107 protein-coding genes (1 of these 107 only partly in view) are annotated in these 112,611 nt (G+C 63.7%); 68 read left to right on the top strand and 39 right to left on the bottom strand.

Annotation, left to right across the window (positions count from 1 at the left end; all coding sequences use genetic code 11):
• Positions 1-2,379, top strand: partial view of a phosphoribosylformylglycinamidine synthase gene (gene purL, locus APH42_RS03195; protein ID WP_012270728.1) — the 3' portion only. It extends 1,521 nt beyond the left edge of the window; only the last 2,379 of its 3,900 coding nucleotides appear in the window; its start codon lies beyond the left edge, outside the window; its stop codon occupies positions 2,377-2,379.
• A gap of 3 nt (positions 2,380-2,382) precedes the next feature.
• Positions 2,383-2,694: an NIF3 1 gene (locus tag APH42_RS03190; RefSeq protein ID WP_012270729.1), complete on the top strand. Its 312-nt coding sequence runs from the start codon at positions 2,383-2,385 to the stop codon at positions 2,692-2,694.
• Positions 2,695-2,734: 40 nt separating this feature from the next.
• Here APH42_RS03190 and tatC read toward each other — a convergent pair whose 3' ends face one another.
• Genes tatC through tatA form a run of 3 tightly spaced genes read right to left on the bottom strand, consistent with a single transcriptional unit; the run spans position 2,735 to position 4,016 of the window.
• Entirely contained in the window at positions 2,735-3,496 is a 762-nt protein-coding gene (gene tatC / locus APH42_RS03185; protein ID WP_060492713.1) for a twin-arginine translocase subunit TatC, read from the bottom strand.
• On the bottom strand, positions 3,493-3,783 hold the full coding sequence (tatB, locus tag APH42_RS03180; protein ID WP_012270731.1) for a Sec-independent protein translocase protein TatB: 291 nt from the start codon (positions 3,781-3,783) through the stop codon (positions 3,493-3,495). The genes tatC and tatB overlap by 4 nt, the downstream gene beginning before the upstream one ends.
• Positions 3,783-4,016, bottom strand: a complete 234-nt coding sequence (tatA, locus tag APH42_RS03175) for a twin-arginine translocase TatA/TatE family subunit (RefSeq protein ID WP_012270732.1) — start codon at positions 4,014-4,016, stop codon at positions 3,783-3,785. The genes tatB and tatA overlap by 1 nt, the downstream gene beginning before the upstream one ends.
• A gap of 145 nt (positions 4,017-4,161) precedes the next feature.
• On the opposite strand from tatA, the gene gspK reads away from it, so the two are divergent.
• On the top strand, positions 4,162-5,127 hold the full coding sequence (gspK, locus tag APH42_RS03170) for a type II secretion system minor pseudopilin GspK (protein ID WP_012270733.1): 966 nt from the start codon (positions 4,162-4,164) through the stop codon (positions 5,125-5,127).
• A gap of 40 nt (positions 5,128-5,167) precedes the next feature.
• On the opposite strand, the gene APH42_RS03165 is transcribed toward gspK, so the two are convergent.
• Entirely contained in the window at positions 5,168-7,243 is a 2,076-nt protein-coding gene (locus tag APH42_RS03165; protein WP_060492712.1) for a PhoX family phosphatase, read from the bottom strand.
• 224 nt (positions 7,244-7,467) lie between these two features.
• Here APH42_RS03165 and APH42_RS03160 point away from each other — a divergent pair, with 224 nt between their 5' ends.
• From APH42_RS03160 to gspN, 12 genes are read left to right on the top strand one after another with little or no spacing between them, the layout of a single operon-like run.
• Entirely contained in the window at positions 7,468-9,108 is a 1,641-nt protein-coding gene (locus APH42_RS03160) for a hypothetical protein (protein WP_012270735.1), read from the top strand.
• A complete protein-coding gene (locus APH42_RS03155) occupies positions 9,105-9,530 on the top strand; it encodes a pilus assembly protein PilZ (protein WP_060492711.1) in 426 nt (141 codons plus the stop codon). The genes APH42_RS03160 and APH42_RS03155 overlap by 4 nt, the downstream gene beginning before the upstream one ends.
• Before the next feature lie 3 nt (positions 9,531-9,533).
• The gene (gene gspD, locus APH42_RS03150; protein WP_176729423.1) at positions 9,534-11,288 is read left to right on the top strand and encodes a type II secretion system secretin GspD; all 1,755 of its coding nucleotides are present in this window, start codon (positions 9,534-9,536) and stop codon (positions 11,286-11,288) included.
• Positions 11,288-12,736, top strand: a complete 1,449-nt coding sequence (locus APH42_RS03145; protein ID WP_060492709.1) for a GspE/PulE family protein — start codon at positions 11,288-11,290, stop codon at positions 12,734-12,736. The genes gspD and APH42_RS03145 overlap by 1 nt, the downstream gene beginning before the upstream one ends.
• Before the next feature lie 3 nt (positions 12,737-12,739).
• Complete coding sequence (gene gspF / locus APH42_RS03140; protein ID WP_060492708.1) at positions 12,740-13,942, top strand: type II secretion system inner membrane protein GspF; 1,203 nt, start codon at positions 12,740-12,742, stop codon at positions 13,940-13,942.
• 17 nt (positions 13,943-13,959) lie between these two features.
• Complete coding sequence (gene gspG / locus APH42_RS03135) at positions 13,960-14,394, top strand: type II secretion system major pseudopilin GspG (protein ID WP_012270740.1); 435 nt, start codon at positions 13,960-13,962, stop codon at positions 14,392-14,394.
• A gap of 3 nt (positions 14,395-14,397) precedes the next feature.
• Positions 14,398-14,829, top strand: a complete 432-nt coding sequence (gspH, locus tag APH42_RS03130) for a type II secretion system minor pseudopilin GspH (RefSeq protein WP_060492707.1) — start codon at positions 14,398-14,400, stop codon at positions 14,827-14,829.
• Entirely contained in the window at positions 14,826-15,194 is a 369-nt protein-coding gene (locus APH42_RS03125) for a type II secretion system protein GspI (protein ID WP_060492706.1), read from the top strand. The genes gspH and APH42_RS03125 overlap by 4 nt, the downstream gene beginning before the upstream one ends.
• Positions 15,191-15,781: a prepilin-type N-terminal cleavage/methylation domain-containing protein gene (locus APH42_RS03120; RefSeq protein WP_012270743.1), complete on the top strand. Its 591-nt coding sequence runs from the start codon at positions 15,191-15,193 to the stop codon at positions 15,779-15,781. The genes APH42_RS03125 and APH42_RS03120 overlap by 4 nt, the downstream gene beginning before the upstream one ends.
• Entirely contained in the window at positions 15,778-16,851 is a 1,074-nt protein-coding gene (gene gspL, locus APH42_RS03115; protein WP_256217763.1) for a type II secretion system protein GspL, read from the top strand. Before APH42_RS03120 ends, gspL begins: the two co-directional genes overlap by 4 nt.
• Entirely contained in the window at positions 16,848-17,234 is a 387-nt protein-coding gene (gene gspM, locus APH42_RS03110) for a type II secretion system protein GspM (protein ID WP_060492704.1), read from the top strand. The genes gspL and gspM overlap by 4 nt, the downstream gene beginning before the upstream one ends.
• The gene (gene gspN, locus APH42_RS03105; protein WP_060492703.1) at positions 17,231-17,890 is read left to right on the top strand and encodes a type II secretion system protein N; all 660 of its coding nucleotides are present in this window, start codon (positions 17,231-17,233) and stop codon (positions 17,888-17,890) included. The genes gspM and gspN overlap by 4 nt, the downstream gene beginning before the upstream one ends.
• A 70-nt stretch (positions 17,891-17,960) precedes the next feature.
• On the opposite strand, the gene APH42_RS03100 is transcribed toward gspN, so the two are convergent.
• The 4 genes from APH42_RS03100 to APH42_RS03085 all read right to left on the bottom strand — a co-directional run bounded on the left by APH42_RS03100 (position 17,961) and on the right by APH42_RS03085 (position 25,495).
• Complete coding sequence (locus APH42_RS03100) at positions 17,961-22,487, bottom strand: hemagglutinin repeat-containing protein (RefSeq protein ID WP_060492702.1); 4,527 nt, start codon at positions 22,485-22,487, stop codon at positions 17,961-17,963.
• Positions 22,488-22,514: 27 nt separating this feature from the next.
• A complete protein-coding gene (locus APH42_RS03095; protein WP_060492701.1) occupies positions 22,515-24,197 on the bottom strand; it encodes a ShlB/FhaC/HecB family hemolysin secretion/activation protein in 1,683 nt (560 codons plus the stop codon).
• Positions 24,198-24,357: 160 nt separating this feature from the next.
• Positions 24,358-24,912 carry a murein L,D-transpeptidase family protein gene (locus APH42_RS03090; RefSeq protein WP_012270748.1) on the bottom strand — a complete coding sequence of 185 codons (555 nt, stop codon included), beginning with the start codon at positions 24,910-24,912 and terminating at the stop codon, positions 24,358-24,360.
• A 25-nt stretch (positions 24,913-24,937) separates the two neighbouring features.
• Positions 24,938-25,495, bottom strand: a complete 558-nt coding sequence (locus APH42_RS03085; protein WP_012270749.1) for an NUDIX hydrolase — start codon at positions 25,493-25,495, stop codon at positions 24,938-24,940.
• 123 nt (positions 25,496-25,618) lie between these two features.
• On the opposite strand from APH42_RS03085, the gene APH42_RS03080 reads away from it, so the two are divergent.
• The 5 genes from APH42_RS03080 (at position 25,619) to purT (ending at position 28,764) form a co-directional block, all read left to right on the top strand.
• Complete coding sequence (locus tag APH42_RS03080) at positions 25,619-26,218, top strand: CoA pyrophosphatase (RefSeq protein ID WP_012270750.1); 600 nt, start codon at positions 25,619-25,621, stop codon at positions 26,216-26,218.
• Positions 26,219-26,262: 44 nt separating this feature from the next.
• Entirely contained in the window at positions 26,263-26,787 is a 525-nt protein-coding gene (locus APH42_RS03075; RefSeq protein ID WP_012270751.1) for a gamma carbonic anhydrase family protein, read from the top strand.
• Positions 26,777-26,974 carry a DUF1289 domain-containing protein gene (locus tag APH42_RS03070; protein ID WP_012270752.1) on the top strand — a complete coding sequence of 66 codons (198 nt, stop codon included), beginning with the start codon at positions 26,777-26,779 and terminating at the stop codon, positions 26,972-26,974. Before APH42_RS03075 ends, APH42_RS03070 begins: the two co-directional genes overlap by 11 nt.
• Positions 26,975-27,038: 64 nt before the next feature.
• A complete protein-coding gene (locus tag APH42_RS03065) occupies positions 27,039-27,506 on the top strand; it encodes a VUT family protein (protein WP_060492700.1) in 468 nt (155 codons plus the stop codon).
• 76 nt (positions 27,507-27,582) lie between these two features.
• A complete protein-coding gene (gene purT / locus APH42_RS03060) occupies positions 27,583-28,764 on the top strand; it encodes a formate-dependent phosphoribosylglycinamide formyltransferase (RefSeq protein ID WP_012270754.1) in 1,182 nt (393 codons plus the stop codon).
• A gap of 32 nt (positions 28,765-28,796) precedes the next feature.
• Here the strand turns inward: purT and APH42_RS03055 are convergent, their stop codons facing one another.
• The 3 genes from APH42_RS03055 to APH42_RS03045 all read right to left on the bottom strand — a co-directional run bounded on the left by APH42_RS03055 (position 28,797) and on the right by APH42_RS03045 (position 32,394).
• On the bottom strand, positions 28,797-30,095 hold the full coding sequence (locus APH42_RS03055; RefSeq protein ID WP_012270755.1) for an MFS transporter: 1,299 nt from the start codon (positions 30,093-30,095) through the stop codon (positions 28,797-28,799).
• 274 nt (positions 30,096-30,369) lie between these two features.
• Entirely contained in the window at positions 30,370-31,575 is a 1,206-nt protein-coding gene (locus tag APH42_RS03050) for a transporter associated domain-containing protein (RefSeq protein WP_060492699.1), read from the bottom strand.
• Positions 31,576-31,584: 9 nt separating this feature from the next.
• Positions 31,585-32,394, bottom strand: a complete 810-nt coding sequence (locus tag APH42_RS03045; protein WP_012270757.1) for an inner membrane protein YpjD — start codon at positions 32,392-32,394, stop codon at positions 31,585-31,587.
• A gap of 230 nt (positions 32,395-32,624) precedes the next feature.
• Here APH42_RS03045 and ffh point away from each other — a divergent pair, with 230 nt between their 5' ends.
• From ffh to APH42_RS03015, 6 genes are all read left to right on the top strand, one after another.
• Positions 32,625-34,001, top strand: coding sequence for a signal recognition particle protein (gene ffh / locus APH42_RS03040; protein WP_060492698.1), 1,377 nt, complete (start codon positions 32,625-32,627; stop codon positions 33,999-34,001).
• 257 nt (positions 34,002-34,258) lie between these two features.
• Entirely contained in the window at positions 34,259-34,510 is a 252-nt protein-coding gene (gene rpsP / locus APH42_RS03035; RefSeq protein WP_003252142.1) for a 30S ribosomal protein S16, read from the top strand.
• 5 nt (positions 34,511-34,515) lie between these two features.
• Positions 34,516-35,052 carry a ribosome maturation factor RimM gene (gene rimM, locus APH42_RS03030; protein ID WP_012270759.1) on the top strand — a complete coding sequence of 179 codons (537 nt, stop codon included), beginning with the start codon at positions 34,516-34,518 and terminating at the stop codon, positions 35,050-35,052.
• 3 nt (positions 35,053-35,055) lie between these two features.
• Positions 35,056-35,808 (top strand): tRNA (guanosine(37)-N1)-methyltransferase TrmD, encoded by a 753-nt coding sequence (trmD, locus tag APH42_RS03025; protein ID WP_003252146.1) that lies wholly within the window; start codon positions 35,056-35,058, stop codon positions 35,806-35,808.
• Positions 35,809-35,850: 42 nt separating this feature from the next.
• Positions 35,851-36,201, top strand: coding sequence for a 50S ribosomal protein L19 (gene rplS / locus APH42_RS03020; RefSeq protein ID WP_003252148.1), 351 nt, complete (start codon positions 35,851-35,853; stop codon positions 36,199-36,201).
• Between the two features lie 94 nt (positions 36,202-36,295).
• The gene (locus tag APH42_RS03015) at positions 36,296-36,703 is read left to right on the top strand and encodes an acyl-CoA thioesterase (protein ID WP_012270761.1); all 408 of its coding nucleotides are present in this window, start codon (positions 36,296-36,298) and stop codon (positions 36,701-36,703) included.
• Positions 36,704-36,706: 3 nt separating this feature from the next.
• Here the strand turns inward: APH42_RS03015 and APH42_RS03010 are convergent, their stop codons facing one another.
• A complete protein-coding gene (locus APH42_RS03010) occupies positions 36,707-38,512 on the bottom strand; it encodes a sodium:proton antiporter (protein WP_060492697.1) in 1,806 nt (601 codons plus the stop codon).
• 68 nt (positions 38,513-38,580) lie between these two features.
• On the opposite strand from APH42_RS03010, the gene xerD reads away from it, so the two are divergent.
• The 6 genes from xerD (at position 38,581) to APH42_RS02980 (ending at position 44,145) form a co-directional block, all read left to right on the top strand.
• Positions 38,581-39,477: a site-specific tyrosine recombinase XerD gene (gene xerD / locus APH42_RS03005; RefSeq protein ID WP_012270763.1), complete on the top strand. Its 897-nt coding sequence runs from the start codon at positions 38,581-38,583 to the stop codon at positions 39,475-39,477.
• Between the two features lie 153 nt (positions 39,478-39,630).
• Positions 39,631-40,374 (top strand): thioredoxin fold domain-containing protein, encoded by a 744-nt coding sequence (locus APH42_RS03000; RefSeq protein WP_060492696.1) that lies wholly within the window; start codon positions 39,631-39,633, stop codon positions 40,372-40,374.
• A gap of 83 nt (positions 40,375-40,457) precedes the next feature.
• A complete protein-coding gene (locus tag APH42_RS02995; RefSeq protein ID WP_060492695.1) occupies positions 40,458-41,762 on the top strand; it encodes a homoserine dehydrogenase in 1,305 nt (434 codons plus the stop codon).
• Between the two features lie 61 nt (positions 41,763-41,823).
• Entirely contained in the window at positions 41,824-43,233 is a 1,410-nt protein-coding gene (gene thrC / locus APH42_RS02990) for a threonine synthase (protein WP_060492694.1), read from the top strand.
• A 131-nt stretch (positions 43,234-43,364) separates the two neighbouring features.
• Positions 43,365-43,784 (top strand): response regulator, encoded by a 420-nt coding sequence (locus tag APH42_RS02985; protein WP_060492693.1) that lies wholly within the window; start codon positions 43,365-43,367, stop codon positions 43,782-43,784.
• Between the two features lie 79 nt (positions 43,785-43,863).
• The gene (locus tag APH42_RS02980) at positions 43,864-44,145 is read left to right on the top strand and encodes a DUF3509 domain-containing protein (RefSeq protein ID WP_012270768.1); all 282 of its coding nucleotides are present in this window, start codon (positions 43,864-43,866) and stop codon (positions 44,143-44,145) included.
• Between the two features lie 184 nt (positions 44,146-44,329).
• Here APH42_RS02980 and APH42_RS02975 read toward each other — a convergent pair whose 3' ends face one another.
• Together APH42_RS02975 and APH42_RS02970 are read right to left on the bottom strand one after the other, a co-directional pair.
• The gene (locus APH42_RS02975) at positions 44,330-45,205 is read right to left on the bottom strand and encodes a TIGR02285 family protein (RefSeq protein WP_060492692.1); all 876 of its coding nucleotides are present in this window, start codon (positions 45,203-45,205) and stop codon (positions 44,330-44,332) included.
• A gap of 20 nt (positions 45,206-45,225) precedes the next feature.
• Positions 45,226-46,425, bottom strand: coding sequence for a CaiB/BaiF CoA-transferase family protein (locus APH42_RS02970; protein ID WP_012270770.1), 1,200 nt, complete (start codon positions 46,423-46,425; stop codon positions 45,226-45,228).
• Positions 46,426-46,556: 131 nt separating this feature from the next.
• Here APH42_RS02970 and APH42_RS02965 point away from each other — a divergent pair, with 131 nt between their 5' ends.
• Together APH42_RS02965 and recJ are read left to right on the top strand one after the other, a co-directional pair.
• On the top strand, positions 46,557-47,099 hold the full coding sequence (locus tag APH42_RS02965) for a YaeQ family protein (RefSeq protein ID WP_003252169.1): 543 nt from the start codon (positions 46,557-46,559) through the stop codon (positions 47,097-47,099).
• A gap of 8 nt (positions 47,100-47,107) precedes the next feature.
• Positions 47,108-48,817, top strand: a complete 1,710-nt coding sequence (gene recJ, locus APH42_RS02960; protein WP_012270771.1) for a single-stranded-DNA-specific exonuclease RecJ — start codon at positions 47,108-47,110, stop codon at positions 48,815-48,817.
• Between the two features lie 149 nt (positions 48,818-48,966).
• Here the strand turns inward: recJ and APH42_RS02955 are convergent, their stop codons facing one another.
• A complete protein-coding gene (locus tag APH42_RS02955) occupies positions 48,967-49,212 on the bottom strand; it encodes a hypothetical protein (RefSeq protein WP_060492691.1) in 246 nt (81 codons plus the stop codon).
• Positions 49,213-49,321: 109 nt separating this feature from the next.
• Here APH42_RS02955 and APH42_RS02950 point away from each other — a divergent pair, with 109 nt between their 5' ends.
• Positions 49,322-50,428, top strand: coding sequence for an NADH:flavin oxidoreductase/NADH oxidase (locus APH42_RS02950; RefSeq protein ID WP_060492690.1), 1,107 nt, complete (start codon positions 49,322-49,324; stop codon positions 50,426-50,428).
• A 69-nt stretch (positions 50,429-50,497) separates the two neighbouring features.
• Here the strand turns inward: APH42_RS02950 and APH42_RS02945 are convergent, their stop codons facing one another.
• From APH42_RS02945 to ydcS, 5 genes are all read right to left on the bottom strand, one after another.
• On the bottom strand, positions 50,498-51,922 hold the full coding sequence (locus APH42_RS02945) for a gamma-aminobutyraldehyde dehydrogenase (protein ID WP_060492689.1): 1,425 nt from the start codon (positions 51,920-51,922) through the stop codon (positions 50,498-50,500).
• 17 nt (positions 51,923-51,939) lie between these two features.
• Positions 51,940-52,746: an ABC transporter permease gene (locus APH42_RS02940; protein ID WP_012270777.1), complete on the bottom strand. Its 807-nt coding sequence runs from the start codon at positions 52,744-52,746 to the stop codon at positions 51,940-51,942.
• A complete protein-coding gene (locus APH42_RS02935; RefSeq protein WP_060492688.1) occupies positions 52,736-53,647 on the bottom strand; it encodes an ABC transporter permease in 912 nt (303 codons plus the stop codon). Before APH42_RS02935 ends, APH42_RS02940 begins: the two co-directional genes overlap by 11 nt.
• Before the next feature lies 1 nt (position 53,648).
• Positions 53,649-54,674: an ABC transporter ATP-binding protein gene (locus APH42_RS02930; RefSeq protein WP_060492687.1), complete on the bottom strand. Its 1,026-nt coding sequence runs from the start codon at positions 54,672-54,674 to the stop codon at positions 53,649-53,651.
• Positions 54,675-54,762: 88 nt separating this feature from the next.
• Positions 54,763-55,914, bottom strand: coding sequence for a putative ABC transporter substrate-binding protein YdcS (gene ydcS / locus APH42_RS02925; protein ID WP_012270780.1), 1,152 nt, complete (start codon positions 55,912-55,914; stop codon positions 54,763-54,765).
• 217 nt (positions 55,915-56,131) lie between these two features.
• Between ydcS and APH42_RS02920 the strand changes: the two genes are divergently transcribed.
• The 15 genes from APH42_RS02920 to APH42_RS02850 all read left to right on the top strand — a co-directional run bounded on the left by APH42_RS02920 (position 56,132) and on the right by APH42_RS02850 (position 72,202).
• Positions 56,132-56,812, top strand: coding sequence for a tellurite resistance TerB family protein (locus APH42_RS02920; RefSeq protein ID WP_012270781.1), 681 nt, complete (start codon positions 56,132-56,134; stop codon positions 56,810-56,812).
• Between the two features lie 159 nt (positions 56,813-56,971).
• Positions 56,972-58,594 carry a methyl-accepting chemotaxis protein gene (locus APH42_RS02915; RefSeq protein WP_012270782.1) on the top strand — a complete coding sequence of 541 codons (1,623 nt, stop codon included), beginning with the start codon at positions 56,972-56,974 and terminating at the stop codon, positions 58,592-58,594.
• A 5-nt stretch (positions 58,595-58,599) separates the two neighbouring features.
• A complete protein-coding gene (locus APH42_RS02910) occupies positions 58,600-59,106 on the top strand; it encodes a chemotaxis protein CheW (RefSeq protein ID WP_012270783.1) in 507 nt (168 codons plus the stop codon).
• Entirely contained in the window at positions 59,103-60,377 is a 1,275-nt protein-coding gene (locus tag APH42_RS02905; protein WP_012270784.1) for a protein-glutamate O-methyltransferase CheR, read from the top strand. Before APH42_RS02910 ends, APH42_RS02905 begins: the two co-directional genes overlap by 4 nt.
• The gene (locus APH42_RS02900; RefSeq protein WP_060492686.1) at positions 60,374-61,039 is read left to right on the top strand and encodes a chemotaxis protein CheW; all 666 of its coding nucleotides are present in this window, start codon (positions 60,374-60,376) and stop codon (positions 61,037-61,039) included. Before APH42_RS02905 ends, APH42_RS02900 begins: the two co-directional genes overlap by 4 nt.
• Positions 61,036-63,339, top strand: a complete 2,304-nt coding sequence (locus APH42_RS02895; RefSeq protein ID WP_060492685.1) for a hybrid sensor histidine kinase/response regulator — start codon at positions 61,036-61,038, stop codon at positions 63,337-63,339. The genes APH42_RS02900 and APH42_RS02895 overlap by 4 nt, the downstream gene beginning before the upstream one ends.
• Positions 63,336-64,349, top strand: a complete 1,014-nt coding sequence (gene wspF, locus APH42_RS02890) for a Wsp signal transduction system protein-glutamate methylesterase WspF (protein ID WP_012270787.1) — start codon at positions 63,336-63,338, stop codon at positions 64,347-64,349. The genes APH42_RS02895 and wspF overlap by 4 nt, the downstream gene beginning before the upstream one ends.
• A gap of 51 nt (positions 64,350-64,400) precedes the next feature.
• Positions 64,401-65,405 (top strand): Wsp signal transduction system regulator diguanylate cyclase WspR, encoded by a 1,005-nt coding sequence (gene wspR, locus APH42_RS02885; protein WP_012270788.1) that lies wholly within the window; start codon positions 64,401-64,403, stop codon positions 65,403-65,405.
• 131 nt (positions 65,406-65,536) lie between these two features.
• Positions 65,537-66,632, top strand: a protein-coding gene (gene prfB, locus APH42_RS29825) for a peptide chain release factor 2 (protein ID WP_123109230.1) whose coding sequence is annotated in 2 segments (ribosomal slippage) — positions 65,537-65,608 and positions 65,610-66,632 — 1,095 coding nt in all. Because the reading frame shifts where the segments join, the coding sequence is not laid out codon by codon here.
• A 93-nt stretch (positions 66,633-66,725) separates the two neighbouring features.
• The gene (gene lysS, locus APH42_RS02875) at positions 66,726-68,228 is read left to right on the top strand and encodes a lysine--tRNA ligase (RefSeq protein WP_012270790.1); all 1,503 of its coding nucleotides are present in this window, start codon (positions 66,726-66,728) and stop codon (positions 68,226-68,228) included.
• A 144-nt stretch (positions 68,229-68,372) separates the two neighbouring features.
• Positions 68,373-69,077: a TetR/AcrR family transcriptional regulator gene (locus APH42_RS02870; protein WP_012270791.1), complete on the top strand. Its 705-nt coding sequence runs from the start codon at positions 68,373-68,375 to the stop codon at positions 69,075-69,077.
• A gap of 29 nt (positions 69,078-69,106) precedes the next feature.
• Complete coding sequence (locus APH42_RS02865) at positions 69,107-69,655, top strand: hypothetical protein (protein WP_056796298.1); 549 nt, start codon at positions 69,107-69,109, stop codon at positions 69,653-69,655.
• A 51-nt stretch (positions 69,656-69,706) separates the two neighbouring features.
• Positions 69,707-70,984, top strand: a complete 1,278-nt coding sequence (locus APH42_RS02860; protein WP_012270793.1) for a flavohemoglobin expression-modulating QEGLA motif protein — start codon at positions 69,707-69,709, stop codon at positions 70,982-70,984.
• Complete coding sequence (locus APH42_RS02855; RefSeq protein ID WP_060492684.1) at positions 70,956-71,879, top strand: alpha/beta hydrolase; 924 nt, start codon at positions 70,956-70,958, stop codon at positions 71,877-71,879. Before APH42_RS02860 ends, APH42_RS02855 begins: the two co-directional genes overlap by 29 nt.
• Positions 71,876-72,202: a hypothetical protein gene (locus APH42_RS02850; protein WP_012270795.1), complete on the top strand. Its 327-nt coding sequence runs from the start codon at positions 71,876-71,878 to the stop codon at positions 72,200-72,202. Before APH42_RS02855 ends, APH42_RS02850 begins: the two co-directional genes overlap by 4 nt.
• Before the next feature lie 104 nt (positions 72,203-72,306).
• Here the strand turns inward: APH42_RS02850 and APH42_RS02845 are convergent, their stop codons facing one another.
• From APH42_RS02845 to APH42_RS02830, 3 genes are all read right to left on the bottom strand, one after another.
• Positions 72,307-73,098 (bottom strand): OmpA family protein, encoded by a 792-nt coding sequence (locus APH42_RS02845; protein WP_012270796.1) that lies wholly within the window; start codon positions 73,096-73,098, stop codon positions 72,307-72,309.
• 50 nt (positions 73,099-73,148) lie between these two features.
• Positions 73,149-73,562, bottom strand: a complete 414-nt coding sequence (locus tag APH42_RS02840; RefSeq protein WP_012270797.1) for a DUF4398 domain-containing protein — start codon at positions 73,560-73,562, stop codon at positions 73,149-73,151.
• 274 nt (positions 73,563-73,836) lie between these two features.
• The gene (locus tag APH42_RS02830; protein WP_012270798.1) at positions 73,837-74,181 is read right to left on the bottom strand and encodes a hypothetical protein; all 345 of its coding nucleotides are present in this window, start codon (positions 74,179-74,181) and stop codon (positions 73,837-73,839) included.
• A 165-nt stretch (positions 74,182-74,346) separates the two neighbouring features.
• Here APH42_RS02830 and ppc point away from each other — a divergent pair, with 165 nt between their 5' ends.
• From ppc to APH42_RS02795, 7 genes are all read left to right on the top strand, one after another.
• Complete coding sequence (gene ppc / locus APH42_RS02825; protein WP_060492682.1) at positions 74,347-76,974, top strand: phosphoenolpyruvate carboxylase; 2,628 nt, start codon at positions 74,347-74,349, stop codon at positions 76,972-76,974.
• A 257-nt stretch (positions 76,975-77,231) separates the two neighbouring features.
• The gene (adk, locus tag APH42_RS02820) at positions 77,232-77,882 is read left to right on the top strand and encodes an adenylate kinase (RefSeq protein WP_012270800.1); all 651 of its coding nucleotides are present in this window, start codon (positions 77,232-77,234) and stop codon (positions 77,880-77,882) included.
• A 91-nt stretch (positions 77,883-77,973) separates the two neighbouring features.
• Positions 77,974-78,648 carry a tRNA (adenosine(37)-N6)-threonylcarbamoyltransferase complex dimerization subunit type 1 TsaB gene (tsaB, locus tag APH42_RS02815; protein ID WP_060492681.1) on the top strand — a complete coding sequence of 225 codons (675 nt, stop codon included), beginning with the start codon at positions 77,974-77,976 and terminating at the stop codon, positions 78,646-78,648.
• A 131-nt stretch (positions 78,649-78,779) separates the two neighbouring features.
• Positions 78,780-79,070 (top strand): hypothetical protein, encoded by a 291-nt coding sequence (locus tag APH42_RS02810; protein WP_012270802.1) that lies wholly within the window; start codon positions 78,780-78,782, stop codon positions 79,068-79,070.
• Between the two features lie 3 nt (positions 79,071-79,073).
• On the top strand, positions 79,074-79,943 hold the full coding sequence (locus tag APH42_RS02805) for a DUF72 domain-containing protein (RefSeq protein ID WP_012270803.1): 870 nt from the start codon (positions 79,074-79,076) through the stop codon (positions 79,941-79,943).
• A 28-nt stretch (positions 79,944-79,971) separates the two neighbouring features.
• On the top strand, positions 79,972-80,802 hold the full coding sequence (locus APH42_RS02800; RefSeq protein ID WP_012270804.1) for an oxaloacetate decarboxylase: 831 nt from the start codon (positions 79,972-79,974) through the stop codon (positions 80,800-80,802).
• Positions 80,802-81,491: an extensin family protein gene (locus APH42_RS02795; RefSeq protein ID WP_060492680.1), complete on the top strand. Its 690-nt coding sequence runs from the start codon at positions 80,802-80,804 to the stop codon at positions 81,489-81,491. The genes APH42_RS02800 and APH42_RS02795 overlap by 1 nt, the downstream gene beginning before the upstream one ends.
• Before the next feature lie 2 nt (positions 81,492-81,493).
• Here APH42_RS02795 and APH42_RS02790 read toward each other — a convergent pair whose 3' ends face one another.
• A complete protein-coding gene (locus tag APH42_RS02790) occupies positions 81,494-82,114 on the bottom strand; it encodes a hypothetical protein (RefSeq protein WP_060492679.1) in 621 nt (206 codons plus the stop codon).
• A 103-nt stretch (positions 82,115-82,217) separates the two neighbouring features.
• On the opposite strand from APH42_RS02790, the gene APH42_RS02785 reads away from it, so the two are divergent.
• Positions 82,218-82,994 (top strand): class I SAM-dependent methyltransferase, encoded by a 777-nt coding sequence (locus APH42_RS02785; protein ID WP_012270807.1) that lies wholly within the window; start codon positions 82,218-82,220, stop codon positions 82,992-82,994.
• A gap of 232 nt (positions 82,995-83,226) precedes the next feature.
• Here the strand turns inward: APH42_RS02785 and APH42_RS02780 are convergent, their stop codons facing one another.
• Entirely contained in the window at positions 83,227-83,868 is a 642-nt protein-coding gene (locus APH42_RS02780; RefSeq protein WP_060492678.1) for a TetR/AcrR family transcriptional regulator, read from the bottom strand.
• A gap of 238 nt (positions 83,869-84,106) precedes the next feature.
• On the opposite strand from APH42_RS02780, the gene APH42_RS02775 reads away from it, so the two are divergent.
• Positions 84,107-85,492 (top strand): LLM class flavin-dependent oxidoreductase, encoded by a 1,386-nt coding sequence (locus tag APH42_RS02775; RefSeq protein WP_060492677.1) that lies wholly within the window; start codon positions 84,107-84,109, stop codon positions 85,490-85,492.
• Between the two features lie 35 nt (positions 85,493-85,527).
• Here APH42_RS02775 and APH42_RS02770 read toward each other — a convergent pair whose 3' ends face one another.
• On the bottom strand, positions 85,528-86,769 hold the full coding sequence (locus APH42_RS02770) for an acyl-CoA dehydrogenase family protein (RefSeq protein WP_060492676.1): 1,242 nt from the start codon (positions 86,767-86,769) through the stop codon (positions 85,528-85,530).
• A 283-nt stretch (positions 86,770-87,052) separates the two neighbouring features.
• Here APH42_RS02770 and APH42_RS02765 point away from each other — a divergent pair, with 283 nt between their 5' ends.
• Together APH42_RS02765 and APH42_RS02760 are read left to right on the top strand one after the other, a co-directional pair.
• Positions 87,053-88,153, top strand: a complete 1,101-nt coding sequence (locus APH42_RS02765) for an efflux RND transporter periplasmic adaptor subunit (protein ID WP_060492675.1) — start codon at positions 87,053-87,055, stop codon at positions 88,151-88,153.
• Positions 88,154-88,159: 6 nt separating this feature from the next.
• Positions 88,160-91,225, top strand: a complete 3,066-nt coding sequence (locus APH42_RS02760; RefSeq protein WP_012270812.1) for an efflux RND transporter permease subunit — start codon at positions 88,160-88,162, stop codon at positions 91,223-91,225.
• A 36-nt stretch (positions 91,226-91,261) separates the two neighbouring features.
• Here APH42_RS02760 and APH42_RS02755 read toward each other — a convergent pair whose 3' ends face one another.
• The 3 genes from APH42_RS02755 to plsB all read right to left on the bottom strand — a co-directional run bounded on the left by APH42_RS02755 (position 91,262) and on the right by plsB (position 94,946).
• Entirely contained in the window at positions 91,262-91,951 is a 690-nt protein-coding gene (locus APH42_RS02755) for a DUF4197 domain-containing protein (RefSeq protein WP_012270813.1), read from the bottom strand.
• 33 nt (positions 91,952-91,984) lie between these two features.
• Positions 91,985-92,383 (bottom strand): YbaY family lipoprotein, encoded by a 399-nt coding sequence (locus tag APH42_RS02750; RefSeq protein ID WP_012270814.1) that lies wholly within the window; start codon positions 92,381-92,383, stop codon positions 91,985-91,987.
• Positions 92,384-92,459: 76 nt separating this feature from the next.
• Positions 92,460-94,946 carry a glycerol-3-phosphate 1-O-acyltransferase PlsB gene (gene plsB, locus APH42_RS02745; RefSeq protein WP_012270815.1) on the bottom strand — a complete coding sequence of 829 codons (2,487 nt, stop codon included), beginning with the start codon at positions 94,944-94,946 and terminating at the stop codon, positions 92,460-92,462.
• A gap of 233 nt (positions 94,947-95,179) precedes the next feature.
• Between plsB and APH42_RS02740 the strand changes: the two genes are divergently transcribed.
• Entirely contained in the window at positions 95,180-95,389 is a 210-nt protein-coding gene (locus APH42_RS02740) for a cold-shock protein (RefSeq protein WP_003252255.1), read from the top strand.
• A gap of 64 nt (positions 95,390-95,453) precedes the next feature.
• Here the strand turns inward: APH42_RS02740 and APH42_RS02735 are convergent, their stop codons facing one another.
• From APH42_RS02735 to dapE, 3 genes are read right to left on the bottom strand one after another with little or no spacing between them, the layout of a single operon-like run.
• Positions 95,454-95,831 carry a hypothetical protein gene (locus APH42_RS02735; protein WP_012270816.1) on the bottom strand — a complete coding sequence of 126 codons (378 nt, stop codon included), beginning with the start codon at positions 95,829-95,831 and terminating at the stop codon, positions 95,454-95,456.
• A gap of 18 nt (positions 95,832-95,849) precedes the next feature.
• Positions 95,850-96,662: a putative RNA methyltransferase gene (locus tag APH42_RS02730; RefSeq protein ID WP_060492674.1), complete on the bottom strand. Its 813-nt coding sequence runs from the start codon at positions 96,660-96,662 to the stop codon at positions 95,850-95,852.
• Positions 96,662-97,813: a succinyl-diaminopimelate desuccinylase gene (dapE, locus tag APH42_RS02725; RefSeq protein ID WP_012270818.1), complete on the bottom strand. Its 1,152-nt coding sequence runs from the start codon at positions 97,811-97,813 to the stop codon at positions 96,662-96,664. The genes APH42_RS02730 and dapE overlap by 1 nt, the downstream gene beginning before the upstream one ends.
• Positions 97,814-98,019: 206 nt before the next feature.
• On the opposite strand from dapE, the gene APH42_RS02720 reads away from it, so the two are divergent.
• The 4 genes from APH42_RS02720 (at position 98,020) to APH42_RS02705 (ending at position 102,997) form a co-directional block, all read left to right on the top strand.
• A complete protein-coding gene (locus tag APH42_RS02720; RefSeq protein WP_060492673.1) occupies positions 98,020-98,667 on the top strand; it encodes a DUF1120 domain-containing protein in 648 nt (215 codons plus the stop codon).
• 106 nt (positions 98,668-98,773) lie between these two features.
• Complete coding sequence (locus tag APH42_RS02715) at positions 98,774-99,487, top strand: fimbria/pilus chaperone family protein (RefSeq protein WP_012270820.1); 714 nt, start codon at positions 98,774-98,776, stop codon at positions 99,485-99,487.
• Positions 99,488-99,531: 44 nt separating this feature from the next.
• Positions 99,532-101,883, top strand: a complete 2,352-nt coding sequence (locus APH42_RS02710) for a fimbria/pilus outer membrane usher protein (RefSeq protein ID WP_060492672.1) — start codon at positions 99,532-99,534, stop codon at positions 101,881-101,883.
• Positions 101,849-102,997 (top strand): DUF1120 domain-containing protein, encoded by a 1,149-nt coding sequence (locus tag APH42_RS02705; protein WP_082421372.1) that lies wholly within the window; start codon positions 101,849-101,851, stop codon positions 102,995-102,997. The genes APH42_RS02710 and APH42_RS02705 overlap by 35 nt, the downstream gene beginning before the upstream one ends.
• Positions 102,998-103,027: 30 nt before the next feature.
• On the opposite strand, the gene APH42_RS02700 is transcribed toward APH42_RS02705, so the two are convergent.
• On the bottom strand, positions 103,028-105,616 hold the full coding sequence (locus APH42_RS02700; RefSeq protein WP_012270823.1) for a glycosyltransferase: 2,589 nt from the start codon (positions 105,614-105,616) through the stop codon (positions 103,028-103,030).
• A 119-nt stretch (positions 105,617-105,735) separates the two neighbouring features.
• Here APH42_RS02700 and tcdA point away from each other — a divergent pair, with 119 nt between their 5' ends.
• Positions 105,736-106,545, top strand: a complete 810-nt coding sequence (gene tcdA, locus APH42_RS02695) for a tRNA cyclic N6-threonylcarbamoyladenosine(37) synthase TcdA (protein ID WP_177336840.1) — start codon at positions 105,736-105,738, stop codon at positions 106,543-106,545.
• Positions 106,546-106,707: 162 nt separating this feature from the next.
• Here the strand turns inward: tcdA and APH42_RS02690 are convergent, their stop codons facing one another.
• The 4 genes from APH42_RS02690 to APH42_RS02675 form a co-directional block, all read right to left on the bottom strand.
• Positions 106,708-107,118, bottom strand: a complete 411-nt coding sequence (locus APH42_RS02690) for a SufE family protein (RefSeq protein ID WP_012270825.1) — start codon at positions 107,116-107,118, stop codon at positions 106,708-106,710.
• Entirely contained in the window at positions 107,115-108,320 is a 1,206-nt protein-coding gene (locus tag APH42_RS02685) for a cysteine desulfurase (RefSeq protein ID WP_060492669.1), read from the bottom strand. The genes APH42_RS02690 and APH42_RS02685 overlap by 4 nt, the downstream gene beginning before the upstream one ends.
• Positions 108,321-108,401: 81 nt before the next feature.
• Positions 108,402-109,436: a 2,3,4,5-tetrahydropyridine-2,6-dicarboxylate N-succinyltransferase gene (dapD, locus tag APH42_RS02680; protein WP_012270827.1), complete on the bottom strand. Its 1,035-nt coding sequence runs from the start codon at positions 109,434-109,436 to the stop codon at positions 108,402-108,404.
• Between the two features lie 31 nt (positions 109,437-109,467).
• Positions 109,468-109,815 (bottom strand): ArsC family reductase, encoded by a 348-nt coding sequence (locus tag APH42_RS02675; protein WP_003252272.1) that lies wholly within the window; start codon positions 109,813-109,815, stop codon positions 109,468-109,470.
• 308 nt (positions 109,816-110,123) lie between these two features.
• Between APH42_RS02675 and APH42_RS02670 the strand changes: the two genes are divergently transcribed.
• Positions 110,124-111,770, top strand: coding sequence for a Na+/H+ antiporter (locus APH42_RS02670; RefSeq protein ID WP_012270829.1), 1,647 nt, complete (start codon positions 110,124-110,126; stop codon positions 111,768-111,770).
• 56 nt (positions 111,771-111,826) lie between these two features.
• On the opposite strand, the gene APH42_RS02665 is transcribed toward APH42_RS02670, so the two are convergent.
• Positions 111,827-112,057, bottom strand: a complete 231-nt coding sequence (locus APH42_RS02665; RefSeq protein WP_060492668.1) for a hypothetical protein — start codon at positions 112,055-112,057, stop codon at positions 111,827-111,829.
• A gap of 141 nt (positions 112,058-112,198) precedes the next feature.
• The coding region (locus APH42_RS02660) for an aminotransferase class I/II-fold pyridoxal phosphate-dependent enzyme (protein WP_156352725.1) at positions 112,199-112,611 on the bottom strand (413 nt) is incomplete at its 5' end.

Here is a 112,611-nt window from a genome sequence, read left to right as displayed (position 1 = left end):
AACGCCTTCCCGGAACTGGTCAACGACGGTGGCCGTGGCGGCCGCTTCGAGCTGCGCAACGTGCCCAACGACGAGCCGGGCATGGCCCCGCACGAAATCTGGAGCAACGAATCGCAAGAGCGTTACGTGCTGGCTGTCAGCGCGGTCGACTTCGAGCGTTTCCAGGCCATCTGCGAGCGTGAGCGTTGCCCGTTTGCCGTGGTCGGCGAAGCGACTGAAGAGCCGCACCTGACCGTGAGCGACAGCCACTTCGGCAACACCCCGGTGGACATGCCGCTGGACGTGCTGCTGGGCAAGCCACCGCGCATGCACCGTTCGGTTACCCGCGAAGCCGAGCTGGGCGATGACTTCGACCCGAGCAAGTTGGACCTGGACAACGCCGTGCAGCGCGTGCTGAACCACCCGGCCGTGGCCAGCAAGAGCTTCCTGATCACCATCGGCGACCGCACCATCACTGGCCTGGTTGCCCGCGACCAGATGGTCGGCCCGTGGCAGGTTCCGGTAGCCGACTGCGCCGTCACCGCCACCAGCTTCGATGTGTACACCGGTGAAGCCATGGCCATGGGCGAGCGTACCCCGCTGGCGCTGCTGGATGCCCCGGCTTCCGGCCGCATGGCCATCGGCGAGACCATCACCAACCTGGCCGCTTCGCGTATCGAGAAGCTGTCTGACATCAAGCTGTCGGCCAACTGGATGTCCGCCGCTGGCCACCCAGGTGAAGACGCCCGCCTGTACGACACCGTCAAGGCCGTCGGCATGGAGCTGTGCCCGGAACTGGGCATTACCATTCCGGTCGGCAAAGACTCGATGTCGATGAAGACCAAGTGGAGCGAGGAGGGCGTGGAGAAGAGCGTCACCTCGCCAATGTCGCTGATCATCACCGGCTTCGCCCCGGTCACCGACATCCGCAAGACCCTCACCCCGCAACTGCGCATGGACAAGGGCGAGACCGACCTGATCCTGATCGACCTGGGCCGTGGCAAGAACCGCATGGGCGCCTCGATCCTGGCCCAGACCTACGGCAAGATCGCGGCCCAGGCACCGGACGTCGACGACGCCGAAGACCTCAAGGCCTTCTTCGCCGTGATCCAGGGCCTGAACGCCGACGGCCATCTGCTGGCCTACCACGACCGCTCCGACGGCGGCCTGCTCACCACCGTGCTGGAAATGGCCTTCGCCGGCCACTGCGGCCTCGACCTGCAGCTCGACCCGCTGACCGACAGCAAAGGCGACGTGCCAGCCATCCTCTTCAACGAAGAGCTGGGCGCGGTCATCCAGGTTCGCCAGGATGCCACCCCGGACGTGCTGGCACAGTTCAGCGCAGCTGGCCTGGGTGAAGGTTGCGTGGCAGTGATCGGCAAGCCGGTCAACAACGGTGAAGTGTCCATCAGCCTGAACGGCGAGGTGCTGTTCGACGATGACCGTCGCATGCTGCAGCGCCAGTGGGCCGAGACCAGCTACCAAATCCAGCGCCTGCGCGACAACGCCGACTGCGCCGACCAGGAATTCGACCTGCTGCTCGAGGAAGACAACCCGGGCCTGTCGGTCAAGCTGGGCTTCGACGTCAACGATGACATCGCCGCACCGTACATCAAGAAGGGCGTGCGCCCGCAAGTGGCCATCCTGCGCGAGCAGGGCGTCAACGGCCAGGTCGAGATGGCCGCTGCCTTCGACCGCGCAGGCTTCGCTGCCATCGACGTGCACATGAGCGACATCCTCGCTGGCCGTGTCGACTTCGAGGCCTTCAAGGGCCTGGTCGCCTGCGGTGGCTTCTCCTACGGCGACGTGCTGGGCGCGGGTGAAGGCTGGGCCAAGTCGGCGCTGTTCAACGCCCGTGCCCGTGATGCCTTCCAGGCCTTCTTCGAGCGTACCGACAGCTTCGCCCTGGGCGTGTGCAACGGTTGCCAGATGATGTCCAACCTGCACGAGCTGATCCCGGGCACCGAGTACTGGCCGCATTTCGTGCGTAACCGCTCGGAGCAGTTCGAGGCACGCGTGGCCATGGTCGAGGTGCAGAAGTCCAACTCGATCTTCCTGCAGGGCATGGCCGGTTCGCGCATGCCGATCGCCATCGCCCACGGTGAAGGCCATGCCGAATTCGCCAACGAAGCGGCATTGCTGGAAGCCGATCTGTCCGGTTGCGTGGCCCTGCGCTACGTCGACAACCACGGCAAGGTCACCGAAGCCTACCCGGCCAACCCGAACGGCTCGCCGCGTGGTATCACCGGCCTGACCAGCCGCGATGGCCGTGTGACCATCATGATGCCGCACCCGGAGCGCGTATTCCGCGCCGTGCAGAACTCCTGGCGCCCAGACGAGTGGCAGGAAGATGCTGCGCTGATGCGTATGTTCCGCAACGCGCGGGTGTGGGTGAACTAAGGCGTGTACAAGCTCGCCTTCTTCGTCCCCGCCAGCCACGTCGAAGTGGTCAAGGCCGCTGTGTTCGCTGCTGGTGGCGGGCGCATCGGTGACTATGACCACTGCGCCTGGCAAACCCTGGGCCAGGGCCAGTTCCGCCCGTTGGACGGCAGCCAGCCGTTCCTCGGGCAAACCGGCCAGGTCGAGGTGGTGGAAGAGTGGAAGGTGGAGCTTGTGGTGGCTGACGGTCTGGTAGCCCAGGTCGTCGCTGCCCTGAAGCAGAACCACCCCTACGAGACGCCAGCCTACGAAGTCTGGCAGCTCGCCCAGTTCTAGACTGCATCAAGGCCTTCGCGGGCAAGCCCGCGAAAGGGCTCTATAAGCCGGCCACAATCTCCTTGCCGGGCTCAGGCCGCTTCAACCAGGCACAAGCCAGCAATCCCACCTCGAACAGTATCCACATCGGCACCGCTAGCATCGTCTGCGAAAACACATCCGGCGGCGTCAGGATCATCCCCACCACAAAGCACCCGACGATCACGTAGGGCCTGCTGCGCCGCAATGTGGCCACATCGGCCAACCCCACCCAGACCACGATGAAGGTCGCCACCGGGATCTCGAATGCCAGCCCGAATGCCAAAAACAGCGCCAGGATAAAGTCCAGGTACTGGCTGATGTCAGTCATCATCGCCACACCGTCCGGTGTCACGCTGGCAAAAAAGCCGAACATCATCGGAAACACCAGGAAGAACGCGAACGCCATGCCGGCATAGAACAGCACGATGCTCGACACCAGCAGCGGCAGGGCAATGCGCCGTTCACGGCGGTACAACCCCGGTGCCAGAAAGCCCCAGGCCTGATGCAGCAGCAGCGGCATGGCCACGAACAGTGCGCACATCGCGGTCAGCTTGAACGGCGTCAGAAAAGGCGAGGTGACGCTGGTGGCGATCATGCTCGCGCCTTCCGGCAAAAAGCGCCGAAGCGGCTCGGAGATGAGCGTGTACAGCGTTTGGGCGAAGGGGAACAGGCCGGCGAACACCAATGCCACCAACCCCAGACAACGCACCAGGCGTTTGCGCAGGTCGCGCAGGTGTTCAATCAACGGCATGCTGGCCGTCGGGTCCATGGCACTGCTCATGAGGCGTTTTCCTTGGGTAGCGTGACTGTAGCCGCATCATTGGCCGGCTCTGTATTCAGGCTGATGCCCTGACGGATCTCCTGTTCCAGGCGCTGCAAGGGTGCGCTGTCGAGGTGGGGCAGCTCGATTTCGCGCTCCACCTGCGTACGCAAGGCGTGCATGGCCCGGCGCGCCTGGCCCAGGCCACGCCCAAGGGTGCGTGCCGCCACTGGCAGGCGCTCCGGGCCCAGCACCAGCAGGGCGACGACGCCGACCAGCAGCAACTCGCTGAAGCCTACCTCGAACATCAGGCCTGACGGTCCGCTTGCGGTTGCTGCGTGGCCTGGCCGGTCAGCGGGGCCTGTTGCTGCATCTGCGCCTGGCCGGGTGTGCTGGCGTCATTGTCACCGCCCATGGACTTGCGAAAACCCTGGATCGCCTCGCCCACATCGCTGCCCAGGCCCTTGAGGCGCTTGGTCCCAAACAGCAGAAATACGATCAGCAGTACGATCACCAGTTGCCAGATTCCAATGCCACCCATTGCGACCACTCCTGTAAGGCCATGAAAAGGAAGGGCAATCCTGCATCGCCTAGATGACATGCGCATGACGAACGGGCATTGCCATCTACCTGCAACAAGCGGCGTGTTGACTGGCGTTTTTACTTCGCGAGCGAGGCACGCACGGATGGGTGGCAGGCAACAGCAGGGGGCGGCCCTGTTGATGGTGATGGTGGTGCTGGCGATGCTGGCGGCGGGCATGGCTTGGTTGGTGGAAGATGGTCGGCGCCAGGTGGATGAGGTGCGTCTGTTGCAGCAGCGGGTGCAGGTGCGCGCCATGGAGCAGGCGGGCCTTGCCTATGCCGAGCAGGCTCTGCGGGACCCCGCCTGGCGGCTTAGCCCATTGTTCTGGCAAGCCTTGCGCGGGCAGCCACTGAACTACGATTTTGGCACGGGCCAGGCGCAATTGCGGGTGCGCGACCAGCACACATGCTTCAACGTCAATGCGTTGCTGGGTGCCGATGGCGAACGTGCCGAGCACCAATTGCGTTATCTGCTGGGCGACGACATGGCTGCCGAGCGCCTGGTCGATGCACTGGCCGACTGGCTCGACGCCGACAGTGATACCCGTCTGCAGGGCGCCGAGAGTGCCCAGTACCTGCGTCAGCAACCCGCACGGCTGGCGGCCAATCAGCCGATGCTCGACACCAGCGAGCTGAACCTGTTGCTGGAGCCGGATGCCGCTCGCCAGGCTCGTTATCCGATGCTGTGCGCCTTGCCCCAGGTCACCGGCTGGCGCCTGAATGCCAATGCGCTGGGGCTGGAGCATCTACCGTTGCTGGAAGCGCTGTACGAAGGGCGCTATTCGCGCTCTTTGCTCAGCCGCATCATCACCGGGCGACCGGCGTCGGGGTATGCGGATGCGGCCGCGTTGCGCCAGGCGCTGGGGGCGGTGGATGACGAGACGTTCGAACGACTGAGTGAAGGCTTGCTGCTCAACAGTGGGTACTTCTTGTTGCAGCTGTCGTTCGAAGAGGAGGGCAGGATGATGCGCAGCGAGTTTCAGGTAGAGGCGCTTGGGGTGGTGCAATGGCATGCGCGGGTGCCAGCACAGCAGGTGCGGGTGCGTAGCCGGGAGCCCATGGCCTGGTAAAGCTTGAGAGTACTGGGGCCGCAGAGCGGCCCCAGATCGATCAGGCGGTGCCGATCTCCCCGCCATCATTGCGCTGAATCACCACCGTCGAAGCCCGTGGCCTTACAGTCGCCCCAGCCGGCGTAGCATCGGTGGCCTTGTCGGTATAAGGCCAGTTCCCCGGATGCTGAATGTTGACGAACAAGGTCTTGTTGTCCGGGGTAAAGGAAATCCCGGTCACCTCGCAATCATTCGGCCCGACAAAGAAGCGGCGCAGGGCCACCTGGTTCTGTGCGTTCACCGGTACCTGCTTGCCGCTGGCATCCACCAGGTCGGTGGGGATCACCGCCAGCAGTTGGTCGTTGGTGTAGTCGGTCAAGGTGGTTTCGCCGTTGTCGGTTTCGAACCACAGAATGCCACGGCTATCGAAACTCATGCCGTCGGGGCTGGCGAACTGGTTGAGCTCGGTCAGGCCGGAACGATTGATGTCGGCAGTGCCGGCAGCGTTGGCGCCGAACACGAAGATGTCCCAGGTAAAGCTCAGCTGGTCGTCACTGTCGTGCCAGCGAATGATGTGGCCGTGACGGTTCGGGCCACGTGGGTTGGCTGCATCGACCTTTTCCGGGGTGCGTGCGCTGTTGTTGGTCAGGGTCAGGTACACGTCGCCGTTCAGTGGGTTGACCGTGGTCCATTCCGGGCGGTCCATCGGCGTTGCGCCCACGGCATCGCCGGCACCACGGGTGTTGAGGATGATGCCTGGCAGGTCACCATACAGTGCACCCAGGGTGCTGCCGGCCTTGGTGGCGGTGCCCACGTCCAGCAGCAGCCATACGCCGGTGCCATCGGCATTGAAGCGGGCCACGTAGAGCTTGCCCTGGTCGAGGTACTTGGCGCCGGTGGCCAGGCGGTCGGCCGGGTTGGCGTCGGCGGCGTCCCACACGGCGGTGGACACCCACTTGTACAGGTACTCGTTGTTCGAGTCGTCACCCATGTACCACACCAGCGGCTTGCCCGCGACGGGAAGGCCTGGGGCGCAGCCCTCGTGGCGGAAACGGCCCAGCGCGGTACGCTTGGTGGCCAGGGTACTGCTGTTGTAGGGGTCGATCTCGACGATGTAGCCGTAGGTGCTGGCTTCGTTGCGGTAGTCGTCGCTGGCGCTGGCGCCCTTGATGGTCACGTCGAAGCGGGCGAATTCGTCGGCCACCTCGGTGCTGTCACCGGCAGCGCTTTCCCACTTGTACTGGCCACTGGAGGTGCCCACGCCAATACGGCGCTGGTCCTCGGGGCGGGTGCCTTTGTTGACGAAGATGCCCGGCCAGTTCTCTTCGCAGGTCAGGTAGGTGCCCCACGGGGTATAGCCGTTGCCGCAGTTGTTGTTGGTGCCACGGCAGTGAGTGCCGGCGGTGGAGTACTTGGTCTTGACGTGGTCGGTGCCGCGCAGCGGCCCGGTGATTTCCATGCGCGAGGCAGTGGTGAAGCGGCGGTTCAGCGGGTCGTTGTCGACCACCTGCCAACGGCCGTTGATTTTCTGCAGGCGTACCACGCCGGCACCGTGGGCGTTGATTTCCTTGCGCACTTCTTCGGCCGGGCGCTTGCCGTTCACATCGGTGGTCGGGCCGGCCGGGTGCAGGGCCGCGGTGTCGATGTATTCGAAGTTGATCGCCAGCAGGCCGTCTTCCGAGCTGCCGTTGATGGGGAAGAAGTGCATGCCGTCATGGTGCATGCCCATGGCGTTGGCCTGGTCGGTCGAGGTGTTGCTGCCGTCGGACTTCCACGGGTTGCCGTTGCTGTTCAGCGGCGTACCCCAGGGCGCCAGCACGTAGGCGCTATAGCCAGCGGCGACGACACAGGCGTCGGTGCGCGAACCTGGGATGGGCTGGAAGCCCAACGCCAGTTTCGGTACTTCCGGTTCGGTGACTGGCGGCTCGGTCACCGGTGGCTCGGTGACGGGGTCATCGTGATCGGAGCCGCCACCGTCGAAGCAGCCTGTCAGGCCGGTACCGGCGATCATGGCGATGGCGGCGCCCAGGCTACCGCGCATCACGCTGCGACGGCTCAGGTAGGCGTCCATGACGTTGGCCATCGGCAGGTTGCCGCTTTGGTTCCGGTCCAGGTTGTCGCCGGTATCTCGACTCATCAGGGTGTCCTTATATTGGCTGAGTTAGAAGAACCCGCGACTTTAGGGGGAAAATATGATGATTCATTGGCAGAAATGTTAAGGGGTTTTTAAAACGACTCGCTCTTAGAAAAGCTTCTGACAGATCAATTTGGAATGTCTGTCGGATTTCTGCCATCAAACTGTAATGCCAACGCCGCAACATCCGGGGCCCTGAATGAACGCGGAAAAGGATGGCGGGTGCGATGGCGAGCAGTGTGCACAGGCGCGAAGTGATCGGCTGGATGGGTATCGGTGCCTTGGCACCGCTGCTCGGCGCCTGCACTGCCTTCCCAGGGCAGCAGGGCGGTAACGCCCACCTCGACTTGCTCTATGTAGCCGATACCCTCGATGCCCGCCAACCTGGCCTGGCCGTGGTGCCGGCTACCCGGCTGGGACCGGTCAGCCACCTGGGCCGCGCGCCATGGATGACAGGCAGCAGCGCCAGCATCGCCTACCCGCAACTGGCGCCGCTGCTCGATGCGAATCAGGCTGGGGCTGCCCAGTTGGGCGGCTATGCGGTGCTGGCGGCGTTGCTGGAGCAGCTGCGCGGCGAGGCCGGTGCCGGCAACAGCCTCACCCTGGAAAACGGCCAAGGCTGGAATGGCAGTGGCCTGGCTTACCTGACCCAGGGCGAAAGTGGAGTGCAAGGCAGCCAACTGCTGGGCGTCGAAGCGCGGGTCAGCAGCGACGAACGGGTACTGTGGCCACAGCGCAGCCCAGGGCTCTATCGCCAGGCAAGCCCCCTTACCTTGGCTGCCGGGCTGGCAGACGCGCAACGCCAGGCATTGGGCCTGGAAGCCTTGCACGTCTTCGAGCGCGGCGGTGCGCGCATTGCGGTGGTTGGCGTGACCGACCCTTATGCCCAGGACCAGAAAGCTTCGCTCAAACAGTGGTACCAGTCACTGCAGCCGGTATTCGAGCAGGCCCGGCGCGAGGCGGACCTGGTGGTGGCCATGGCCGATGTGGGCACAGGCCCCGGCCTGTGGCTGGCTGAACGGTTGCCGCAAATCGATGTGCTGCTGTGCGCCCGTGGCCAGGACTTGTGGCCGGCGCCGGTCGAAGTAACCCAGGCCAGCGGCCGCCGCGTGCCGGTGTTGTTCGCCGGCTGCCGGGGCAGCGGTGCGTTCCGCCTGCGCTGCCAACGTGTGGCCGGGCTGTGGCAGTTCGACGGGCGCTTCTTCCCGGCCTTTGAACAACAACTGGCGCCTGCCGCGCAGGTGCGCGTCGCGCAGTTTCAGGCACAACTACGCCAGCAACGTGCCGGCCACGCGGCCTGGCTCGATCAGCCGTTGGCCCGCGCACCCCAGGCCTTGTGGCGCCGCGATACCCGAGGCGGCAGCTGGGACCGCCTGCTGCATCAAGCCCTGGCTGACGACAGCAGCATGCCCGTGCTGTTGCCGGGCCTGCGTTATGACTACCCGCTGCCGGCGGGAGCGTCCATCACCCGCGAACACTTGATCAGCCTTACCGGCGGTTACCCGGCGCCGGTGGTCGAAGCGCCGGCTCGGCAGGTCGAGCAAGTGCTGGAGAACGCTGCAGAACAATTGTTCGGCGACCCGTTGCTGCTGGACAACAGCCAGGACCTGCCGCGCTGGCAGGGCCAGGCCTGGCGCGTCAGCTACAGCCCGCAAGGCAAGCGCATCACTGGCCTGGAGCCCGTGCAGGGCCTGTGCCGCACCTTTGGCCTGCAATTCGACAGTCAAGCCGGCGAGCCCCTGTGGCAGCGGGTCGAAGCCTGGCTGGCCCGGCAAGGTGCCGACTGGCAACTGGTGCCGCTGCAACTGCCCGAAGTGCGTTACGTGCAGGGGCACCCGGGCTGGCATCCACGGCAGTTGGCCTCGTGACCCTCGCCTCGCGCGTGTTCACGGGCGCTGGCCTGACCTTGGCTGGCTGGCTCGCTGCACAGTGTGTGCTGCAACTGAGCCGTCAGCCGCAACCCGCCACGGCGCCTGCGGCGGTCGACAGCCCGCTGCCCGGGCTGATGGTTGGCCACTGGCAAGCGCCCATCGACGACGGTGCCATTGCCCTTACTCGCTTGCCACTGCAATACCTCGGCGGCCTCAAGGCGCAGCCATTGGCATCCAGTGTGGTGGTGCTGCGCTACGGCGAGCAAGTACGCACTCTAGCCCGTGGCCAGCGCCTGGCACCTGGGATCGTGCTGGAGGACATCGACAGCGATGGCCTGATTTTCAACAACCAGGGGCGGCGCGAACGCCTGCCCTGGCCGCCACGCCCTGCCGTGACCGGCTTCAAGCGGCAAGGATGAACGATGCCTGTTAGATACTGCGTGGCGGCCGCGCTGAGCGTGGCCTTGTCCATGGCCTGCGCTGAAGAACCGGTGTTCGATGACAACGGCACGCCGATGTACGAAGTGAACTTCGTCGATACCGAGCTTGGCGAGTTCATCGACAGTGTGTCGCGCATCACCGGCACCACCTTCATCGTCGACCCCAGGGTCAAGGGCAAGGTCACCGTGCGCACCGTCGACCTGCACGACGCCGATGCCATCTATGACATCTTCCTGGCCCAACTGCGCGCCCAGGGTTATGCCACCGTCGACCTGCCCAACGGCAGCGTGAAGATCGTCCCCGACCAGGCCGCACGCCTGGAACCGGTGCCGGTGGAGGCGGGCGGGCAGCAGGGCGAGGGCAGCGACAGCGTGGCCACTCGGGTATTCAACGTGCGTAACGCCGCCAGTGAACAAGTCCTGGGCATTCTCAAGCCGCTGATCGACCCACGGGTTGGGGTGATTACACCGTATCCGGCGGCGCATCAGCTGGTGGTGACCGACTGGCGCAGCAACCTGGAACGCATCGCCAGCCTGCTGCGCCAGCTCGACCGCCCAGAGGAGGCACAAGGCAGCGGCAGTACCCAGGTGATCTACCTGCGCCATGCCAATGCCGGTGAAGTGGTCAAGGTGCTGCGCGGGCTCAGCCAGGAAGGTGCGGTGCCAGCTGAAGGGCCCGGAGAAGGAGAAAGCAAGGACAGGCCGGTGATGGCCGCCTCCGCAGGCCCAAGTATCCGCTTGGAGTACGAAGAGGGCACCAACGCCGTGGTCATGGTCGGCCCCGACAGCGAGCTGGCGGCGTATCGTGCCATTGTCGAGCAACTGGACATTCGTCGCGCCCAGGTGGTGGTCGAGGCGATCATCGCTGAAGTATCGGACAGCAGCGCTCAGGAGCTGGGTGTGCAATGGCTGTTCGCCGACGAAAAGTTCGGTGCCGGTATCGTCAACTTCGGCAGCAATGGCGTGAATATCGCCAACATCGCCGGGGCCGCCGCCAGTGGTGACAACGAGGCCCTCGGCGACTTGCTGTCCACCACGGCGGGTGCCACGGCGGGCATCGGCCATTTCGGCGGCGGCTTCAACTTCGCCATGCTGGTCAACGCGCTGAAGGGTAAAAGCGGCTTCAACCTGCTGTCCACGCCCACCTTGCTGACCCTGGACAACGCCGAAGCGTCGATCCTGGTCGGCCAGGAAGTGCCTTTCGTCACCGGCTCGGTGACGCAGAACAACGCCAACCCGTACCAGACCATCGAACGCAAGGAAGTCGGGGTGAAGCTGCGCATCAAGCCGCAGATCAACATCGACAACAGCGTGCGCCTGGACATCGTCCAGGAAGTGTCGTCGATTGCCGACTCCAGCGCGGCCAGTGACGTGATCACCAACAAGCGCGAGATCAAGACCAAGGTCATGGTCGAGGACAACGGCCTGGTGATTCTCGGCGGCCTGATCAGCGACGAACTGAGCACCAGCAACCAGCGTGTGCCGCTGCTTGGGGACATCCCTTATCTGGGCCGGTTGTTCCGCTCCGATGCCAGCAAGAACACCAAGCAGAACCTGATGGTGTTCATCCGCCCGCGCATCCTGCGCGATGGGCCCAGCCTGGCGGGGCTCAGCGAAGACAAATACCGCACCTTGCAGCAGACCACACCGCTGCAATTGCCGGACCTTGCACAGGGCACGCCACTGTTGCAGGTATTTCCCTCCAGCCGCGCGCGCCTGGAAGGCGGTGACTGGTGATGCTGCCCTATCGCCAGGCACGGCTGAGCGGGGTGGCCATGGCTGCGACGGAGCAGGGTTGGCAGTTGTGGCTAAGGCCCGACGCCGACAGCGCGCAGTTGCAGGAGCTGTTGCGCGTGCATGGCCAACCCTGCGCGCTTGAATACCTGGAGCCCGCAGTATTCGATGAGCGCTTGGGCCAGCTGTACCAGGCCGGCGATGCGGCCACTGCAGCGCTGATCGAAGGGATTGGCGACCAGGTCGACCTGGACAGCCTGATGAGCGAGATGCCGCGCATCGAAGACTTGCTGGAAAGCGACGACGAAGCCCCGGTAATCCGCTTGATCAACGGCCTGTTCGGCCAGGCGCTGCGCCTGCGTGCCTCGGACATTCATATCGAGACGTTCGAACAAAGCCTGGTGGTGCGCCTGAGGGTCGATGGCCACCTGCGCGAAGTGCTGCGCCCGCCGCGAGCGTTGTCGGCGATGCTGGTGTCACGGATCAAGGTCATGGCCCGCCTGGACATCGCAGAAAAACGCCAGCCCCAGGATGGGCGCATCACTTTGCGCGCGGCGGGACGCGAAGTGGACGTGCGGGTCTCGACCTTGCCCGGCATCCATGGCGAGCGGGTGGTGATGCGGGTACTCGACAAGCAGGCCAGCCTGTTGGCGCTGGAAAACCTGGGCATGCCGGCGGCGGTGTTGCAGGGCCTGCGCAGCTGCCTGGCGCGGCCCAACGGTATCGTGTTGTCCACTGGGCCAACCGGTTCGGGCAAGACCACCACCCTGTACGCCAGCCTCAACAGCCTCAACGACGGCAGCCGCAACATCCTCACCGTTGAGGACCCGGTGGAGTATGCCATCGCAGGCATTGGCCAGACCGCCATCAACCCGCGTGCCGGGCTGACGTTCGCCAGTGGCCTGCGCGCCATCCTGCGTCAGGACCCGGACGTGATCATGCTCGGCGAAATCCGCGACCAGGAGACCGCACAGATCGCCGTGCAGGCCAGCCTCACCGGCCATCTGGTGCTCTCTACCCTGCACACCAACAGTGCCGTGGGCGCGGTGACCCGGCTACGTGACATGGGTATCGAGCCGTTCCTGATTGCCTCGTGTCTGCGCGGTGTACTGGCCCAGCGCCTGGTGCGGCGCTTGTGCAGTTGTGCCGTGGCGCACCCATTGCAACCGGCCGAGCGTGACCTGTGGCCAGAGCTGGCTGCACTGGGCAGCAGTTACCACGCGGTCGGCTGCGAGCAGTGCCAGGGCAGCGGATACGTCGGCCGCCTGGGCCTGTACGAATTCATCGAACTGGACGCCGGGCTGATCGGCCTGTTGTATGACGGCGCCAGCGAACTGGCCATGCAGGCCTACCTCGGTGAGCGCCGGCAAAGCCTGGTGGCGATGGCCAGCGAGTGCCTGGCCCGTGGCGAGACCAGCCTGGCCGAAGTGCTGCGCGCGGTGCAGGGCTAAGGCATGCCGACCTATCGCTACCAGGCCGTGGACCTCGCGGGCAAATCGCACAAGGCCAGCCTGCAGGCTGACAATGAGCGCCACGCCCGCCAGCTGTTGCGCGAGCAGGGCCTGTTTGCCCGCCAGTTGCAGCGCCACGAAGCCGGTGTCCAGCGACCCCGGCGCCAGCGGCTTAGCCGCGCCCAGCTGTGTGAATTGACCCGTCAACTGGCCACCTTGATCGGGGCCGGCATCCCCTTGGTCGATGCCCTGGCCACCCTGGAACGGCAACTGCGCCAGCCCGCCTTGCACAGTGTGCTGGTGGCCCTGCGCGGCTCGCTTGCCGAAGGCCTGGGCCTGGCTCGCAGCCTGGCCCGGCAGGGCGCACCTTTCACTGGCCTGTACTGCGCGCTGGTCGAGGCTGGCGAACGTTCCGGGCGCCTGGCCCAGGTGCTGACCCGCTTGGCCGATCATTTGGAACAGGTGCAACGGCAGCAGCACAAGGCCCGCACTGCGCTGATCTACCCCACGGTACTGATGGGGGTGTCGCTTGCCGTGGTCATCGGCCTGATGACATTCGTCGTGCCCAAACTCACCGAACAATTTGCCCATGCCGGGCAGAGCCTGCCACTGATCACCTCGGTGCTGATTGGCCTGAGCCAGTGCCTGGTGCAGGCAGGGCCGTGGATGGTAGGGCTGGCGCTGATGCTCGCCGTGCTGGGTGGCTGGTTGCTGCGCAAGCCGCATTGGTGTCTGCGCCGCGACCAACTGCTGCTGCGCCTGCCGCGCATCGGCGGCCTGGTGCAGGTGCTGGAAAGCGCACGCCTGGCACGCAGCCTGGCGATTCTCAGTGGCAGCGGCGTGGCCCTGCTCGAAGCCTTGCACGTGGCCACCGACACCATCGGCAACCGGCGTATCCGCCTGGCCATGGAGCAGGTACGCCAGCAAGTGCAGGGCGGCACCAGCCTGCACCGCGCGTTGGATGCCTGCCAGCAATTCCCGCCGCTGCTGGTGAACATGGTCGGCAGCGGCGAGGCCAGCGGCACCCTGGCCGACATGCTCGAGCGTGTGGCCGACGACCAGGAGCGCGGCTTTGCCCGCCAGGTGGATACCGCCATGGCGCTGTTCGAACCCCTGATGATTCTGGTGATGGGCGCCGTGGTGCTGTTCATCGTGCTGGCGGTGCTGCTGCCGATCATGCAACTCAACCAGGGCCTGCAACTGTGACGACTAGGAGTATTGCCATGCAGCATCGACGTAATCGCCAACGCGGTTTTACCCTCATGGAGATCATGGTGGTGATCTTCATCATCGGCCTGTTGATTGCCGTGGTTGCACCCAGCGTGCTGGGCAACCAGGACAAGGCCATGAAGCAGAAGGTGATGGCCGACCTGGCTACCCTGGAGCAAGCGCTGGACATGTACCGGCTGGACAACCTGCGCTTTCCCAGCAGTGAACAGGGCCTGGCCGCGCTGGTGAAAAAGCCGGCCCAGGAGCCGCTGCCACGGGCCTGGCGCAGTGACGGCTATGTACGCCGCCTGCCGCAAGACCCGTGGGGCACCCCTTACCAGTACCGTATGCCGGGCGAGCATGGCCGGGTCGATGTGTACTCGCTGGGCGCCGATGGCCAACCAGGCGGCGAAGGTCAGGACGCCGACCTGGGCAACTGGGCGCTGTAACCGGTGCGTGGTCAGCGGGGTTTCAGCCTGATCGAGTTGCTGGTGGTGTTGGCCATCGCCGGGCTGATGACCGGGCTGGCAGTAGCCGGGTTCGGCAGTGGCCAGGTCGGTGTCGAGCAGGCTCTGCAACGGCTGGTGGCTGAGACCCGCAGCCAGGCCGCGCTGGCCAGGCATGCCGGGCAATTGCGCGGGCTGCGCTGGAATGGCCAGCGCCCGGAGTTCGTCCGGCGCGAGGGCAATGCCTGGGTGGTTGAAGCGGTCGCGCTCGGCGACTGGCCCAAGGGCCTGCACCCGGACTGGCCCGTCAGCCCACAGCCCCGCCTGATGTTCACCCCCCATGGCTGGGCTCAGCCGGGCAGCGTGCGTTGGCGCTGGGCTGATGGCGGCCAGCGCTGGGCGTGGGACCGCGATGGTCGTTTGCAGGTGGCGCCATGAAGCCGCGTCAGTGCGGCTTCACCTTGCTGGAAGTGACCGTGGCCTTGGCGATTGCTGCCGTGCTGGCCGTCATCACCAGCCAGGTTCTGCGCCAGCGCCTGGCGGTGCAGGAAAACCTGCAGCAGCACCGCCTTGGCCTGCTGTGCGCGCGCGAGTTGCAAACCCGCTTTGCCGTCGAACAGTATTGGCCTGCTGCCAATCAGGTGAATGGCGAGCTGAGCCAGGGCGGCTTGCCATGTCATTGGCAACTGCAACTGCGCCGTACCGGGGTGCGCGACTTACGCCGTGGTGAACTGCGGCTTTTCGCCGACCGCGACCAGCGCCTGCCGTTGGGCCAGTACACCGTGTTTCTGGAGCGCCCATGAAACGCTACCAGGCGGGCCTGACCCTGATCGAACTGATGGTCGCCCTGGCCCTGACCGCCTTGCTTGGCATCATGCTCGCCGCCTTGGTCAATGGCTGGCTCAAGGTGCGCGAACGCCTGCTGGTGACCACGCAGGAAAGCTCGGTGCTGGAGTTCTGCCTGGCCCTGGAGCGGCGGTTCGACAGCCCGGTACTGCGCCGGGTCTACGACCAGCGCCTACCCCTTGCCAGCCGCTGGCTGGACTGGCAGCCCGCCAGCCACCAGTTGCTGTGGGTCGCCAGCACCGGCCTACCCGCAGCCGAAGGTGGATCGCGCCTGCAACGCCAGCGCCTGCGCTTCGAGGCCCGTGAGCAGCGCCTGCTGCTGGAAAGTTCGGCCGACCTTTACGCCGCCGCTGCCCCTCGATGGATACAGCGTGAACGGCTCGACCGGGTCAGTGCAATGAATGTTCTGTACTACCAGGGCGGCCGCTGGCTGGCCTGGCCTTCCGATCAACCGGCGCACCCCGGCCGTGGTGTGCGCCTGGAACTGCAGCGTGATGGAGCCCCTTATGTCTGCACCTTCGCCCTCCCATGGGGGCGCTCATGAAACGTGAATGGCGGCGGCCGTCGGCCCAGCCATGGCTATTGCTGCGGCCGGGCGGGGTCTGGCAGTGGGCACTGGTCAAGGGCGGTATCGTGCAATGTGATGGGCAGGGTGAGCCGCCGGCAAACCTGCAGGCGCGTATTGCGTTGGTCCTGCCTGCCGAGGCCTGCAGCCATTTCCGCGTGCCGGCCCCGCCCGGCCTCAAGCGCGAAGAATGGCCGTTGCTGCTCGAAGACCGCCTGCTACAGGCCACGGATGAGGTGGCCTGTGCCTGCCTGGCCCGTGAGCCCGGGCACCTTCGCCTGTTGGTCGTGGCGCGTCAGCAATTGGACGACTGGCGCGGGCAATGTGCTGAATGGGGTTTGCAGGTGGATCGTTGCTGGGCCGAGTTGCAGTTACTGCCATTGCCCGAGGCAGGGGGCGCCTGGTTTTGGCAACGCACCCCCGGCATGTCCTTGTACAAAGGGCTGAGCGAAGACGGGCAAGAACACTGGCTGGCTTGGCCAGATGCCATGGGTAACGCGCCGTCGCACCCGTGGGGCGAGTTGCACAAGAGATCGCTGAGCGGTAACTGGCCAACTGCGTTTGCATCGCTCGACTCACTGCCTGGCCTGTTCGATCGCGACCGCAAGGCGCGCGCTTTGCCGGTGCCGTCCCGCCAGCAACAGCGGCTACTTGCGGCTTGCCTGGTGCTGGCAGCGGTTTGGGCGGGGCTTTGGTTGAGCCAGCAATGGCGCCAGGCGCAACTCTGGCGCAGCCAGGTCATTGCCGTGACTGGCGAGCAAGCCAGCCCCCGACATGCCGCACAGGCACTCAAGGGCCTGCGCGAGCGTGCGCTGCAACAGCAACTGCGCACCCGTCAGCTGGACGACCTGCAAGTACGTTTGCAGGCCTGGATGCGTGAAAACCCCGGTTGGCGCCTGCAGGCGGTGCGTTTCGATGGCCAACGCTGGCACCTGAGTCTGGCAGGCGAGGGCAGTACGCCGCCATGGAGCGACATGGCCGCTGCCGCTGGCGCCACGGTGCAGATTCAAGGCGACCAAGTGATCTTCGACCTGGGAGCGGCCTCATGAACCGGGACTGGCTGCAGCGTCATCGCTTGACGTTTGCCTGGGCATTGATTGCCCTGTTGCTGGCCTTCCTGGCCCTGCGCGCAGGCGCCGAGCAGTGGCGCGAGCTCAGCCTGTGGCGCGGGCTGGCCGAACAGGCCGCCGGCCTGCACGGCGGGCCGGGGTTGAGCCTGGAGCGGCTGCGCCAGTCGGCCCATGCGCGGCAGATCGAGCTGGCCGACGTCGATGCCCAAGGCAACGCCTGGCAGTTGCGCGGCGAGGTGGCCGATGAGCAAGCGCTGCAAGGGTGGTTGCAGAGCTTGCGTGCAGAAGGCGTTCAGACCTTGCAATGGGGGCTGGAGCAGCATGGCAAGGGCTTGCAGTTCGACGTGGTGGTGCAGCCATGATGCGCGGCAGCGTGGTGTGGATGTGTTTGGTTTTCGCACTGACATTGCTCGTGGAACTGCCTGCCGATTGGTTGGCGCGCGGGCTTGGCCTGCCCGCGCGTGATGTCAGTGGCAGCCTGTGGCAAGGCCAGGCGCAGCAGTTGGGGCCACTCGGGCCGTTGCGCTGGACAGTACAGCCTTGGCGCCTGCAGGCAAGCGCACAGTTGGGCTTGCAGGGCCAAGGCTGGCACCTGCGCGGCGAAGGTTGGCCGTGGCGTTGGCGGCTGGAAGCAGCAGCCATGGGCCCCCAGGCAACTGTACACATGGATTATCGGTTGGCCGGGCAGTGGCGGGGCACGCTGCGTATGCAGGGGGCGGGCAGCGAGTGTCAAGCCAGCGAAGGCCGGCTGACAGTGGCTGATCTTGCCCTGAGCGAGCCATGGTCGCTGGGCTTGGGGCAGGGTTGGCTGGAAATGGATTGCCGCAGCGGCTGGCACCTGCGCGGGCAGTTGGCGCAGCCGGGGCAGCATCAATTGAGCGTGGATGCCGACCTGCCCGGGGGCCGGGCACAGGTGCTGTTCGAGCTGCAGCCAGAGGCGGCGTTGACCCCATTGTTGCGGGGCGCCCAATGGCTTGGGCCACAGGCACTGGTGGGGCAGCGAGACCTTCGCTGGTAGGCGACAAGGTTGCTACTGCATGGCGACACTGTCGATGCGGAAGCAACCTTGCGTTGGGTCGCGCTTGTGGCTATTGCTTCTTGCCCTGCACACTCGAAGCCCATTGCTCGCTGCGGCTATGCCCACTGGTTCTCAACAACCCAAGGTCCAGCGCATTCTCGCCATCCGCTGCCCCTTTGCCCTTGGCCATATCGGCGATTGCCGTGCCCAGGTCCACCGGTGAGTTGGACGCATCGATCGATACGTCCCGGCGATAGTCATTACCGCTCAGCGTTTCTTGAGTGATCGAGTCGGCGTCGAGCCCCACGGCGCCCCTGGCCGACTGCAAACGTGCCCCCACCAGATGAGCGTTGCCACCCACTTGCAGGTCGATACCATCGCTGCCTTTGAGCGTGGCCTGATGGGCCACGCTGTCACGCTGCACGTGCGAAACGTCGAGGCTTAGGGTCGGCGAGAGCCCTGGGTCTGCCTTGCTCAAGGCGGAGCCGGCTTTTTTCTCGACCTTGCCCCCCAGAGGCCCGGCCACCGAAGTGGCCGCGTTGACATAGCCCTGTGGGTTTTTCTCCTGGCTCAGCCTGGCATCCCCTTTGACGCTCAGGGTGTCGACGCGGTCCTTGCGGCTGGCGATACGCAGGTCACCGTCGATCACGCCGCCAATATGCCCCGCTACCAGGGTGGCGCCTTCGATGCGGGTATCGCCGCGGCTTTGCAGGTCGATGCGCTCGGCGCGCAGGTCATTGGCATTCCAGGTGAGGTTGTCGCGCTTGTCGAACTCTACCTTGAGGCGGCCATGCAGGCCGCGGGTATCCAGCGCGCCCTTGGCCATGTCGAAACCGGCGCCGGCGGTGATGTCGAGGTTGTCGCGTCGCTCCTGGTTGGAAGAGGCTTCCACCAGCATGCCGCCGTTCGAAGCGTCGAGGGTCATTCGTTCGGCCGAGGCCTGAAGGCCTTGCAGGTGCAGGGCGATATCCTCGCGGGCGTTGCTGCTCAGGGTCAGTGCGCCGTTGCTGGCAAACTGGGCATCAATCGCCTGGTGTGCATTTTCTTCCTGTTTGCCGTGGCTGAAGTGGCCACCCAATGCTCCCCCCTTGGTCGTGCCTGCCTTGACCGCCAGCTCCAGGCCGCCGCCCAGCTTGGCACCCGTGGCTTGCTGGGTATCGCTGGCCGCCTTGACCCGCAGTTGGCCGCCGCTCTGCACCAGGATGTCGCCAACCTTGGCCTCGCGGCTGCCAATGCGGGTACCTTCGAGCAGCAGGTCGGCACCGCTGGTCAGTCGCACCTCGCCCTTGGCGTCGACTTGTGCCACTTGAGCCGTGCTCTGCGTGCTCAGCGTTTGACTGTGGTCGAGATAGCCACGGCCATTGACGCCGGTGCTGCCTGGACGGTTGCCAACTTTGGCCCAGGCATTGCCATCGAGCTGGCGTGACTGTTGTTCGGCCTGGTCGGTCGCCTGTGACAAGGTTAGCGAGCCAGCACTGTGCATGACCACGCTACCTTCGCCGCCATCGATGCGGGCCCCTTCGTAGCGGCCATCGCTGCCCAGCTGTACCTGGATACCCTGTTGCCCGTACAGGCTGCCGGGCACGGCGGTGCTGGCGATATCCTTGCTTTCCAGCGACCCTCCCTGGCCGGCGGCGCGTACGTTCAGGTCCTCGCCGGTGCTGGTGTCCAGGCGCACGTCGCCGCCATAGGCCAGGCGTTGCACGGTCACTTCCTGGGTGTTCTCGGCCGCGTGCATCTGGTGCTGCTGCGCCTCGATCTGCAGCGCGCCGGCGTTGGCCTGCCAAGCTGTTCCCTGGTCTGCGAGGGTGTCGGCCTTGACCTCGACCTTGGCCCCGGAAAACTCGCTCACCCGAGCCAAGCTGCGACGCTGGTTTTCCAGGCGCTTGAGGTGTTCGACGGTCATGTCGGCACCGATGCTGGGTGGCGCCATGGCATCTTCGGGCGAGGCTTGCTGGAAGCGTGCGGCTTCCTCACCCAGCACCAGGCGTTCGATGGGGCGGGTAAGGTCGCGGTACTCGACACTGGCGCCCAGGCTGGCAGACCAGTTGTCACGGCTTTGCTCATGTTCCTGGGTATCCTGCAGCGCGCGGTTATCGATGCGTTCGGCGGTCACCTGCAGGGAGTTGCCGGCCTCGACGTGCGCGGTCTCGGTGAGCAGTGCATCACTGCGCAATTTCAGATCGCCGCTGGCCTGCAACGCGCTGCGCTGCACCTTGCTCTCGCGCTCGGTCTGCACCTCACGGTTGTGATGGCCTTCGAACAGACTGCCCAAGCGGTCGATGCCGCCGGTTACCGTCAACCCGCCACCGCTATGGGTGGTAGTGGTGGTCGCGTCACGCTCATTACGGGCCGCACCCAGCGTCACTTCCTGAGCCTGTACGTCGAGGTCGCCGGCAGTGGCCTGGACCTTGCTGCCCTTTACCTGCAGGTGCGCGCCACTGTTCATGCCCACCGAGGCGCCCTTGAGCTCACTGGCAACCTGGTGGGTGGTGCGCTGCTTGCTGGTGCTGTTGGCGACCTCATATGCCACGCCAGCCGCGTACTGGCGGGATTCTGGCTTGCCATCCTCGGCTTCCTGGGTTTGCCTGGCGCTGGCCGTGAAGCCGCGTTGCTGGTCGCGGGTTTCGCGTTCATCGACCGATTGTGCACTGCCAATCAGCAGGTCGCCTTTGGCCTCCACTTGCAGGTGTTTGCCCGCTTCGACCTTGGCACCCTGAATGCGCAATTCTTCGGCACTGGCCAGGCGCAGGTTGCTGGCCGAGCTGACGTCGCTGACCAGCACCTGCTGTTTGCGGTCTGTACCTTCGTGTTCGCTGCCAATCAGGCCGAACAGTTTGCTGTCGCTGGAGCGGTTGGTGGAGGTGCTGCTGGCGTGGTCTGCCTCGATGGCCAGCGAACCTTTTTCGCTGTAGAGCACGGCGTCCTGCTTGCCGTGCACGCTGCTGCCGGTGATAGCGACCTGCTCGGCAGCCACGGTGAGCTTGCCCTCGCTGGCGACCGTGCTGCCTGCAACGGCCTTGCCCTCGGTGTCCTTGCCTTGGCGATCACCAAAGAAGGTGCCCGATACCAGGTCGCCGCGATAGTCGCGTTTGGTTCCGCGTTCCTGCAATGTGGTGGTGCCGATGTCTGCCTGTTTTGCCTGGATGGCCAAATCGCCGCGGCTGTGCAGGCTGCTGCCTTGCACATCGAGCTTGCCGCTTGCCTTGATCGCCATGTGCTTGGCGCCGAGCGTACTGCCCTTTGCGGTTTCCTTGAGCTGGTCGGTACCGCTGTCACCGCGCCATAAATCCTTGCGGTGGCGCACCTGCTCTTCAGTGCGCTGGCTATCGATGCCGGCCACGATGTCCAGGCCGGCGCCACTGTCGACGATCAGCTCGTTGCCTGCGTCCACCTTTGCTGCAGCCAGGCGCATGTCCTCGCCAGACTGCAACAGCACGCTGTCGCTGCCCTGCAATTGACTGCCCTGCTGCTGTTGGTGAGTGGTGGTGGTTTTGCGGCTGTAGGTTTCGCGGGTGATGAACAAGAACTTCTTGTTCCAGCTGTCGCTGTTGTGCTCGATGTGCTTGCGGGTCTGGGCGTCCAGTGTGAGCTTCTTGCCGGCGCGGGCTTCGATGCTTGCGGCCTGGCCGTTGACCGCATCAAGTATCAGGTCATCGGCAGCGGTGAGTTTCAGTGTACCGCGCTCGCTACGGAGCTCGGTGGGGTTGTCGACGTTGCCGCTGATATGCAAACCGCCTGCCGATTGGATGTCGACGCCCTCGGTGCCCATGACCTGTGATGCCCCCATGCGCACTCCCGCGCCTTCGGCAGTGCTCACCACACGGATACGCCCAGCGCGCATTGCACCGAACAGGCTGGCATCAATGCTCGAAGAGGGGCTGGGCAGGTGTTCCACAACGTCGCCACTGCGACTGTCCACACGGTTGCGACCAACCGTGATGTTGAGCGTTTCGCCGGCCGTGAGCAGGCCTTTGCTGTCCACGCGCGGTGCAATCAGCTCGAGCGCGCCACTGGCATTGCTCTGGCCATTTTCCAGTACCTGCAGGGTGCCGCTGGCCGTGAGTGTGTCCAGGTATTTGAGCTGCTGCTCTTCGAAAGCCGGGGTTCCCACCACGAAGCCAGCACGGGTGGTGTTGATGAAGCTGCCGCCATTGAGGGTGATGCCATTGGGGTTGGCCAGGATGTAGTCGGCCGGGCGCCCGAAGATTTCCTGTGGCCCTTCGATCAACGAGGCGTTGCGGCTGACCACTTCGTTGAGGATGGTCGAGGCGGCCTGGCCCTGAAACTGCGGGTTGGCCGCCAGGGCACCGGCCAGCTGCGACCGCCCGGCCTCGGTGGCGTTGTTCAACACCAAGCCAGGGGTGCCAACGTTGTAGTCGATGAACTGGTTGTGCGACAGCCCGCTGGCGTTGGGCGGCACGATGTCGATGACCGGTACCCCATGGCCGTTGTGGATGATCGGGGTGCCTGCCGGGCCGGCTGTTGCATCCAGGCCGTTCTGGGCCAGAGCGGCGCTGGGGCCCAGCAACGTGAGGAAGATGGACCAGCGCAAGATATTTGGGCGGATAGGTGGTAACTGCGAGAGTGTTTGCATTTTCTCGTTCTCTTTGTTGTGGGTGAATCAGATGTTCAGGGTCCAGTCCATTACCCAGAAGCCGGGCTCCAGCAGTGGGCGGGGCAGGTCGCTGGTGTACAAGGCGCGTTGATAGTCCAGGCGCAGGCGACTGCCGGGCAGGCTCAGTTCCAGCCCCGCGGCGGCCCCGGCCAGGCGCTGTGACGGTTTGCCTTCGGCCGTGCGGGCCCAGCCCAGGTCCAGGCCGATGTAGGGGCGTACCTCGATGGGATAGGCCCAGGTCAGGGGCAGCGGTTGGCTGAGCGTGTTGCGCCAAACCGCGCTGCTGGCGCCGGAGTAGGTGCGCTGGCGAAAGCCGCGCACAGCCGAGTCGTCACTGACCAGCAACTGTTCGACGGCAGGCAAGGGGTCATGGCTGTACTGCACACCCAGCTCGCTCTGCCAGCGCCACGGGGCAGGGGCCGGGCCCTGACGCAAATGCAGCAGGTTGGCGCGGTACTTGCGAAAGTTCGGGCGCAGGCGTTGCGCACCCAGCGGCGAGCGGTCAGCGCCCAGGGCGTCGATGCCTTGAGCAACCCCGAAGTAGCCATTCCACAAGCCCTCTTCGAGCCACAACAGGTTGATACCGGCCTCTACCGAGGCCAGTGTCGGGCTCTGCTGGACGATGACCGCGCCAGCGCTGCGGTTGATCAGTTGCTTGCGGTCCAGGCGGATGCTGGCGCTGAGCATGCCTTGCTGGTTGCGCCACAACACCCGCTCGACACTCAGGCCCTGGTAACTGCTGCTGCCGTCGGCCGCCTTGTCGCTGTGGGGAAGTGGCGCCCGGTAGCGTAGCTGGCTGGCGCTGAGCGCAACGGTCCAGGCGCCGTAGGGGATGCTGTAGTACAGCGACACACCCTGGCTTTGCCCAGGCGCTTCGAGCACCGTTGTGGTCAGCGACAGGCGCAGGTCGTCATTGATGCCCAAAGGGCTGTCCAGGCCAATGCCGAGGTTGACGCGGTGGCGGCCGGTCAATTCGCTGCCACGGTTGTCGAAGCGGCTGTCCAGGTGCCAGCGTGAAGCCACTTTGTGTGGCTGCACGACAACGCGGGTACCGCCCTGCAGTTCGCCGGGCAGCAGAGCGGCACCCAGTTCGTAGGCGCGCAGGCGGTTGAGTTGGTCCAGGCCTTGCTCAAGGTCCGGCAGGTACAGGGGCTGCCCGAGCAGGCCGGGGAATGCATTGGCGAGGGACAAGGGCAGGTCGGGGCCTGCCAGTTCAATGGACTCGACAAAGCCTTCGACAATGACGATATCCAACGGTGCACCGTCTTCTGGCAGTTGCCGCAGGTAAGGCCGGCTGGTCGGGTAGCCGGCCTGCACGTAGCGCTGGGTGATGGCTTTCAGTAGCCGGTTGATGTCGGCGATGCCCATGCAGGCAGGGGTGAGGGCACGGATGGTTGGCGCCAGCGCTGGGTTCGAAAGCTGCTGGTTGCCGGCCACGCGCACGCCATCGACGGCCCAGCAGCGAGCGTGGTGCGGGAGGGGGGCAGTGGTGTCGCTGGGGGCGGTTGGGGCGGGTATACGCTGCCAGCGCTCAAGACGCTGCTGTTGCTCCAGCTGTCGCAGCCCATGCTGTTGGTCGCGCAACTGCTGGCTGGCTGGGTCGTCGGCCAGCGCCTGGGTGATGGACAGCACGCCTGACAGGCAAAAGGCTGGCAGCCAACGGGCGATGCGGTGAATCAGGCACGGCATTGAAGCACCCCGCAAATGATGTACGGTTTTCGTACTCGTCTGCGTGGATGCTAAGAATTAAGTCATTCGCCTGGATGCAGTACCCTGCCTAAGCGCTTGTCAGGCAAGTTCTCGCAAACCTGCGGGAAAACTCCTACAACCTTTGCTGGAAGGCCCTATATCAGGGCCGGATCTCGATCAGCGTCCCATCGCGTACCAGTTCCCATACTTCCTGCATGTCGCGGTTACGCATGGCAATGCAGCCATCGGTCCAGTCCAGGGTATGGAAGTACCATTCCGGGTATTCATCGTTGATCGGCGTGCCATGGATCATGATCATGCTGCCGGCACTCACCCCTTCACGGGTAGCGCGGGCGGCATCGCTGATGTTCGGGTAGTTGATGTGCATGGCCAGGTTGAAGCGGTCGCTCTGCTTGCGCCAGTCCAGCCAGTACAAACCCTCGGGGGTTTTCTTGTCGCCCTCGCGCTCCTTGGCGCCCTTGGGCTGCTTGCCAAGCGAGATACGGTAGGTTTTCAGCGGCTCGCCACGGCTGATCAACTGCAAGCGGCGCTCGGACTTGATTACCAGCACCTTGTCGATCAACGGCTGCATGGCCTGCTGCGAAGGCGAGGGCGTTTGCGCTGCCGGCACGGGCTTGCGGATGATGGTCTCGGTGAAGGCCGCTTGGGACACCGAGGTAACGCAAAGGCAGAAAAGGGCAAGCAACCAGCGCATGTAACGGTATCCCTGAAGGCTTCTTCTATGTAGAGGTGGTGGTCGTGACGCTCATCGGCGGCAGGTATTCATGACCTATGGGGTAATGCTGCCCGAGGCGGTCGCGATAGTAGCATTCTAGTGTGCGCGTGACGGTGCGGAAAGCCAGCTCGCCCCACGGTATCTCATGTTCTTCGAACAAGCGCACCTCCAGGCTTTCGACACCGACGGCGAAGTCCAGGTCCGTCAATTCGGCGCGGAAGAACACATGCACCTGGTTGATGTGCGGCAAATCGAACAGTTGATACAGTGACGTTGGCCCGACCCGGGCGCAGGCTTCCTCGACGGTTTCGCGACGGGCGGCCTGGTCGAGGGTTTCGCCGTTTTCCATGAAACCGGCGGGCAGGGTCCAGAAGCCCCGACGCGGCTCGATGGCGCGCCGGCACAGCAGCACCTGGCTGCCCCAGGTCGGCAATACACCGGCAACGATATTGGGGTTTTGGTAGTGGATGGTCTGGCAAGACTCGCAGACATACCGCAGGCGGCTGTCGCCCTGGGGGATCTGTTGAGTGACCGGTTGGCCGCACGCGCTGCAGAATTTCATGTGTAGATCCTTATGTTCACGGCTATCTTGGCGCGGCCACCGTGCCGCCGCAAGCGCTGGGGCTTGGGTGCTTCGCGGCTTTCGTGCATCATGCAAGACAGGCCTTGGACATGAGCGTGCGCAATGCTGGACGAGCTACTTCGCCGAATGAGCAACCATCACCCCGCATCACTGGAAACCGACCGACGGTTTCCCGAAGCGGCGGTTCTCTTGCCCATTACCCGCAGCGAAGCGCCCGAACTGGTATTGACCCTGCGCGCCAAGGGGCTGTCTACCCACGGCGGTGAAGTCGCCTTTCCCGGTGGTCGGCGTGACCCGGAAGACCCAGACCTGGTATTTACCGCCCTGCGTGAAGCCGAGGAAGAGATCGGCCTGCCGCCTGGCCTGGTAGAGGTGATCGGCCCGCTCAGCCCGCTTATTTCACTGCATGGCCTGAAAGTGACACCATTCGTCGGGCTTATCCCCGACTTCGTCGAATACCGCGCCAACGACGCCGAAATCGCGGCAGTATTCACCGTACCGCTGGAGTTCTTCCGGCAGGACCCGCGTGACCATACCCACCGTATCGATTACCAGGGACGTAGCTGGTATGTGCCAAGCTATCGCTACGGTGAATACAAGATCTGGGGGTTGTCGGCGATCATGATCGTCGAGCTGGTCAACGTGCTGTTCGATGCCGGCATCAGCTTGCACCAGCCCCCTGAGCGTTACATCAAAAACTGAACGGGGCCTACCCCGTCGTCTGCGTTGCAGCCTGAGGAGCGTTCATGAAATACCGCCTGGGTAACCTGCGCGTCGAAACCCACCCCACCAGTTGGGCTGCCCCCAATGCCACGCTGATTGGCAACGTGCGCCTGCAAGCCGATGCCAGCGTGTGGTTCGGCGCGGTTCTGCGCGGCGATAACGAGCTGATCGACATCGGCGAGGGCAGCAACGTGCAAGATGGCACGGTAATGCACACCGACATGGGCTCGCCGCTGACCTTGGGCAAGGGGGTGACCGTTGGTCACAACGCCATGTTGCATGGCTGCACGGTAGGCGACTACAGCCTGGTGGGTATCAATGCCGTCATCCTTAATGGTGCGCGCATTGGCAAGCACTGCATCATCGGCGCCAATGCACTGATCCCCGAGGGCAAGGAAATTCCAGACGGTTCGCTGGTGATGGGCTCGCCGGGCAAGGTCGTGCGCGAATTGACCGAGCAGCAGAAGCGCATGCTGGAAGCCAGCGCCGCGCATTACGTGCACAATGCCCAGCGTTATGCACGTGAGTTGGTGGTTGATGATGAGTGAAAGGGTAGAGCGGCCGGTGGCCTCGCCGTGCGTCAGCATTTGCGCGCTGGATGAGCAGGATATCTGCACCGGGTGCCAGCGTACCGTGGCCGAAATCGGCCGCTGGGGGCGGATGGACAATGACGAGCGCCGGGCGGTGCTGAAGTTGTGCCATGAGCGCGCAGTACAAGCCGGGCTCGTCCTCTAGGCGCGGCGTTGCCTGTCGAGGGGGCTAGCGGTACTCTGTAGGGCTTGCCCACAGATGACCCGCCATGTTCTATCTGATTGCCTATATCAGCAGCGTAGTGCTGATCAACTACGCCTTCTCCAGTGCCCCGCACCTGGACATCATCTGGTCTGCCTGGGGCGGCCTGGTATTCATCCTGCGCGACATGGTGCAGACCCGCTTCGGTCACGGTGCCCTGGTCGCCATGCTGGTGGCGCTGGTGCTGTCGTATGTCACTTCCGAGCCGGCCATCGCGCTGGCCAGTGCCACTGCGTTCTTCATCTCCGAGCTGATCGACTGGCTGGTGTTCAGCATCACCCGTCGGCCGCTGCGCGATCGCCTGTGGCTGAGCTCGGCGCTGAGTATTCCGGTGGACACCTTCATCTTCTTCGGCATGATCGGGGCCTTGACCCCGGCGGTGGTCGGCACGGCCATGGCCTCGAAGTTCGCCGGTGTCACCGCCGTGTGGCTGGCCATGGCATTTCGCGCCCGGCGGGCTGCCGTCGCGGGTTGATGGTGTAGAATAGCGGTCCTTTTTCAGCGGGCCACACCAAGCCTGGTGCGGCCCCGGATGCCTTCGAGGACCTGAAATGACCCGTATCGGAACCCCATTGTCGCCCACCGCGACCCGTGTACTGCTCTGCGGCTGTGGCGAGCTGGGCAAGGAAGTGGTGATCGAGCTGCAGCGCCTGGGCGTCGAAGTAATCGCCGTCGACCGTTACGCCAATGCCCCGGCCATGCAGGTGGCGCACCGCAGCCATGTGGTCAACATGCTCGATGGCGTTGCCCTGCGCGCGGTGATCGAGGCCGAGAAACCGCACTACATCGTTCCGGAAATCGAAGCCATCGCCACCGCCACCCTGGTCGAGCTGGAAAACGAAGGCTTCAACGTAGTACCGACCGCGCGTGCCACCCAACTGACCATGAACCGCGAAGGCATCCGCCGCCTGGCTGCCGAAGAGCTGGACCTGCCAACCTCGCCGTACCACTTCGCCGACACCTTCGAGGACTACGCCAAGGCCGTTGCCGACGTGGGCTACCCGTGCGTGGTCAAGCCGGTGATGAGCTCGTCGGGTAAGGGCCAGAGCCTGCTGCGCAGCGATGCCGACCTGCAGAAGTCGTGGGACTACGCCCAGGAAGGCGGCCGCGCTGGCAAAGGCCGGGTGATCGTCGAGGGCTTCATCGACTTCGAATACGAGATCACCCTGCTGACCGTGCGCCACGTGGGGGGCACCACCTTCCTCGAACCTGTCGGCCACCGTCAGGAGAAGGGCGACTATCAGGAATCCTGGCAGCCACAGGCCATGAGCCCCAAGGCGCTGGCTGAGTCGCAGCGCGTGGCCAAGGCGGTCACCGATGCCTTGGGTGGTCGCGGCCTGTTTGGCGTAGAGCTGTTCGTGAAGGGTGACCAGGTGTGGTTCAGCGAAGTGTCGCCGCGCCCGCATGACACCGGGCTGGTAACCCTGATTTCCCAGGACCTGTCGCAATTCGCCCTGCATGCCCGCGCCATTCTTGGCCTGCCGATTCCAGTGGTGCGTCAGTTTGGTCCGTCGGCCTCGGCAGTGATCTTGCCGGAAGGGCAGTCGCAGCAGACCAGCTTCGCCAACCTGGGGGCGGCGCTGAGCGAGCCGGATACGGCCATTCGCTTGTTCGGCAAGCCGGAAATCAATGGTACCCGCCGTATGGGCGTGTGCCTGGCGCGTGACGAGTCGGTGGAGCTGGCGCGGGCCAAGGCGACCCGCGCTTCGCAGGCGGTCAAGGTAGAGTTCTGATTCGACTGGGGCCGCAACGCGGCCCCAATTGCTTACAGTTCGGTATTGCGAGTCTCTTTCAGGCACAGCACAGCAATCAGGCTGATCACCGCCGCTGCCGACACATAACCCCCCACCCAACTCAAGCCGCCCATGCTCACCAGCTTCTGGGCAAAGAACGGTGCCGCCGAGGCGCCGACGATGCCGCCCAGGTTATACGCCGCCGAAGCCCCGGTATAACGCACATGAGTCGGGAACAGTTCAGGCAGCAGTGCCCCCATCGGTGCGAAGGTCACGCCCATCAGGAACAGCTCGATGGCCAGGAACAGCGCCACGCCCGTGGTCGACCCCGACGTCAGCAGTGGTTCCATGGTAAAGCCCGAAGCGATCGCCAACAGGCCGCCCACGATCAGCACCGGCTTGCGCCCGTAGCGGTCGCTGAGCCACGCCGACAACGGTGTGGCCAGGGCCATGAACACCACTGCGAAGCACAGCAGGCCAAGGAACGTCTCGCGGCTGTAGCCCAGCGTGGTCACGCCATAGCTCAGCGAGAACACCGTGGAAATGTAGAACAGCGCGTAGCACACCACCATGGCCGCAGCGCCCAGCAAGGTTGGCAGCCAGTATTTGGAGAACAGGTCGACCACCGGCATTTTCACCCGCTCATGGCGGGCAACGGCCTTGGCGAACACTGGGCTTTCTTCGAGCTTCAGGCGTACATACAGGCCCACCAGCACCAGCGCGGCGCTGAGCAGGAACGGAATACGCCAGCCCCACTCACGGAACTGCTCGTCACTGAGCACCAAGGCCAGGGTCAGGAACAGCCCGTTGGCAGCCAAGAAGCCGATCGAAGGGCCTAGCTGCGGGAACATGCCGAACCAGGCACGCTTGCCTTCAGGGGCATTCTCGGTAGCCAGCAGGGCCGCGCCACCCCATTCCCCGCCCAGGCCCAGGCCTTGGCCAAAACGCAGCAGGCAAAGGATGATCGGTGCCCACATGCCAATGCTGTCGTAGCCCGGCAGTACGCCGATGGCCGTGGTGCAAACGCCCATCAGCAGCAGCGAAGCGACCAGCGTCGACTTGCGGCCAATGCGGTCGCCAAAGTGACCGAACAACGCCGAGCCCAGCGGGCGGGCGAGGAAGGCGATACCGAAGGTGAGGAAGGCAGCCAGCATTTGCGCGGTGCCCGACTCGGACGGGAAGAACACCGGGCCGATCACCAGGGCTGCGGCAGTGGCGTAGACGTAGAAATCGTAGAACTCGATAGCGGTGCCGATGAAGCTGGCGGTGGCGACCCGCGCAGGCGAGTTGACCGGCGCGGCAGGCGCTTGGGCATAGGTGCTGCTTGTCATTAAGTAGGTCCCTAACAGTCTGGTCCGGCTCCATGGGCTTGGCCAGCGTCGGCGTGCAATGCAAAGGGCAGGCACGGTTGCGCGGGCGCCGGAGCGTTTTGTTGTTGTGCGCGCCCGACTGACGATAGCCCAAGGGGGATAGGGGCGGGGCGGGCACTGTTCGGGGTGTTGAAGCAGGACCGCGGGGCGTGTCAGTGGAGCGGACTGGCCGTGGAGCGCCGGGTGCGGGTAGCAGGCGTGACGGCGGGGCTGGGTAAGCGTGACCCGAGTATAGCTATCGGGTCACGGTCCACACCAGTACCTTGCTGGCACAATTGTCCTCTGTTTCGAGGATTTCCAGGCGATAGCGGCCGATCTTCAGGCAAACGGCGCTCTCCGGGATGCTTTCCAGCGCTTCGGTAACCAGCCCGTTGAGGGTTTTCGGCCCACCGTCGCAGGGCAGGTGCCAGCCCAAGGTGCGGTTGATTTCACGTAACGAAGCCGTGCCGTCGATGACGAAGGTGCCATCGGGCTGCGGGTGCACGTGAGGGTTTTCCAGGCTTTGCTCGTCCTCGAACTCGCCGACGATCTCTTCGAGGATGTCTTCCAGGGTGACGATGCCCAGTACCTCGCCGTACTCGTCCACCACCACGCCCAAGCGGCGTTGTTGTTTGTGGAAGTTCAGCAGTTGCATTTGCAGGGGCGTGCTTTCGGGTACGAAATAGGGTTCGTAGCAGGCGCTGTGCAGCGCATCCAGGGTCAGCTCGGCCTTGGGCAGCAGGTGGCTGATCAGCTTGGTGTTGAGGATGGCTTCGACTTGGTTGATGTCGTTGTGGTAGACCGGCAGGCGGGTGTGGCGGCTGACGATCAACTGCTCGATGATGCGCCCGATCGGCTCGTCGAGGTTGATGCCGTCCACTTCGTTACGTGGCACCAGGATGTCGTTGACGGTGACCTTGTCCAGCGACTGCAGGCCGTCGAGCAGGCTGTGGCGAGGTGGTTCGTGTTCCTCGTCTTCGTCGAAGTCATCCGATTCCTGAGCATGCAAGGCCACGGCTGTGGGCTGTACGCGGAACGGGCGCAGCAGCAGCTTGGCGAAGCCGTCCAGCAGGTAGGCCAGCGGCTGCAGCAGGGCGAGGGGGACTTTCAGCAGGCTGGTGCCCAGGCTGACGAACGCCTGCGGGTTGCGCCGGGCCAGGCGCCGCGGCAGGTATTCGGCGAACACCAGCAAGCTGAGGGTGGCGGCCAGACCGGCCAGCCAGAAGCCGTGCTCGCCACTGTAGCGCTGGCCCACCAGGCAGGCCAGGCCCAGCACCAGCAGTTTGCCCAGGCTGGCACACAGCACCAGGGCCTGGGCTGGCAGCATGGGCTGGCCATCTTCGCCAGCGCGTTGCGTGCCATTGAGTTGCAAGCGGGCGGCATCCACGGCGGTGAACAGTGCTGACCACAACAGGGCCAGTGCCAGTGTGCCGAATAGCGGTGCGTACGGCAGGGTGTCCATGGGCGGCCGTCAGATATGCAAGATGAATTCGCGAACCAGCTTGCTGCCGAAATAGGCCAGCATCAGCAGGCAGAAACCGGCCAGCGTCCAGCGGATGGCCTTGTGGCCCCGCCAGCCCAGGCGGGTACGGCCCCACAGCAGCACGCTGAACACCACCCAGGCGACACAGGCCAGCAACGTCTTGTGCACCAGGTGCTGGGCGAACAGGTTGTCGAGGAACAGCCAGCCGGAGATCAACGAAAGCGACAGCAGGCACCAACCGGCCCAGAGAAAGCCGAACAGCAGGCTTTCCATGGTTTGCAGCGGTGGGAAGTTGCGGATAAGCCCGGACGGGTGCTTGTTCTTCAACTGGCGGTCCTGCAGCAGCAACAGCAGTGACTGGAAAACCGCGATGGTGAACAGCCCATAGGCCAGGATCGACAACAGGATATGGGCGAGAATGCCCGGTTCTTCGTTTATCAGTGGCACCGTGCCGGGTGGTGCGAACTGCGCCAGCAACGCTGTCACCGCGCCCAGCGGGAACAGCAACAACAGCAGGTTTTCTACCGGTATGCGCAGGCAGGCCAGCAGGGTCAGGGTGATGACGGCCACGGCGATCAGGCTGGCGGCGCTGAAGAAGTCCAGGCTCAGGCCCAGCGGGGTGATCAACTGGAAGAACAGCGCGCCGGCCTGGGCCAGCACCGCGACGGCGCCCAGCAGGCCAAGCAGGCGCTTGTCGGCCTTGCGGCCCTGGGCCAGGTACGAGCCCTGGTAGATGGCCGCAGCTATATATAGGCCGGCAGCGATCAGGTTGGGGATGAGGCTGGGAGAGGAAACCATAAGTCCTGGTTGGCGAGCCTTAAAGAGACGGAGTTTGGCATATATTCCGCTGCTCTAGGAAGACTGGTAGGCCGCGTCGCGGCATTCGCGGGTAAAGCCACCGAATATCTCCCAAGGTGTGCGCCGCCGCCGCACTTCGCTATAATCGCCGCCTTGCTGTGCCCGGCGGGTGTGTATTTCCCCTGGGCGCCTGACAAACCTCGGCTTTTACTGGGCCTGAAAGGATCACCATGTTCGAAAACCTGACCGACCGCCTGTCACAGACGCTGCGCCATGTCACCGGCAAGGCCAAGCTGACCGAAGACAACATCAAGGACACGCTGCGCGAAGTGCGCATGGCCCTGCTCGAGGCCGACGTTGCCCTGCCGGTGGTCAAGGATTTCGTCAACAGCGTCAAGGAACGTGCGGTCGGCACCGAAGTCTCGCGTAGCCTGACCCCGGGCCAGGCATTCGTGAAGATCGTCCAGGCCGAGCTGGAAAGCCTGATGGGCGCGGCCAACGAAGACCTCGCACTGAACGCCGCCCCGCCTGCCGTGGTGCTGATGGCCGGCCTGCAAGGCGCCGGTAAGACCACCACCGCCGGCAAGCTGGCGCGCTTCCTTAAAGAGCGCAAGAAAAAGAGCGTGATGGTGGTGTCCGCCGACGTTTATCGCCCGGCGGCGATCAAACAGCTGGAAACCCTGGCCAACGACATCGGTGTCACCTTCTTCCCGTCCGATATCAGCCAGAAGCCGGTGGCCATTGCCGAAGCGGCCATCCGTGAAGCCAAGCTGAAGTTCATCGACGTGGTCATCGTCGACACCGCCGGCCGTTTGCACATCGACGCCGACATGATGGACGAGATCAAGGCGCTGCACGCCGCGGTCAAGCCAATCGAGACGCTGTTCGTGGTCGACGCCATGACCGGCCAGGACGCCGCCAGCACCGCCAAGGCCTTTGGCGAGGCGCTGCCGCTGACCGGTGTGGTACTGACCAAGGTCGACGGTGACGCCCGTGGTGGTGCTGCGCTGTCGGTGCGTGCCATCACCGGCAAGCCGATCAAGTTCATCGGTATGGGTGAGAAGACCGAGGCTCTCGAGCCGTTCCACCCCGATCGCGTCGCTTCGCGCATTCTCGGCATGGGTGACGTGCTCAGCCTGATCGAGCAGGCCGAGCAGACCATCGACAAGGCCAAGGCCGACAAGCTGGCCAAGAAGCTGAAGAAGGGCAAGGGCTTCGACCTCGAGGACTTCCGCGACCAGCTGCAACAAATGAAGAACATGGGCGGCCTCGGTGGCCTGATGGACAAGCTGCCGAGCATCGGCGGGGTCAACCTGTCGCAGATGGGCAACGCCCAGGGCGCCGCCGAGAAGCAGTTCAAACAGATGGAAGCGATCATCAACTCCATGACCCCGGCCGAGCGCCGTGACCCTGACCTGATCAGCGGTTCGCGCAAGCGCCGTATCGCCCTGGGTTCCGGTACCCAGGTGCAGGACATCGGCCGCTTGATCAAGCAGCACAAGCAGATGCAGAAGATGATGAAAAAATTCTCTGCCAAAGGCGGCATGGCCAAGATGATGCGCGGCCTGGGCGGGATGCTGCCAGGCGGCGGTATGCCGAAGCTGTAACTTATTCCGGGTGCCTGCCTTTCGTCGGGCTGGCGCCCAGAACCCCCGCTGTAGTGGGGTAACGGCCGCGGATTTCGCGGCACAACCGGCAAATCTGGACGGTAGGGCATGGCCTTGCCGAAAAAGTCATTTGCAAATGTCCGTGTATTCCCCGAGAATATGCGGCCTTTTGGGCACCCGTGTGCCTATTTGGCATTCAGATTTGCAGTACCAGCTGCTGTATCAACTGCAGCACCGACTATAGGAACGATGTTCACATGGTAACCATCCGTCTGGCCCGTGGCGGCTCGAAAAAGCGCCCATTCTACCACCTGACCGTGACCAACTCGCGTAACGCCCGTGATGGCCGTTTCGTTGAGCGCGTAGGTTTCTTCAACCCGATCGCTGCTGGCGCCGAAGTTAAACTGTCGGTCAACCAAGAGCGCGTCACCTACTGGCTGAGCCAGGGTGCACAGCCGTCTGAGCGTGTTGCTCAGCTGCTGAAGGAAGCTGCCAAGGCCGCTGCCTGAACAGTATGAACGCGACGCCAGAAAAGGCTGACGACCTGATCGTCGTTGGCAAGATTTTTTCGGTTCACGGCGTTCGCGGCGAGGTGAAGGTGTATTCCTTTACCGATCCGATTGAAAACCTGTTGGATTATCCGCGCTGGACGCTTCGGCACGAAGGCAAGGTAAAGCAGGTCGAGCTGGTCAGCGGTCGTGGCTCCCAAAAGGGCCTGGTCGTGAAGCTCAAAGGCCTCGAAGATCGCGATGAAGCCCGTCTTCTGAGCGGTTACGAAATCTGCATTGCGCGGAGCCTTTTGCCCAACCTGGCTGCCGACGAGTACTACTGGTACCAGTTGGTCGGTTTGAAGGTCATCAACCAGGACGAACACCTGTTCGGCAAGGTCGATCACCTGTTGGAGACCGGTGCGAACGATGTAATGGTGGTCAAACCCTGCGCAGGCAGCCTGGATGATCGCGAGCGTCTGTTGCCCTATACGGCGCAATGCGTGCTGGCAATCGACCTGGAAGCAGGCGTGATGCGGGTTGAGTGGGACGCGGACTTCTAAACGATGGGTAACCTTCGCGTAGACGTCATCACGTTGTTCCCCGAGATGTTCTCGGCCATCACGGAGTACGGCATTACCAGCCGCGCGGTGAAACAGGGGTTGCTTCAGGTAACTTGCTGGAACCCGCGGGACTACACCACAGATCGTCACCACACGGTAGATGATCGGCCGTTTGGCGGTGGTCCGGGCATGGTGATGAAAATCAAGCCTCTGGAAGATGCCCTGGTTAGCGCCAGGCAAGCGACCGGAGCTGCGGCAAAGGTGATCTACCTTTCGCCACAAGGCCGCAAGCTGACTCAGCAGGCGGTCAAAGGCCTGGCCGAACAGGAATCGTTGATCCTGATCGCCGGTCGTTATGAAGGCATCGACGAGCGCTTTATCGAGGCTCATGTCGATGAGGAGTGGTCGATTGGCGACTATGTGCTTTCCGGTGGCGAGCTGCCGGCCATGGTACTGATCGATGCGGTTACGCGGCTGCTGCCCGGAGCTTTAGGGCATGTGGACTCGGCGGAAGAAGATTCCTTCACCGACGGTCTGCTCGATTGCCCGCACTACACCCGACCTGAGGTGTATGCGGATCAGCGTGTTCCCGACGTGTTGCTAAGTGGCAACCATGCACATATCCGGCGTTGGAGGATGAAGCAGTCCCTTGGTAGGACCTTCGAACGACGCGCCGATCTTCTGGAAAGTCGCTCGCTTTCTGGAGAAGAGAAGAAGCTGCTCGAGGAATATCTCCGCGAGCGGGACGATAGTTAAACGTATCGATGGTGGATCACGTATCCATCTTAGGAGCACAGCATGACCAACAAGATCATCCAGCAGCTCGAAGCCGAGCAGATGAGCAAGGAAATCCCGACCTTCGCACCAGGCGACACCGTTGTCGTTCAGGTTAAAGTGAAGGAAGGTGAGCGTTCCCGTCTGCAGGCGTTCGAAGGCGTCGTTATCGCCAAGCGTAACCGCGGTCTGAACAGCGCCTTCACCGTGCGCAAGATCTCCAGCGGCGTTGGCGTAGAGCGTACTTTCCAGACCTACAGCCCGCAAATCGACAGCCTGGCCGTGAAACGTCGTGGTGACGTGCGTAAAGCCAAGCTGTACTACCTGCGCGACCTGTCCGGCAAAGCCGCTCGCATCAAGGAAAAACTGTCCTGAGTACAGTTTGCCCGGTGGCCGAGGCCGCCTAGCGAGAAAAAAGCAGCCTTCGGGCTGCTTTTTTGCGTTTTGAAACCCCGAAGATGTGATTGCCATGACTACCCGAGACCAGGAAATCCAGCGCCGCACCGAGCTGTCGGTGACCCGCGTGACCAAGGCGGTGTTCCCCAACACCACCAACCACCACAACACCCTGTTCGGCGGCACCGCACTGGCCTGGATGGACGAAGTGTCGTTCATCGCCGCCACGCGCTTCTGCCGCCTGCCGCTGGTGACCGTTTCTACCGACCGCATCGACTTCAAGCACCCGATCCCGGCGGGCTCGATCGTCGAGCTGGTGGGGACGGTGATCAAGGTCGGCAATACCAGCTTGCAGGTGCAGGTGGATGTGTTTGTCGAGAACATGTACCTGGACGGCCGTGAGCGGGCGATCCATGGGGTGTTCAGCTTCGTCGCCATCGACGAGGACAAGCGCCCGGTGCCCGTGCTGCCAAGCGCCTGAAGATCAGGGTTCTGGCGCTGGCTCGATCAACGCCACCAGGGTCCAGCCCGGTTGCGGCTGCAGCGGGTTGTCGGGGCTGGCTACATGCACCCAGCCATGGCCATCGCGGGCGAACAGCAGGAGTGCACGTTCGCCATGCAGTGCCTGGTAGGCATCCCAGCCAAAGCCTTCGGTGAGGTTGGTGCTGTACAACTCGGCGCCTTGATGCAGGCGGTTGGCCAGTTGCAGGTAGGTCATCGGGTTGGCCCCCAGCAGATGGCCACGATGCTCCTCGGCCGCCCGGTGCTTGTCGCTACGTTGTTTCTCCAGGCCGCTGGCCAGCACGAACAGCCGCCCGTGCCCGAAATCATGGCGAAACCTTGCGCAGGCCAGGGCATTGATTTCGCCAGCGGGAGAAAGGCCCAGCAAGTGCCCGAGGCCGACCAGGTCCAGGTGGGCATCGGCATGCTGCGAGGCGGGGTTGCCAAAATAGGTCGGAAGACCGTCCATGCGCGCAGCGCGGATGTTTTCCCAGCTGGAGTCCGTCAGCAACACCCGGCAGCCCAGCTGCTGCAGGGCTTTGGCGATGGCGCGGGCTGGTTCGTTGGCACCGACGATGAGAAACCCGCTGGGTGCTGGTTCGGCGACCTTGAGCAGGCGTGCCAGCGGCCTGGCCGTGGCGCTTTGCAGTACCACCGTGCCGATGATCACCGCGAAGGTCAGCGGCACCAGCAGCAGGGCGTCCTGGTGGCCGGCCTGGTGCAGGCGGATGGCAAAGATAGCGGAAACAGCGGCTGCGACGATGCCGCGGGGCGCAATCCAGGCCAGCAGTGCGCGCTCGCGCCAGCTGAGTGTCGAGCCCAGCGTGGACAGCCACACGTTGAGCGGGCGTGCCACCAGCTGGATCACCAGCAACAAGGCCAGCACCGCAGGGCCGAGGCCTAGCAGGGCATGCAGGTCAAGGCGCGCGGCGAGCAGGATGAACAGGCCGGAAATCAGCAGTACGCTGAGGTTTTCCTTGAAGTGCAGGATTTGTCGCACATCGACCCCGCGCATGTTGGCCAGCCACATGCCCATCACAGTCACCGCCAGCAGCCCGGATTCATGCATGATCTGGTTGGCGGCGATGAAAATGCCCAGTACCGCCGCCAGCGATGCGAGGTTGTGCAGGTACTCCGGTAGCCACTGCTCGCGCATGATCTGCCCCAGCAGCCACCCGCCGGCCGCGCCCAAGGCTGTGCCGCAAAAAATCACCCCGGCAAAAGTGGTCAGGCTCTGGCTCAGCCCGTTGCCATCGGCGCTGGCGATGATGAAGCTGTACACCACCACGGCGAGTAGCGCGCCGATGGGGTCGATCATGATCCCCTCCCAGCGCAGGATGTTGGCGATCGTCGACTTTGGCCGCACCACGCGAAGCATGGGTACGATCACCGTGGGCCCGGTCACTAGGGTCAGGGTGCCGAACAGAATCGACAGCGGCCAGTCGAACCCGAGTAGCCAGTGGGTCGCCAGGGCGATCACCAGCCAGGTGAGCAGGGCACCCACGGTGACCAGGCGATGCACCACGCTGCCGATCTCGCGCCACTGCGACAGGTGCAGGGTCAGGCTGCCTTCGAACAGGATCAGTGCCACTGCCAGCGACACCAGCGGCATCAGCAACGGGCCGAACAGTGCTTCGGGATCGAGCCAGCCCAGTGCCGGGCCGGCGATGATCCCGGCCAGCAGCAGAAACAGAATCGCCGGCAGTTTCAGGCGCCAGGCCAGCCATTGGCAGGCAAGCGCGGCGGCACCGATACCGCCGACGCTGAGAAGAATCTGCTGTTCGCTCATACGGGCTCCCTATGCCTGCAGTGTTATGAAAGACTAAGCGTCAATTCGCCGTTTGCCACCGAGTCTTCATGCCCGCCCTCGATCACCCCCTGATAGATCAGTTTCTCGACGCCCTGTGGCTTGAAAAAGGCCTGTCTGACAACACCCGAGTGTCCTACCGCAGTGACCTGGCCTTGTTCAATGGCTGGCTGCAGGAGCAGGCAGTGTCGCTGCCGGATGCCGGTCGCGAGCTGATCCTCGATCACCTGGCCTGGCGCCTCGACCAAGGCTACAAGCCGCGCTCCACGGCGCGCTTCCTGTCCGGCCTGCGTGGTTTTTTCCGCTACCTGCTGCGGGAAAGGCTGGTGGCCATCGACCCGACCTTGCAGGTCGACATGCCACAACTGGGCAAACCACTGCCCAAGTCACTCTCCGAAGCCGATGTCGAAGCCCTGCTGCAGGCACCGGACCTGGGCGAAGCCATCGGCCAGCGCGACCGTGCCATGCTCGAAGTGCTCTATGCCTGCGGCCTGCGCGTCACCGAGCTGGTCAGCCTGACTCTCGACCAGGTCAACCTGCGCCAGGGTGTGCTGCGGGTAATGGGCAAGGGCAGCAAGGAGCGCCTGGTGCCCATGGGTGAAGAGGCGGTGGTGTGGCTGGAACGCTACCAGCGCGATGGCCGCGCCGAACTGCTTAACGGCCGCCCCAGCGACGTGCTGTTCCCCAGCCTGAGAGGCGAGCAGATGACTCGCCAGACCTTCTGGCACCGCATCAAGCATCATGCCCGGGTTGCTGGCATCGACAAGCCGCTGTCGCCGCACACCTTGCGGCATGCCTTCGCCACCCACCTGCTCAACCACGGTGCCGACTTGCGCGTGGTGCAGATGCTGCTGGGCCACAGCGACCTGTCGACCACGCAGATCTATACCCACGTCGCCAAGGCCCGCCTGCAGCAGTTGCACGCGCAGCACCACCCGCGTGGATGAATGTTTTTCATGTTCCGCCGGCCGGTCCTTGCCAGCCCCTTCACCGGCAGCGTGATGTGGTAGGCTTGGGCGGTTTGCACCAAGGGCCGCACGGTCACCGCGTATTTTCCGCAGGTGGCGCCCTCCGGCCCCTGTCCGCCTTCAGGAGTTCCCATGCGCGTGACCCAGTTTTTCGCCGCCGCCGCTTTGGCGCTGGCCAGTACCTTTGCCGTTGCTGCGGCAACCGATAGAAACGCCGGGGCCGAGCAGGCCATCCGTAAATCGTTGCAGAACCTAGAGCTGGAAGTGCCCGTGGAAAGCGTGGCCAGCAGCCCCCTCAACGGCCTGTATGAAGTCAAGCTGCAGGGCGGTCGCGTGCTCTACGCCAGCGCCGACGGCCAGTTCGTGATGCAGGGTTACCTGTTCCAGATCCAGGACGGCAAGCCGGTCAACCTCACCGAGAAGACCGAACGTCAAGGCATCGCCAAGCTCATCAACGGCATTCCAGCCGCCGAGATGGTGGTTTATCCTGCCAAGGGCGAGACCAAGTCGCATATCACCGTGTTCACCGACACCACCTGCCCGTACTGCCACAAGCTGCATGCCGAAGTGCCCGAGCTGAACCGTCGCGGTATCGAAGTGCGCTATGTCGCGTTCCCGCGTCAGGGCCTCGGCTCGCCGGGTGACCAGCAGTTGCAGGCGGTGTGGTGCTCCAGCGACCGCCGTGGGGCGATGGACAAAATGGTCGAAGGTGAAGAAATCAAGGCCGCCAAGTGCACCAATCCTGTCAGCAAGCAGTTCCAGCTGGGCCAGTCGATCGGTGTCAATGGCACGCCGGCCATCGTCCTTGAAAGCGGCCAGGTCATTCCGGGCTACCAGCCGGCACCGCAAGTTGCCAAGCTGGCACTTGCCAAGTAATTCAATCAAGTACGCCGTCGTCATGGGGTGACGGCATGTTTCACGGTCGGCAAGCGTGTCGACCGTTCAATGGGGAGTTCACAGTGAAACCGGTCAAAGTAGGCATCTGTGGGTTGGGGACCGTCGGTGGCGGAACCTACAATGTACTTCAGCGCAACGCCGAGGAGATTGCCCGCCGTGCCGGGCGCGGTATTGAAGTGGCACAGATCGCCATGCGCTCGCAGAACCCGAACTGCCAGATTACCGGTACCCCCATTACCGCTGACGTGTTCGAAGTTGCGAGCAACCCGGAGATTGACATTGTCATCGAGCTGATCGGTGGCTATACCATCGCCCGCGACCTGGTGCTCAAGGCCATCGAAAACGGCAAGCACGTGGTCACCGCCAACAAGGCGCTGATTGCCGTGCACGGCAACGAAATTTTCGCTAAAGCCCGCGAGAAGGGCGTCATTGTCGCCTTCGAAGCGGCTGTGGCCGGTGGCATCCCGGTCATCAAGGCTATCCGCGAAGGCCTGTCGGCCAACCGCATCAACTGGCTGGCCGGCATCATCAACGGCACCGGCAACTTCATCCTCACCGAAATGCGTGAGAAGGGCCGCGCCTTCCCGGACGTGCTCGCCGAAGCGCAGGCGCTGGGTTACGCCGAAGCCGACCCGACGTTCGACGTCGAAGGCATCGACGCCGCGCACAAGCTGACCATCCTGGCGTCCATCGCGTTCGGCATTCCGCTGCAATTCGACAAGGCCTACACCGAAGGCATCACCCAGCTGACCACGGCGGACGTGAACTACGCCGAGGCCCTGGGCTACCGCATCAAGCACCTGGGTGTTGCCCGTCGCACCGCCGAAGGTATCGAGCTGCGCGTGCACCCGACGCTGATCCCAGCCGACCGCCTGATCGCCAACGTCAACGGCGTGATGAACGCCGTCATGGTCAACGGTGACGCGGCCGGGTCTACCCTGTACTACGGCGCGGGCGCTGGTATGGAGCCCACCGCTTCGTCGGTGGTCGGCGACCTGGTCGACGTGGTCCGTGCCATGACCTCCGACCCGGAAAACCGCGTGCCGCACCTGGCCTTCCAGCCAGACTCGTTGTCGGCCCACCCGATCCTGCCGATTGAAGCCTGCGAAAGCGCCTACTACCTGCGCATTCAGGCCAAGGATCACCCGGGCGTACTGGCCCAGGTGGCCAGCATTCTCTCGGAGCGTGGCATCAACATCGAGTCGATCATGCAGAAGGAAGCCGAGGAGCAGGACGGCCTGGTGCCGATGATCCTGCTGACCCATGGTGTGGTCGAGCAGCGTATCAACGATGCCATCATCGCCCTGGAAGCCCTGCAGGACGTGGTCGGCAAGGTTGTGCGCATTCGCGTCGAACAGCTCAACTAACAAAATTAGTGCCGTCGGGCCGCCAGCGCGGCCCCGGCCCCAGCATCGAAGGTTTGCACCCATGCGCTATATCAGTACCCGCGGCCAGGCACCGGCCCTGAATTTCGAAGACGTGCTGCTGGCTGGCCTGGCCAGTGACGGCGGCTTGTACGTGCCGGAAAACCTGCCACGCTTCACCCAGGAAGAAATCGCCTCGTGGGCCGGTCTGCCGTACCACGAGCTGGCTTTCCGAGTGATGCGCCCGTTCGTCGAAGGCAGCATCGCCGACGCCGACTTCAAGAAGATCCTCGAAGAAACCTACGGCGAGTTCGCCCACGCGGCGGTCGCACCGCTGCGCCAGCTGAACAGCAACGAATGGGTGCTGGAGCTGTTCCACGGCCCGACCTTGGCGTTCAAGGACTTTGCCCTGCAGTTGCTCGGCCGTCTGCTCGACCACGTGCTGGCCAAGCGCAGCGAGCGCGTGGTGATCGTCGGCGCCACCAGTGGTGACACCGGTTCTGCCGCCATCGAAGGCTGCCGCCGTTGCGACAACGTCGACATTTTCATCCTGCACCCGCACCAGCGCGTGTCGGAAGTGCAGCGTCGGCAGATGACCACCATCTTCGGCGACAACATCCACAACATCGCCATCGAAGGTAACTTCGACGACTGCCAGGAAATGGTCAAGGCCAGCTTCGCCGACCAGTCGTTCCTCAAGGGCACCCGCCTGGTAGCCGTCAACTCGATCAACTGGGCGCGGATCATGGCCCAGATCGTCTACTACTTCCACGCAGCGCTGCAGTTGGGCGGCCCGGCGCGCTCGGTGGCGTTCTCGGTACCGACTGGCAACTTCGGCGACATTTTCGCCGGCTACCTGGCGCGCAACATGGGCCTGCCGGTCAGCCAGCTGATCGTCGCCACCAACCGCAACGACATCCTGCACCGCTTCATGAGCGGCAACCAGTACGTCAAGGACACCCTGCACGCGACCTTGTCGCCGTCGATGGACATCATGGTCTCGTCCAACTTCGAGCGCCTGCTGTTCGACCTGCACGGCCGCAACGGGGGGGCGATTGCCGAGCTGATGGCCAACTTCAAGCAAGGTGGCGGCTTCAGCGTCGAGCAAGACCGCTGGACCGAAGCGCGCAAGCTGTTCGACTCGCTGGCTGTGAGCGACGAGCAAACCTGCGAGACCATTGCCGAAGTATTCGCCGCCACCGGTGAAGTGCTCGACCCGCATACCGCGATCGGCGTCAAGGCTGCCCGCGAGTGCCGCCGTAGCCTGGATACGCCGATGGTGGTGCTGGGCACCGCGCACCCGGTCAAGTTCCCGGAAGCGGTGGAGAAGGCCGGTGTGGGCAAGGCGCTGGAATTGCCGGCGCACCTCAGCGACCTGTTCAGCCGTGAAGAGCGTTGCACGGTGCTGGCCAATGACCTGAAAGCTGTACAGGGCTTTGTCAGCCAGCACGGCAACCGCGGCAAGCCGCTGTAACCGAGTGGGTTTGCGGGGCCGCTACGCGGCCCCAGCTTCTCGGACTTTTCCCACGATCGCCTCTGAAAAGCCCTATTCAGCCTGCTGGGCGCAACGCCTAGATTAGCCGGTCCTCCCATCCGGAGCGGCTCATGCACCAGACCTACGTGTTGATCCACCAGGCACGCCCATCCCACCAGATCCTGCTGCACCAGGCGCTCAATAGCCAGGGTGTCTTCAACGTGCGCATCAGCACGAGCACCGGTGACCTGGATGCCTGCCTCAGCGCTGAGCATCGCCCCGATTTGCTGATCCTCGACCACGCCATGTCAACGCGGGCCGGTCTTGCCTTGCTCGCCCAGCAACACAATGCGCGCGCATTGCTGTTCGTCGGCCAGCCCGCGCCCAATCGTCAAAACCTTGCCCAAGAGGCCAGAAGACGCGGCCTGTGGGTGCTCGCCGAGCTGCCCTGGCCGCTGTCGATGCCGGGCCTGCAGCACGCCCTGCAAACACTGCAGGTGCGCCCAGGGCGGTGTAGTAAAGCTGTCATGTCGGCCCCGCATGCTCACTGAGACAGCCGCAGTGTGACGAACTTTCCGCTGTGCCTGTTGGTCAGTTCCTTTAGATCCCACCACGCAGCGAGTGATCCGGATGGAAAGAATCTGCAGCCTGCTCAACGACGCCCTAGCCCCCTATCAGGCACACCTCGGCAGCGCCGATGCCAGTGGCAATCGCCAATTGACCGTTCATGACCGCCTTGCCGGTATTACCTTGCGGCGCATGGTCAGCGAGCGACAGTTGCAGGAGCAACGCCTGCTGATCGATTTGGTGGATGGCTTGCACCGTGACTTGCAAATAGCAGAAGGGCGTTTGCAGCCGTGTGTGATTGCCGCATTGCAGCAGCGTCAGCAACCCCAGGGAACCTTTGCCTGAGTGGCTTATCAGACACAGTAGGGGCAGCCGGCCAGCGCTTTGCTCCGGCGCTGGCAGGGCTGTCACGGGAAGTCTCCAAGGACTTTCGCTTGGCCCCGGGCGTCTTCCCCAGCGTCCGGGGTTTCTTTTTGGGTTCTGCGCAGTCGCCTGTAGGCGCGGCTTTTTTTGGCGCGATGGGCTGCAACTACTGCGCTTCGAAGAAACGCTTGCTCTCTTCCAGGTAGTCTTCCTGCAGCGCAGGGTCCAGCCAGCGCGCATACAGCGCCGGCAATACTTCCTGGCGCAGCCTGGGTAACAGCTGATCGATATGCGCAATCGCTTCGCGCCCCAGAGGGTTGTCCGAGCAACCCACATGCAGAAACTGATAGCGTTCTACCCCCTGCACAGGATGAAACTGGTAATCAGCCAGTGAACCACCTTGTTGCTGGATGAGATAGCGCACCTCAGGCCAGTAGCCGAGCACCAGGCGCAAACGCCCCAGTTGTTGCATCTGCAGCAGGTTGGCAGTGGCGTCGTTGCCATAATGGCGGCTGAGCGCGGTGTCGGGCAACTGACGCAGAATGGCGTCGATCTGCGTGCCGTAACTGCGTTCTGCAACAATCCCCAGCTTCAGCGCGTTGTTGCTCAGCAAACCATGCAGGTCTACCTGCTGGCCGTCGAGGTAGGGCGCCATCAGCGCCTGGTTTTCCTTGCGCAGCACCAGCCCGCCGCTGACCACACCCAGCGACGGCATGGAAAAACGCACGTATTCGGCCCGTTCCGGGGTCCATAGCAGGGTCGGGTCGCAGGTGAAGCTGTTGCGGTCTTGCAGCATCTGAAGGCCGCGGGCGCGGTTGACCCGCAAAATGGTGTGGTCGTACTCGGGCATCTGCCCGATCAGCAGTGGCAACAACTGGTCGATCACCCCCTGGCCTTTTTCCGGGCCTTCGAAAATGGTGAACGGCGGCAGGTCGCGCACCAGCCAGAAGATGTGTTCCTTGGCACTGACAGGCTGTAGCAGCAGTGCGGGCAATAGCCCGCACAGCAGGACCAGGTGACGTAGGCAGCGGGCCGCGCGCATGAAACCGGGCAGCGCCAGAGTCAGACCGTGCCTGCTACGCGCAGGCTGGCGATGGCCGCCGCGTCATAGCCCAGGCTGGCGAGCAGTGCCTCGGTGTGCTCGCCAAGGGCCGGGCCGACCCATTCGCTGGAACCGGGGGTCTCCGACAACTTGGGCACAATGCCGGGCATGCGAAATGGCTTGCCATCCGGCAGCTTGGCCTGCAGGAACATCTCGCGTGCCAGGTACTGCGGGTCGTTGAACATGTCTTCGGCTGAATAGATACGGCTGGCCGGTACTTCGGCGGTGGTAAGCACCTGCATCAATTGCTCCAGCGGCAGGCTGTTGGCCCAGCGATCGATCACCCCGTACAACTCGTCACGACGCAGGTCGCGGCCGTCGTTGCTGGCCAGGGTCGGGTCGTCGGCCAGGTCGTCGCGGCCGATCGCTTGCATGAAGCGCTTGAAGATCGCATCGCCGTTGGCGCCGATCTGCACATGCTTGCCGTCGGCGCTGGTGTGGATGGAGGAGGGCGTAATGCCTGGCATGATGTTGCCAGTGCGTTCGCGGATAAAACCGAACACATCGAATTCCGGGACCATGCTTTCCATCATGGCAAAGATCGCTTCGTACAGCGCCACGTCCACCACCTGGCCCTGGCCGCCATTGACTTCCCGGTGGCGCAACGCCATTAGTGCGCCGATCACCCCCCACAGGGCGGCAATCGAATCACCGATGGAAATGCCCGTGCGCACCGGCGGGCGGTCGTCGAAACCGGTGATGTAGCGCAGGCCGCCCATCGACTCGCCCACCGCGCCGAAGCCCGGCTGGTCTTTCATCGGCCCGGTTTGGCCAAAGCCTGACAGGCGCACCATTACCAGGCGCGGGTTCAGCGCATGCAGTACATCCCAGCCCAGGCCAAGCTTTTCCAGCACGCCTGGGCGAAAGTTTTCGATCAGGATGTCGGCCTCGGCCAGCAGGCGCTTGAGAATCTCGCGCCCCTCGGGGTGCTTGAGGTTGAGGGTGAGCGACTGTTTGTTGCGGGCCTGCACGAACCACCATAGCGACGTGCCCTCGTACAGCTTGCGCCACTTGCGCAACGGGTCGCCGCCATCGGGCGATTCGACCTTGACCACCTCGGCGCCGAATTCGGCACAGATACGCGAGGCGAACGGCCCGGCGATCAAGGTGCCGAGTTCGACAACTTTAAGGCCGGCGAGGGGTTTGCTGGGCGTCGACATGGGGCATCCGTGGCAGTTGGGCAGTGCCGTGGTTTTATCACACGTCGGTTTCGCCGGGTACTGCTGCGGCGCATGGAAGGTGCGGATGGGGTAGACTGTGCCACTTTTCTTTTGCACGAAGCCCGTCGACCATGGCCCAGCCGTCCACCACCTACAAGTTCGAATTGAATCTCACCGACCTTGACCGCAACGTCTACGAAAGCGTCAAGCAGACCATCGCTCGCCACCCTTCGGAAACCGAAGAGCGTATGGCGGTTCGTCTGTTGGCGTATGCGCTCTGGTACAACGAGAACTTGTCGTTTGGCCGTGGCCTGTCGGATGTCGATGAGCCGGCGCTTTGGGAAAAGAGCCTGGACGATCGCGTGTTGCATTGGATCGAAGTGGGCCAGCCAGACGCCGACCGCCTGACCTGGTGCTCGCGCCGTACCGAACGCACCAGCCTGCTGGCCTACGGCAGCCTGCGGGTGTGGGAGGGCAAAGTGGTGAGCGCGGTCAAGAACCTGAAGAACCTGAGCATTGCCGCTGTACCGCAAGAGGTGCTGGAAACCTTGGCGACCGACATGCCGCGCAGCATCAAGTGGGACGTGATGATCAGCGAAGGCACGGTATTCGTCACCGACGACCGTGGCCAGCATGAGGTACAACTGCAGTGGCTGCTTGGTGAGCGTGGCTGAAGCAACCCATGCGCATCGAACCTCGCCCTCTGCCGCCGACCCTGCCATTTCTGGGTAATCTGCCACCTTTGCTCACCCGTCTGTACGCCGCGCGCGGCGTGCAGAGCGAGGCCGAGCTGGACAAAAGCCTGGCGCGCCTGCTGCCGTACCAGCAGCTAAAGGGCATCGAGGCCGGTGTCGACCTGCTGGTCGAGGCGCTCGACCAGCGCCAGCGTATCCTCATTGTTGGCGATTTCGATGCCGACGGTGCCACCGCAAGCACCGTAGGGGTGCTGGGCCTGCGCCTACTGGGTGCGGCCCATGTCGATTACCTGGTACCCAACCGCTTCGAGTATGGCTATGGCCTGACCCCGGAAATCGTCGAAGTGGCGCTGCAACGCCAGCCGCAACTGCTGATTACCGTGGACAATGGCATTTCCAGCGTCGAGGGTGTGGCGGCGGCCAAGGCCGCTGGGCTCAAGGTGCTGGTCACCGACCATCACCTGCCAGGCCAGCAGTTGCCCGACGCAGACGCCATCATCAACCCCAATCAGCCGGGCTGTACGTTCCCCAGCAAGTCGTTGGCCGGGGTAGGGGTGATCTTCTACGTGCTGATGGCCCTGCGCGCGCGACTGCGCAGCCTGGGCCGTTACGAGACGCAAGCACAGCCGAACATAGGCGAACTGCTCGACCTGGTCGCGTTGGGCAGCGTTGCCGACGTGGTGCCGCTGGATGCCAACAACCGCATCCTGGTGCACCAGGGCCTCGAGCGCATCCGCGCCGGTCGTGCCCGGCCAGGGCTGAAGGCGATTCTCGAAGTGGCCCGCCGCGATCACCGGCGTATCACCTCGACTGACCTGGGTTTCATCCTCGGCCCACGGCTGAACGCCGCCGGTCGCCTGGACGACATGAGCCTGGGCATTGAATGCCTGCTGTGCGAAGACGCGGCACTGGCCCAGGACATGGCCCAGCAGCTAGACGACCTGAACCAGGACCGCAAGTCCATCGAGCAGGGGATGCAGCGCGAAGCCCTGGCCCAGCTCAAGGACCTGCCGGTCGAGTCGATGCCGTATGGTCTGTGTTTGTTCGATGCCGACTGGCACCAGGGTGTAATCGGTATTTTGGCGTCGCGCCTTAAAGAGCGTTATCACCGTCCAACCATTGCCTTTGCCGATGCCGGCGAAGGCATGCTGAAAGGCTCGGCGCGTTCGGTACCAGGGTTCCATATCCGCGACGCGCTGGATGCCGTAGCGGCCCGCCACCCGCAACTGATCAGCAAATTCGGCGGCCACGCCATGGCGGCGGGGTTGTCGTTGCCTGAAGGCAATTTCCAGGCGTTTGCCGAGGCGTTCGACGAAGAAGTGCGGCGCCAGCTGCGCGAGGAAGACCTGACAGGCCGGCTGTTGTCTGATGGCAGCCTGGCCGTGGAGGAATTCCACCTCGACCTGGCCAAGGCCTTGCGCCATGCCGGGCCGTGGGGCCAGCATTTCCCCGAGCCGCTGTTTCACGGCGTGTTCCAACTGGTGGAGCAGCGCGTGGTGGGCGAGCGGCACCTGAAGGTGGTGCTCAAGAGCGAGTGTGGTTCGGTGCGACTGGATGGCATCGCCTTCGGCGTTGACCGCGAAGTGTGGCCGAACCCGACCGTGCGCTGGGTCGAACTGGCGTACAAGCTGGATGTGAACGAGTTTCGTGGCAATGAAAGTGTGCAGTTGATGATTGCCCACATGGAGCCACGCTGAGCCCAACGCTCCCAGAGGGCCGGCGGCTGGTTCAGGGCTTGCGCAGTACCTGTGGGAGCGGGTTTACCCGCGAACACCGGCAAAGCCGGTGCCATTCACCGCGTCACATTCTTCACGGGTAAACCCGCCCCCGGTGTCAGGTGCAACGGCTATTGACTGATCTCGGATTGTTTTTTCCGCTGCCGGTTTTGCCAGTGCATTACGCCTGCTGCGACAAACGAGGCCAAACCAAGCAGTGAGAAGAACACAATGCCTTCCACTGCTTCCCGGTTGTACGTCTCGATCACACACACCAGATCTGAGTCGTAGGGAACATCTGAAATTCCTATCAGGTATGGGCCCGCTAAAATCTGCCTTTGACCGACCGCCAGCCACCCCAAAATCCCACGGAACATCCCCCCCACCCATTCTGGTCTAGTCTGAAGTTATGACCGGACCTGGGCCAGGGACGTGCAATTGAGTGTCCGGGCCGGATCACCATTGGAGTCCTTGGGAGGTGCCCTCATGAGCCTGCTGCTTGAGCCTTACACCCTGCGTCAGCTGACCCTGCCCAACCGCATCGCCGTCTCGCCGATGTGCCAGTATTCCGCTATCGATGGCCTGGCCAACGATTGGCACCTTGTCCATTTAGGCAGCCGCGCCGTTGGTGGTGCGGGCCTGGTGATCACCGAAGCCGTGGCGGTCACCGCCGATGGCCGCATCACCGCCGAAGACCTCGGCCTGTGGGACGACACGCAGATCGCCCCGTTGCAACGCATCACTCGCTTCATCACCGCCCAAGGCGCCGTGCCCGGTATCCAGCTGGCACACGCCGGGCGCAAGGCCAGCACCTATCGCCCATGGCTGGGCAAGCAGGGTAGTGTGAAGCTCGAAGACGGCGGGTGGCAGCCGGTGGGCCCTTCGAAGATCGCCTTCGACCCGCAGCACACAGCGCCACGCGAGCTGACCGAGAACGAGATCCAGGGTGTTATCGACGCCTTCGTTGCCTCGACTGAGCGCGCCTTGAAGGCCGGTTTCAAGGTGGTGGAAATTCATGCTGCCCATGGCTACCTGTTGCACCAGTTCCTCTCGCCGCTGAGTAACCAACGCCGCGACGAGTACGGCAGCTGCTTCGAAAACCGCATCCGCCTGACCTTGCAAGTGGTGGAGGCCGTGCGCAAGGTCTGGCCGGCCGAGTTGCCATTGTTCGTGCGGGTATCGGCAACCGATTGGGTCGAAGATGGCTGGAACCCCGATGAAACCGTTGAACTGGCCCGACGTCTGCGAGGGTTGGGCGTAGACCTGATCGATGTGTCCTCTGGCGGGACCTCGGTAAACGCCGAAATCCCCACCGGCCCTGGCTATCAGACCCGCTTCGCCGAGCGCGTGCGCAAGGAATCGGAAATCGCCACCGGCACCGTGGGCATGATCACCGAACCGGCCCAGGCCGAGCATATTTTGCGCACCGGCCAGGCCGATATCATCTTCCTCGCCCGTGAACTGCTGCGCGACCCGTACTGGCCGCTGCATGCCGACGATGACCTGGGCGGCAACAAGGCGACCTGGCCTGCGCAATACCAGCGCGCGACCAGCCGGGCCAACCCGATTCACGAGTCGGATCTGCGGGACTGATCCAGGCCTTTACGCGGTTGTTGTAGGAACGCATGCGCGCACCTACAACAACCGCGTATGTTCAGCGGGCTAGTGCTTGATCATCACATGCCGCACGCAGGTGTAATCCTCAAGCCCATACATCGACATGTCCTTCCCATACCCTGAGTGCTTCTGCCCGCCATGGGGCATTTCACTGACCAGCATGAAGTGGGTATTCACCCAAGTGCAGCCGTACTGCAAGCGCGCCGCCAGGCGGTGGGCACGGCCTGTGTCGCGGGTCCATACCGATGAGGCCAGGCCGTAGTTGGAGTCGTTGGCCCATTCCAGCGCCTGCGCTTCATCGGTAAAGCGGGTGACCGATACCACTGGGCCGAACACTTCGTTGCGCACGATCTCGTCGTCCTGCTGGGCATCCGCCAGCACGGTCGGCTCGAAGAAGAAGCCGTCGCCGTCAATCGCCTTGCCACCGGTTACCAGGCGAATGTGCGGCTGGGCGATGGCCCGCTGCACCAGCCCGGCAACCTTGTCGCGGTGCTGGGCACTGATCAGCGGCCCCAGCTCGGTGTCCTCGGCCTCCTGCAAGCCCGGTTTCAGGCTCGCTACGGCTTCACCCAGGCGTTCGACAAAGCGCTCGTAGATACCGTCCTGCACATACAGGCGGCAGGCTGCGGTGCAGTCCTGGCCGGCGTTGTAGAAGCCGAAGGTGCGGATGCCATCGATGGCGGCGTCGATGTCGGCGTCGTCGAACACCAGCACAGGGGCCTTGCCACCCAGCTCCATGTGCATGCGCTTCACACTGTCGGCGGTGGCGCTGATGATGTGTGCACCCGTGGGGATCGAGCCGGTCAGCGACACCATGCGCACCTTTGGATGGTTGACCAGCGGGTTGCCGACGGTCTGGCCGCGGCCAAACAGAATGTTCAGTACACCCGGTGGCAGCAGGTCCTGGGCCAGCTCGCCCAGGCGCAGGGCCGTCAGCGGAGTCATTTCGGAGGGTTTGATCACCACGGTATTGCCGGCTGCCAGGGCCGGGGCGATCTTCCAGGCCAGCATCATCAATGGGTAGTTCCACGGGGCAATCGAGGCCACCACGCCCAGCGGGTCGCGGCGGATCATCGAGGTGTGGCCTGGCAGGTATTCGCCGGCCGCCAAGCCGCCCAGGCAACGCGCCGCACCGGCGAAGTAGCGGAACACATCGGCAATCGCCGGGATTTCGTCGTTCAGCGCGGCGCTCAGGGGCTTGCCGCAGTTCTGAGATTCCAGCCGGGCCAGTTCATCGCCGTGGGCTTCGATGGCGTCCGCCAGCGCCAGCAAGGTTTGCGAGCGGTCTTTGGGGCTGGTTTGCGACCAGCTGTCGAAAGCCTGGTCGGCGGCGCGCACGGCGCTGTCCACCTGGGCCTCGGTGGCTTCGTTGATCTGCGCCAGGGCGGTGCCCTGCGCCGGGTCGAGCACGGTCCAGGCGGGGCCTTGGCCCGCGACCAGTTGGCCATTGATCAGCATCTGCGTTTGCATCGGGGACTCCTCCAGGGTCATTTGCCACTGCCCGCGACGCTTTCGCCGCCACGGGTCAGGTAATAGGCGCCAAGGATTGGCAGCATGGTCACCAGCATCACCAGCATGGCGACCACGTTGGTCACCGGTACGTCACGCGGGCGGCTGAGTTGGTTGAGCAGCCAGATTGGCAGCGTGCGTTCGTGGCCGGCGGTGAAGGTGGTGACGATGATTTCATCGAACGACAGGGCAAAGGCCAGCATGCCGCCGGCCAGCAGCGCCGAACCGAGGTTGGGCAGGATGATGTAGCGGAAGGTCTGCCAGCCATCGGCGCCCAGGTCCATCGACGCTTCGATCAGGCTCTGCGAGGTGCGCCGCAGGCGGGCGATCACGTTGTTGTAGACGATCACCACGCAGAACGTGGCGTGGCCGACCACGATGGTGAACACACCAGGCTCGATCCCCAAGGTCTTGAACGCCGAGAGCAGGGCGATGCCGGTGATGATGCCGGGCAGGGCGATGGGCAGGATCAGCATCAGCGAAATGCTCTCCTTGCCGAAAAAGCTGCGCCGGTACAGCGCAGCCGAGGCTAGTGTGCCCAGTACCAGCGCGATCAGCGTGGCGAGGCAGGCCACCTGCAGTGACAGCTTGATTGCCTCCAGCACATCGGGCCGGGCGAAGGCCACGCCAATCCACTTCAGGGTGAAGCCCTTGGGCGGGAAGCTGAACGCGGCGTCTTCGGTGTTGAAGGCGTACAGAAAGATGATCAGGATCGGGAAGTGCAGGAACAGCAACCCGCCCCAGGCCGCCAGGCGCAGCCCCGGTGATGCTTTTTCAGAGTGCATCGAAGGCCCCCAGGCGCTTGACGATGGACAGGTACACCGCGATCAGCACGATGGGCACCAAGGTGAACGCGGCAGCCATCGGCATGTTGCCAATCGCCCCCTGCTGGGCATAGACCATGCTGCCGATGAAGTAGCCGGGCGGGCCGACCAGTTGCGGCACGATGAAGTCGCCCAGGGTGAGCGAGAAGGTAAAGATCGAGCCGGCGGCGATGCCGGGGATCGACAACGGCAGGATCACCTGCACGAACGTTTGCCCCGGCCGTGCGCCGAGGTCGGCCGAAGCTTGCAGCAGCGACGGTGGCAAGCGCTCCAGCGAGGCCTGGATGGGCAGGATCATGAACGGCAGCCAGATGTACACGAACACCAGAAAGCGCCCCAGGTGCGAGGTCGACAGCGTGCTGCCGCCCACGCCAGGCACCGCCAACACCGCCTGCAGCAGGGCATCCAGGTGCAACAACTGGACGAACCACTGGGCCACGCCGCCCTTGGCCAACAGCAGGGTCCAGGCATAGGTTTTGACGATATAGCTGGCCCACATCGGCATCATCACCGCGATGTAGAAAAACGCCTTGGTCTTGCCGCTGGTATAGCGCGCCATGTAGTAGGCGATGGGGAAGGCCAGCACCGCACTGGCCAGCGACACCGCCACTGCCATGCCCAGGGTGCGCAGGATGATGTCGAAGTTCGACGGGTTGAACAGCGCGGCGAAGTTGCCCAGGGTCAGGTCCGGGGTCACCGCCATGGTGAAATCGTCGAAGGTATAGAAACCCTGCCACAGCAGGTTCAGCAGCGAGCCCAGGTAGATTGCGCCGAACCAGGTCAGCGGCGGTATCAATAGCAGTGCCAGGTACAGGTTGGGGCGCCGGTACAGCAGGTTGGACAGGCCGCGCAGTGTGCTCATGTCAGCGGCCCTCGGTTTCCTGCAGCACCGTCATTGCCTCGCGGGGCCAGTGCGCCTGCAGCCGCTGCCCGGTCTGCCAGGCCTGTGCCTGCCAGCGGTCGTTGGCCTGGCTTACCGCCAGCAGTTGGCCGTTGTCCAATTGCAGCTCGTAGCGGGTGGCGCTGCCCTGGTACTGGATATCGCGCAACAGGCCGCTTACCTGCACTTCGTGGCTGGTGACCACAAGGTCGCCCAGGCGGATGTGCTCGGGACGGATGGAGAAGGGGGCCGGGCTGCCGTTGAGCTGCATGGCCAGCTCGCCACGTACCACGTTGGAGGTGCCGACGAATTCGGCGACGAAGGTGGTGGCGGGCTTCATGTACAGATTGCGCGGGGTGTCGACCTGTTCGATGCGGCCACGGTTGAACACCGCGACCCGGTCGGACATCGACAGCGCTTCGGTCTGGTCGTGGGTGACGAAGATAAAGGTGATGCCCAGCTGGCGTTGCAGCTTTTTCAGCTCCCCTTGCATCTGTTCGCGCAACTTCAGGTCCAGTGCGCCCAGCGGCTCGTCCAGCAGCAGCACGCGCGGCCGGTTGACCAGTGCACGGGCCAGGGCCACACGCTGGCGCTGGCCGCCAGACAGTTGCGCTGGTTTGCGCGTGCCGTAGCCGGCCAGGGCCACCATGGCCAGGGCTTCTTCGGCGCGACTATGGCGTTCGGCCTTGGCCACGCCCTTTACCTTCAGGCCATAGGCGATGTTGTCCAACACGTTCATGTGCGGGAACAGTGCGTAGTCCTGGAACACGGTGTTGACGTCACGTTGGTAGGGCGGCATGCCAGCGGCCTCCACCCCGTGGATGCGGATCGAACCGCTGGAGGGTTGTTCGAAGCCGGCGATCAGGCGCAGGCAAGTGGTCTTGCCCGAGCCGGAAGGGCCAAGCATGGAGAAGAACTCGCCATCGATGATATCGATGCTGACCTGGTCGACGGCCTTGACCTCGCCGAAGGTGCGGGAAACCTGGGTGAACTGGACGGCTAGGGGCATGCGTGGGCTCCGGGCAATGGGCTTGCTCCTGATCCTGCCTTTGCGCGGGTAAACCCGCGAAAAGGCAGGATCAGGCATTCAGGCAACCTCAGCGCCCACCCATGATTGCAATGTAGTCCTGGGTCCAGCGGCTATACGGCACGAACTTGCCGCCCTGGGCCTGTGGGGTTTTCCAGAAGGCAATCTTGTCGAAATTGTCGAAGCCATTGGTCTTGCAGCCCTCGGCGCCCAGCAATTGGCTGCCTGTACAGGCAGCCGGCACCGCCGGCAACGAGCCGAACCAGGCCGCCACGTCGCCCTGCACCTTCGGCTGCAGCGACCAGTCCATCCACTTGTAGGCGCAGTTGGGGTGCTTGGCCTCGGCGTGCAGCATGGTGGTGTCGGCCCAGCCGGTCGCACCCTCCTTGGGAATGGTCGAGGCCACTGGCTGGTTCTCGGCCTTCAGGCCATTGACCATGTAGCCCCATGAACTGGAGGCGACCACGCCTTCGTTCTTCACGTCGCTCATCTGCACCGTGGCGTCATGCCAGTAGCGGTGGATCAGCGGTTGCTGCTGGCGCAGCAGTTCCAGCACGGCCTTGTATTGCTCCTCGTTCAGTTCGTACGGGTCCTTGATACCCAGTTCGGGCTTGGCCGACTTCAAGTACAGGGCGGCGTCGGCGATGTAGATCGGCCCGTCATAGGCTTGCACGCGCCCCTTGTTCGGTTTGCCGTCAGGCAGGTCCTGCGGCTGGAACACAACGCTCCAGCTGGTTGGCGCCTGCTTGAAGGTATTGGTGTTGTACAGCAGCACGTTCGGCCCCCATTGATACGGGGTGCCATACACTTGCTTGTCGACCACGTACCAGCCGCCGTTCTGCAGGCGTGGGTCGATGTTTTTCCAGTTGGGGATCAAGGCGGTGTTGATCGGCTGTACGCGCTTGCCGACGATCAGCCGCAGCGAGGCGTCGCCCGAGGCGGTCACCAGGTCATAGCCGCCCTTGGTCATCAGGCTGACCATTTCGTCCGAGGTGGCGGCGGTTTTCACGCTGACCTTGCAGCCGGTTTCCTTCTCGAAACCGGTCACCCAGTCGTAGGCCTTGTCGCTTTCACCGCGCTCGATGTAGCCGGGCCAGGCGACGATGTCCAGGCGCCCCTCGCCGGCCCCCAGGGCCTTGGGCGGTTCGGCGGCCTGCAGGCTGGCGCTGGCCAGCACGGCGCCAGTCATGGCGCCGAGCAATGCGGTCTTGTGCACTGACATGGTGTTCCCTCTTCTTGGCGATCTTGTTCGGGGCAGTCATCAAGCAAGCGGTGAAGCAATCGTTATAAGCGTAGTGCGCGGGTGCGAGGTATTGGCGATATCGAGTCTAGTTGGCTTTTTGCCAGCTAACGCAACATCCGGAAGCAAATCCCTGCATGGCGTGTGCTGCGCCAAGCCTTACTCTGGCGCTTGAATCTTCTTACGTGGAGACACGCGCATGAATACTCGGGGTTTGCTTGATCAGCTCCTCAAGTCCGGCCAGCAATTGCTTGAAAAACAAGGCGGCGCCAACAAGCCTGGCGGCGCGTCAGGCGGGCTTGGCGGGCTGTTGTCTGGAGCAGGCGGCGGCCTGTTGGGTGGGGGGGCGCTGGGCTTGTTGCTGGGGAACAAGAAGGCGCGCAAGTACGGCGGCAAGGCTCTGACTTACGGTGGCTTGGCCGCGCTGGGCGTGTTGGCCTACAAAGCTTACGGCAACTGGCAGGCCAATCAGCGGGTAGCTGCAAGCGAGCCGCAAACCGTCGACCGCCTGCCGCCGGCCCAGGTCGAGCAGCACAGCCAGGCGGTGCTGAGGGCGCTGGTGGCAGCGGCCAAGTCCGATGGCCATATCGACGAGCGCGAGCGGGCGTTGATCGAGGGCGAGTTCACCCGCCTGGACAGCGACCGCGAATTGCAGCACTGGCTGCATGCCGAGTTGAACAAGCCGCTGGACCCGGCTGAAGTGGCCCGCGCCGCGCAAACGCCGGAGATGGCTGCCGAGATGTACCTGGCCAGCGTGATGATGGTCGACGAGGAAAACTTCATGGAGCGGGCCTACCTGGACGAGCTGGCCCGTCAGTTGCGCCTGGACCCAGGCTTGCGCCAGGCGCTGGATAGCCAGGCGCGGCTTGCCGCAGGTTAGTGATCGGGGCCGCGCAGCGGCCCCAATTGCCTTTGCCCAAATGGCGTGTCCATCCGCACTGCTGCCTGTTTACCCTTCACTTCACCCGCAAAACCGTAAGGCCTCTAGGCTATACTTCGGCGATTTTTCCCGCTCGTTGTGAATTCCTGAGGGCTGAATGTGAAAAACTGGACCTTGCGCCAACGGATCCTGGCAAGTTTCGCCGTGATCATCGCCATCATGCTGCTGATGATCGTGGCCGCCTATTCGCGGTTGGTGACCATCGAAACCGCCGAAGAGGCGGTAGGGACCGACAGCATTCCCGGGGTCTACTACAGCTCGATGATCCGCAGCGCCTGGGTCGATAGCTACGTCACCAGCCAGCAACTGGTGGGCCTGTCCAACCACCGTGAAATCACTTCGGCCGACATGGAGCTGTTCAAAAGCTTCGAAGACCGGCTCAAGCAACACATGGCCAGCTACCAGGCCACCATCCAGGACAAGGATGATCAAACCCGCTTCGACAACTTCGTGCAGTTGGAAGAGGGCTACCTGAAGATCGTCAACCAGGTGCTGGATACTTACCGCCAGCACAACTACGCCGAAGCCGAACGGCTGATCATCGAAGTGCTGACCCCGGCCTGGGTAGATGGGCGCAAGCACTTGAATGAAGTGATCGAGAACAACCGGGCATCAGCCGACGCCGCCACCAACGAGATCGTCAGCGCCGTGAGCACGGCCAAGGGCAGCATGGTCGTTTCGCTGCTGCTGGCAATCGTTGCCGCTGGCATCTGCGGCTTGCTGCTGATGCGCGCCATCACCGCGCCCATGCAACGTATCGTGCATGCCCTCGACAAGCTGCGCTCGGGCGACCTGAGCATGCGCCTGAGCCTGGACCGCAAGGACGAGTTCGGTGCCATCGAAAGCGGTTTCAACGAGATGGCCGAAGCACTGGCCAACCTGGTAGCCCAGGCGCAACGCTCGTCGGTGCAGGTGACCACCTCGGTTACCGAAATTGCCGCCACGTCCAAGCAACAGCAGGCCACCGCCACCGAAACGGCCGCCACCACCACCGAAATCGGCGCCACCTCGCGAGAAATCGCCGCCACTTCGCGCGACCTGGTGCGCACCATGACCGAAGTGACGACCGCCGCTGACCAGGCTTCCAGCCTGGCAGGCTCCGGGCAGCAGGGCCTGGCGCGCATGGAAGAGACCATGCACCAGGTGATGGGCGCAGCCGATCTGGTCAACGCCAAGCTTGGCATCCTCAACGAGAAAGCCAGCAACATCACCCAGATGGTGGTCACCATCGTCAAGGTTGCCGACCAGACCAACCTGCTGTCGCTCAACGCCGCCATCGAGGCAGAAAAGGCCGGCGAATATGGTCGCGGCTTTGCCGTGGTCGCCACCGAAGTGCGCCGCCTGGCCGACCAGACCGCCGTCGCCACCTACGACATCGAGCAGATGGTGCGCGAGATCCAGTCGGCCGTGTCGGCTGGGGTCATGGGCATGGACAAGTTCTCCGAAGAAGTGCGCCGCGGCATGTTCGAAGTACAACAGGTGGGCGAGCAGCTCAGCCAGATCATCCACCAGGTGCAGGCCCTGGCACCGCGCGTGCTGATGGTCAACGAAGGCATGCAGGCCCAGGCCACCGGTGCCGAGCAGATCAACCAGGCGCTGGCCCAGCTCAGCGATGCCAGCACCCAGACCGTCGAGTCGCTGCGCCAGGCCAGTTTTGCCATCGATGAGCTAAGCCAGGTGGCCGCGGGCCTGCGTGGCGGCGTGTCGCGCTTCAAAGTCTGACCGCGATGAACGACTTGCAACCGCGCCCCGCGCGGGCGAAAAACGCCAAGGGGGCGTTGTACCTGCAGTTTCGCATCAGGGCGCAGCGTTTTGCCCTGAGCGTGCACGAGGTGATCGAGGTGTTGCCGCGTCAGCCGCTCAAGCCGATTGCCCAGGCACCTGCCTGGGTCGCCGGTATCCTCGCTCATCGTGGCCAGCTGGTGCCGGTGATCGACCTTGCCGCGCTGAGCTTTGGCCAGCCAGCGGCGCAGCGCACCAGCACCCGCCTGGTGTTGGTGCACTACCGTGGCAGCCTGCAGCTTGGTTTGATTCTGGAGCAGGCCACCGAAACCCTGCGTTGCCAACCCGACGAGTTTCAGCCCTATGGGGTGGACACCGGCGATGCGCCTTATCTGGGCCCGGTGCGCCAGGATGCCCAGGGCATGCTGCAGCGCATCGAAGTCAATGACCTGCTGCCCGACGCTGTGCACGAATTGCTGTACACGCAAGACCCGACAGGGATGCCTACATGAACGAACAGCGTTTCTTCCGCTTCTTGCGCGAGCGCATTGGCCTGGACGTGGAGTCGGTGGGCGCGCCCATGGTCGAGCGCGCACTGCGCCAGCGCTGCGTGGCTGCAGGCGCGATGGACCTGGACGATTACTGGCTGCGCCTGCAGCAGTCGGCGGATGAGCAACAGGCGCTGATCGAAGCGGTGATCGTCCCGGAAACCTGGTTTTTCCGTTACCCCGAATCCTTCACTGCGCTGGCCAGCCTGGCCCATAAACGCCTGGCCCAGCTGGCGGGTGCACGCCCATTGCGCCTGCTCAGCCTGCCGTGCTCGACCGGCGAGGAGCCGTATTCGCTGGCCATGGCCTTGCTCGACGCTGGCATCGCGCCAGGGGCATTGCTGATTGATGCTATGGACATCAGCCCCAGTTCGGTAGCCAAGGCAAGGCTGGCCGTGTATGGGCGCAATGCCTTTCGTGGCAGCGAACTGGGCTTTCGTGAGCGCTACTTCGATGCCCTCGACGAAGGCCATCGCCTGCATGAACGGGTACGCCAGCAAGTCAGCCTGCAGGTGGGCAACGTGCTTGACCCGGCGTTGGCCAGCCGCGATGGCCTGTATGACTTCGTGTTCTGTCGCAACCTGTTGATTTATTTCGACGTGCCGACCCAGCAGCGTGTGTTCGAGGTGCTCAAACGCCTGCTGCATCCGCAGGGTGTGCTGTTCATCGGCCCGGCCGAGGGCAGCTTGCTGGCACGCCTGGGCATGCGTCCGCTGGGGATCCCCCAGTCGTTTGCCTATGTGCGTCAGGAAGGCGACAGCGCCCCGATGGACGTGGTACCCGCCCAGCCGGTGAAGCGAACGTTGGCGACGTTGCCCACAGCGGGGTATCCACCGCCCAGCGCGCCGTTGCCACCGCCGCTGCGAGTGTTGCCTGTGGCGGCCAGGCCGGCGCCGGCCCGCGAGCACAAGCACGAGGGGGCCAGTGAGTTGCTGGCCAGCATTGCCCGCCTGGCCAATGCCGGTGCCAGCGAGCAGGCCCGGGGCGAGTGCCAGCGCTACCTGGGCCAGTACCCGCCGTCGGCGCAGGTGTACTACTGGCTGGGGCTGCTCAGTGATACCGAAGGCGATGCGCAGCAGGCGCTGACCCACTACCGCAAGGCCCTGTACCTGGAACCACAGCACCCCGAGGCGCTGGTGCACCTGGCGGCCTTGCTGGCGGCCCAGGGTGACCTGGCCGGTGCCCGGCGCCTGCAGGAACGGGCGGCGCGGGCTGGCCGGGAGTCTGAACGATGAACAGTGAATCCGCGATGCAGTTGCTGGCCGAGGATGACGCGCACATCGACGACTGCTGGAACCGCATTGGCGTGCATGGCGACAAGCAGTGCCCGCTGCTGGAGCAGCATGTTCATTGCCGCAATTGCGAGGTGTATGCCGCCGCGGCCACGCGTTTGCTCGACCGCTATGCGCTGATGCAGGATCACCAGGCTGCAGTAGCGCAGCCGGTCGAAGAAAACACCGGCCGCTCCATGCTGCTGTTCCGCCTGGGCGAAGAGTGGCTGGCGCTGGCTACCGCCTGCCTGGCCGAGATCGCCCCGTTGCAGGCGGTGCATTCGCTGCCGCATCAGCGCTCGCGGCTGCTGCAGGGGGTTGCCAATGTGCGCGGTGCGTTGGTGCCGTGCCTGTCACTGGCTGACTTGCTGGGTGTGCAAGCCGGTACCGCCGAGCAACGTGGCGGCCGGGCGATGCCACGCATGCTGATTCTGGCCGCCGAAGGTGGGCCGGTGGTGATGGCCGTCGAGGAAATCGACGGTATTCACCGGCTCGACCCACTGTTGCTTGGCAGCGGCCAGGACGCCACACGCTTCACCGCCGCAGTCCTGCAGTGGCGCGGCCGCAGTGTGCGGGTGCTGGACGATCAACACTTACTGTCTGCCGTGCAGCGGAGCTTGTCATGACCCCAGAGCAAATGCGCGACGCATCGTTGCTCGAACTGTTCAGCCTGGAGGCCGAGGCGCAGACCCAGGTGCTCAGTGCCGGCCTGATGGCATTGGAGCGCAATCCCACCCAGGCCGACCAGCTCGAGGCCTGCATGCGCGCCGCCCACTCGCTCAAGGGGGCCGCGCGCATCGTCGGGGTGGATGCGGGCGTCAGTGTCGCCCATGTCATGGAGGATTGCCTGGTAGCGGCCCAGGAAGGCCGTCTGCGGCTGACCGCCGAGCATATCGATGCACTCTTGCAAGGCACCGACCTGCTGATGCGCATCGCCACGCCAGGCGATGCCGGCGCGCAGGCGACCTTGCCGGTGTTTCTTGCGCAAATGGCCAACCTGCTTGACCCAGGCGCTGCTGCCATTCCTGCGGCGCCGTTGGTGGCACCCGTGCTGCCGGAGCCACCCCCGGCAACCCCGACGTCGGCCCCGTTGGTGGTGCCAGCCGAACCGCCGGAACCAGAGCCCGAGCCCCAGCCGGCCCTGCGGCGCAAGGCCGGCAAGCGCGCCGGGGAAGGTGCCGAGCGGGTACTGCGTGTTACCGCCGACCGCCTCAATAGCCTGCTCGACCTGTCCAGCAAGTCGCTGGTGGAAACCCAGCGGCTCAAGCCTTACCTGGCCACCCTGCAGCGCCTCAAACGCATGCACGGCCAAGGCATGCAGGCGCTCGATGGCTTGCGTATGCAGCTGGAAGACAGTGGCCAGCGCAGCGAGGTGCTCGAAGCCCTGGCGCAAACCCAGCGCCTGCTGGCGGAAACCCAGCAGATCCTGCAGCAACAGGCTGCGGACCTGGACGAATTCGGCTGGCAGGCCAGCCAGCGTGCACAATTACTGTATGACACGGCTCTGGCTTGCCGAATGCGGCCGTTTGCCGACGTGCTGACTGGGCAGAGCCGCATGGTCCGTGACCTGGGCCGCTCGCTGGGCAAACCGGTGCGCTTGGTGGTGGAAGGGGAGAAAACCCAGGTCGACCGCGATGTGCTGGAAAAACTCGAAGCACCGCTGACCCACTTGTTGCGCAATGCCGTCGACCACGGCATCGAACTGCCCGAGCGGCGCCTGCTGGCGGCCAAGCCGGACGAGGGGGAGATCCGCCTGAGGGCGTCGCACCAGGCCGGCATGCTCAGCCTGGAGCTGATCGACGATGGCGCTGGCATCGACCTGGAGCGCTTGCGCAGCAGCATCGTCGAGCGTGCCCTGTCGCCGGCCGACACGGTGGCGCGGATGAGTGAAGCGGAGCTGCTGACGTTCCTGTTCCTGCCCGGTTTCAGCCTGCGCGACAAGGTTACCGAAGTGTCCGGGCGCGGCGTGGGGCTGGATGCGGTGCAGCACATGATCCGCGAGCTGCGCGGCTCGATCGAGCTGACTCAGGTGGCGGGGCAGGGGTGTCGCTTCCATTTGCAGGTGCCACTGACCCTGTCGGTGGTGCGCAGCCTGGTGGTCGAGGTGGGCGGTGAGGCTTACGCTTTCCCGCTGGCTCATATCGAACGCACGCTGGAAGTGACCGCCGAACAGATCGTGCAGATCGAAGGGCGTCAGCACTTCTGGCACGAAGGTCGGCATATTGGCTTGGTGGCCGCCAGCCAGTTGCTCAACCGCCCGGCCGGGCAAAGCGACGAAGCCAGCCTGCGGGTGGTGGTGATCCGTGAGCGCGAGCAGCTGTACGGCGTGGCCGTGGAGCGGCTGGTGGGCGAACGGGTGCTGGTGGTGATGCCCCTCGACCCACGGCTGGGCAAGGTACAGGACATTTCCTCCGGTGCCTTGCTCGATGATGGCTCGGTGGTGCTGATCGTCGATGTCGAAGACTTGCTGCGGTCGGTGGAAAAACTGCTCAGCACCGGTAGCCTGGAGCGCATCGAGCGCGGCAGCAGCGGTGCCCGTGGGGTGGCCCGCAAGCGCATCCTGGTGGTCGACGATTCGCTGACCGTGCGCGAACTGCAGCGCAAGCTGTTGGGTAACCGTGGCTACGACGTGGCAGTGGCAGTCGATGGCATGGACGGCTGGAACGCCCTGCGCGGTGAGGACTTCGACTTGCTGATTACCGACATCGACATGCCGCGCATGGACGGCATCGAGCTGGTCACCCTGGTGCGTCGCGACCAGCGGCTGCAGTCGTTGCCGGTGATGGTGGTGTCCTACAAAGACCGTGAGGAAGACCGACGGCGTGGTCTGGATGCTGGCGCGGACTACTATTTGGCGAAAGCCAGTTTCCACGACGATGCGTTGCTGGATGCTGTAGTCGAGCTGATCGGAGGTGCTCAGGGATGAAGATCGCCATCGTCAATGACATGCCCATGGCCGTGGAGGCGTTACGCCGGGCAGTGGCCTTCGAGCCCGCGCACCAGGTGGTGTGGGTGGCCAGCAATGGTGCCGAGGCGGTGCAGCGCTGCTGCGAACAACTGCCCGACCTGATTCTCATGGACCTGATCATGCCGGTGATGGACGGTGTCGAGGCGACCCGGCGGATCATGGCCGAAACCCCGTGCGCCATCGTCATCGTCACGGTCGACCGCAAGCAAAACGTGCACCGGGTGTTCGAGGCCATGGGCCATGGCGCTCTCGATGTGGTCGACACCCCGGCGTTGGGTGCTGGCGATGCCCGCGAAGCGGCGGCCCCCCTGCTGCGCAAAATCCTCAATATCGGCTGGCTGGTCGGTCAGCAGCGTGCCCCAGCCGCAAGGCCGGTAGCCGCTCCGCTGCGCGAGGCTTCGCAGCGTCGCGGGCTGGTGGCAATTGGCTCGTCGGCGGGCGGCCCGGCGGCGCTCGAAGTGTTGCTCAAGAGCTTGCCGGCAGCGTTTCCGGCGGCCGTCGTGCTGGTCCAGCATGTGGACCAGGTGTTTGCCGCAGGCATGGCCGAATGGCTCAGCAGCGCAGCCGGCCTGCCGGTGCGCCTGGCCCGTGAAGGTGAACCGCCGCAGCCAGGGCAGGTGTTGCTGGCGGGGACCAACCACCACATTCGCCTGCTACAGAACGGCCAACTGGCCTACACTGCCGAGCCTGTCAATGAAATCTACCGGCCCTCGATCGATGTGTTCTTCGAGAGTGTGGCACGTTACTGGAATGGTGATGCCGTGGGCGTGCTGCTCACCGGCATGGGCCGTGACGGTGCCCAAGGCCTGAAGCTGATGCGTCAGCAGGGCTTTTTGACCATTGCCCAGGACCAGGCCAGCAGCGCGGTGTACGGCATGCCCAAAGCTGCTGCGGCCATTGATGCCGCAGTGGAAATTCGCCCGCTGGAACGCATAGCCGGGCGCTTGACGGACTTTTTCGCAAAATGACGAAACGTATTGAATCACGCCGCAAGGCCGGTAGTGATCGGGTGAACAGGTATGAATGACTTACCGATCGAAGGTTTCGCGACCACCAACGAGAACTCGGCGATGGTGCTGTTGGTCGACGATCAGGCAATGATCGGCGAAGCGGTGCGGCGTGGTCTGGCCAATGAGGACAACATCGACTTCCACTTCTGTGCCGACCCGCACCAGGCGGTGCTTCAGGCCATGCGCATCAAGCCTACGGTCATTCTCCAGGACCTGATCATGCCTGGCCTGGACGGTTTGACCCTGGTGCGCGAGTACCGCAACAACCCGGCGACCCAGGACATTCCGATCATCGTCCTGTCGACCAAGGAAGACCCACTGGTCAAGAGCGCGGCGTTTGCCGCCGGGGCCAACGATTACCTGGTCAAGCTGCCGGACACTATCGAACTGGTGGCGCGTATCCGCTACCACTCGCGCTCCTACCTGACGCTGCTGCAGCGCGACGAGGCCTACCGCGCCTTGCGCGTCAGCCAGCAGCAACTGCTCGATTCCAACCTGATGCTGCAGCGGCTGATGAACTCCGATGGCCTGACCGGGCTGTCCAACCGCCGCCATTTCGACGAGTACCTGGAGCTGGAATGGCGCCGGGCGATGCGTGAACAGCAGCAGCTGTCGTTGCTGATGATCGACGTGGACTACTTCAAGGCCTATAACGACAGCTTCGGCCACCTGGCCGGCGACGAGGCCTTGCGCCAGGTGGCCGAAGCCATTCGTGGCTCGTGCTCGCGGCCGACCGACCTGCCGGCACGCTATGGCGGTGAAGAGTTCGCCCTGGTGCTGCCCAACACCTCACCAGGCGGGGCACGCCTGGTGGCCGAAAAGCTGCGCCAGACCGTGCTTGGCCTGGGCATCCCGCATACTGCGCCGGTGGCCGAATCGTTCCTGACCGTGAGCATTGGCCTGGCTACCCAGACCCCGGCCGTCGGCAGCCATTGCCGGCAGCTGATCTCGGCAGCGGACAAAGGCCTGTACCAAGCCAAGAACAGCGGGCGTAACCAGGTTGGCATCGCCTGAGCAGGATTGCGCGGACCGTGTAGGCGCGGTGCAGCTTTCTGAACAGACTACCGCCCGGCGGGTCTGCCGCCATGCTGCGGACTCGGTTATACTCGCAGGCTTTTCACCGAATTCGTGCGAGTAGCCAGCCCATGGAAATCCAACCGATCCTGAACACCATCAAGGACCTCACCGAGCGTTCCCAGTCCATTCGGGGGTATCTTTGACTACGATCACAAGCATGACCGCCTGATCGAAGTCAACCGCGAGCTGGAAGACCCCAACGTCTGGAACAAGCCCGAGTACGCCCAGGCCCTGGGCCGCGAGCGTGCCATGCTGGCGCAGGTGGTCGAGACCCTGGACAAATTGTCCAACGGCCTGGGTGACTGCCAGGACCTGCTCGACATGGCCGTCGAGGAAAATGACGAAAACGCCGTCGGCGACGTCGTGGCCGAGCTGGAAGAGCTGGAAGAAAACCTGGCCAAGCTTGAGTTCCGTCGCATGTTCAGCGGCGAGATGGACATGAACAACGCCTACCTGGACATCCAGGCCGGCTCTGGTGGTACCGAAGCGCAGGACTGGGCCAACATCCTGCTGCGCATGTACCTGCGCTGGGCTGACAAGCGCGGTTTCGACGCCACCATCATCGAGCTTTCCGAAGGTGAAGTCGCCGGCATCAAGGGCGCCACCGTGCACATCAAGGGCGAGTACGCCTTCGGCTGGCTGCGTACCGAAATCGGTGTGCACCGCCTGGTGCGCAAGAGCCCGTTCGACTCCGGTGCCCGTCGCCACACCTCGTTCTCGGCAGTGTTCGTGTCGCCCGAAATCGACGACAAGGTCGAGATCGAGATCAACCCGTCCGACCTGCGCATTGACACCTACCGCTCCTCCGGTGCCGGTGGTCAGCACGTGAACACCACCGACTCGGCCGTACGTATCACCCACGTACCGACCAACACCGTGGTGGCGTGCCAGAACGAACGCTCCCAGCACGCCAACAAAGACACCGCCATGAAAATGCTGCGGGCCAAGTTGTACGAGCTGGAAATGCAGAAGCGCAACGCCGCATCGCAGGCGCTGGAAGACAGCAAGTCGGACATCGGCTGGGGCCACCAGATCCGTTCCTACGTACTGGATGACTCGCGCATCAAAGACCTGCGCACAGGCGTAGAGCGCAGCGACTGCCAGAAAGTGCTGGACGGCGACCTCGACCAGTACCTGGAAGCAAGCCTCAAGCAAGGGCTGTAAGCCGCACTCCACTGCCGCGATACCTGGCTGCCCGCCGGTATCGCGTGCCCTGCCCGAAAAGGGCAACGAATACCTGATGGAAAGAATGACGACATGAGCGACCTCAAGACCGAATCGCAAGACCTGCAACAGGAAGAAAATGCCCTGATCGCCCTGCGCAAGGAAAAACTTGCCGCCGAGCGCGCCAAGGGCAACGCCTTCCCCAACGACTTCCGTCGCGACAGCTACTGCAACGACCTGCAGAAACAGTACGCGGACAAGACCAAGGAAGAGCTGGAAGCAGCCGCGATCCCGGTCAAGGTTGCCGGCCGTATCATGCTCAACCGTGGCTCGTTCATGGTTATCCAGGACATGACTGGCCGTATCCAGGTCTACGTCAACCGCAAAACCCTGCCCGAAGAAACCCTGGCTGCGGTCAAGACTTGGGACCTGGGCGACATCATCAGTGCCGAAGGCACCCTGGCCCGTTCCGGCAAGGGCGACCTGTACGTCGAAATGACCAATGTGCGCCTGTTGACCAAGTCGCTGCGCCCGCTGCCCGACAAGCACCACGGCCTGACCGACACCGAGCAGCGCTACCGTCAGCGTTACGTCGACCTGATGGTCAACGAAGAAACCCGCCACACCTTCCGTGTGCGTTCGCAGGTGATCTCGCACATCCGCAAGTTCCTCATCGAGCGTGACTTCCTCGAAGTCGAAACGCCGATGCTGCAGACCATTCCAGGCGGCGCGGCGGCCAAGCCGTTCGAAACTCACCACAACGCCCTGGACATGGCCATGTTCCTGCGCATCGCGCCGGAGCTGTACCTCAAGCGCCTGGTGGTGGGTGGCTTTGAAAAGGTGTTCGAGATCAACCGCAACTTCCGTAACGAAGGCGTTTCGACTCGTCACAACCCTGAATTCACCATGCTCGAGTTCTACCAGGCCTACGCTGACTACCGCGACAACATGGACCTCACCGAGGAACTGTTCCGTGAGCTGGCGCAGCTGGTACTGGGCAGCACCGACGTGCCGTACGGTGACAAGGTGTTCCACTTTGGCGAGCCGTTCGTGCGCCTGTCGGTGTTCGACTCGATCCTCAAGTACAACCCCGAGCTGACCGCTGCCGACCTGCAGGACGTCGACCGCGCCCGCGACATCGCCAAGAAGGCCGGTGCCAAGGTGCTGGGCCACGAAGGCCTGGGCAAGCTGCAGGTGATGATTTTCGAAGAACTGGTCGAGCACAAGCTGGAGCAGCCGCACTTCATTACCGAGTACCCGTTCGAAGTGTCGCCGCTGGCCCGTCGTAACGACGACAACCCAGCCGTTACCGACCGCTTCGAGCTGTTCATCGGTGGCCGTGAAATCGCCAACGCCTACTCCGAGCTCAACGATGCCGAAGACCAGGCCGAGCGCTTCTTGGCCCAGGTGGCCGAGAAGGACGCCGGTGACGACGAAGCCATGCACTACGACGCCGACTTCGTGCGTGCACTGGAGTACGGCATGCCGCCGACCGCCGGTGAGGGTATCGGCATCGACCGCCTGGTGATGCTGCTGACCAACTCGCCGTCGATCCGCGACGTGATCCTGTTCCCGCACATGCGTCCGCAGGCCTGAGTGATTTGAACGAGCCGCCTTTCGAGGCGGCTTTTTCTTGCCTGAAGCTTTATGTTGTTTGTACTGGCCTCTTTGCGGGCACGCCCGCAAAGAGGCCGGCACTGATGAAACGTTGTCCAATGAGGTATACCCGTGACACCCGCCATGCCTGACCAGGGCGCCGCCGGCATTGCCACCGCCGTCGCCGAAAGCGTGCAATACCAAGGGCGCAAGACTGCCCGCCAAGGCAGCGAACAGCGTCGCCAGCTGATCCTAGACGCCGCCATGCGCATCGTCGTGCGCGATGGTGTACGCGGCGTGCGCCACCGCGCAGTGGCCGCCGAGGCTGGTGTGCCATTGTCGGCCACCACCTACTACTTCAAGGACATCGAGGACCTGCTCACCGATACCTTCGCCCAGTACGTCGAGCGGAGCGCGGCCTACATGGCCAAGCTGTGGGCCAACACCGAGGTGGTGTTGCGCCAGTTGCTGGCCCAGGGCGATGGCAGCCAGCAGGCACGGGCGCGGTTGGCCGACGAAGTGGCGCGCATGACCGCTGACTATGTGCAGCGGCAACTGCTGAACCGCCGTGACTTCCTGATGGCCGAGCAGGCCTTCCGCCAGGAGGCGCTGCTTTGCCCGCGCCTGGCCGAGCTGGTGTGCGCCCATGAGCAGATCCTGTTGCACGGCACCCGGCAATTGCTGCAGGTAGTGGGTTCGCGGCAACCGGAACAGGACGCCCAGATGTTGACGGCGATTATCGAGCAGATGGAATATCAGGGCCTGCTCAAGGATGCGAATGCGCAAGCCGATGGGCAGATGCTCGCTATGCTTACCCGATACCTGCAGCTTGTGCTGGCATCGGCCTGAGCCGAGATCGACTTTTCAAGGAGAACCTGATGAAAGCCTGGCGTGTGGTGTTGTTGACTCTGTCATTCCTGCTGCTGGGCGGTTGTCTGGTGACCTTCCATGAGCCATTGCCCAGCAACCAGGCGGCGCCCAAGGCCCTGCTCGGCAAGTGGAGCAGCAAGGACGCCTGGGGCGAGCCGCTGAAGCTGACCATCAGCCGCAGTGGTGGCGATGCCTACAAGGCAGTGGCCACGGCCAAGGGCAAGGCCCCTGAAGAATACGTGTTCACTGTGTCGCGCCACGGCAACCGCTGGTACCTGTCGGCTGGTGTGCCCAAGCGCCTGGGTGGCAACTTCCTGATTGGCGGTTTCGACATCGTCGATGGCAAGGAACTGGTGGTCTACAACCTGGATGTCGAGCAGGTGCAGCAGGCGGTGGACAAGAAAGAACTGACCGGGCGTAGCACCGAGGTGCCAGAAGACAACGGCGATGGCGTGTTGATCGACAGCCCGTCGGCGCGGGTGCTGGCGTATCTGGACGACCCGGCCAACTCCGACCTGTTCGTCGAGGTGGCGCGGTTCCAGCGCTCCGGCAAATGACCGTGTTGGCTTCCTCGCGGGCAGGTTTCTTGTACTAGAAAGGAGTCCCCGGTGGACGAATACCAGCAAACCATCCGCGCCCTGTCCGACCGCATCGTCGCGGCGCAGACCCCGATCCGGGTCCTGGACGCGGTGAAGTGGGACGACAACATTCGCCAGGGCTTCCTCAAGGCCAAGGGCAAGGAGCCGCCGGCGGTTGACCGCGCCTACTACCAGTCGCGCCCGCTGTCGTTCGACTCCAGCGCGGTCAAGGCCGAGTTTCAGGGCATCGAGCGCGACATCATTCGCCAGCTCGGCCAGTTCAACCCGGTTGGGCAGATCATGAAGCGTATGTGCCGCGAGTACCGCATGGTCGTGCGCATGCTCGAAGCGCGCGGCACCGAGGACTTCGGGTTGATCTCCCAGGAGCTGTACGGCGCGGCCTCGGATGCCTTCCACGCCGGTGACCCGACCCTGGCCGACCTCGGCATGATGTTCTCAGACTACCTGAACAACATTGACGGCCGTGGCGACCTCAAGGACGAACCCAAGAATCTGACGGCCAAGGAGGCCGTGGACATTCTCCAGCGCCGGCTGAACAAGGTGTTCGGCGAGGCCGAGGAAACCATTCGCGTATTCGAGTCTGACGGCATCGTCGCCGATGCTGCGGCCGGTGCCGACTACATCAAGGTGCGCGCCGACGCCATGTTCAACGTCCGCGACGTGCGCGCCCTGGAGGTGCACGAAGGGCTGGTGCACGTGGGCACCACACTGAATGGCCAGAACCAGCCTATCTGTACCTTTCTGGCCAAGGGCCCGCCCTCGTCGACGGTGACCCAGGAAGGCCTGGCCATCCTCATGGAAGTGATCGCCTTTGCGTCCTACCCCAGCCGCTTGCGCAAGCTCACCAACCGCACCCGCGCGATCCACATGGTCGAGGAGGGCGCCGATTTCCTCCAGGTGTTCAACTTCTTCCGCGAGCAGGGCTTCGAGATGGCGCAGAGCTACAGCAACGCCAGCCGGGTGTTCCGCGGCTCGGTGCCCAATGGCCTGCCATTCACCAAGGACTTGTCCTATCTCAAGGGCTTCATCATGGTTTACAACTACATTCAGTTGGCCGTGAAGAAGGGCAAGCTCGAACAGATCCCGTTGCTGTTCTGTGGCAAGACCACCCTGGAAGACATGCGCACCCTGCGTCAGCTGGTCGAGGAGGGTTTGGTCGAGCCACCCAAGTACCTGCCCGAACAGTTCCGCGACCTTAACGCGCTGTCGGCCTGGATGTGCTTCTCCAACTTCCTCAACCACCTGAGCCTGGATCGTATTGAAGCCGACTACGCGAACATTCTCTGAGTGCTGCCGCCTGCTGGCCCTGGGCTTGGTTCTGCTGGGGCTTGGCGGCTGCAGCAGCCTGCTGTTCTACCCCGAGCGTGGCCAGGCCTTCACCCCTGAGCGGGCCAAGCTGGCGTATCGCGATGTCACCCTGAACACTGCTGATGGCGTGCGCCTGCACGGCTGGTGGCTGCCGGCCAAGGCCGGGGTCGATGTCAAAGGCACGGTGCTGCACCTGCATGGAAACGGCGGCAACCTGCCTGGACACCTGGGGGGGAGCTACTGGCTGCCGGAGCAGGGTTACCAGGTGTTGATGATCGATTATCGCGGCTACGGCTTGTCCCAGGGCCAGCCGAGCCTGCCGGACGTGTACCAGGACATTGCCGCCGCCATGGTTTGGCTGAACCAGGCACCCGAGGTAAAGGGCAAGCCACTGGTACTGCTGGGGCAGAGCCTGGGTGGCGCCATGGCCATTCATTATCTGGCGGCCCACCCTGAGCAGCGCCAGCGCTTCAGCGCGCTGGTGTTCGATGGCGTGCCGGCCAGTTACCGCGAGGTGGGGCGCTATGCCCTCAGCACCTCGTGGATGACTTGGCCGCTGCAGGTGCCGCTGTCGTGGCTGGTGCCGGACGGCGACAGCGCGATCCGTTCGATCGAGCAGCTGAGCAGCCCGCCCAAACTGTTCTTCCACAGCATCGACGACAACCTGGTGCCGATGGACAACGGCATTCGCCTGTACCAGCACGCACCAGCACCAAGGGTGCTGCAACTGACCCGAGGCGGCCATGTACAGACCTTCGCTGACCCGACCTGGCGCCAGGTGATGCTGCGTTTCCTTGATGACCCCAGCCATTTCAACGGCCTGCGGCGGCTTGCCGAAGTGCCCAATTTCCCTGACGAGAAGAACAAGCAATGAGTGAAGAACGCAACGCCATCCCGCTGATCCTGACCGGCATCGGTAGCATCATCGTGACGGTGGGGGCTTTGTGGTACTACGGTTACCTGCATTTCGCCAAACCCGAGGATGCCCTGTTGCTGCAGGACTTCACCATGCTCAAGACCATCCCCGGCGAAGACTACAAGGTGTCGCTGGACCCGGCGGCGCAGGTGGCCCAGTGTGTGGACGGCGTGCTGGTGCTGTTCGACACCCAGCAAAAAGGCCTGACCGGCGTGCTGGTGGACAACCGCAAGCGCGCCGTGCGTTGCATGGGCGAGGAAACCCCACAGCAGGTGCAGTGATGTTGCCTGTATCGGCCCCGTAGCGGGCGTGCCCGCGAGAGGTCGGAACAGGCAAAAGAAAGCCCCGCGTCGATCGCGGGGCTTGTCATTTCAGCTGGCCAGTCTTACTGCTGGGCCTGACTCACCGTACGCGGTGCCACCGGCTGGTTGTCGTTGGAGATGGTCACCTCCACCCGACGGTTTTGCGCCCGCCCCGAGTTGCTGCCGTTGTCCGCTACCGGGTACTCCTTGCCATAACCCTGGGACACGATGCGTGCAGGGTCCACGCCGGCGCGCACCAGTGCCATGCGCACGGAGCCTGCGCGGCGTTCGGACAGGCTCTGGTTGTAGTTGGCCGAGCCGACACTGTCGGTGTAGCCCTCGACAATCACCTTGCGCTCCGGGTTTTCCTGGAGGAACTGGGCCAGCTTGGTGATGTTCGGGTAGGCGTTGCTCTTGAGTTCGGCTTTGTTGAAGTCGAACAGCACGTCGCCGAAGGTCACCAGCGTACCGCGGTCGGTCTGCTTGGCATTGAGGCTGTCCTGCAGCTTGGCGATCTGCGCGTCGCGGGCATCCAGCTTGGCCTGGGCACGCTGGGCCGAGGCATTTTTCAGCTCGCCTTCGGCGGTGCGCAGGGCAATGGTCTGTTTCGCCACTTCAATACGTTGGTTGGTCAGGTAGGCGAGCTGGTCGACCTGCTTCTGGTCTTCACGGTCCATGTAGGCCTTGTCGGCCTTGTTCAGCCAGTCCTGGGCGTCCTTGGTCTCCAGGGCCGCGACCTTGCTCGATTGCGGGTCGCTCTGCAGCGAGGAGAAATTGGTGCGGGCCGCTTCCAGGTTGGCATTCGGGTCGTGCGAGCAGGCAGCGAGACCGACGCTCAGGGCCAGCAGGGCGGGAATCATGACGTGTTTGCGCATAGTGTTCATCCTTTGATCGTGTGCGAAGGCTAAGGTTGGCGGGGCAGGGCTCACTGAGCGCTGCGCAGGCCTTCCTCACGTACGTCCTGAATGCCCTGGCGGGCATCCTGCACGGCCTTCTGGGCCTTGGCCGCCTGGGCCTTGCGTTCGGCGAGGCGTGCGTCCCACTCGGCCTGTTGGGCCAGGCGCTTGGCCTCGTCGTACTTCTTGTCATGCATGGCGATCTCGGCCTGCTTGAACTTGTCCTGGGCCGCTTTCATTTCCACGGCGGCAAACTCGGTACCGCCAGCACTGACGGCGGAGTTCACAGCAGACTGGGTAACGGCATACTGCTCGGTGGGTGGGTTGCCCGCACAGCCGGCCAGGACCAGGCTACTGCCGAGGGCCAGCGCGGCCAGCTTGAACCCGCGCACATGAGTGGATGACAGTTTGCGGGTGCGGGTCTTCATGATGGTCAGCTCCATTGGATCACTCCTGATAACGACGATGTCCGTAGCAGTCCATCGCTCAATCCCTGACAAAACCGCGCGCTTCAGCTCAACGGTGCACGAGGGCAGTGTGCAGGGTTTTAGCGTGATGGCTATTGGCTCCGACTCGACCGTTTTTCGAATGGTTCAGAAAAAAATGCGCTGCGAGCGGATTTTTTTCTGACTGATTGGTCAGCGAGGATTTGCTGGAACTTTCTCGGCCGAGGGCGGTATTCCGGGCCTTTCAGGGGCCCGGAACATGGAGGGCAGGCTATTTTTCGTTATCGACGGCAGTGTTGCTCAAGCTGTGCAGGTGCTGGCGCGACAGGGTGAGAAAGCGTGGAGTAGGGCCGACATCCTCGTACAGCGGGTCGCCTTCTTCATCGGTGGCGATGACCTGCCGGCCCTGCACATAGGGGAAGCTGGCTTCAAGTTCTTCGAGGGCGGCGGCGACCAGTTCGCCGAGCAGTTCTTCGGCGGTGCGCTTGGGGTACATGTCGATCAGCGCGGCCAGGCGCGCCTCGGACTCCAGGTCCAGATGCAAGACATGCCCTGTGCGACTGAGCGTGCCAGCGGCATTCTGTTCCCAGTGCTGGGCGAGTTCACGGATTTTCATGATGACCTCTGGTTACGCCTGCTAAGGCTGCATGGCATGGGAGTGCTGTGCTTTCACTTTAGTTTGCTTTGACCGATCACGGCTTGCCATGGCTGCGCGGCAAGGGGCACTCTTTGACAGAGCTGTGTACAGGAGTGCGCCAGAGCCGCGCCAAAGAGAGGGCCAATGACCGATATCGATGTGCGTTTGCGTGAAGATGTCCATGTGTTGGGTGAACTGCTTGGCGAAACCATTCGCCAGCAGCACGGTGATGCGTTCCTGCAGAAGATCGAGGACATTCGCCACAGTGCCAAGGCCGACCGCCGTGGCCCCGGTGAGCAACTGAGCTCGACCCTGGCGGACCTTGCCGAAGACGACCTGTTGCCTGTGGCCAGGGCCTTCAACCAGTTCCTCAACCTGGCCAACATGGCCGAACAGTACCAGTTGATCCGCCGCCGCGACGCCGATCAGCCCGAGCCTTTCGAAGCGCGGGTGTTGCCTGAGTTGCTGGCGCGTCTGAAGCAGGCTGGCCACAGCAACGATGCCTTGGCCCGACAACTGGCCAAGCTCGACATCCAATTGGTGCTCACCGCTCACCCCACCGAGGTAGCCCGCCGCACGCTGATCCAGAAATACGACGCCATTGCAGGCCAACTGGCCGCGCAGGACCACCGCGACCTGAGCCCGGCCGAGCGCCAGCAGGTTCGCGAACGCCTGCGCCGGCTGATCGCCGAAGCCTGGCACACCGAAGAAATCCGCCGCACCCGCCCCACGCCGGTAGACGAAGCCAAGTGGGGCTTCGCAGTGATCGAGCATTCGCTGTGGCACGCCATCCCCAGCCATCTGCGCAAGGTCGACAAGGCCCTGCTGGAGGCCACTGGCCTGCGCCTGCCGCTGGAGGCCGCGCCAATCCGCTTTGCCTCGTGGATGGGCGGTGACCGTGATGGCAACCCCAACGTGACCGCTGCCGTCACCCGCGAAGTGCTGCTGTTGGCGCGCTGGATGGCCGCCGACCTGTTCTTGCGCGACATCGATGCATTGGCTGCGGAGCTGTCGATGCAGCAGGCCAACGACGCCCTGCGCGAACGGGTCGGCGACAGTGCCGAGCCTTACCGCGCCGTGCTCAAGCAACTGCGCGACCGCTTGCGGGCGACACGAGCCTGGGCGCACTCGGCCCTGGCCAGCAACCAGCCGGCCGGTGCCGAGGTGCTGGTGGATAACCGCGACCTGATCGCGCCGCTGGAGCTGTGCTACCAGTCGCTGCATGATTGCGGCATGGGTGTGATCGCCGAGGGGCCGCTGCTCGACTGCCTGCGCCGCGCCGTTACCTTCGGCCTGTTCCTGGGCCGCCTGGACGTGCGCCAGGACGCTGCCCGCCACCGTGATGCGCTGACCGAGATCACCGATTACCTGGGCCTGGGGCGTTATGCCGATTGGGACGAAGAGCAGCGCATCGGGTTCCTCCAGGCCGAGCTGAAAAACCGCCGGCCGCTGTTACCTGCGCATTTCAAACCGCAGGCGGATACCGCCGAAGTGCTGGCCACTTGCAAAGAAGTCGCCGCCGCGCCGGCTGCCTCGCTGGGGTCGTATGTCATCTCCATGGCGGGTGCCGCCTCGGATGTGCTGGCCGTGCAACTGCTGCTCAAGGAAGCTGGCCTGACTCGCCCCATGCGCGTGGTGCCGCTGTTCGAAACCCTGGCCGACCTCGACAACGCCGGCCCGGTGATGCAGCGCCTGCTCGGCCTGCCGGGCTATCGCGCCGGCCTGCGTGGCCCGCAGGAAGTGATGATCGGTTACTCGGACTCGGCCAAGGACGCTGGCACCACCGCCGCTGCCTGGGCGCAGTACCGTGCCCAGGAAAACCTGGTGCGAATCTGCGCCGAGCATCAGGTCGAGCTGCTGCTGTTCCACGGCCGTGGCGGCACCGTTGGGCGCGGCGGTGGCCCGGCGCATGCGGCGATTCTGTCGCAGCCACCGGGTTCGGTGGCGGGGCGTTTTCGCACTACCGAGCAGGGCGAAATGATCCGTTTCAAGTTCGGCTTGCCGGGTATCGCCGAACAAAACCTCAACCTGTACCTGGCGGCCGTACTCGAAGCCACACTACTGCCACCTCCGCCACCGCAGCCGGCTTGGCGCGAGTTGATGGACCAGTTGGCCGCCGATGGTGTGAAGGCTTACCGCAGCGTGGTGCGGGAGAACCCCGATTTCGTCGAGTACTTCCGCCAGTCGACGCCAGAACAGGAGCTGGGGCGCCTGCCGCTGGGCAGCCGCCCGGCCAAGCGCCGCGCCGGGGGCATCGAAAGCCTGCGGGCCATCCCATGGATCTTCGGCTGGACCCAGACCCGGCTGATGTTGCCGGCCTGGCTGGGCTGGGAGACCGCACTGAGCAACGCCTTGGCCCGTGGCCAGGGTGAGTTGCTGGCGCAGATGCGCGAGCAGTGGCCGTTCTTCCGCACCCGCATCGATATGTTGGAAATGGTGCTGGCCAAGGCCGATGCGCAAATTGCCGAAGCCTACGACGAACGTCTAGTGCAACCGCACTTGCTTCCTTTAGGTGCGCACCTGCGCGACCTATTGTCGCAGTCGTGCCAGGTGGTGCTGGGCCTGACCGGGCAGCCGGTGCTACTGGCGCACAGCCCCGAGACGCTGGAATTCATCAGCCTGCGCAATACCTACCTGGACCCACTGCACCGCCTGCAGGCCGAGTTGCTGGCTCGCTCGCGCAGCCGCGAAGCCGCTCTGGACAGCCCGTTGGAGCAGGCCTTGCTGGTGACCGTGGCGGGTATTGCCGCCGGGTTGCGCAACACCGGCTGAGGGCATGCCCGGGCCATGCCTGGCGAGTGCCGAGCAGGCCCGGCACAAGGACGGGGAGGGTGGTTGCGCCGGGCGCAACCGCCAGTCTGCTGAGCCGCAAGTGGCGCATTCCTGCAACTTTGGGACGCTTGTCTGGCTGCCGAGCGCTGTGTATCTTGAGCAGCCTTCTGACCGATTTATGGTCATACCCGATTTTCCGGACTTGGCCCTGGTTGCCGAATCCATTGAATTTCATAAAAAAATTTGAGGAGCACGAGATGCGCGTAATTCTGCTGGGAGCTCCCGGGGCCGGTAAAGGTACTCAGGCAAAGTTCATCACCGAAAAGTTCGGTATCCCTCAGATCTCCACCGGTGACATGCTGCGTGCCGCCGTCAAGGCCGGCACCCCGCTGGGCCTGGAACTGAAGAAAGTCATGGATGCCGGCCAGCTGGTTTCCGACGAGTTGATCATCAGCCTGGTCAAGGAGCGCATCGCCCAGCCTGATTGCGCCAACGGCTGCCTGTTCGATGGCTTCCCACGCACCATCCCGCAAGCCGAAGCCATGGTGGCTGCTGGTGTCGACATCGACGCCGTGGTCGAAATTGCCGTGGATGACGAAGAAATCGTCGGCCGCATGGCTGGCCGCCGTGTGCACCTGGCCTCGGGCCGCACCTACCACATTCAGTACAACCCGCCGAAAGTGGAAGGCAAGGACGACGTCACTGGCGAAGACCTGATCCAGCGCGACGACGACAAGGAAGAAACCGTTCGCCATCGCCTGTCGGTCTACCACACCCAGACCAAGCCGCTGGTGGACTTCTACCAGAAGCTGTCGGCCGCCAATGCTGGCAAGCCGAAGTACAGCCACATCGAAGGTGTCGGTTCGGTCGACGCCATCACTGCCAAGGTCCTGGCAGCCCTGAGCTGATCCTGGATTGACGCACATCGACAACGGCCCGCTTGCGGGCCGTTGTCGTTTATACTGCCGCTCTTTTCATTCGCACCTGGATACCCGTTCGATGACCACCCTGCTGGCCCTGGATACCGCCACCGAAGCCTGTTCCGTCGCGCTGCTGCATGACGGCAAGGTAACCAGCCATTACGAGGTGATCCCGCGCATGCATGCCCAGAAGCTGCTGCCGATGATCAAGCAACTGCTGGCCGAATCTGGCGTGGCACTGAATGCGTTGGATGCCATTGCCTTTGGCCGTGGCCCAGGTGCGTTCACCGGTGTGCGCATCGCCATCGGCGTGGTCCAGGGCCTGGCCTTTGCCCTCGAGCGCCCGGTGCTGCCGGTGTCCAACCTGGCCGCACTGGCCCAGGGTGCGTTGCGCGAGCAGGGCGTGCAGCAGGTGGCGGCTGCCATTGATGCGCGCATGGATGAAGTGTACTGGGGCTGCTACCAGGCTACGGCGGGCGAAATGCGCCTGGTCGGCCGTGAGGAGGTATTGCCGCCTGAGCAGGTGGCTCTGCCGGCGGGCAGCAATGGCGAGTGGTTCGGTGCCGGCACCGGGTGGGGCTACGCAGAGCGGCTGGCGGTGCAGGTGGCGGCCAGCAACCCTGGCGCGTTGCCCAATGCCCTGGACGTGCTCAGCCTGGCTACCTTTGCCTGGGCACGTGGCGAGGCAATCGTCGCCGAGCAGGCGCAACCGGTGTATCTGCGCGATAATGTAGCTACGCCCAAGAAGCACTGAGTGCTGTTCGTCGGTTATCGCCGAACACGCTAAAACCTTTTGTGCGATCTGTGGTCCAGTTATCACTCAAGCATTAGCGACGGAACTCTGATGCTGCTAAATTGCCATCATTGGTCCTGAGTGCTCATGCCATGCGTATCGACGGTTTCTCCTCGCAGTCCTATCCGGTCAAGCGCGCCCCGCGCAAGGCAGCGGTGCGTGACGAGGCCATCGACGATGCCGAGGTGGTCGAGGAGGCCGAAACCGCCCCGCAGGAAGCCACCGCCCGCCGCCGCAGCGGTGGCCTGCCAGCCCGCCAGCAGGACATGGTCTTCCCCCGCGCCCGTGACCGCCGCACTGCCACCGCGCTGGCCAGCTACCTGAGCACCGCCGGTTTTAACGACTGGGACATGGAAGTACTGGGGCTCGACCTGTACATTTAGTGGATGAGTCCATCCCCACTGCCTTACTTTCTCGGTTGCCCGTCATGGAGCGAAAACGCCTGGCGCGACTACTTGTACCCTGCCGACGCCAGCAGCAATGAAATGCTTGGCTTCTACAGCCAGGTGTTCAACGCCGTCGAAGGCAACACCACCTTCTACGCACGCCCCGCCCCCGGCACCATTGCCCGCTGGGCGCAGGTGATGCCCGCGCACTTTCGCTTTACCGCCAAGTTTCCAAGGGACGTCAGCCACGAGGGCGACCTGCGCGATCAGCTTGAGCCTGCCTTCGATTTCACCCGGCTGATGGCCCCGCTGGGCCAGCGCGTATCGCCCTACTGGCTGCAGCTTCCGGCTCAGTTCGGCCCTGCACGCCTGGGCGAGCTATGCCACTTCCTCGATGAAATTGCCGTGCCAGTGGCGGTGGAAGTGCGCAACCAGGCCTTTTTCGCCAAGGGGGAGGAAGAGCGGCTGCTCAACCGCTTGCTGCACGAACGTGGCGTCGAACGTATCTGCCTTGACCCGCGTGCGCTGTTCAGTTGCACCTCCCGCGACCCTGCCGTGCTGCATGCGCAGTCCAAGAAGCCCAAGGTGCCGCCACGGCCGGCCGCCTTCAGCCAGCATCCGCAGGTGCGCTTCATTGGCCATCCCGAACTGCAGGCCAACGAAACCTTCCTTACGCCCTGGGTAGACAAGGTTGCTGGCTGGATCGAGGAGGGCCGCAACCCGTACATCTTCCTGCACACATCGGACAACCGCTTGGCAGCCGCCTTGGCTCAGCGCTTTCACCAGCGGCTGATGGCACGCCTGCCGGGCCTTGCACCTTTGCCGGAATTGCCCCGCGCGCCCGAGGTCGAACAACTGGGGCTACTCTGACCTTTCCCTGACTGCCGGAGGTTGAACCATGGACGTGCAAACCCTGAGAGCCGAAGCTTTCAAGGCGCTACACGCGCGCGAAGGCGCGTTCGTCATCCCCAACCCGTGGGATGCCGGTTCTGCCAAGTTGCTCGCCAGCCTGGGGTTCGAAGCGCTGGCCACCACCAGTGCGGGCCTGGCCTTCAGCCTGGGTCGGCCAGACGCCGAAGGCGCCTTGAGCCTGGACGATACCCTGGACAATGCCGGCGAGATCGTCGATGCCACCGCGTTGCCGGTGGCCGCCGATCTGGAGAACGGCTTTGGCGACTTGCCTGAAACCTGTGCCCAGACCATCCTGCGTGCTGCCGAAGTCGGCCTGGTCGGTGGCTCCATCGAAGATGCCAGTGGCCGCAGTGATGCGCCCATCTACGATTTAGGGTTGGCCGTGGAGCGTGTGCGCGCCGCTGTGCAGGCGGCGCGTAGCCTGCCATTCCCGTTCACCTTGTGCGCCAGGGCAGAAAACCTGCTGCACGGCCGCATGGACCTGGACGACACCATCCTGCGTCTGCAAGCCTATGCCGAGGCCGGCGCCGATGTGCTGTACGCCCCCGGCCTGCGCACGGTGGAAGAAGTGCGCGCGGTGGTGCAAGCCGTCGCACCGCGCCCGGTGAATGTGCTGATGGGCATGGCGGGCGTGCCGCTGAGCGTGAACCAGTTGCAGGACCTGGGGGTGCGCCGTATCAGTGTTGGTTCGTCGCTGGCCCGTGCTGCACTCGGGGCCTTGCACCGGGCCGCGCTGGAAATTCGTGATGAGGGCACGTTCGGCTATGGTGAGCAGGCACTGCCGTTCGCTCAGCTCAACGACCTGTTTCGCCGCTGATGAGGGCAGTGCTGGCGCTGTTGGCCGGCCTGCTGCTATTGGCGGGCCTGGCCTGGCACCTCGGCTGGCGCTTGCCTGGCGCATGGAACCCGTGGGCGCCGCTGGACGTGCGCCAGCCGCCCAACCTGCTGACGCCGTACAAGCTGTCGCGCTTGCGCGATGACCCGGCGTTGTGCCGTCAAGCGCTTGAAACCAGCCAACTGCGCTACCGGGCACAAGCTGACAGTCAGGCTTCGGCCGACTGCCTGCTGCAAAATATCTGGCGCATTGACGGCGGCCAGGCGCGGCTCAGCAGCAGCTTCCTGGCCAGTTGCCCGTTGGCGGTGGCCTATGCGCTGTTCGAGAAGCATGGGTTGCAACCGGTGGCGCAGCGGTTACTGGGCCAACCCGTGGCGCAAGTCGATCACCTGGGCAGCTTTGCCTGCCGCAATGTCTACCACCGCAAGCAAGGCCGCTTGAGCCAGCACGCGACGGCCAATGCGCTGGATATAAGCGGTTTCCGCTTGCAGGACGGTCAGCGCATCGTGCTGGCGCGTGACTGGCAGGCGGGTGGGCAGAGGGCGGAGTTCTTGCGTCAGGTGCAGCAGGCGGCTTGCAAGAGTTTCAGCACGGTGCTTGGCCCGGACTATAACGCCGCGCACCGTAATCACTATCACATGGACATGGGGCGCTGGCAGATCTGCCGTTAGCCTCAGGCGTGAACGCGCACGTTGTTCAGCACCACCGGGCGCGCCCAGTGCATGTCGAACTCCAGGTCGTTCTGCTGCTTGGCCAGGGTGGCATGGTCGAACGGCTCGGGTGCTGGGTCCAGCAGGTTGGTCTCGAACTCGGCGATGGGCAGGAACAGCGAGCGCGGAGCAGGGCCTGGGCCGGGCTCGGCAAGCGGTTGGCCCTGGTTCATCACGACGGGGCGCAGCCAGCTGTTGTTGATGTCCAGCTGGCGTTGCTGCTCGATCAGCTCGATGGCGCTGAACGGCTCGGGGGCCGGTGGCAGCAACTTGGCTTCAAGCTCTGCCTTGGGCAGGAACAGCGGTTCGGGTGGTGCCACCACGGTGTCTTGCACCGGGCAGGCGCGCTGGGCGTCGATCATGGCCAGCGCACGCGCACCGCCGACGGGTTCGCCGCTGTCCTGGTCGTATTGCGCGAACGACTGGCTGACGCTGTCTACCGGCTCTTCCTGTTGCTCGGCCATGGCCCGGGCAAAAAAATCCTGCCACAGGTGGCTGACGCCCCCGAGTGCCTGGGTGTTGTGCTGACTGTAGTTGCCGACTGGCGACAAATAGGTCAAGCCGATGGGAAGAGTATCTGACATGGCAGTCGCGCGCGTTGTGCTCTGGCAGAATAGCGGGATATTGCCTGTATCGGCTGTGACGGCCGATACATTAATGGCGGGGTTCAATTTTCAGGTGTATGTGATGGAAGAGCAGGGCACAGGTATCCGGGTCGAGGCGTTGTCGGCTGAATTTGCGGCGCAAGCCGCTGCGTGGGCTGAGCGCCTGGAGCTGCCGCTGCACGACGAGGCCGCTGATTTCGCCGTGCAGGTTGGCGCTGATGGCTTGCAGATTCAACAGTTGGGGCCCCAGGCGCCTGGGCCGGTGCGGGTGGACTTCGTTGAAGGCCAGGCCGCGCACCGGCGCCAGTTTGGCGGTGGCAACGGGCAAATGATCGCCAAGGCCGTGGGCATTGCCCAAGGCGTGCGGCCACAAGTGCTGGACGCCACGGCGGGGCTGGGCAAGGACGCGTTCGTACTGGCCAGCCTGGGCTGCCAGATGACCCTGATCGAACGCCAGCCGCTGATTGCCGCGCTGCTGGAGGATGGCCTGGCACGGGCTCGCGCGGATGAAGAAGTGGGGGCGATCGTCGGGCGCATGCGCCTGCTGACCGGCAACGCCATCGAGCGCATGCGCGCCTGGGAAGGCGAGCCACCACAGGTGATCTACCTCGACCCGATGTTCCCGCACCGGGACAAGAGTGCGCTGGTGAAGAAAGAAATGCGCGTATTCCGGCCGTTGGTGGGTGATGACCTGGATGCCCCGGCCCTGCTCGAAGCAGCCTTGGCGCTGGCCAGCCACCGGGTGGTGGTGAAGCGGCCGCGCAAGGCACCGATCATCGACGGGCCGAAGCCCAGTCATAGCCTGGAAGGCAAGTCGAGCCGGTATGACATTTACCCGAAGAAAGCGCTGAAAGCCTGATTCCTGAAATCTGACCGGCAAGCGCGGTCGTTGTAGGAGCGGCCTTGTGTCGCGAAAGGGCTGCAACGCAGCCCCAGGATTTTGGCGCTCACGCGAAAATTGCCGGGGCCGCTTTGCGGCCCTTTCGCGACACAAGGCCGCTCCTACAGTGATTGCATCGCCTGACAGCTTTACGTTCTACCTGTGGGGGCCGGCTTGCCAGCGATAGGCTCAGTACAGTCAGCCTGCTGCCTCAGGGTTTGAAAGCCCGCAAGAACACCCCTACCACCTCGCGCACATGCGCCTCGGCTTCATCCCCTTCCAGCGGCCCTGCACACCCCAGTAGCAAGCGGTAATCCGGGGCACCCTTGACCAGGCAGAAAAAGTGCTCCGCCGCTCGCAACGGGTTGTCGACGCGCAGCAGCCCGCGTTCATGTGCGCCGCGCAGCAGCGCTTCCATCCCGGCCAGCACACGCTTGGGTCCGGCTTCGTAGAAGTACTCGCCAAAACTCGGGTCCAGGCTGCCCTGGGCCATGATCAGGCGGCTGAGCTTGACCGCCTCGTCACTGCTGATCAGCGCCTGGAAGCCACGGGCAATGGTCAGCAGCACCTCGTCCACCGGTGCCCCCTCGGGGTACTCGAACAGCAGGTCTGGCAGCTGGATCTGGCAGGTGGCCATGACCGCCGAGCAGAACAGGGTCTGCTTGTCGGTGAAGTGGCTGTACACGGTAAGTTTTGAAACACCTGCCGCCGCAGCGACCGCATCCATGCTGGTGTTGGCGTAGCCAAGGCTGAGGAACAGCGTCTTGGCCGCTTCGAGAATCGCCTCGCGCTTGGCCAGGTCCTTGGGCCGGCCCGGGCCGATGGGTGCGTCGTTGGACATTGTGGTCTGCATCTGGTTGAAGAATCACCATCTTAACGGGTCAAGCGCGATCCGGCTAAAACCCGGTCACATTGCCTGCTGTCCGCCAGCCGACAGTTGATCGACAGTGATGTCGTCGTTCAGGCACCTGGTTGTTGTATTTTTTAAATAACCTACTGATTTATAAGTATTATTTTGTTGGCATGAATCGTGTTGATAGAGCATCAAGGGTGCCTGACAAGGGTGCCGAGCCTATTGAACAGGAGTCCCCATGCCACGTGAAATTCGTTTGAACGCCTTCGAGATGAACTGTGTCGGCCACCAGTCGCCCGGCCTGTGGCGCCACCCCGAGGACCGCGCTTGGCAATACAAGGACCTGGACTACTGGACCGACCTGGCCAAGCTGCTGGAACGCGGCAAGTTCGACGGTGTGTTCATCGCCGACGTGATCGGCATCTACGATGTGCTGGGCGGCAATGGCGACGCGGCCATCCGTCAGGCGGCCCAGGTGCCGGTGAACGACCCCTTGGCCCTGATCACCCCGATGGCACTGGTGACCGAGCACCTTGGTTTCGGCCTGACCGCCTCGCTCACCTTCGAGCACCCGTACCCGTTCGCCCGTCGGTTATCGACCCTGGATCACCTGACCAAGGGCCGCATCGGCTGGAACATCGTCACGTCTTACCTCGACAGCGGTGCACGCAACCTGGGACAGAAGGCGCTGAGCGACCATGATGCTCGCTACGACTACGCCGACGAGTACCTGGAGGTGCTGTACAAGCTGTTCGAGGGCAGCTGGGAGGACGGTGCGGTGGTGCGCGACCGCGAGACTGGCCTGTTCACCGACCCGCGCAAAGTCCACGAGATCCGTCATCAGGGCAAGCACTTCCAGGTTCCGGGCATACACCTGTGCGAACCGTCCCCGCAACGCACCCCCGTGCTGTATCAGGCAGGGGCGTCCAGCCGTGGTAAAAACTTCGCCGCGGGCCACGCCGAGTGCGTGTTCGTCGCCGCGCCCTCCAAGGTCATCCTGAAAAAGACCGTGGCCGACATTCGTCGCCGGGCCGCCGAGGCAGGGCGCGATCCGCGCAAGGTGCTGATCTTCAACATGCAGACGGTGATAGTCGACGAAACCGACGCCAAGGCCCAAGCCAAATGGCAGGAGTTGAAAAGCTACGCCAGCTACGAAGGCGCCCTGGCGCTGATTTCAGGCTGGACCGGCATCGACTTCAGCGAGTACCAGCCCGATCAGGTGCTGGAGCATATCCACACCAATGCCATCCAATCGGCTGTGGAGGCGTTTTCCACCGCCGACCCGAACAAGCAGTGGACGGTGCAGGAACTGGCCGACTGGGTCGGCATTGGCGGCTTTGGCCCGCTGATCGTCGGCAGTGCGCAAACTGTGGCGGATGAACTGCAGGCCTGGGTCGAAGAAACCGATGTCGATGGCTTCAACCTGACCTATGCCCTGGCCCACGAAACCTTCCGCGATGTGGTCGAGCTGCTGGTGCCCGAGCTGCAGCAACGTGGCGCCTACAAGACCGAGTACCGCCCCGGCACCCTGCGCGAGAAACTGTTCGGCGACGGCCCACGGCTGCCGGCCAGCCACCCGGCCGCTGGCTACCGCGACCTTGCCCGTCAAGCCGAACCTGTCTGAAATACCCGGGGCTGCGCAGCAGCCCCAGTTGATACTCAGGACTGCTTGGCACCCCCACCAATCTGCCATACATACGGTGGTTTGGTACCGTTCACCTGCCAATCGCCGATAATCCGCTCCTTGTAGATCACCGGGTTGTGCGAAGCCGCCGTGCGGGCGTTGCGCCAGTGGCGGTCGAGCTGGCGGCTGGTGCTGGTGGTGGAAGCGCCCAAGGCATTGAACAGGTCGCTGGTGGCGCGCAGTATCAGATCGATGGTGGCCACTTGCGCCTGGGCCGATTCCAGCTCGGCAACCACATTGGCCTGCTGCTCAGCGGCCGAATCATTGGCGAAGCGTGCCAGGTAGGCCTGCTGGATGGCCTCGGCGGCACGCAGGGTCGCCGCTTCGGCGGCATACACCTGGCCCGAGGCCTTGCCGATCACTTGCAGCACCTGTGGGTCCTGGCTGACGGCAGCGCCGTTGCCATGGCTGAATACCCGTGTGCGCTTGCTGGTTTCCTGGCCGAAGTCGCGCACGGCTGCACGCCCGGAGCCGGTGATCACCGCCAGCAGCACCAGTTGGTAGAACGCGGTCTGGTATTTGAAACGGGTGGCGAAATCGATGATGTTCTCTTCCTCGACCACGGCATTTTCAAACACCGAAGTACCGCTGCCGGTGGTGCGCTGGCCGAAGCCGTCCCAATCATCGTTCTGGCGGATACCGGGCTGCTGAGTGCGGATGGCAGCGATTACATCGGCGCCGGTGTCGTCGCGCCGGGCGAACAGGTCGATCCAGTCGGAGAACAGGCTGCCAGTGCTGTAGTACTTGGTGCCGTTGACTACCCACTGCTCACCCAGGCGCGAAACGCGGGTGATGACATCGCCAATCTTCACCGCGCCGATCTCGGTCCAGGCACAACCCACCAGATCACCGGCGACAAAACGCTGGAACCAGACATCCTGCGGTGCGCTGGCGTGGGCATTGAGGCGGTCTTCGACGAAGGCGAAATGGCCGCGCAGGGCCTGGGGCACGTTGGAGTCGGCTTCGGCCAGCTCGATCAGCAACTGGAACAACTGCGGCAAGGATGCCCCGCCACCGCCATGCTCGACCGGCACGCGCACGGCGCCAAAGCCGGCCTCCTTCAGCCACTGGATAGGTGCATGGGGCAAGGTACGGTTGCGCTCGCGCTCCACGCTGCTATCGGCAATGCGGGTGAAGATGGGCCTGAAGCGTGCGGCAAGCGTGGCGTAGTCGGTGCCGTTGGCGGGGACGGGCAGGTGTTGTTCGAGGGCAGTCATCGGAATACTCCAGGTACATGAAGGAGGGGTATGTACCCGGTGATTGCACAGGTCGTGCCGAGCGCTGAAACGCACGGGGGCCGGGGTTTGCGGCGTGTTTCGCGGTTTGCGGGCTGTGGCGGGACAGGGCAAGTTGTTGATTGGCTGTGGGCCGAACAACAGCGGGTAGCGGTTGGAAAAGCGCCAGGATTTCTTTGTAACGCTGGCTTCACGCCATCGCTCGGCTGACTTAATATACCCGCCAGTACAAATATTCGAAGTGCCCACCGCGAAAGGATTCATCATGTTGCGCCATGCCTTGTCCATCGCCTTGCCCGCCGCCGCCGTGCTGTTTCTGGCGGCGTGCGGCCAGGAAGCCGCCCCACCTGCCGCGCCCCGCCCGGCGCTGGTGGTGCAGCCGCAGCCGGCCGCAGCCGCTGCCGACAGTTACCCCGGTGAAGTGCGTGCGCGCTTCGAGCCGGAGCTGGCTTTCCGCATTGGCGGCAAGGTCAGCAAGCGCTTGGTCGAAGAGGGCCAGCGGGTCAAGGCCGACCAGCCGCTGGCCGAACTGGACCCGCAAGACGTGCGCTTGCAATTGGAAGCCAACCGCGCCCAGATGGCGGCCGCCGAGGCCAACCTGTCGCTGGTGCGTGCCGAGCGCGACCGCTACCAGAAGCTGCTGGAGCGGCAGATGGTCAGCCACTCGCAGTACGACAACGCCGAAAACCTCTACCGTGCAGGCCTTGCCCGCTTGAAGCAGGCCAAGGCCGAGTTCGACGTGGCCGGTAACCAGGCCGAGTACGCCGTGCTGCGTGCGCCGCAGGCCGGGGTGATTGCCAAGCGCCAGGTTGAAGTGGGCCAGGTGGTCGCCGCCGGGCAGACCGTGTTCACCCTCGCCGCCGATGGCGAGCGGGAAGTGGCCATCGGCCTGCCGGAGCAGCAGTTCGCCCGCTTTGCCGTGGGCCAACCGGTAAGCGTGGAGCTGTGGTCGCACCCGCAGGAGCGTTTCCAGGGGCGCATCCGCGAGCTGTCACCGGCTGCCGACCCGCGCTCGCGCACCTTCGCGGCGCGTATCGCCTTTGCCACGGCGGCCACACCGGCCGAGCTGGGCCAGAGCGCCCGGGTGTTCATTGCCCATGAAGGCCAGATCCCGCTGGCGGTACCGCTGTCGGCTGTGACGGCGGAAAACGGCCAGGCCTACGTGTGGCGGGTGAACAAGGACAGCCGCCTGGAGCGGGCAGTGGTGCGCTTGGGCGCCTACGGCAGCGACAGCGTAGCGGTGCTCGAGGGCCTTGCCCCCGGCGACTGGGTGGTTGCCGCCGGTGGCCATGTACTGCGCGAGGGCCAGGCGGTACGGCCTGTGGACCGCAGCAACCGTGTAGTGAACCTGACGGCCAAGGAGTAAGTCCCGATGGGTTTCAACCTTTCTGCCTGGGCGCTGCGCAACCGCCAGATCGTCCTGTTCCTGATGATTTTGCTGGCGGCCATTGGCGCCATGTCCTACACCAAGCTCGGCCAGAGCGAGGATCCGCCGTTCACCTTCAAGGCCATGGTCATTCGCACCCTGTGGCCCGGCGCCACCGCCGAAGAAGTGTCGCGCCAGGTGACCGAGCGTATCGAGAAGAAGCTGATGGAAACCGGCGAGTACGAGAAGATTGTCTCGTTCTCCCGCCCCGGCGAATCGCAGGTCACCTTCATGGCCCGCGACTCGTTGCATTCCAAGGACATCCCCGAGCTGTGGTACCAGATCCGCAAGAAGGTCGCGGACATCCGCCACACCTTGCCGCCGGAAATCCAGGGCCCGTTCTTCAACGATGAATTCGGCACCACCTTCGGCAATATCTATGCGTTGACTGGCGAGGGCTTCGACTATGCGGTGCTCAAGGACTACGCCGACCGTATCCAGATCCAGCTGCAACGGGTCAAGGACGTGGGCAAGGTCGAGCTGATCGGCCTGCAGGACGAGAAAGTCTGGATCGAGCTGTCCAACCTCAAGCTGGCCACCTTGGGCGTGCCGCTGGAAGCCGTGCAGAAGGCGTTGCAAGAGCAGAACGCGGTGAGCACCGCCGGCTTCTTCGAGACGCCCAGCGAGCGCCTGCAGCTGCGCGTGAGCGGGCGATTCGACAGCGTCGAGCAGATCCGCCAGTTCCCTATTCGCGTGGGTGACCGCACCTTCCGCATCGGCGATGTGGCCGAGGTGCACCGTGGCTTCAACGACCCGCCCGCGCCGCGCATGCGCTTCATGGGCGAGGATGCCATTGGCCTGGCGGTGTCGATGAAAGACGGCGGCGATATCCTGGTACTGGGCAAGGCCCTGGAAGGTGAGTTCGAACGCCTGGCGCACAACCTGCCGGCCGGTATGGAGCTGCGCAAGGTCTCGGACCAGCCGGCGGCGGTGAAGGCCGGCGTGGGGGAGTTCGTCCAGGTGTTGGCCGAGGCGCTGGTCATCGTGCTGTTGGTGAGTTTCTTCTCGCTGGGCCTGCGCACCGGCCTGGTGGTGGCGCTGGCCATCCCGCTGGTGTTGGCCATGACCTTTGCCGCCATGCATTACTTTGGCATCGGCCTGCACAAGATCTCCCTCGGTGCGCTGGTGCTGGCCCTGGGCCTGCTGGTGGACGATGCGATCATTGCCGTGGAGATGATGGCGATCAAGATGGAGCAGGGCTACGACCGCCTTAAAGCGGCCAGTTATGCCTGGACCAGCACGGCCTTCCCGATGCTCACCGGCACCCTGATCACGGCGGCAGGTTTTCTGCCGATTGCCACGGCGGCCTCCAGCACCGGCGAATACACCCGGTCGATCTTCCAGGTGGTCACTATTGCGTTGCTGGCCTCGTGGGTGGCGGCCGTGGTGTTCGTGCCGTACCTGGGCGAGCGCCTGCTGCCAGACCTGGCCAAGCTGCATGCCGCGCGCCACGGCAAGGACGGCCACGCGCCAGACCCTTACGCCACGCCGTTCTACCAGCGTGTGCGGCGGGTGGTGGAGTGGTGTGTACGGCGGCGCAAGACGGTGATTCTGCTGACCGTTGCCGCCTTTGTCGGCAGCATCGTGCTGTTCCGCTTTGTGCCCCAGCAGTTTTTCCCGGCATCCGGGCGCCCGGAGTTGATGGTTGACCTGAAGCTGGCCGAAGGCGCTTCGCTGGCCAATACCGCAGAGCGGGTCAAGCAGTTGGAGGCGCTGCTCAAGCAGCAGGACGGCATCGACAATTATGTGGCCTATGTGGGCACCGGTTCACCGCGCTTCTACCTGCCGCTGGACCAGCAACTGCCGGCAGCCAGCTTTGCCCAGTTCGTGGTGCTGGCCAAGTCGATGGAAGACCGCGAGCGCCTGCGCAGCTGGCTGATCGACACCGTGGACCAGCAGTTCCCAGACTTGCGTGCCCGGGTCACGCGCCTGGAAAACGGCCCACCCGTGGGCTACCCAGTGCAGTTCCGGGTCACCGGCGAACACATCGAGAAGGCCCGTGCCCTGGCCAGGGAAGTGGCTGACAAGGTGCGTGAGAACCCGCATGTGGTGAACGTGCATCTGGATTGGGAGGAGCCGAGCAAGGCCGTGTTCCTTGAAATCGACCAGGACCGTGCCCGCGCCCTGGGCGTGAGTACCGCGCACCTGGCGAGCTTCCTGCAGAGTTCGCTGATCGGCAGCACCGTCAGTCAGTACCGCGAGGACAATGAGCTGATCGAGATCCTGCTGCGCGGCACCCTGCAGGAACGCAGCGAACTGGGCAACCTCGGCAGCCTGGCGCTGCCCACCGACAACGGCCAGAGCGTGGCCCTGTCGCAGGTAGCGACCCTGCAGTACGGCTTTGAAGAAGGCATTATCTGGCACCGCAACCGCTTGCCGACGGTGACCGTGCGCGCCGATATCTACGACAAGGAGCAGCCGGCCACACTGGTGAAACAGATTCTGCCGACCCTGCAGGACATCCGTGCCAAGCTGCCCGATGGTTACCTGCTGGAAGTGGGTGGCACGGTTGAAGACGCCGAGCGTGGGCAGAAGTCGGTGAACGCCGGCATGCCGTTGTTCGTGGTGGTGGTGCTAAGCCTGCTGATGATCCAGTTGCGCAGCTTCTCGCGCACGGTGATGGTGTTCCTCACCGCGCCGCTGGGGCTGATTGGCGTGACCCTGTTCCTGCTGGTGTTCCGCCAGCCGTTCGGCTTTGTCGCCATGCTCGGCACCATTGCCCTGGCGGGGATGATCATGCGCAACTCGGTGATCCTGGTGGACCAGATCGAGCAGGACATCGCGGCGGGGATGGAGCGTTGGCAGGCGATCATCGAGGCCACGGTGCGGCGCTTCCGGCCAATCGTGCTGACCGCGTTGGCGGCGGTGCTGGCGATGATCCCGTTGTCGCGCAGTGTGTTCTACGGGCCGATGGCGGTGGCGATCATGGGCGGTTTGATCGTGGCCACGGTGCTGACGCTGTTGTTCCTGCCGGCGTTGTATGCGGCGTGGTTCAGGGTGAAAAAGGGCTGAAGACGCGGGGGAGGGCATAGCCCTCCCCCTGGGCCGTCACAGGGCGCCGAAGACCTTCTTGGCCAGGCTGGTAGCCGCCTGCGCCGGGTTCTGGCGAATGCTCTGCTCCTGCTTGCCAATCATCTCGAACAGGCCATCCAGCGCCTTTTCGGTCACGTAGTTCTCAATGCTGGCGCTCTTGGCGTCGACCACGCCCAGTGCCACCGCCTGCCCGGCAAAGTTGTTGTACTGCTGGGCCAGGCCGACCTTGTCGGTCGCCTGCTTGACGATTGGCAGGAACTTGGCGCGGATCTGCTCGCGGCTGCTCTTGTTCAGGTACTGGGTGGCCGAGTCGTCACCACCGCTGAGAATGCCCTTGGCATCGGTCACGCTCATGTTCTTCACGGCATCCACCAAAATCGCCTGGGCCTGCGGCACGGCGGCTTCGGCGGCCTTGTTCATGCTGGCTTCAAGGGCATCGACCTGTTCACCTTTGCCGAACATCTTCATGGCCTTGGCCGCTTTGCCCAGGTTGCCAGGCAATTCGATGCGCACGTCGGGGTTGTTGCTGAAGCCACCTGGGGTGCTCAACTGCTTGACGGCGAGCTGTGCGCCTTGGGTCAGGGTATCTTTCAGGCCGCCAGTGGCGTCTTTCTGGCTCAGGTCGCCCAGCGACAAGGCCAGGGCGCTGGCCGACAGCAGCAGGCCGGCGCACAGGGTAGTGAAGCGCAGGGAAGTGCGGATCATGAAGCTTTCCTTGTAAACGGATGAATACGGGTATCAGCGAATCGGGTCGACTTTGATACGTACCGATTGTGGGTCACTGCCGTCGAGCGCGACACCATGGTGTTCGGTATTGATGAACAGCAGCTTTCCATCCAGCTCGATGCGCGCGCTTACCGCGTAGCGGTGGCCAGGTTTGACCTGGGCCGGGTCGTAGGTGAGGTGGAACGGCAACGGTACGTTGCCTTTGACCGGGCCGGCCTGGCGGGCCAGGGTTACGGCGGGTGCGTCCATCAGCGACACGTCCTGCAGTTCCACGCTCAGGGTGGCGGCAGGTGGCAGGGCGATACGCTGCAGGTAGAAGACTTCACCGTCCAGGCTGGCCTGGTTGGATGGGGTTTGGCTGGAACAGGCTGCGAGCAGGGATGCGCAACACAGCATAAAGAGCTTTTTCATGGTATCTCCGAAGTCCTTGGCGTTGGCTTGTGGCCAACCCCAGGGACTGTAGCGGATTTTCCCGACGGATAAAGCCTCAGATGGTCGAAGATTCCAGCCCGTCGTCACGGTGCAGGGCCACCTGGCGGATCGACAGGCGCAATTCGGCCGACAGCACACGCTTGGCCACGCCCTCGGCCAGCTCGCCGAGCTTGTCGTGATACCCCAGCTTGCCTTGTGTGTCGGTGTGCAGCACGCCTTGCTGCAGCAGGGTCTGGATGAAGTGGCGGAACAGCGTCTTGTCGAAGAATTCCGGGGCGTTCAAGCCATGCAAAATCGACAGGCGCTGGGCCATCATCACGCACAGGTCTTCCAGCGCTTCGGCGCTGAGGCTGTTCTGCCCGCTGTTGATCAGCAGCGAAGTGGCCATGTAGAAGCGCTGCAGGGTCTGGGTGATAGTGCGGGCGAGCAGGGTTAGTAGCACGAACTGCCGCGAGCTTGGCGCCGGGCGTACGTACACGTCGTTCTCCTGGCGTAGCAGGCCTTGCTCGACCAGCGCGGCCAGCCATTGGTCGATGACCTCGTCCAGCTGCTCCGGCGCCCAGCGCAGGAACAGCTCGGCCTGCAGGTAGGGGTAAAGCGCGTGCACATACTGGCCCAGCAGTTCGCGGCTCATGCGCGAGCTGCTGAGGAAGAAGCTGGCCAGCAGCGCCGGCAGGGCGAAGATGTGCAGCACGTTGTTGCGGTAATAGGTCATCAGTACCGCATTGCCTTCATCCAGGAAGAGGATGCGGCCCAGGGCGTCCTTCTGCTCAGCCACCAGGTTCATGCTGCGCACGTGTTCGATCAGCGCCTGGCCGTCGCCATCGGGCAAGGTGGTGTGCGGCGAGTAGGGCACCTGGCGCAGCAGGGCCAGGTACAGGTCGAGCACGCGGGTCAGGGCGCGCTCGTCCAGGGCCAGGCGGCTGGTGGACAGCAAAGCCAGGGCCACCAGGTTGACCGGGTTGATGGCGGCCGCCTCGTTGAGGTGACGGGCCACGGTTTCACCCAGGCGGGTGGTGGTGGCGTTGAGCCAATCCGGGCGGTACTGCGGGCCGTGATCCTGTTCGCGCCAGCCGGGCTGCTGCTGGTCGAGGAAACCGGCCAGGCGGATCGGTTCGCCGAAGTTGACGTAGACCTGGCCAAAGCGCTGCTTGAGTGCACCGAACACCTTGAAGATGTCGAGCACCGATTCTTTCTTCTTGCTGGCGCCGCGCAGTTCGCCCAGGTAGGTGCGGCCTTCGAGCACGCGCTCGTAGCCGATGTACACCGGCACGAACACGATTGGCGTACGTGACGAACGCAGGAAGCTGCGCAGGGTAATGGCCAGCATCCCGGTGCGCGGCTGCAGCATGCGCCCGGTACGCGAGCGGCCGCCTTCGACGAAGTACTCGACCGGGAAGCCCTTGGTGTACAGGGTGTGCAGGTACTCGTTGAACACCGCCGTGTAAAGCGGGTTGCCCTTGAAGGTGCGGCGCATGAAGAACGCGCCACCGCGGCGCAGCAGGTTGCCCACCACTGGCATGTTGAGGTTGATGCCCGCAGCCACGTGCGGTGGGGTGAGGCCGTTGCGGAACAGCAGGTACGACAGCAGCAGGTAATCGATGTGGCTGCGGTGGCACGGCACGTAGATCACTTCGTGGCCGGGGGCTATGCCCTGAACCTGTTCGATGTGGTTGACCTTGATGCCGTCGTAGATCTTGTTCCAGAACCAGCTGAGTACCACTTCGAGAAAGCGTATGACGGTGTAGGTGTAGTCCGAGGCGATTTCGTTGCCGTAGCGCAGTGCCTGGGCTTCGGCCTTGGCAAGCGGCAGGTTTTCTCGCTGGGCCTCGTCGGCGATGGCCTGGCGCACCAGTGGCGCGTGAACCAACCCCTTGACCAGGTTGCGCCGGTGCGAGATGTCCGGGCCGATGACGGCAGTCTTGAGGTTGCGAAAATGCACGCGCATCAGGCGCTGGGCCATGCGCACGGTGCGCGCGTGGCCTTTGTTGTGCTGCACCAGTTCACGCAGGTGGATCGGCGCGGAGAACTGCACCCGAGTCTTGCGCCCCAGAATCAGTACGGTCAGCAGCCGGCGCAGGCGCCCGGTCACCGCCCAGCTGTCGGCGAACAGCAGCTTCCATGGGCTGGATTCGCTGGCCGGGGTCTGCCCCCAGAACACGCTGACTGGAATGATCTGCGCATCTTCTTCGGCATGCTGGCTGACCGCCGCCACCAGGCGCTCAAGCGTAGGCGGGGCACCACTTTTGTCCTGGCGCCCGAGCCAGTCCGGGTCGGGGGTCAGGTAGAAGAACGCGGCCGGCTCTTGCAGTGGGCCGACGGCTACCGGCAGCACCGGGCGCGGCAGCCCCGCCTTGGTGCATTCGTGGTCGAGCACGGCCAGGTCGGTGAGCGACGGCGAGGGCAGGGCATAGAACACTGGCCGGCTGCGGTCGAGGTTGAGGGTCATGGAAGACTGGTTGATGGTCTCGGAGCGCACCCACAGGTACAACAGGCGACGCAGGCCGCCGAAGATCAGGCGGTGCAGGGGGGAACGGGTCATGGGGTGTGTGCCCTGGGTGTGATTTTCAGGTGAGTATCCAGCTATTTAGTCTGCCGTATCGGCGTAAGTTCAGCAAAAATCGGCCAACTGCGGGACCGTCATCAATTTTTTTTGTTCTGTGTCATATACTCGGCCTGCCACTTGCAGGATATTTCAGCAAGCGGCGTTGGCACGGGGCAGGTCGCCTCATGCCTGCAAGGCGATCTTCACAATAAAAAACCGGAGTAGTTCAGATGTCGTCTCGTGAGACTGGGAATGTAAAGTGGTTCAACGATGCCAAGGGTTATGGCTTCATTCAGCGCGAAGGTGGTGCGGATGTATTCGTCCACTATCGGGCGATCCGCGGTGAGGGGCATCGTACCCTGGTCGAAGGGCAGCGGGTGGAATACGCCTGCGTGCAGGGCCAGAAAGGCCTGCAAGCCGAAGACGTAGTGGGCCTCTGAGCCTTTTGCGGTAGGCCTCAAGCTGCAAGTTGACCGTGTAACTTGCAGCCTGAAGCAACCTGTTTCAGCTGGTACGCCAGGTGATTTCCTCTTCACCATCGGCACTGATGCGGACCCAGCGGTCGGCATCTTCTTCCCCGTCTTCCTCGACCCAGCCACCCGGCGCGCAGCGTACTTCCACACCGAGTGCGGCGAATGCGGCGTGGGCGCAGGCCACGTCATCAGCCCACGGCGTCTGGTCGCTTTCCAAGTAAAGGCTGTTCCATTTCCCTACAGCCTTGGGTAACCAGGTGACCGGAATGTTACCGGCCCGACATTTGAAGGTATGGCCTTTCTGCTGCCATTCGCTGCACGGGCCGATTGCCTGGGTGAGCCACTCGGCAATCTGCTTGTGGTCGACGTCGGCGTCCTTCAGGTAGATCTCGATATCAGGTTGGCGCATAAAGGGCTCCGGGTGTACTCAGTCTTGGCGCACGAAATAGTCATAACGCATGGAAACCGTAACTTCGAACGGCTCGGGCTGGTCGATGACCCGGGCACGTTTTTCGGCGCTGGCGCGCCAGCCGTGCGGGGTCATGGCCAGCAGGTCGGCGCGGGCCTTGGGCGCAGCCAGGCTCAGGCGGAACTCGAGGGTTTCGCTGTGGGCATGGGCCATGCCTTCAGGGATCAAGGCCAGGTGTTTGTCGTCGGCGTAAGGGCGCACTTCATCGTAGAGCACTTCGCGCAGTTCCATCAGGTGGCCGCTGGTCGGTCCGACCCGCATCAGCCCACCGCCAGGGCTGAGCAGGCGCTTGGCCTCGGCCCAGTCCAGCGGGCTGAACACACTGGCGATGAACTGGCAGCTGGCGTCGGCCAGCGGCACACGGGCCATGCTGGCGACCATCCAGGTGACTTCCGGTGCACGGCGGCAGGCACGCTTGACCGCTTCGCGGGAAATGTCCAGTGCATAACCGTCGGCGGCCGGCAGGGCCTGGGCGAGCTGCGCGGTGTAGTAACCCTCGCCGCAGCCAATGTCCAGCCAGGCGCCAGGTTGACGCTCGGCAGCCAGCTCGGCCAGGCGACGGGCGACCGGCGCGTAGTGGCCACCGTCGAGGAAGTCGCGGCGGGCCTCGACCATAGCCTGGTTGTCACCTGGGTCGCGGCTGTTCTTGTGCTGCACCGGCAGCAGGTTCAGGTAACCCTGGCGGGCGCGGTCGAAGCGGTGGCCTGCCGGGCACGCCACACCCTTGTCGACTTGCGCCAGGGGCGCCTGGCAAAGAGGGCAGGCGAGCATCAGGCGAGCAACCGGACCAGGGTCTGGTAGTAGATCTCGGTCAGCAGGTCGAGGTCGCTGGCCAGGATCCGCTCGTCCACCTGGTGAATGGTGGCATTGACCGGGCCCAGTTCGACCACCTGGGTACCCATGGTGGCGATGAAGCGACCATCGGAAGTGCCACCGCTGGTGGACGGCTGGGTGTCGCGCCCGGTGACGCCCTTGATGCTGGACGCTACCGCGTCGAGCAGTTCGCCCGGTTCGGTGAGGAATGGCAGGCCCGACAGTGCCCAGTCGATCGACCAGTCCAGTTCATGCTTGTCGAGAATCGCCGACACCCGCGCCTGCAGGCCTTCGACGGTGGACTCGGTGGAGAAGCGGAAGTTGAACAGCGCGGTCAGCTCGCCCGGGACCACGTTGGTAGCGCCGGTACCGGAATTGAGGTTGGAGATCTGGAAGCTGGTGGGTGGGAAGAATGCGTTGCCTTCATCCCAGTGCTCGGCGGCCAGTTCTGCCAGCGCCGGGGCGGCGAGGTGGATCGGGTTGCGTGCCAGGTGCGGGTAAGCCACATGGCCCTGCTTGCCGCGCACGGTCAGTTTGGCGCCCAGCGAGCCACGGCGGCCGTTTTTCACCACATCACCCAGCAGGGTAGTGCTGGACGGTTCGCCGACAATGCACCAGTCCAGGCGTTCGTTACGCGCTTTCAGGCGCTCGACCACTGCCTTGGTGCCGTGGTGGGCCGGGCCTTCTTCGTCGCTGGTGATCAGGAACGCGACCTTGCCGCGGTGGTTGGGGTAGTCCTGCACGAAGCGCTCGCTGGCGATCACCATGGATGCCAGGCTGCCCTTCATGTCGGCGGCGCCTCGGCCGCAGAGCATGCCGTCGGCGTCGATCAGTGCTTCGAACGGTTCATGCTGCCATTGCTGCACCGGGCCGGTGGGCACTACGTCGGTGTGGCCGGCGAAACACAGAACCGGGCCGTCCTGGCTGCCGTGGGTGGCCCAGAAGTTGTCGACGTCTTCAATGCGCATTGGTTCCAGCTCGAAGCCCACGGCGCCCAGGCGGTTCATCATCTGCGCCTGGCAGTCGGCGTCGACGGGGGTGACCGAGGGACGGCGGATCAGGTCGCAGGCCAGTTGAAGGGTAGGCGAGAGCTCGGCAGGCGCCGTCATGGTAAATCTCCGAAAGCAGGGCAAGGCAGGCAAGGAGCGGTAGTTTAAAGCAAAACCTTAGTGTGAAGCGTGTGGTGTCGATTGATCGCAACAGAACGCTTGCCTTGAGGGGAGGTATTTCACGCTGAATACGCAGTGCGGGTGGGGGTAGGTTGCATCGGCCCCTAGAGGGTCAACCAACTCGCATCGAAAGGTACAAGAGCGCTATGAATATCAAGCAGTGGATTGCCATGGGTATGGCACTGGGATGCAGTACAGCCGTGTTCGCCAATACGACAGATGTCATCGTCAGCGGAGTGATCAAGCCAAGTGCATGCACGCCGTCGCTCAGCGGAGGCGGAACGTTCGACTTTGGTGTCATCACGGCTGCCGAGCTCAGAGAGGATTACGTGACCCGGTTCAAATCGCAGCCCCAGCAGCTTGCCGTGAACTGTGGTGCGCCAACTCGGTTCGCCTTGCGGGGCGTTGATGGTCGGGCAGACAGCAATATGATGCCTTCCAACGTCACGTTCGGCCTGGGTACCAATGATCTCGACCAGCGTATTGGGGCTTATTTCCTGCAAGGGGTTGCAAGCTCTGTTGTCGTCGACGGGAACAGTTCAGTGACTCGTCTGATTACGGCCGACAGCGGCAAATCCTGGGCGCCGGACAGCAACTCAATTAATTTCAGCCTGTACAACGGTAAGGAGGGCCACTTTCACGGCTTTGCGGTAGACGCGCAGATACCTACTGCCATCAAGCAGTTGACCGCTGACCTGCAGGTCGACATGACCATCGCCGCGCTCAGGAACCTGACGGTCACCGACGACATCACCATCGATGGTGCTTCGACCATCGAAGTGTCCTACCTCTAAGGGCGCACCGAGCGCGCGCTTGTCGCTACGATGGCAAGCGCGGGCTCGGTCCCTTCCCTCGCTCGCTGCCTTTCGGGCAGCGAGCCTGTCTTGTATCGAGTCGAGCATGAGCAAATTGAAGCAATTGCTGTTGAGTGCTGGCTGCATGCTGCTGTCGATCAGCGGCGCCCAGGCCGCCGGCATGGTCCCGGAAACTTCCGTGGTGATCGTCAATGAAGCCGAAGGCGAGGCAACGATCACGGTGCGAAATGATGATCCAGCCCCAGCGCTGTTACTGGTAACCCTGCAGAACCTGCCGGAGGATGAGGAGCCCCTGTTGTTCCTCACCCAGCCCGCCTGGCGTGTCGAGGCCGGCGAGCAGCAGCAGGTGAGGTTCATGCTGCGTGCAACCGCGCCTCTGCACACCCAGCGGTTGAAGCGGGTTGTATTCGAAGGCGTGCCACAGCAGGAAGTGGCCGGTAAGCGTATTGCCAGGGTGGGGGTCAGTGTAAGGCAGAACCTGCCGGTCATCATTCACCCCAAGGGCCTGGCCCCCAACCGCTCGCCCTGGGAGGGCTTGCAGTGGCGCTACGGCACGCAAGGTTTACAGGTTGATAACCCGACGCCCTATGTGGTTAGGCTGGCGCAGGAAGTGAGGTTGATGCCTGCGAATGCGCAAGGCTACTTGCCACGCGCCTACATTTTGCCTGGCGAGTCGCTTGAGGTTCGCCTGGAATCGCCAGCCCCACAGGCCCCGCAAAGTGTCAGGCTGTTCCCGGCCACAGTGTACGGCTTTGCCGTCGATGAATTTGAAGCGCCGTTACTCAGGGGCGGCAATTGAATGGGCGGGCCAAGAGCAGCCGAACAGCGAACTGGCAATGTCTGATGGCGCTCCCTTGGGCCTTTCTATTTCTTGAGTGCAGAGCCAGCGATGGCCTGACATTCGATCTCGAACTCCTGCGTCAACGGGGTTTGAGTGAGGAACTTGCGGCCTACTTTCGTGACATGCCGCGTTTCACCCCAGGCAATCACATCGTGAGCCTGACTATAAACGGCTCACGATCAGGAACGGTACAGGCACGCTTTCTGGACGACGGCAGCTTGTGCATTGACACTGGCCTGCTCGAGGCGGGTGGGATTCGGTTGCCGACGGCTGCGGCGAGCGAAAACCAGGGCTCCTGCATCGACTTGCTGTCAAGCTACCCACAGAGTCAGATACAGGCAGACCCTCAGTCCGCCAGTGTGACCATGGTGGTGCCTGCGCAAGCCCTGCGCCCGGCCGCCGCAGGCGATGACCTTTCGGCATATGACTCAGGTGGGTTCGCTGCAATGTTCAACTACGACGTGTCGATGCTCGATACGCGTTTCAAGGACGGCAGCAGCAGATCCTGGACTGCCCTTACCGAGCCGGGTTTGAACCTGGGGGACTGGATCGTGCGCAGCCGTCAGATTGCCAGTCTGGGGCAACAGGCAAGTCGGCTCAACGCACTGGAAGCCTACGCCCAGCGAACGTTCGCCGATCAGGCGACTGTCCTGCAGGTCGGTCAGATCCAGATGGGTAACCCCGTGCTGAGCGGCGTTTCGGTTGACGGTTTTCAGCTGTTTTCCGAGCAGGCGTTGGGCCATCTACAACAACGTCGCGTGGTTCAAGGCATCGCCAAGTCCCAAGCGAGGGTGGAGATCTACCAGCGCAACCGCCTGGTGTATGCCACCGTCGTGCCGCCAGGCCCGTTTTCCATTGATAGCCCTGCGCCAGTCGATGCCTTTGCTGAACTGGAAATGGTTATCCATGAAGCGGACGGTGAGGAGCGTCGCCTGACCTTGCCTGCCTCGCCGATGGCGGCGGGGTTATCAGGAGGGTACCAGTTCGGCATTGGTCAACTTCGCCACAGTCGCGCCGCGTCACCTTGGGTGCTTAGCGCCGGGTGGAGCGGGAGTGTGCTTGATGGCTTGGAAGTGGGGGGAGGGCTAATTGCGACCGACAGCTATCAGGCTACCGGGTTCGCGCTCGGTGCTCAGCCGTGGACGCAGGCTCAGATGCAATGGTCGCTGGGCTACTCGCAGCCGTTGCATCAGGAGAGGGGGATGCAAAGCCAGATGACCCTGAACCAGCAGTTTGCCGGCGGATGGGGAGCGGGCTTGACCTATGGGCTGCAGAGCCAAAGTTATCAGGACCTCCAGCAGGCACTTGAGCCGTCAGGTCGCTTGGAGGGCTTGCGCGATTTTTTCAGCGTCGGCCTGTCATGGCAGGGCACTGGGCTGGGCAACTTCAGTGTCGGGGGCGGCCAATCGCGCACGCGTAATGGCCAGACCAGCAGCCAGGCAAACCTGCGCTGGGGAGCGACGTTGGGGCAGGTGTCATTGAATGCTGGTGTGGAATGGAGCCTCAGAGGAGCAGATGATCGAGGGCGTCTTCTTTACATGAGCGCTAGCGTGCCATTGGGCACCAATCGTCGTCTTGGTGCCTCGACCCGAGCTTCAGGTGACCAGTACCGTTCTTCATTCAACCTGCGAGAACAGGTCAGCGATACGTTAGGTTATCGCCTGAGTGGCAGTCACGATAGCCATGATCCGGCGCTGCTACCCAGTGTGGGGGTTTCCTGGCTGGCCCCCTTCAGCCAGGTGCAGCTGGATTACTCAAAGACTGGCGATTCTGCACGAACCCTGGCAGCCAACCTGCGCGGTGGGGCCCTTGGGCATGCACAGGGCATCACGCTAGCACCTTATTCCATTCAGGATACTTTCGCGCTCATCGAAGTGGGTGATCTTCACGGGGTGAAAGTCGATACGCCCAGCGGCCCCGTATGGACCGATCGCCAAGGCCGAGCCATTGCCTCACGGATTACCCCCTACGCAGACAATCGAGTGCAGGTGCAGCCCCGAAGCCTGCCGCGCAGTGTCGATCTGGCCAACAGCCTTGGCATCGTACGGGCAGGTCGAGGCGCGGTTTCCCAATTGAGTTTCATCGTCGAGCGGACCAGGCGCGTGCTGTTGCAGACTTTGCAGGGCGACGGGCCGCCCTTGGCGGACAGTTCCATGGTAGTGGATGCCAACGGAAGCTTCGTGACCATGGTGCAGGCCGGAGGCTTGATATTCCTGCATGACTTCCAAGAGGAAGAGCGCTACCACGTGACCTCGCCAGACGGCTCTGGTTGTGCCCTTGAATTCACCCTCAGCGACAGCCCGGACCCGGAGCAATATTATGAAACGACCACCGCACGCTGCCATGCGATCTGAATGCGTGTGCAGACAGCTGTGCCTGGCCTTGCTGTTGATGGGCATGAGCTGTGCTGCGGCCGCACAGGGTTGTCAGATTACGCTCGGCCAGCCCCAGATCGATTACGGCAAGGTCAACAAGACCCAGTTGCAGAAACAAGGCAATCGCTACCTACTGGGAGAGCGGCACCTGCAGATGACAGTCCAGTGTTCCAGAGATACCGATATGGTCCTCAGCTATCTGGCTGATGGCATCAATGGCGAGTTTTTCGGTTTTGCTGAGCGAGGGCAGTATTCACTGCTGCTTTCTGATGCGCGGCTCGATGGCCGTCCGGTGGCCTTGGGAGCAGCAAGCGCGCGCAGCCCCTGGCAGATGAAGGGCGACAAGGTTCACTGGTTGCCAGCAATGCAGCTCGCGCCACTAGAGGCCAATGTACCCCTTCAAGGCACTACCTTCACGGCTCGCCTGACCGTTGATGCATGGCTCGACGCAACGTCGGATCTGTCGAGCACGGCCGAGCTGCAGGCAAGTGGCATGATGGCTGTCGACGATGCTGCCGTGAGCCTGGCACTGCAAGCCAATGTTGTACCCGCAGCGTGTAAATTGCATCTGGGCAATGACGGCCTCGTGGATTTTGGCGTGATCGCGACCGGGGAGTTGTCTGCCAGTAAAACCAGTACCTTGCGACGGTCTTTGTCCGCCGCGGTGACTTGTGACAGCCCCACTCGGTTTGCCCTTCGCGCGATTGACAACCGCCAGTCAGGAACGTTCGCCCATGTGCAAGGCCTTGCACGTTCTGTCTTGTTTGGCGCGGGTAAAAAGGCCAGCGACAGCCTGGCGTGGTCGTTGCGGTTCGACGGTGCGGTGGTAGGCGATGGGCTTGCATTGCAACCCCTGTATTCCTCTCAAGGTGGTGCTGGCTGGGAGCCAACCCCACGAACAGCGTTCCTTCACACCGACAATCGCCTGCACGGGTTCGCGGCCAGCGAACGCACTGCTGCCGGGCCTACCTTGATCAGGCAGCTCGACGCTATGCTGATGGTCGAGCTGTATGTTGCGCCTATGCGCCAGCTCGACCTGCGTGACGAGACGCTCATCGATGGGGCGGCCACGCTGGAGCTCATCTATCTGTGAGGATGAGCTGCAGGTGGCCGGCAGTCCAGGTCAAGTGTGCGCGGGATGTACCTGGGGTGCAGGCTTGGGCAGCGATGACAGGAACGCCATCACCAGCGCCGCCAGATAAGGCAATGACTGTACCAGCAGCATCGCCACCCAGAAGCGCATGTCCGAGCTCGGCAGCCCCTGCACCAGGTAGATGCCCAGCGCCGCCCCCCACAGCAGCAACATGATGAACAGCTCTTCACGCGCTTCGGAAATCGCCACCAGCAACCCGTGGCTGTCGGCATTCTTTGGCGTGCGGAAGAACGGCATGCTGCTGGTGAAGAACCCGTACAGCACCGCCTTGGCGATGGTATGTGACAGCGCCAGCCCCGCCAGCGCCGCCGCAAAGGCATCCTTCAGGTTCACCCCCACAGCACGGCGGTAGAGGAAGATGATTTTGCCGACCTTGAAGAAGAACAGCGCCAGTGGCGGGATGGCGAAGATCATCAGTGGCGGGTCGACCCGGTGCGGCACGATGATCATCGCCGCCGACCACAGCAACGCACCGACGGTGAAGAAGATGTTCATGCCATCGGCGATCCATGGCAGCCAGCCGGCCAGGAAGTGATAGCGTTGGCCACGGGTCAGCTCACTGCCCTTGCCGCGCAGCAGGGCGCCGGCGTGGTGCTTGATGATCTGGATGGCGCCGTAGGCCCAGCGGAAGCGCTGCTTCTTGAAGTCGATGAAGGTGTCGGGCATCAGGCCTTTGCCGTAGCTGTTGTGGGCATAGGCGGCCGACAGGCCCTTCTCGAATACCCGCAGGCCCAGTTCGGCGTCCTCGCAGATGCACCACTCGGCCCAGCCCAGCTCTTGCAGCACGCTGCGCCGGGTCATGGTCATGGTGCCGTGCTGGATGATCGCATCACGGTCGTTGCGGGTGACCATGCCAATGTGGAAGAAGCCCTTGTATTCGCTGTAGCACAACTTCTTGAAGGCGCTTTCGTGCTGGTCGCGGTAGTCCTGCGGCGACTGCACCACGGCAATTTTCGGGTCGGCGAAGTGCGGCACCATGTGCTTGAGCCAGTTGCGGTCGACGCAGTAGTCCGAGTCGATGACCGCGATCACTTCGGCGTCTTTGGCCGTGTGCGGGATCAAGTAGTTCAGCGCGCCACCCTTGAAACCGGCCAGGGGCGCGACGTGGAAGAACTTGAAGCGCTCGCCGAGCTTCTCGCAGTGGGCCTTGAGCGGCTCCCACACGGCTGGGTCCTTGGTGTTGTTGTCGATCACCAGCACTTCGTAATCGGGGTAGTCCAGGGCAGCCAGGGCGTCGAGGGTTTGTTTCACCATTTCTGGCGGTTCGTTGTAGCACGGCACATGCACCGACACCTTGGGCCGGTAGGCACTGTCGGCCTGCACCGGCAGGAACTCGCGGCGGCGCTTGTGTATCCAGACGGCCTCGGCCAGTTCGTGGGCTTCGGTGAGCAGCACGATGAACACGCCCAGCGCGCCGAGGGCCAGCAGCACGCCCACGGTCAGGCTGAACCAGGTGCTGTACTGCTGGCTGTAGTCGTAGGCGATCCACACCAGCACCGACCCGCACAGGAAGGTGATGAACGTGAGGAAGGTCCGGCCACGCTGGCGCAGGGCCGAGCCGTCGATGAACAGCACCATCAGGGCGATCATCGCCAGCACCACCGAGGCCACCGCCAGAGCACGCCACTGCGGGATCGCCACCACCGGGCCGTCGAAGTTGAACTTCTGCTGGCGCTCGGCGTTGTACACGCCCCAGTAGGCGCCTACCGAGCCTTCGTCGCTGGCTTTCCACGGCTGGTCGTAGGCTTCGATGACAAAGTAGTTGTAGCCACGGCGGTTGAGGGTGTTGACCAGGGTGCGCAGGTAGATGGCCTGGTCGGCCTGGGTGGCATCGGCACCCCCGCGCATGCGGCCGTTGCTTGGCCAGCCGACTTCCGACAGCAGCAGGGGTTTGCGCGGGAACTGGTGCTTCAGCTCACGGGCGCGGTCGAGGACGAACTCGACCGAGTCCTTCATCGGCACGAACTCCCAATAGGGCAGGATGTGCGCGGCAATCAGGTCGACGTGCTTGGCCAGTTCCGGGTGTTCCTTCCAGATGTGCCATTGCTCACTGGTGGTCACCGGCACTTTTACGGCCGCACGTACCCGATCCAGGTATTTGATCAGGTTTTCCGGGGTGACTTCTTCGCGGAATAGCGCCTCGTTACCGACCACTACCCGCACCACACTGCGCGAGGTGTTGGCCAGCTCGATGGCGGTGGCGATTTCGCGTTCGTTGCGTTCCAGGTCCGGGCTGATCCAGATACCCAGCGTCACCCGCAGGCCGAACTCCTCGGCCAGGCGCGGGATGTCGGCCTGGGTGCCTTCCACGGTGTAGATACGGATGCTGTCGGTCAGTTTGCTCAACTGCTCCAGGTCCTGGCGCATCTCGTCGTCAGTAGGGTACTGGCCCTTCTGCGGGCTTTCACCCAGGCGGAACGGCGAATACGAAAAGCCAGAGATCTGCTCTGGCCAGGCGGGGGCGGAAACCGGGCGGTTGATCAGTGCCCAGAACCCGGTGAACAGCGCGGCGATGGCCAGCACCACAACCAGGTTCAGGCCGAATTTACGTGAAGACATTGTCGTCCATTTGTGTCGAAGTGATAGGACATTAAAGCAGGGTTGGTAGTCTCTTTCCTAACGATGCAGGCGATGGGCTCGCTGGCATATAATGCGCGCCGGTTTTTTGGGGTATGAACATGAGCACAGAAGATCCACGCTTCGCCGGCGTTGCCCGGCTGTACGGCGACCAGGGGCTGCAACGCCTGGGCCAGGCCCATGTGGCGGTGGTCGGTATTGGCGGAGTGGGCTCCTGGGTGGCCGAAGCGTTGGCCCGCAGTGGCGTGGGCGAAATCACCCTGTTCGACCTGGACGATGTCTGCGTCAGCAACACCAACCGCCAGGCCCATGCCCTGGAAGGTCAGGTGGGGCGGCCCAAGGTCGAGGTCATGGCCGAACGCCTGCGAGCGATCAACCCGGCGTGCAAGGTGCATGCGGTGGCTGACTTCGTCACCCGCGAGACCATGGTCGAGTACATCACCGAGCACCTCGATTGCGTGATCGACTGCATCGACAGCGTGATGGCCAAGGCGGCGCTGATCGCCTGGTGCCGGCGGCGCAAGATCGCGATTGTCACCACCGGTGGTGCGGGTGGGCAAATCGACCCGACGCAGATCCAGATCGCCGACCTGAACAAGACCTTCAACGACCCGCTCGCTTCGCGGGTGCGCTCAACCCTGCGCCGCGACTACAACTTCTCGCGTAATGTCAGCCGCAACTATGGCGTACCGTGCGTGTTCTCCAGCGAACAGCTGCGTTATCCCAAGGGCGATGGCAGCGTTTGCCTGCAGAAAAGCTTCGTGGGTGAGGGCGTAAGGCTGGACTGCTCGGGTGGTTTTGGCGCGGTGATGATGGTGACCGCGACCTTTGGCATGGTGGCAGCCAGCAAGGCGATCGAGAAGCTGGTGGCCGGTGCGCGGCGCCCTTCGGAGCGTATCAAACCTGAGTAACCATTCTCAGGCCTACTCGGTCTTTGTAGGAGCGGCCTTGTGTCGCGAAAGGGCCGCAAAGCGGCCCCAGCAATTTTGGCGGCGAAGCTGAAAATGTGGGGGCCGCTGCGCGCCCCATCGCGACACAAGGCCGCTCCTACAGGGAGCAGCGTTGCCCTGGATTTAGCGGTTGGACGCCAACTCCGCCATCCGCTGCAGCACCGCATGCAGCCCATTGCTGCGCGACGGCGACAGTTGGCGCTCAAGCCCCAGCTGTGTAAACCACGCGCGCAGATCGAGCATGGCCAACTCGTCACTGGCCAACCCCTGCACCCGCACCAGCATCAACGCCAGCAGCCCGCGCAACAGGCGTGCATCGCTACTGGCCTTGAACCGCCACAAGCCGTCGACCTGCTCGGCCACCAGCCAGACCAGGCTTTCGCAGCCATGCACCCGGTTGGCTTCGGTCTTTTCAGTCTCGGCCAGCGGTTCCAGTCGCTCGCCCCATTGCATCAGCAGCCGCGCGCGCTGCTCCCAGCCCTTGCCCTGTTCAAAAGCGTCCAGCGCCTGGCGTGCCTGCTCCGGCATGTTCATCGCAGCAGCTCCAGGCCCTGATCCAGCGCCGTGAAAAAGCGCTGCAAGTCATCGCTGTCGTTGTACAAGCCCAGCGACACCCGAATTGCGCCTTCCAGGCCCAAGCCTTTCAGCAGCGGCATGGCACAGTGGTGACCGGCGCGCACGGCAATGCCTTGCTCGGTGAGCAAGTGGGCAATATCGGCATTGTGCACGCCCTCGATGACGAAGCTGGCCAGGGCCGCCTGTGGCGTACCGAGTATGCGCACGCCTTCGCGGTCAGCCAGGCCGCGCAGCAGGTGCTGGTGCAGGCTGGTTTCGTGGGCCGCGACCGCTTGGGCATCGAGGCTGGCCAGGTAGCCCAGGGTTGCGCCAAGGCCGATCACCCCGGCTATGGGCGGCGTACCTGCCTCGAACCCCAGCGGTGCCGGGCGGAAGCTGGCGCTGTGGTACTCGGCAAGTTGCACCATCTCGCCACCGAACTGCCAGTGGCGCAGCAGCCCCAGCGCTTGGCTGTGGCCATAAAGCACGCCGACGCCGTCCGGGCCGTACAGCTTGTGGCTGGAAAACACATAGAAGTCGCACCCCAGTTGCTGCACGTCATGGCGGCCGTGCACCACGCCCTGGGCACCATCGACCACGGTCAGCGCGCCTTGGGCGCGGGCATGGGCCAACAGCGCCGGTAGCGGTTGCCAGGTACCCAGTACGTTGGACAGCTGGCTGACGGCCAGCACGCGGGTGCGCGGGCCGATCAGTTGCAGTGCCTGGTTCAGGTCGATGTAACCATGAGCGTCCAGCGGCAGTACCACCAGGCGCAGGTTGCGCCGGTGCGCCAGCTGTTGCCAGGGCAGCAGGTTGGCATGGTGCTCCAGGGCACTGACGGCAATTTCGTCCCCGGCTTCGAGGCGGTGTTCCAGGCCGTATGCCAGCAGGTTCAGTGCCGAGGTGGCGCCGTGGGTGAACACCACTTGCCGTGAGTCTGCGGCATTGAGCCAGGCGGCGACCTTGTCGCGGCTGGTTTCGAAGGCTTGGGTCGCCAGCGCACCGGGCAAGTGCTGGGCACGGTGCACGTTGGCTGCGCCATGGCCGTAGTAATGGCTCAGGGCATCGAGCAGGGCTTGCGGTTTCTGGCTGGTGGCGGCGCTGTCCAGGTAGGTCTGGTGCTGCCGTTGCAGGGCGGCGATGGCGGGAAAGTCGGCACGCCAGGGGGAGGGCTGGAACATGTTCGCGGGGCCTGGAATGAAAATCGGGTCTGGCGCGTTGGCGCCAGACCCGATCTTAACACTTCAAACCCGACAAGGTTCTCAGTTGTGGGCGTGCAGTGCTTCGTTCAGCTCGATGGCCGACTTGTGAGTCTTGCACTCTACGGCGCCGTTCAGCGAGTTGCGGCGGAACAGCAGGTCGGTCTGGCCAGCCAGGTCGCGGGCCTTGACCACTTTCACCAACTCGTTGTTCTCGTCCAGCAGGTTCACCTTGGTGCCGGCGGTGATGTACAGGCCGGCTTCGACGGTGTTGCGGTCGCCCAGCGGAATGCCGATACCGGCGTTGGCGCCGATCAGGCAGCCTTCGCCGACCTTGATGACGATGTTGCCGCCACCGGACAGGGTGCCCATGGTCGAGCAACCGCCGCCCAGGTCCGAACCTTTGCCGACGAATACGCCAGCGGACACGCGGCCTTCGATCATGCCCGGGCCTTCGGTGCCCGCGTTAAAGTTGACGAAGCCTTCGTGCATGATGGTGGTGCCTTCGCCGATGTAGGCGCCCAGGCGCACACGGGCGGTGTCGGCGATACGCACGCCGGCCGGGACCACGTAGTCGGTCATTTTCGGGAACTTGTCCACCGAGAACACTTCCAGCAGCTCGCCCTTCAGGCGCGCTTCCAGTTGCAGCTCGGCCAGTTCGGCCAGATCGACCGCGCCCTGGTTGGTCCAGGCCACGTTCGGCAGCAGCGGGAAGATACCGGCCAGGCTCACGCCGTGTGGCTTGACCAGGCGGTGCGACAGCAGGTGCAGCTTGAGGTAGGCCTCTGGGGTGGAGGTCAGGGCAGCGTCTTCGGCCAGCAGGGTGGCGACCAGCGGCTTGTGGCTCTCGGCCAGGCGGGTCAGCAGGGCGGCCTGGGCAGCATCAACGCCTTTCAGGGCTTCGGCCAGTTGGGCGGCCTGGCCGTTGCTGAAGGCGATGGCCTGGTTGCCACCTTCGTAACCGAGAACAGGGGCTACCGCAGCAACCAGTTCGGCGCTCGGGTTAAGCAAAGGTTGTGCGTAGAACACTTCCAGCCAGGCGCCCTGGCGGTTCTGGGAGCCGACACCGAAGGCCAGGCTGAACAGGGTATTGGACATGTGATTACCTCGTGCGAAATAGGGTAGGGGCTCAGGCCAGGGCAGCGGCGTACAGGTCGGGCTTGAAGCCGACCAGGGTACGCGCGCCAAGGTCCAGCACCGGGCGTTTGATCATCGACGGCTGGGCCAGCATCAGCTCGACGGCCTTGGCCTGGTCGAGGTCTGCCTTGCTGGCGTCGTCCAGCTTGCGGAATGTGGTGCCGGCACGGTTGAGGATGACTTCCCAGCCGTGTTCGTCGCACCAGCGGTTCAGGCTGTCACGGTCGATGCCTTGGGTCTTGTAATCGTGGAATTCGTAGGCGATGGCCTTGTCTTCGAGCCAGGTACGCGCCTTTTTCATGGTGTCACAGGCTTTTATGCCGTAGAGCGTGTAGGTCATTGTGTACATTGGGGGTGCAGGTTGCCCCAATCTCTCCGTTTTTCGATGTCAGTCGCGGGATTATGCGGGAACCAAACTGTGAGCGCCACGGGTGTGCTCGCCTTGAGTCTTGCAGTGGGTCGGCGATTGGGTGCCGGCCGTGCGGCGCTCGATCTCACAGACGAAGAAGTATCATCATGTTACATATTCACCTGCCACCTGCGACTATCGTGCAGCGGCCCCAAACCGTCGGTCGCCGCTAACATATTGTTTCAATGGCGATGTTTCGCCCTGCTATCGTTTCTGGTTCACAAAGGAAGCTCTCCCGGATGCAGTCCGCCTACACCGTCCTCATCCTGCTGACGCTGGTCAGCCTGTCGAAGCTGGTCGGCCGCATGATTCCGCTGCCCTTGCCGCTGGTGCAGATCGCCGCCGGTGCCTTGCTGGCCTTGCCGACACTGGGCCTGCATGTGGCCCTTGACCCCGAACTGTTCCTGTTCCTGTTCTTGCCGCCGCTGCTGTTTGCCGACGGCTGGCGCATCCCCAAGCGGGAGCTGTGGCGCATTCGCGGGCCCGTGGTGGCGCTGGCCGTCGGGCTGGTCCTTTTCACCGTGGTCGGGGCTGGTTACTTCATTCACTGGCTGCTGCCGAGCATCCCGTTGCCAGTGGCCTTCGCCCTGGCAGCGGTACTTTCGCCAACCGACGCCGTGGCGGTTTCGGCCATTGCCCAGGACCGCCTGCCCACGCCGCTGATGCACATGCTGCAGGGCGAAGCCCTGATGAACGATGCATCGGGCCTGGTGACCTTCAAGTTTGCCTTGGCAGCGGCGATTACCGGGGTGTTTTCGCTGACCGATGCAAGCTTCAGTTTTGTCCTGGTCGCGCTTGGCGGTCTGGCGGTGGGTGTGGGCTTGAGCTGGCTGGTCGGCCGCCTGCGCGCCTGGATGATCGCTCGCGGCTGGGACGACCCAGCCACGCATGTGGTGTTCATGCTGCTGTTGCCATTTGCTGCCTATGTGCTGGCCGAGCGTCTTGGCGTGTCGGGCATCCTTTCGGCGGTGGCGGCGGGCATGATGCAGAGCTGGCTCGACCTGCTGCCACGGCAAACCAGCACCCGCCTGCTCAACCGCAGCGTCTGGTCGCTGCTGGAGTTTGCCTTCAACGGCCTGATCTTCCTACTGTTGGGCCTGCAGTTGCCGGACATCATCAAGGCGGTGGTCAGCCACGAACCCACCGTCTGGCCGACCCTGGCCTACCGCTGCCTGGATGTGGTGGCGATCTTTGCCGCGCTTATCCTGCTGCGTTACATCTGGGTGCAGAGCATCTGGCGCTCGATCGGCGTGGTGCGTCGCTGGCGTGGCAAACCGGCGCTGGTGCTGATGCCTACAGCGCGCTCCTGCTGGCTGCTGACCCTGGGCGGGGTACGGGGGGCGGTGACCTTGGCAGGTGTGATGTCGGTGCCGTTGCTGATGGGGGCGGGCAAGGCCTTCCCGGAACGTGACTTGTTGATCTTCATTGCCGCCGGGGTGATCCTGCTGTCGTTGATCAGTGCCTGTATCGCGTTGCCGCTGTTGCTGCGCGGGGTGACCAAGAGCCCGGACGAGCGCCTGCGCCAGGAAGTGCAGGAAGCCTGGCGGCGCACGGCCGAAGCGGCGATCCATGCCCTGGAGGCAGAGGAGGTGATCGACAGCAATGCGCCGCAGGACGCCGCGCAGGCGACCTTGGCGACCGAACTGAAAGCGCGGTTGATGGCAGAATACCGGGATGAGCTGGACAGCTACAACGACAGCGCCGAAGCCAAGGCGCTGGCCGAGCAGATGGACCTGCTGGAGCGGCATTTGCGCTTGCGTGCACTGAGGGCGCAGCGGTTGGAGCTATACAACCTGCATCGCCAGCACCTGGTCGGAGATGAGGTCGTGCGCCAGGTCCTGGGGGAGCTGGACATGAGTGAAGCGAACCTTGGGCAAGTCAGGTAGGGCGTCGAAATGGCGAGGATTGCCCGCGCTCACCGAGAGCACGGGCGTTGCCTGGCTTACTTGCAGGCAGGGGAGCCATCGAGGCGCAGCAGGGTTTCGCCCACCTCTATGAAACCGTCGCCGTTCACATCCATCAGTGCCAGGATGGCATCCCTCTCATCGCTACTGTGCAAGTTGTCGAAGCGCTTCTTGAATTCTTCCAGCGAAACCTTGCCGTCGCCGTTGTCGTCCATTTCGAGGAGCCAGCTTTTGGCATCCTGACATATATCGCTGCTGATCTGGGTCATGGGTGTTGCCTCGTCTGCGGTGGAGGAGGCTTAACCTTAAGGTCGGGGTGATTGGGGCGATATTGGCGTATTCAGCCTGGCCGGTAGGGCAATTCGACGGCGTCGATCTGCCCTGCCGGTCGGCAAGGTTTTCAGGACGGTTCAGCGCTTTTGCAAGAACGCGCGAATACGCTCCGCCGCCTCGATGCACTCGGCCAGGGGGGCAACCAGGGCCATGCGCACACGCCCGCTACCGGGGTTCACGCCGTCGACTTCGCGGGACAGGTACGAACCTGGCACCACGGTCACGTGTTCGGCTTCGAACAGGTCACGGGTGAAGGCGGCATCGTCGTTGCCCGGCACCTTGGCCCACAGGTAGAAGCTGCCGTCCGGGCGTTGTACGTCGAGCACCGGTTGCAGGATATCCAGCACGGCATCGTACTTGGCTCGGTACTGGTCGCGGTTGGCGCGCACATGTGCCTCGTCCTGCCAGGCGGCGACGCTGGCCAGTTGGGTCTGCACGGGCATGGCACAGCCGTGGTAGGTCCGGTACAGCAGGAACGGCTTGATGATCT

Origin of the sequence: Pseudomonas sp. NBRC 111140 (assembly GCF_001320885.1) — a bacterium.
Lineage (GTDB): Bacteria > Pseudomonadota > Gammaproteobacteria > Pseudomonadales > Pseudomonadaceae > Aquipseudomonas > Aquipseudomonas putida_P.
Note: the sequence above shows the minus strand (reverse complement) of the source record. Positions and strands in the feature narration are given on the sequence as shown.

Bases quoted from the DNA above. Each gene is read 5' to 3' on its own strand.
- APH42_RS02970 (WP_012270770.1), bottom strand. From the start codon at position 46,425: ATGTCGACGCCCAGCAAACCCCTCGCCGGCCTTAAAGTTGTCGAACTC.
- APH42_RS02935 (WP_060492688.1), bottom strand. From the start codon at position 53,647: ATGAGCACACTGCGCGGCCTGTCCAACCTGCTGTACCGGCGCCCCAAC.
- lysS (WP_012270790.1), top strand. From the start codon at position 66,726: ATGAGCGACCTCAAGACCGAATCGCAAGACCTGCAACAGGAAGAAAAT.
- APH42_RS02785 (WP_012270807.1), top strand. From the start codon at position 82,218: ATGGAAGAGCAGGGCACAGGTATCCGGGTCGAGGCGTTGTCGGCTGAA.
- APH42_RS03065 (WP_060492700.1), top strand. From the start codon at position 27,039: ATGTTCTATCTGATTGCCTATATCAGCAGCGTAGTGCTGATCAACTAC.
- APH42_RS03055 (WP_012270755.1), bottom strand. From the start codon at position 30,095: ATGACAAGCAGCACCTATGCCCAAGCGCCTGCCGCGCCGGTCAACTCG.
- xerD (WP_012270763.1), top strand. From the start codon at position 38,581: ATGCCCGCCCTCGATCACCCCCTGATAGATCAGTTTCTCGACGCCCTG.
- gspG (WP_012270740.1), top strand. From the start codon at position 13,960: ATGCAGCATCGACGTAATCGCCAACGCGGTTTTACCCTCATGGAGATC.
- gspK (WP_012270733.1), top strand. From the start codon at position 4,162: ATGGGTGGCAGGCAACAGCAGGGGGCGGCCCTGTTGATGGTGATGGTG.
- APH42_RS03080 (WP_012270750.1), top strand. From the start codon at position 25,619: ATGCTGGACGAGCTACTTCGCCGAATGAGCAACCATCACCCCGCATCA.
- APH42_RS02775 (WP_060492677.1), top strand. From the start codon at position 84,107: ATGCCACGTGAAATTCGTTTGAACGCCTTCGAGATGAACTGTGTCGGC.
- APH42_RS02830 (WP_012270798.1), bottom strand. From the start codon at position 74,181: ATGAAAATCCGTGAACTCGCCCAGCACTGGGAACAGAATGCCGCTGGC.
- APH42_RS02800 (WP_012270804.1), top strand. From the start codon at position 79,972: ATGGACGTGCAAACCCTGAGAGCCGAAGCTTTCAAGGCGCTACACGCG.
- APH42_RS03090 (WP_012270748.1), bottom strand. From the start codon at position 24,912: ATGCGCTGGTTGCTTGCCCTTTTCTGCCTTTGCGTTACCTCGGTGTCC.
- tsaB (WP_060492681.1), top strand. From the start codon at position 77,974: ATGACCACCCTGCTGGCCCTGGATACCGCCACCGAAGCCTGTTCCGTC.
- APH42_RS02760 (WP_012270812.1), top strand. From the start codon at position 88,160: ATGGGTTTCAACCTTTCTGCCTGGGCGCTGCGCAACCGCCAGATCGTC.
- rimM (WP_012270759.1), top strand. From the start codon at position 34,516: ATGAACGCGACGCCAGAAAAGGCTGACGACCTGATCGTCGTTGGCAAG.
- wspF (WP_012270787.1), top strand. From the start codon at position 63,336: ATGAAGATCGCCATCGTCAATGACATGCCCATGGCCGTGGAGGCGTTA.
- APH42_RS02705 (WP_082421372.1), top strand. From the start codon at position 101,849: ATGAAACGACCACCGCACGCTGCCATGCGATCTGAATGCGTGTGCAGA.
- gspL (WP_256217763.1), top strand. From the start codon at position 15,778: ATGAAACGTGAATGGCGGCGGCCGTCGGCCCAGCCATGGCTATTGCTG.
- APH42_RS03075 (WP_012270751.1), top strand. From the start codon at position 26,263: ATGAAATACCGCCTGGGTAACCTGCGCGTCGAAACCCACCCCACCAGT.
- APH42_RS02985 (WP_060492693.1), top strand. From the start codon at position 43,365: ATGCACCAGACCTACGTGTTGATCCACCAGGCACGCCCATCCCACCAG.
- rplS (WP_003252148.1), top strand. From the start codon at position 35,851: ATGACCAACAAGATCATCCAGCAGCTCGAAGCCGAGCAGATGAGCAAG.
- trmD (WP_003252146.1), top strand. From the start codon at position 35,056: ATGGGTAACCTTCGCGTAGACGTCATCACGTTGTTCCCCGAGATGTTC.
- gspN (WP_060492703.1), top strand. From the start codon at position 17,231: ATGATGCGCGGCAGCGTGGTGTGGATGTGTTTGGTTTTCGCACTGACA.
- APH42_RS02950 (WP_060492690.1), top strand. From the start codon at position 49,322: ATGAGCCTGCTGCTTGAGCCTTACACCCTGCGTCAGCTGACCCTGCCC.
- APH42_RS03050 (WP_060492699.1), bottom strand. From the start codon at position 31,575: ATGGACACCCTGCCGTACGCACCGCTATTCGGCACACTGGCACTGGCC.
- rpsP (WP_003252142.1), top strand. From the start codon at position 34,259: ATGGTAACCATCCGTCTGGCCCGTGGCGGCTCGAAAAAGCGCCCATTC.
- APH42_RS02780 (WP_060492678.1), bottom strand. From the start codon at position 83,868: ATGCAGACCACAATGTCCAACGACGCACCCATCGGCCCGGGCCGGCCC.
- APH42_RS02750 (WP_012270814.1), bottom strand. From the start codon at position 92,383: ATGAAAAAGCTCTTTATGCTGTGTTGCGCATCCCTGCTCGCAGCCTGT.
- dapD (WP_012270827.1), bottom strand. From the start codon at position 109,436: ATGTCCAATACCCTGTTCAGCCTGGCCTTCGGTGTCGGCTCCCAGAAC.
- APH42_RS02975 (WP_060492692.1), bottom strand. From the start codon at position 45,205: ATGCGCGCGGCCCGCTGCCTACGTCACCTGGTCCTGCTGTGCGGGCTA.
- APH42_RS02770 (WP_060492676.1), bottom strand. From the start codon at position 86,769: ATGACTGCCCTCGAACAACACCTGCCCGTCCCCGCCAACGGCACCGAC.
- APH42_RS02765 (WP_060492675.1), top strand. From the start codon at position 87,053: ATGTTGCGCCATGCCTTGTCCATCGCCTTGCCCGCCGCCGCCGTGCTG.
- APH42_RS02740 (WP_003252255.1), top strand. From the start codon at position 95,180: ATGTCGTCTCGTGAGACTGGGAATGTAAAGTGGTTCAACGATGCCAAG.
- APH42_RS02715 (WP_012270820.1), top strand. From the start codon at position 98,774: ATGAGCAAATTGAAGCAATTGCTGTTGAGTGCTGGCTGCATGCTGCTG.
- APH42_RS02690 (WP_012270825.1), bottom strand. From the start codon at position 107,118: ATGAACATGCCGGAGCAGGCACGCCAGGCGCTGGACGCTTTTGAACAG.
- APH42_RS02850 (WP_012270795.1), top strand. From the start codon at position 71,876: ATGAGTGAAGAACGCAACGCCATCCCGCTGATCCTGACCGGCATCGGT.
- APH42_RS02910 (WP_012270783.1), top strand. From the start codon at position 58,600: ATGAACGACTTGCAACCGCGCCCCGCGCGGGCGAAAAACGCCAAGGGG.
- APH42_RS02805 (WP_012270803.1), top strand. From the start codon at position 79,074: ATGAGTCCATCCCCACTGCCTTACTTTCTCGGTTGCCCGTCATGGAGC.
- APH42_RS02920 (WP_012270781.1), top strand. From the start codon at position 56,132: ATGAATACTCGGGGTTTGCTTGATCAGCTCCTCAAGTCCGGCCAGCAA.
- APH42_RS02670 (WP_012270829.1), top strand. From the start codon at position 110,124: ATGCAGTCCGCCTACACCGTCCTCATCCTGCTGACGCTGGTCAGCCTG.
- APH42_RS02930 (WP_060492687.1), bottom strand. From the start codon at position 54,674: ATGCCCCTAGCCGTCCAGTTCACCCAGGTTTCCCGCACCTTCGGCGAG.
- APH42_RS03100 (WP_060492702.1), bottom strand. From the start codon at position 22,487: ATGCAAACACTCTCGCAGTTACCACCTATCCGCCCAAATATCTTGCGC.
- tatB (WP_012270731.1), bottom strand. From the start codon at position 3,783: ATGTTCGAGGTAGGCTTCAGCGAGTTGCTGCTGGTCGGCGTCGTCGCC.
- plsB (WP_012270815.1), bottom strand. From the start codon at position 94,946: ATGACCCGTTCCCCCCTGCACCGCCTGATCTTCGGCGGCCTGCGTCGC.
- tatC (WP_060492713.1), bottom strand. From the start codon at position 3,496: ATGAGCAGTGCCATGGACCCGACGGCCAGCATGCCGTTGATTGAACAC.
- APH42_RS02905 (WP_012270784.1), top strand. From the start codon at position 59,103: ATGAACGAACAGCGTTTCTTCCGCTTCTTGCGCGAGCGCATTGGCCTG.
- APH42_RS02665 (WP_060492668.1), bottom strand. From the start codon at position 112,057: ATGACCCAGATCAGCAGCGATATATGTCAGGATGCCAAAAGCTGGCTC.
- APH42_RS02870 (WP_012270791.1), top strand. From the start codon at position 68,373: ATGCCTGACCAGGGCGCCGCCGGCATTGCCACCGCCGTCGCCGAAAGC.
- APH42_RS02795 (WP_060492680.1), top strand. From the start codon at position 80,802: ATGAGGGCAGTGCTGGCGCTGTTGGCCGGCCTGCTGCTATTGGCGGGC.
- APH42_RS03160 (WP_012270735.1), top strand. From the start codon at position 7,468: ATGGCGAGCAGTGTGCACAGGCGCGAAGTGATCGGCTGGATGGGTATC.
- APH42_RS02755 (WP_012270813.1), bottom strand. From the start codon at position 91,951: ATGATCCGCACTTCCCTGCGCTTCACTACCCTGTGCGCCGGCCTGCTG.
- APH42_RS02810 (WP_012270802.1), top strand. From the start codon at position 78,780: ATGCGTATCGACGGTTTCTCCTCGCAGTCCTATCCGGTCAAGCGCGCC.
- APH42_RS02700 (WP_012270823.1), bottom strand. From the start codon at position 105,616: ATGTCTTCACGTAAATTCGGCCTGAACCTGGTTGTGGTGCTGGCCATC.
- APH42_RS03015 (WP_012270761.1), top strand. From the start codon at position 36,296: ATGACTACCCGAGACCAGGAAATCCAGCGCCGCACCGAGCTGTCGGTG.
- APH42_RS03010 (WP_060492697.1), bottom strand. From the start codon at position 38,512: ATGAGCGAACAGCAGATTCTTCTCAGCGTCGGCGGTATCGGTGCCGCC.
- APH42_RS02845 (WP_012270796.1), bottom strand. From the start codon at position 73,098: ATGCGCAAACACGTCATGATTCCCGCCCTGCTGGCCCTGAGCGTCGGT.
- APH42_RS02840 (WP_012270797.1), bottom strand. From the start codon at position 73,562: ATGGAGCTGACCATCATGAAGACCCGCACCCGCAAACTGTCATCCACT.
- APH42_RS02720 (WP_060492673.1), top strand. From the start codon at position 98,020: ATGAATATCAAGCAGTGGATTGCCATGGGTATGGCACTGGGATGCAGT.
- ppc (WP_060492682.1), top strand. From the start codon at position 74,347: ATGACCGATATCGATGTGCGTTTGCGTGAAGATGTCCATGTGTTGGGT.
- tcdA (WP_177336840.1), top strand. From the start codon at position 105,736: ATGAGCACAGAAGATCCACGCTTCGCCGGCGTTGCCCGGCTGTACGGC.
- APH42_RS02895 (WP_060492685.1), top strand. From the start codon at position 61,036: ATGACCCCAGAGCAAATGCGCGACGCATCGTTGCTCGAACTGTTCAGC.
- APH42_RS02955 (WP_060492691.1), bottom strand. From the start codon at position 49,212: ATGTTCCGTGGGATTTTGGGGTGGCTGGCGGTCGGTCAAAGGCAGATT.
- APH42_RS02735 (WP_012270816.1), bottom strand. From the start codon at position 95,831: ATGCGCCAACCTGATATCGAGATCTACCTGAAGGACGCCGACGTCGAC.
- APH42_RS03085 (WP_012270749.1), bottom strand. From the start codon at position 25,495: ATGAAATTCTGCAGCGCGTGCGGCCAACCGGTCACTCAACAGATCCCC.
- APH42_RS02900 (WP_060492686.1), top strand. From the start codon at position 60,374: ATGAACAGTGAATCCGCGATGCAGTTGCTGGCCGAGGATGACGCGCAC.
- APH42_RS03095 (WP_060492701.1), bottom strand. From the start codon at position 24,197: ATGCCGTGCCTGATTCACCGCATCGCCCGTTGGCTGCCAGCCTTTTGC.
- APH42_RS03045 (WP_012270757.1), bottom strand. From the start codon at position 32,394: ATGGTTTCCTCTCCCAGCCTCATCCCCAACCTGATCGCTGCCGGCCTA.
- gspF (WP_060492708.1), top strand. From the start codon at position 12,740: ATGCCGACCTATCGCTACCAGGCCGTGGACCTCGCGGGCAAATCGCAC.
- APH42_RS03125 (WP_060492706.1), top strand. From the start codon at position 14,826: ATGAAGCCGCGTCAGTGCGGCTTCACCTTGCTGGAAGTGACCGTGGCC.
- purT (WP_012270754.1), top strand. From the start codon at position 27,583: ATGACCCGTATCGGAACCCCATTGTCGCCCACCGCGACCCGTGTACTG.
- APH42_RS03120 (WP_012270743.1), top strand. From the start codon at position 15,191: ATGAAACGCTACCAGGCGGGCCTGACCCTGATCGAACTGATGGTCGCC.
- ffh (WP_060492698.1), top strand. From the start codon at position 32,625: ATGTTCGAAAACCTGACCGACCGCCTGTCACAGACGCTGCGCCATGTC.
- dapE (WP_012270818.1), bottom strand. From the start codon at position 97,813: ATGACGGCGCCTGCCGAGCTCTCGCCTACCCTTCAACTGGCCTGCGAC.
- APH42_RS03145 (WP_060492709.1), top strand. From the start codon at position 11,288: ATGCTGCCCTATCGCCAGGCACGGCTGAGCGGGGTGGCCATGGCTGCG.
- APH42_RS02685 (WP_060492669.1), bottom strand. From the start codon at position 108,320: ATGTTCCAGCCCTCCCCCTGGCGTGCCGACTTTCCCGCCATCGCCGCC.
- APH42_RS03070 (WP_012270752.1), top strand. From the start codon at position 26,777: ATGATGAGTGAAAGGGTAGAGCGGCCGGTGGCCTCGCCGTGCGTCAGC.
- APH42_RS03000 (WP_060492696.1), top strand. From the start codon at position 39,631: ATGCGCGTGACCCAGTTTTTCGCCGCCGCCGCTTTGGCGCTGGCCAGT.
- APH42_RS02865 (WP_056796298.1), top strand. From the start codon at position 69,107: ATGAAAGCCTGGCGTGTGGTGTTGTTGACTCTGTCATTCCTGCTGCTG.
- wspR (WP_012270788.1), top strand. From the start codon at position 64,401: ATGAATGACTTACCGATCGAAGGTTTCGCGACCACCAACGAGAACTCG.
- APH42_RS02945 (WP_060492689.1), bottom strand. From the start codon at position 51,922: ATGCAAACGCAGATGCTGATCAATGGCCAACTGGTCGCGGGCCAAGGC.
- APH42_RS03165 (WP_060492712.1), bottom strand. From the start codon at position 7,243: ATGAGTCGAGATACCGGCGACAACCTGGACCGGAACCAAAGCGGCAAC.
- recJ (WP_012270771.1), top strand. From the start codon at position 47,108: ATGCGCATCGAACCTCGCCCTCTGCCGCCGACCCTGCCATTTCTGGGT.
- gspM (WP_060492704.1), top strand. From the start codon at position 16,848: ATGAACCGGGACTGGCTGCAGCGTCATCGCTTGACGTTTGCCTGGGCA.
- APH42_RS02980 (WP_012270768.1), top strand. From the start codon at position 43,864: ATGGAAAGAATCTGCAGCCTGCTCAACGACGCCCTAGCCCCCTATCAG.
- thrC (WP_060492694.1), top strand. From the start codon at position 41,824: ATGCGCTATATCAGTACCCGCGGCCAGGCACCGGCCCTGAATTTCGAA.
- APH42_RS02730 (WP_060492674.1), bottom strand. From the start codon at position 96,662: ATGCTCGCCTGCCCTCTTTGCCAGGCGCCCCTGGCGCAAGTCGACAAG.
- ydcS (WP_012270780.1), bottom strand. From the start codon at position 55,914: ATGTCAGTGCACAAGACCGCATTGCTCGGCGCCATGACTGGCGCCGTG.
- APH42_RS02675 (WP_003252272.1), bottom strand. From the start codon at position 109,815: ATGACCTACACGCTCTACGGCATAAAAGCCTGTGACACCATGAAAAAG.
- adk (WP_012270800.1), top strand. From the start codon at position 77,232: ATGCGCGTAATTCTGCTGGGAGCTCCCGGGGCCGGTAAAGGTACTCAG.
- APH42_RS02965 (WP_003252169.1), top strand. From the start codon at position 46,557: ATGGCCCAGCCGTCCACCACCTACAAGTTCGAATTGAATCTCACCGAC.
- APH42_RS02790 (WP_060492679.1), bottom strand. From the start codon at position 82,114: ATGTCAGATACTCTTCCCATCGGCTTGACCTATTTGTCGCCAGTCGGC.
- tatA (WP_012270732.1), bottom strand. From the start codon at position 4,016: ATGGGTGGCATTGGAATCTGGCAACTGGTGATCGTACTGCTGATCGTA.
- APH42_RS02710 (WP_060492672.1), top strand. From the start codon at position 99,532: ATGGCGCTCCCTTGGGCCTTTCTATTTCTTGAGTGCAGAGCCAGCGAT.
- APH42_RS02940 (WP_012270777.1), bottom strand. From the start codon at position 52,746: ATGCACTCTGAAAAAGCATCACCGGGGCTGCGCCTGGCGGCCTGGGGC.
- gspD (WP_176729423.1), top strand. From the start codon at position 9,534: ATGCCTGTTAGATACTGCGTGGCGGCCGCGCTGAGCGTGGCCTTGTCC.